The following is a 115343-nucleotide window of genomic DNA, read 5'->3' on the forward strand; positions in this document are numbered from 1 at the left end:
GAAGGCGCCATGGCGAGCGCCGGCGGAGACAACATCATGCAATGCGCGTTCAGGCAGGCCAGGCGCAAGGCCCTGGCGCTTGCCGCAGGCTTGCTGTGGGCGGCAGCCGCTTCATTGTCGGCCCATGCCGAAGGCATCGTCGCCTATTCGGGCCCGGATCGCGAAGCGCGGCTGCTGGAAGGCGCGCGCGGCGAAGGCTCATTGACCGTGTACACCTCGATGCGCAATCACGACATGCGAGAGCTGGCCGACGCGTTCGAGCGCAAATACGGCGTCAAGGTCGTCTTCTGGCGGGGCAATGCCCAGAAAGTGCTGCAGCGCACTGTTTCGGAAGCCCAGGCGGGCCGACACGAGGCCGACGTCGTCCAGGCGCCGGCCCTGGTCATGCAGGCCTTGCACGAAGAGAAGCTGCTGCAGCCGCTGTATTCGTCCAATTTCGCTCAATTGCGCCCCGAAGCCCTGAATGACAGCGGCACATGGGTGGCCGTGCGCGCCTATGTCTATGTCCAGGCCTACAACACCGACAAGGTAAGCCGGGACGAACTGCCGGCCAGCTACGAAGACCTGCTCGAACCCAGGTGGAAGGGGCGCCTGGGCGCCGAAGCCAAGGCGCAGGAGTGGTTTCGCACCTTGCTGCAGCAGATGGGCGAAGAGAAGGGGCTGGCCCTGTTTCGCCGCATCGTGGCCGAGAACGGCGTGTCGGTGCGCTCGGGCAATTCGCTGCTGAACAACCTGGTGGTGTCGGGGGAAGTTCCTTTCGCATTGTCCGTGTACAACTACATGCCCGAAAAATCCATGAGCGAAGGGGCGCCGATCAACTATGTGGCGCTGAAGCCCACCATTGCCTACAACGACGGCATCGGCGTCGCGGCCGCGGCGCGCCATCCGCATGCCGCAGCCCTGTTCGTGGACTTCATGCTGGACGAAGGCATGAAGCTGATGAAAAAACAGCAGCACCTGACCATGCACAAGCAGGACGACGAAGTGCTGGAGCGTTTTGATCCCGTCTTCATCGATGCGGCGGCCATGCTCAAGGACTACGACGACTGGACGGTGTTCTACCAGGATGTGATAGCGGGGCGTCCCGCGCAGCTGCCTTCCGAGGGCGAAAAGGGAAAGCAATGAACGCGTTTGATGAAGCCTCGGGCTCGAAAGCCGCGCAGGCGCGCATAAACAGGGTCGGCGTGTTGGGGGCGGGGCGCATGGGCCTGCCCATCATCGGCCATTTGGTAAAGCACGGTTTCCAGGTGGACGTGCATGACACCGATGAGGCAAAGCGCGAGGCTGTACGGGAGGCCGGGGCCCGCTGGCAGCCGGAGGCCGAGGCGCTGGCTCGCGACAGCGAGGCCATGCTGGTATGCGTGGGCTACGACGACGAGCTGAGGCGGCTGGCGGCGCCGGGAGGCCTGTTTTCAAACATGAAGCCGGGGGCAGTGCTGGCCCTGCTTTCCACGGTAAAGCCCGATACGGTGCAACTGCTTGCCCGGCAGGCCGGGCAAGCGGGCGTACATGTGCTCGATGCCCCGGTGTGCCGCGGCGGCCGCGCCGCCGATACCGGCACGCTGCTGACTTTCGCCGGCGGCGACGAGGCTGCCCTCGAACGGCTGCGTCCCGTGCTGTCTGCCTATTCCAGCGACATCGTCCATACCGGGCAGGCGGGTTCGGCACAGATCGCCAAGGCGGCAAACAACATGGTGCTGTGGGCATGCCTGGTGGCGGACCACGAGGCTTTCGCGCTGGCCCACTGCTATGGCCTGGACGTGGAGCGCCTTCGCCAGGCCTTGCTGACAAGCAGCGCGGCCAACGACGTGCTGAAGCATTGGGGCACGAACGAAATGGTATGGGCCGACGACGACCTGGCCATTGTGGCCGACCTTGCCCGGGACTGCGGCATTGCCCTGCCGCAGTCCGAGGTGGTGCGCGAGGTGTGCCGCGACTTGCGGCCCCGGCGCTATCAACTGGAAGCCTACGGACGCTGACTGCGGCCCGCCTCAGGGCTCAACGCCCGGGCCGGAACATATTCATCGATGATCAGAGGAGACACATGAACACCCTTGCCAAACCCACGGAAGTCCTTCCACCCGCCGACGAGATCGGCAACGACGCGCCGCCGCCCGCTGTCGTGCCCTCGGCCCAGCGCTGGGGCTCCGACGTCATCGTCGACCTGCTGCATCAGTACAAGATGCCCTATGCCGCGCTGAACCCGGGCGCCAGCTATCGCGGGCTGCACGATTCCATCGTTAATTATGGCGACAACTATCCCCGCATGATGCTGTGCCAGCACGAGGAAACCGCGGTGCAGATCGCGCACGGCTACGCCAAGGCCAGCGGCAAGCCCATGGTGGCCATACTTCACAACCTGGTCGGCCTGCTGCACGCCAATATGGCGGTGTACTACGCCTATGTCGATCGCGCGCCGATCTTCATCGTGGGCGCCACGGGCCCCATGGACGAATCCAAGCGGCGTCCCCATATCGACTGGATCCACACCGCCAACGTGCAGGGCCAGGCCGTGCGCGACTACACCAAGTGGGACTACCAGCCACATACGGTGGACGGCGTGCCGGAATCGTTTGCCCGGGCCTATGGGGTGATGATGACAGAGCCGCAGGGGCCCATCTACATGTGCTACGACGCCTGGCTGCAGGAAAAGCCGCTCGAGCACGATGTGCCATTGCCGCCTCCGGAGGCCATGGCCGTGCCCACGCCGATGGCGCCGGACCCCGCCGCGCTGCGCAAGGCCGTCGACATGCTGGTACAGGCCGAGCGGCCCGTCATTCTGGTGGAATACGCTGGGCGCCATCATCCGTCTTTCCAGGCCTTGATCGAGCTGGCCGAAACGCTGGGCGCGCCGGTGTTCGACATCAACGCGCGCCTGAATTTTCCCAGCCGCCACCCCTTGAACATGAGCATGGTCAAGGACGTGTTCCGCGATACCGATCTCATGTTGTGCCTGGATGTGCGCGACTGGGAAAAGCCCACCACGGAACTCGTGAGCACCACCCGCGAGCTGGGCGACCTGGTGCCCGCCTCGGCAAAGTGGATAGACATTGGCTTCAGCGATGTCGAGCTGTCGAGCTGGGCCATGGATTATCAGCGCCTGCTGCACGCCGACCTGCGCATTCTGGCGGATACGGCCGTGGCCATTCCGGCCCTGACCGACCTGCTGCGCGAACGCATCGGGGGGCAGACCGACCTGGCCGGCCGCATTGCCCGCCGCAGCAAGGACACAGCCGGCAAGCACCATGCCGCGCGCGCCAAGTGGCAAGAGCAGGCCCGGCGCGACTGGGACGCCAGCCCCATGACCGCGCCCCGCCTGGCCAGCGAGATATGGGAAGTCATCCAGCACGAAGACTGGGTGCTGACGGCCAATACGCTGGAGGACTGGACGCGCAAGCTCTGGGATTTCGACAAGCCGTATCGGCACCCCGGCAAATCGCTGGGCACGGCCACGCAGTTCGGCATATCGCTGGGCGTGGCCCTGGCCCATCGCGACCACGGCCGGCTGGTGGTCGACATACAGCCCGACGGCGACCTGATGTTCGACGCGGGTGCGCTCTGGGTGGCCGCCAAGCACCGGATCCCCATGCTGGTGGTCATGTACAACAACCGGGCTTACTATAACGACTGGGAGCATCAGGTGCGCATGGCCAAACATCGCGGCACGGCGCTCGACCGCGCCCACATAGGCATGGACATGGACGACCCGGCCCCCGACTTTGCCACCCTGGCGCGATCCATGGGCTGGCATGCCGAAGGGCCCATTGAGCGTGCCGAAGACGTCGGGCCCGCACTGCGCCGGGCCATCGAGCAGGTCAAGGCGGGCAAGCCGGCCTTGCTCGACACCATTACGCAAAAGCGATTCGAGTTCAAAAGCTGAAGGTGCATCATGATCAAGACAGTTGGAGTCATAGGCGCCGGACGCATGGGCATGCCCATCGTCGGCCATCTCAATCGAGCCGGTTTCGAGGTGCTGGTCAGCGAACGCGACAGCGGGCGCTGGACGGACATCAAAGAACGGGGAGGACATTGCGTTGAACTGGCCGAGCTGGCCTCAAGGGCCGAGGTCGTGCTGATCTGCGTGGGCTACGAGGTGGAAGTACGCGAACTGCTGTGCGCGCCCGGCGGACTGATCGAACTGGCGCCGCCGGGCGCCATTATTGCCGTGTTGAGCACCACTCACCCCAAGTCCATGATCGAATTCGCCCAATTGGGCGAAGAGCGCGACCTCATCATCATGGATTCGACCGTATGCCGCGGCGCCTGGGCCGCAGACGAAGGCACGCTGCTCTCCTTCGTGGGCGGCGAAGAAAAAGTGGTCGACCGGCTCGAGCCGGTCATGCGCGCTTATTCATCCGATGTCGTGCATACCGGCGGCATCGGCACGGCCCAGGCATCGCGCGCCGCCAACAACCAGATTCTCTGGGCCTGCCTGGTGGCCAACCACGAAGCCCTGGCCTTGGCCCAGACCTACGACGTCAACATCGTGGCGTTGCGCCAGGCCCTGCTCAGCAGCAGTGCCACCAATGGCTCGCTGTCAGCCTGGGGCAAGCAGACCATGGCCTGGGCCGAGGACGACATGGCCATCGTCTCGGAAATGGCGGTGGAAAGCGGGTTGTCGCTGCCCCAGTCGGGCGTGGTGCGCGAGGTATGCCGCGCCCTGAAGCCGCGCCGCTATCGCCTGGAGGAATACGGGCGCTAGCCTGCTGCGGCCCCGGCTTCCCCGATATCTGATAAAATGGCGGACTTCGCTTTGCTTAACCGTATTATGCTTTAACTGCGTCGTGTTTAATGCGGGCGAACCAAAATAGGACAGGTGGCCGAGTGGTTGAAGGCGCACGCCTGGAAAGCGTGTATACGTGAATAGCGTATCGGGGGTTCGAATCCCCCCTTGTCCGCCAGGAATCAAAAGCAAAAGGCCCGCGTGAAGCGGGCCTTTTGCTTTTGCGCCAATGGCTTATTCGCGAAATAGGTCCGTGATGAGGTTTCTGAACCAGACACTTGCTCCGTCACGATGAAACCTGCGATGCCAGTATTGCTTCAGATCATACTGAGGTACTGCCATCGGCAGCTCCAGCAACTTCAGATTGGCAAACCTGGAGTACGCAACGCCCACGGCGCGCGGTACTGTGGCGACGAGGTCGGATTCCTCGATGATCATGGGCAGGCTCATGAAGTGCCGGGTTTCGAGGGCGATCTTTCGCCGGATGCCGCGTTGATGAAGAAGGTACTCGAAGATTTCGTGGCTTCGTCCAGATACATATACCACCATGTGTGCGAGGTCGAGAAATTGCTTCATGCTGAGTCTATTGCCGGGCACCTTGGGATGATCCTCGCGTACGACACATACAAAGGAATGGCTGAAGAGCCTCTGCTGAAAAATTTCGGCCTTGGTCAGATCGGGAAAATAACCGACCGCCAGATCGACCTTGCCTGTTTCAAGCGCGGTTTCCAGCTGCTCGTGGGGCACGGTGGTCGCCCGCAAGCGTATGCTCGGAGCGACGGTTGACAGCCGCTTGAGCAGCTTCGGCAGAAACACCATTTCTCCAATATCGGGTGTGTTGATGGTGAAGGTTCGCGTGGCCACTGCAGCATCGAAGTTCGATTCGTGCAGTACCTGTGTACGCATGATATCGAGCACGCGTGAAATTGACGGCGCCAGGTCTTGCGCCCGAGGGGTGGGCTTCATGCCTACACCAGTCCTGACAAATAGGGGATCGTTCAGCATCAAGCGCAGCTTGGCCAGCGCGGCGCTCATTGCGGGCTGACTCAGACCGACGGCCTGCCCGGCCCTGGTCACGCTTTGGTGTTCGAGCATCGCTTCGAATATAAGCAGCAAGTTCAAGTCAACATGGTTCATGTCCATAACAAAAAACCTATAAGGGGTGAGGGTGCGACTTGCTGTGAAGCGAAAATGTTTTATGCAGGCTAGGCTATGCGGGCATTGGGGGTGGCATCAGGCCGGATCACATTATCCAAAAAACAAATTATACCTATTCGCTGTATCCCGTTGACCCTCTGAAAGCGGGTTTCTATCATGGATCCGGATGCCGCAAGTCTGTAATGCGCATCGATACAAAACTATATAAATACGAGGATCGGAGACATGAATCTAATCAAGCTGTTCACGTCCTGTGCCGCCGCGATTTCCATGCTGGGCGCATCGGTGGCTAATGCTCAGGAACCTATTCGTATCGGTATGGCCTTGCCATTGAGTGGCGTTTTCACCAGCTATGGGCAGCAGGCGAAAAACGGCATACAGGTTTTCATGAACAAGCACGGCACCACTGTGGCCGGAAGGCAGATCGAGATCATATACCGCGATACGGGTGGAGGCAGCGCCGAATCAGGCCACCGGCTGGCGCAAGAGTTTGTCTCTCGCTACAAGGTCGATATATTGGGCGGGTTCCTGATTACGCCCCAGGCTTTTGCGGCGGCTCCTGTCGCAACGGCTGCGAAAGTACCTTTGTTCGTCATGCTGGCGGGTAGTTCCAGCGTCACCGAAAAATCCCCCTATATTGTGCGCACTTCCTATACCAATGCGCAGATGGCCTATCCGTTGGGGCAGTGGGCTGCGAACAACGGCATAAAGACCGCCTACAGCCTAGTGGCTGACTTTGGACCAGGCCACGACGCCGAACATTGGTTCAAGAAAGGATTTACTGAAAATGGCGGGCAAATCGTCGGGGAAACCAGGGTGCCGCCCGCCAACCACGATTTTGCACCGTTTGTTCAACGCATCAAGGATGTGGAGCCGGACGCGGCTTTCGTCTTTCTGCAGGCAGGGGATGCGTCGATCGGCTTCTTGAAGGAGGCGGCTGGCCGCCAGTTAGCCGAAGCGGGTGTCAAGACCTTGGCGCTCGAAGGCTTTACCGACGACGACACACTGGCCGCAGTGGGCGATGCCGCCCTAGGTGTCATTTCAGCCGGTTTTTATACGACCGACTACGACATACCCATGAATACCGAGTTTCTTTCTGGATTCAACGCAGTCGACGGGGGAAAACTGCCGCCAAATTTCATTGCGGTCGCCGCCTATGACGCGATGCGAGTCATTTACTCGGCGCTTCATGAGCTGAATGGCGAGGTTGATTCCGATCGCCTCATAGAAGCAGCCAGGGGAATGCAGGTCGATAGTCCTCGGGGCGTGCTGGTCATCGACAAAGAAACCAGGGATGCCGTCCAGGATATCTACATCCGCAAGATAGAGCGTGTGGACAGCGGTTTGGTAAATCGCAATTTCGACAAAATTCCAATGGTGAAGGATCCCGCGAATTGACAGGCCTACGAGTATTGGAAGACGGAGACGAGCATGTACATACAGAACAGTTGGTACGCGGCCGGCATGAGCCATGAAATTGGTTCAAAGCCTGTGGCTCGAACCATACTCGAGCAGCCTGTCGTGCTGTACCGCATGCAAAGCGGCACAGTGGCGGCGCTGGAAGACCGTTGCTGTCATCGCGGCTTGCCGTTGCAGCACGGGGTCGTTACCGGTGAGCTTCTTGAGTGCGGCTATCATGGACTTGCGTTTGATGGAAGCGGGCGCTGTGTGCGGATTCCAGGCCAGGAGAAGATTCCGGCCAAGGCGGTCATAAGAAGTTATCCCGTTGTAGAGCAGGACGATCTGATATGGATATGGATGGGAGACCCTGCGCTGGCCGACGCAGCCAAAATCATCCAGTACCCATGGCATCGAGATCCGGCCTGGGCCTATAAGGGGAAGTGCACCACCATCAACGCGCACTATCAATTGTTGTACGACAATCTGATGGACCTTTCTCATGTGGGTTATGTGCATAAGAACACCATCGGGGGTGAGCCCGAAGCGCATTCGAACGCTCAGATGAAGACAACGCGAACCGCCGATGGCGTGCATGTCATCCGTTGGCTGCTCGATTCAACGCCGCCGCCTACTTATTCTGCGATGTTCGACTTCAAGGGGAGGGTTGACCGATGGATAGAGATCGAGTTTTCGCCTGGAGCTGTACGTTTGTATACGGGCGCCAAAGATGCGGGGGCTGGAGCCTATGAGGGCAATCGCGACGGAGGGCTGGGATTGAGAACCCTGCACGCTATCACTCCGTCGACGCCCGACAGCACGTACTATTTCTGGAGCATCGCACGCAACGTGAAATTGGATAACCAGGACATCCACGAAAAAGTCTTCCGCCAGATAGAGGCCACGTTTCACGAAGACAAACTCATTCTTGAGTCGCAGCATCAGCGGTTGAAGCAGCGCCCTGATCCATTGGTGGACATTGCCGCGGACGCAGGCGCGGTGCAGGCGCGGCGAGTTATTGCAGAGCGAATTAAAGAGGAAGCTGTTGTACGTAGCCCTTCGATACGTTAGCATTGTTTGGATACGTAGCTTGCTGCTAGGGTTTCATCATGCCGGAGTCTACCTCGAATGCGCTTGCCAACCCGTCTTGCAGGCCGGCAAGCGCCGCGTCTGCCGATCTGCATCGTGCAAGCAGCACTTCGCGTGACATTCGCGCGTCCGCGTGCTGCCAAAGCTGGAGGATAGCCGCAGCCTTCGCCACGTTCTTCGCTGTGACAACGAAGAGTTCTGTCTGATCTACCTGGTCGGTAGTGGGCGCACCTCTGCCGCGCAACGCGGTCACGGGCTTGAAGAAAGGGGTTCAACCCTATAGAATAAGGGTTAACCCTTAGGAGGCTGAACCATGAATGAATTATTAATTTCAGTCTTGTTGGCGACCATGGCGGTTCTGGCGATTGGCGCCGTGCTGCTGCTCGGACTGATAGCCCTGGCCGGAATCGAGCGTCCTCGCGGCGCGGGCCTGATGCAGCGGCTGTTGTGCCGTCTTTCCTTTGACCGACTGGGCTGCTGCGACGCGGCCGGCCGGGCCGGGTAGTTTCCGGCCGCTAAGCCGCTTCGATTCGGTTGCGGCCTAGCGACTTGGCCAGGAACAAGGCCTTGTCCGCACGCCGCAACACGTCTTCGAAGCTTCGGTCGTCATGCCGGCGCGACGAGACTCCGGCCGACACAGTGATGCGGATGGGCTGATCGCCGGTCTTGAAATTAGACGCTTCGATGGCGCTTCGCATGCGTTCCACCGCGGCCCTTGTGCGGGTTGCGTCCATGTCCTTGAACAGTGCGGTGAATTCTTCTCCGCCTGATCTGGCGACCATGTCGGCTGCGCGGATTTCTTCCCGCAAGCGGGTGGCGATGTGAACGAGGGCCTGGTCGCCTGTTTCATGGCCGTAGCGGTCGTTGATGGACTTGAAGTCGTCGATGTCGATTACCGCGACGGCGAATCCGCCCTGCGAGCTGGCCGCCGCGTCAAACATCATTGCCCCGCGTTCGGTGACCGCGCGTCGATTGGGCAGACTGGTAAGGAAGTCGGTGGCGGCGGTATGTTCCAGCCGCAGCCGCAGTACGTCAGAACACAGCATGAGGAACGTGGTGGTGCCCACGATGGGCAGCATGGTCAGGACGATGGCCGACACGACGTTCCAGCCGCTGGCGCCCGACTCTACGTGGAAGTCGGCGGGCACGTCCATCGACAGGTATATGGAGAACCTGATCGAGGTGCTTACGGCCAGCAGCGAGAAAAGCGCGATCAGCAGCTTTCGGCTGGACGAGAACTGGGCTGGGGGGTGCTTGACGAGCGCCTGCAGCGAAGTGAAGGCCAGCGTCAGCCAGGAAAGCGCCGCGATGATCACCCGCACCTTGAAATCGGGAAAGACGGCCGAGAACCACAGTATGCCGATGGTGGCCCCCACGGCGGGCGCATACAGCTTTGGGTCGGGCCGCATGCCATTGACTTCGCGCAATGCCAGGCTGTAGGCGGCAAGCCCGAAAACCATGCCGCCATTGGCCAGTGTCAGCATCAGGGGGCGCGGCAGCGCCTGCCCGAATGCGAACAGGGCGCAGCCCGCGGCGATAAGCAGCGTGCCCCATTGCCAGTACCTTGCCGCCGGCCTGAGCAGTTCGGGCAGGCTGCGATAGGCAAAGGCCAGGACTGACCAGTTGGCAAGTATGGTCAGCGAGATAATGGTAAAGACTGTCTTTGCGTCCACGTTGCCCTCAAGTGTCCAAGCCCGGAAACTCCGCTGCTGGCACGGGGTGGCCCAACAGATAGCCCTGCAGCGCGTCGCAGCCGAGCTCGCTGAGAAATTCCTGCTGGGCCCGGGTTTCGACGCCCTCGGCGACGATCTTCAGTTGCAGTGCCTTGCCCAGCGCGATAATGGCCGAGACGATGGCCGCGTCTTCGGTGTCGCGCACCAGTTCCTTGATGAAGCCCCGATCTATCTTCAGTTCGCTGGCCGGCAGGCGCTTAAGGTAGAGCAGGCTCGAATAGCCCGTGCCGAAGTCGTCTATGGAGATCTTCACGCCCAGGTCGTCCAATTGCTTCAGGATGACCATGCTGGCGTCGACGTTGCGCATGGCGGTCGATTCGGTGATTTCCAATATAAGGCTGTTGGGAGGCAGTTCATGGCGCTTCAGCGCGCTGCGCACGGTCTGGATGAGATCGGCGTGTGCAAACTGCAGGGGCGACAGATGGACCGAAATGGTCCAGTCGCGGCCCTGGTCGCGCCATTGCTTGAGCTGGCGGCAGGCCTCGTCAAGCACCCAGTTGTCGATGTCGATGATCAGGCCGGTTTTTTCGGCGGTGGGAATGAAGTCATCGGGTTGGATCAGGCCGCGATGCGGATGCTGCCAGCGCACCAGCGCTTCGGCACCCCGGATGGGGCCTTCCGGGTCGTCGAACCGGGGCTGATAGTGCAGCAGCAGCTCGCCTTTTTCTACCGCCTGGCGCAGGTCTTGCACCATTTGCAGGTGTTCTTCGGCATTGGCGTTCATCGAGGGATCGAAGAACGAATAGCCGTTGCGCCCCGTGTCCTTGCGATAATACAGGGCGGCGTCGGCGTTGATGAGCAGGGCTTGCGCGTCCAGGCCGTCTTCGGGATAGATGGCGATGCCGATGCTGGTGGAAAGGCGCAGCTCGAATCCGCGTATGCGGTAGGGCCGGGATACCAGCTCGACTATCTTCGCGGCCAGGGTGGCGATGTCTTCGGCCGCTTCGATCTGGCTCAGCACCACGAACTCGTCGCCTCCGAAACGGGCCACGGTGTCTTCCGCGCGTATGCCCGACCTGATGCGTGCGGCCGTTTCGATGAGCAATTCGTCGCCCACGGTGTGGCCATAGACGTCGTTCACCGACTTGAACCCATCCAGATCCATGAACAGCACAGTGAAGCGCGACTTGTTGCGCAGTGCGGTTTGCCGGGCCTGTTCAATGCGGTCTTCGAGCAGGGCGCGATTGGGCAGGCGTGTCAGGGCATCATGCAGGGCCATGTGTTCCAGGGCCTTGTTGGCCTTGTGCAGCGACATGTTCAGCGCGCCCGTGCGCGACGCATGGCGGCTGTCGAGCGCGCTTACGATCAGGGCGATGCCCAGCACGGCGACCGTGACCATGGTAACCAGCACGGACAGCCAGTCGGTGTCGACCCCGAAGTGGGCCGCGCGGCAAATGCTGCCCACCGGAAACCGCGCCGCCGCCATGCCGCTGTAGTGCATGCCGACAATGGCGCAACCCATGACGATGGCCGCGGTGATTTTCAAGGTGGTGCGATGCGCCCCATGCCGGCCCAGGTAGGCGGTGATCCACAAGGCCGCGCCCGAGGCCGTGACGGCGATGAGCAGCGACAGGGCGAACCAGCCGGGGTCGTAGACGATGCGGGGCAGCATCATCATGGCTTCCATGCCCAGATAGTGCATGCCCGCCACGCCCATGCCCATGACCAGGGCGCCCACGACGAGACGGCGCGTGGTCAGCCTGCGCCGGCAGGCGATCCACAGGGCGAAGGCGGATGAGGCAATGGCCACCAGCAGCGAGAGCAGGGTGAGCCCGGGGTCGTAGCCCAGCTCTATGGGCAGGCTGAAGGCCAGCATGCCTATGAAGTGCATGGACCAGATGCCCAGGCCCATGGAGAAAGCCCCGCCTCCCAGCCACCACACGGCTGTCTTGCCGCGGGCCGTACTGATCTGGCTGGCCATGCTCAAGGCCGTATATGACGCCAGGATGGCCACGAGAAGGGAGAAGACGACCAGAATGGCGCTATAGCTGCTGTCAAGCATGTGAACAGGACGGAAAGACAGGGCGGATCATTTTGTGTGCAAGTGTATCCCGGGTGTGATGAGAAGGCTTGGTATGGCACTACCCCCACATGGGTCTTCCCCGTTTCTATGAAAATAATTCATCCAGATGTATTTTTTCGCATGACTCACTCATGTTGATTGGCCGCTTCGCCTAGAGCGTGCCCACAAACCATATTTATGGTTACTATTAGTAACTTCAGGGCTTTTTCGTTTCTGCAAGCGGCTGCCGGCGCGGGCTCATGAGCATGGGCCCGCCGGTTGAGCGCGGGCCTGCCTGACGCTACGGCTAGCCTTTGTGGCGCTTGAGCGTTGCAGAAGGCAATTCATGAAAGCGCTGCTGATAAGCGGCCGAGAACTGGCCCAGGTGCCCGAAGCCCCAGCGCAGGGCGGTTTGCGTTACGGTGGCGCCTGGCCCGGGGGCCGAGAGCTCGGCCCGGGTGGCGTCCAGCCGGAACTCTTTAAGCTGCTGCATGGGCGAAGTGTTGCGGTACTTGCGATAGCCGGCGAACAGGCTGCGCATGCTGACGCCCGCCTGGTCGGCGATGTCGCCCGCGGTAAGGGGCAGATGGGCGTTGTGTTCTATATAGGCCTCGGCGCGCTTGATGAAGCCCGGCGCGATAGTGTCGCAGGGCTTGCCGCCGTCGCCCTGGTTGTGGGGCAGCGTGCCCAGCAGAGACACCATGAGGGCTTCTTCGAACTGGGCGGCGATAAGGGGTTGGTCGAACAGCGAGCCTTCAGAAGCTTCGGTAAGCTGCCATTCGAGCAGCCGCCGCAGCGAGCGTGTGGTCGCGCCTTGCAGCGGGATGGCGGGCGAGAAATTGAGCGGTCCGCCCGTGGGCCGGCCATAGTATTGAGCGCATTGCTGCTCGAACGCGGCGCGCTCGACGCGGATGAAGAATTTTTCGGCGCTGCGCTCGTGGCGCATGCGGAATTCGAGCGCGGGACTGATGATGGTACCCACGCCCGCGTCGGAAAGCACGCTTTGCGCGCCGCAATGTATGCTTTCCTGCCCCGAGATGGGCAGCTGTATAAGATAGAAGTCGTTCAGCTTGCCGGGCTCGATGTCGACTGTGGCGCCATACAGCATGCGGCCGTAGCTTACTTTTTTACCGCGCCGGAAATGCAGCTCGGTATTGAGCGATTGCGACCGGCCCACGACGCGCAGGTCGTGTTCGCAGAAAATCTGGCTGACCTCGTGGCGTACTTCGTCGGCATCGCGCGAGTTGAATCGCGGGAAGCGGCTGAACAAGTGGCGGCGCAAATGAGTGGAATCAGCCGTCTGCATATGCATTGCCTTTGGCGCCGGGCGGGCCCGCATGGCGTTGCGGGTTGTAGGCGATGCGGCGGCCCGGGTGCCTGCAAAATGGAAAAGAACAGTTTAGTCCTAAACCTTTGTGCGGCATCCCGGGGTTTTCCTGGATGTCAGGGTGTCGCCGGCGGCGCGAACGAACCATACTGGCCCTGCCAGTAGGTCAACGGCGGGTCGCCCGGCAGGACGCTGATGTGGGTAACCTTGCCCACGATGAGCGCATGCTGCCGGTGTTCGATCACTTTCTCGATATCGCAGGCGAAGACGGCCAGGGCCCTGCGCGACAGCCATACGCCTTCCGGCGTCTGGCTCCAGTCATCGTCGGCGTAGCGCTGGGCGCCCCGCAGCCCACCTTTGCCTGAGAAGTTCTCGGCCACGTGCTGCTGTCCGCGGCTGAGCACATTGATGCCGAACCGCCCGGCCTTTTCCAGCACGGGCCATGAGGACGATGTCCTGTTGACCGAGATGAGCAGCTCTGGAGGATCCATGGATACCGACACGACCGAGGTTGCCGTCAGCCCGGTGCGTTCCTGGCCGTCGCTGGCGGTGATGACGGACACGCCGCCTGCCATCTGGCGCATGGCCTGGCGAAATGCCTGGTTCAGGTCCTGATTCAAGTTCGGGTTCATGGCTGTTTCTTCCGGATGCCCCGTTTCTCGAGGATGGGCAGTACGTTGTCGCGGAAATAGGGGAACTCGTCGGCGTAATGAAAGAACGACAGGGTGGTTCCGCTGAATCCCGCTTCATGCAGCTGGATGATGCCATCGGCCACCTGTTCGGGGGTGCCGACCAGCGGGAATCCGCCGTGGCCGGCGGCAAAGCGTTCGCGGATCAGGGCTAGCAGGTCGTGCGGGAAGGACTGGGCATGGGCGAACTGCAGGCGGATCAGGTTGTCGACGGCGGCCCAGTCGGCATTGTCCTGCAGCAGTTGCCAGCCTTCTTCCGCCTCGGCCTGGGTGGGCCGGCAGACGACGTGGGCAAAGGTCAGCACACCCACCTTGCGGCCCAGGTCGGCCGCCTGTTGCTTAAGCTGCGCGACTTCCGTCTTTGAGCGGTCCAGGTCGATGGCGGGCGTGAACAGGAAGTTGGCATTGCGCGAGGCGAACTCGCGGCCCAGGCCCGATCCGGCCGCATTGAAGATGGGCGGCAGCGCGGCGGGCTGAGGGTAGCCATAGGTATTCTTGAGATGAAAATACTTGCCGTCCCAGTCGAAGGGGCCGTCGTGTGTCCAGAGCTTCTGGATGATGTCGAACCATTCCTGGGCGTAGCCGTAGCGTGTCTCGTGGTCGTCGGGCAGGGTCAGGCCCAGTGCCTCGTACTCGGGCTTGTTCCAGCCGGCGACGACGTTCAGGCCGATGCGGTCATGGCTTATCTGGGCAATGGTGGCCAGCTGCTTGGCGACGATGACGGGGTGGTTCGCCATGGTGTGGATGGTGCCGAAGACGGTGATGCGCCGGGTGTGCGCCAGCAGGGCGGTGGCCCAGGTAATGGTCTCCAGCACATAGCCATGGAAGTCGGTCTCGCCGCCGTAGCCTATCCAGCGCGCGATGGGCAGCATGAAATCGATGCCGGCGTCGTCCAGCAGCTTGCCCAGCCTGAGGTTGCTTTCCCAGTCGGCGGGCCAGCGGCCGGGCAACTTGGAAACGGTCATGCCGCCTGAACAGTTGCTGGCGAAAGTGCCGAGCAGGAAGTGGTCTTTTTCAATGAAGGGATGGGTGTGCATGCCTGTCTCCGGTTTCTTGTGCGGGGTTGAGCGCTTTGAGTCGGTGCTTCTTGTGGCTCAACGGTAAGACGGAAGAAGGGGGGCGGGCTATCGGATTTGCGCAGGCACTATCCTGTTCGTGCAGGAATCTTAGTCTTGGCTTTGCGTCATGCGCCGGGCCCAGGCGGCCACGGGCAGGGCGGGGGTTTGCAGCCAGACGCGGCGCAGGACAGCCCATAGTTCCGAGGTGCCGCGCTGGCTGGGCCAGAACTCGGGGGTTCGGGGCTGCCAGGGGGCGTTGGGCGAGGGGCGGTCGGCGAACAGGAAGCGGAACGAGTAGTAGCCGGCACCCAGGCCCATGCGCAGGTCCGATACGACGAGCTGGCCGTCGATCTCGTCGTAGCGCAGCCAGTCGCCCGAGAACCAGCGCAGGCCGTCCAGTTGTTCGAAGGGGGGCATGGCTCGGGTCAGATCGGTGTTCAGGGGCTGGCGCAGCCATTCGGGCGGCTGGCGGTCCAGGACGCCGGCGGTGGATTCGTAATAGTGGCCGTCCGGGCTGCGTGCAACGACGCGCCACAGCAAAATGGTAAAGGGCTGCGGTGTCGAGAACATGGCCTGCACCGCCACGCTGTCGCGCTCGAGCTGGTGCCGCACGCGGTGTTCCACCACCTGCTTGAAGGCGATCGAGGCGGCCAGGTAGATGCAGCACCAGGCCAGGGTCCATCGCAGGGCGCGCCGGGTTCGGTCGCCGGCGCCGACCAGCAGCGCCGCAAGCACGGCCAGGGTCAGGGGCGCGGTGAAGAAAGGGTCGATGATGAACAGGGTGGACCAGGCCGTGGGCGTGGGGCGCAGGGGCCACAGCAGCTGGGTGCCATAGGCGGTAAAGGCGTCGAGAAGGGGGTGGGTGATCAACGCCAGCCATATGGCCCAGAACAGGCGGCCGGCGCCGTAGTGGGGCGAGGGCTTCCAATGCCGCAGGGCCGCGGTCAGGATGATGGCCAGCGCCGTCAGGACAAACAGCGAATGCGAGAAGCCGCGATGGTTGATCATGGCGGACACGGGGTCGGCGTAGCGTATGACCACGTCCAGGTCGGGCAGGGTGCCCAGTACGGCGCCCGCGACGACGGCCTTGCGCCCGTGGAAGCGGCCCAGCATGGCGCCGCAGATGCCGGCGCCCAGGGCGGCTTGTGTGATCGAGTCCATAACGGCCAGGCAAATTCGGGAAAGCGCCAAGGATAACAGGCATGCGCTGCCTTTTTTGCCCGCTGCGCATTTTGCGGGGCGCGGGGCTTTGGCCGCCTGTGTATCCCGGGCGTCGGCGCGGGCCTGCGAAACCGGCGGCAGAGGTAGAATATACGACTTGTCATCAACGCTCTGCCGGCGGCCAGCCGCGTCTTTCGACCGCCATGGCGCCGGCCCAAGGAAGAACCTTGTTCAGTACGCTTTCGGCCTATGCAGGCGATCCCATACTTTCTTTGCAGCTTGCCTACCGTGACGACGAGCGGGCCGATAAAGTCAACCTGAGCATCGGCCTTTATTACGACGAGCAGGGCCGCATCCCGCGCTTGAATTCGGTTCAAGAGGCGGCCAAGGTAGTGAACGCTTCTACGGCGCCCTGCGTCTATCTGCCCATGAGCGGCAGCCCTGCCTACTGCCGCGCGGCGCAAGGCCTGGTGTTCGGCGCCGATTCCGAAGCCCTTCAGGCGGGCAGGGTGGCCACCATCCAGACGCTGGGCGGCTCGGGGGCGCTGAAGGTGGGCGCCGACGTGTTGCGGCGCTTCTTTCCGGGTTCGGCGGCGCGCATCAGCGGCCCCACATGGGACAACCACCGTGCCATACTCGAGGGCGCGGGCTTCGAAGTCGACGTCTAACCCTACTTCGATCATGCCAGCCAGCGGCTCGATTTCGATGCCATGGCAAGCTACCTGCGCACCCAGCCGGAGCAGACCGTCGTGGTCCTGCACCCCTGCTGCCACAATCCCACCGGAGCCGAACTCAGTACGCAGCAGTGGGACGAGATCGTGGCCATCGTGATCGAGCGCCGGCTCATTCCCTTCCTCGACCTGGCCTACCAGGGCCTGGGCGAAAGCTTCGAGCGCGATGCCTACCTGGTGCGCGCCCTGGCGTCGGCCAATGTGGCCTTCCTGGTCGCCAATTCGTTTTCCAAGATTTTTTCACTGTACGGTGAGCGCTGCGGCTCGCTCAGCATGGTGTGCGCCAATGCAGACGAAGCGTCGCGGGCGCTGGGCCAGATGCAGCAGGCGGTGCGCCGCAACTACTCCAGCCCGCCCGCCCATGGCGGCCACCTGGTCGAGACCGTGCTGCTCGACCCGGCACTGCGCGCCATGTGGGAAGCCGAAGTGGCCGAGATGCGGGGCCGCATCCACGAAATGCGCGGTCGCCTGCACGAAGGCCTGCTGCGCCATCACCCCGATTACGACTGGGGTTTCCTGCTGGCGCAAAGCGGCATGTTCAGCTATGCGCCCGTTCTGGCGCCCCACATGGACAGGCTCATCCAGGCCCATGGCGTCTACATCATCGAGTCAGGCCGCATCTGCATCGCCGGGCTCAACAACCAGAACGTCGATCGCGTGGCCAAGGCCTTTGCCTCTGTGCTGAAGGAAGCAACGGCCGCCTGAGGGCGGCTCGTGCGCCCGGGCCCGGGCCGCGAGGGCCGTGCGTCCTTATGTCTGTGCGGAAGGGCGCTCCAGGTCCGCGCCGGCGGTCCGCCGCCCCGTTGCGGCATTCGCCTGCGGCGCAAACAGGGCAAAGGCGCCTGCCACATAGGCCTTGACCCGGTCGCTGATAATGGGCTCGATCTCGGCCGGGGTAGGCAATTGATACACCCATTGCTGTATGCCCATGTAGAAAACGCCCCCATGCAGGCCCCACACCAGCTGGATCTCACGCTCGGTGGCGGGGCTTTCATCATCGATGCCCAGGTGGCGGCGCGTTTCGCGCACGATGCGCGGAAACAGCTTGGTCTTGAGCATGCTTAGATATTTATCGGGGATATAGCCGTCGCTCAGGCCCGAGAAAATCAGGATGCGCACCCATTCGGGCGTCATGACGCTGCAGGCGTAGTCCTGGTAGAACAGGACCAGTTTTTTTTCAAGATCCAGGCTGTCGTCATCCAGCCATTCTTCCCATTGCGGCTTCCATCGGCCCAGGTACACCTGCTGGTACACCCGTTCTATCAAGGCTTTCTTGGTGGGAAAGTAGTGATACAGCAGCGGGTGGGTGATGCCTATTTCCCGGGCCAGGTCGCGCGTCTGTCCGTCCAGGCCACGCTTTGAAAAGAAGGCGATGGCGCTGTCCAGAATCTGCTGTTCCCGCTCTTGCGCGCTGAGGCGCTGCCGGGTTCCTGGAGTCTTGGTCGCGGGCTTGGCCTTGCGGGCTCTGGGCGTGGTGTTGGACATGAAGGCTGGTCGCTGCCGTGAAGGCTGAAAGAATAATCCGGAATGCCGCTTGCAGGCTCATTGTATCTACTTGCCGTTGACATTATTTACCACATGGTCAACAATATGGCAAAAGAAAGTGGGTTCCACACTGCGCGATACACAGGCTTGTATCGCGACATTAAAAATACCAGAGAGACAAATCCCATGGAGCTACTTGGCCAGCAACTTATTGGTGCGAACAGGCAGACGGTGTGGAACGCGCTTAACGATCCAGACATTCTTGCCCAGTGCATCCCGGGCTGCGAAGAAATCTCCCGCCTGTCCGAAAACCAGCTGCAACTGCGCATCATGGTCAAGATAGGGCCGGTCCGTTCGCGGTTCGCCGGCACGCTCACGCTCGAAGACATCAATGCCCCGGCCAGCTGCACGCTGGTGTTCGAAGGAACCGGCGCGGCGGGCTTTGCAAAGGGCGGCTCAAGCGTCGTCCTGTCCGAGCAGGGCGAGCAGACCAGGCTCGAGTATGCCGCCAAGGCCTCGGTGGGCGGCCGGCTGGGCCAGATCGGCGGCCGGCTGATCGAATCGTCGGCCCGCAAGATGGCCGATGAATTCTTCAGCGCCTTCCAAAGCGTGTTGTCGGGCGGCGCCGATGCAGGCGCCCAGGACAGTGCCGAGGCGGGCACCCTGGGCGGTATCGATGCCGCGGCCGTGCCTGGCGCACGCAGCATCGGGGCGCCGCCTTCTTCCGGGCAAGCCGCCCTTGCCGATGCCGGGGCGTCCGCCGGCGGCCCGGCGCAAAAGAACGGCGCGGCCACAGGCCGGCCTGCGTCCACGCCAGCGCCCGCCAGGCACGCGCCGGCCGCGCCCATGCTGGCTGGCTGGCGTCCCGAGCTGTATCGCGCCTTCTGGTTCTGCCTGGGCGTCTTCTTTACCTTGCTGGTCGGTCGCTGGCTGCCCTGATCCCAGGCGGGCCGGCTTGTCTGCAGTACTTTCTTGTGCCCCGGGGCGCATGCGGAGGCGGCAATGAAAGCCCCATCATTCGACTATATAAGGCCAGGCTCGGTAGACGAGGTGCTCGAGCTGCTGGCCACGCATGGCGACGACGCGCGCATCCTGGCCGGCGGGCAGACCCTGATGGCCACCCTCAACATGCGCTTGTCCGAGCCAGAGCTGCTCATCGACATCAATGCCATCGAGTCCCTGAAGGGCATCGAGCTGCGGCAGGGGGCCTTATGGATAGGCGCCATGGCGCGGCACAGCCACGTCGAAGATTCCCCCCTGGTTGCCGAGCATGCCCCCATGCTTGCCCAGGCGGCTCCGCACGTGGCGCATCGCGCCATACGCAACCAGGGCACGTTCGGTGGTTCCATCGCCTTTGCGGATCCGGCCGCCGAATGGCCGGCCTGTATCGTGGCGCTCGACGCCGTGCTTCACCTTGCGGGTCGGCAGGGTGTGCGCAAGGTGCCCGCCGTCGAGTTCTTCCTTGATCTCTACACCACCGAACTGGCGGCCGACGAGGTTCTGCTGGGCTGCGAGATTCCCATTCTTGCGCCGGGCAGGGCCCAGGTCTTCCAAGAGCTGGCGCGCCGCCATGGCGACTATGCCATCGTGGGCGTGGCCGCCGCGGCGAACCTGCGTGGCGGCGTCTTTCACGACATGCGCCTGGTGTTCCTGGGCATGGACAACACACCCGCGCGGGCGCTCGACGTCGAGCAGTGGCTCGAGGGCAAGGCGCCCGACGAACAGGCGCTTGCCCAGGCAAGACAACTGCTTGACGACGTGCTGCAGCCATCCGCCGATCTATACAACAGCACCGCTACAAAAATGCACCTGGCCGGCGTGCTGATGGGCCGGGTCCTGAGAAAACTGGCCGAAACGGCCTGACGCCCGCCAAGGAGACAACCATGGCTGAATCCATACAAATAAAAACACGCATCAACGGCGTGGAAGGAAGCTACCGGGTCGAGCCGCGCCTGCACCTGGTGGATTTCCTGCGCGACCAGCTCGAGCTGAAAACGGCCCGGGTCAGCTGCGAGCATGGCGTTTGCGGCGCATGCACCGTAAGGCTCGACGGCGAGATCATCCGAGGCTGCCTGTACCTGGCCGCGCAGGCCGATGGCCATGACATCGAAACCATAGACGGCGTCAGCGACACGGGCGAACTGCGCGAACTGCAGCGTGCCTTCCATGACAAGAACGCCGCGCAATGCGGCTTCTGCACGCCCGGCATGCTGCTTACGGCCGCGGCCCTGCTGCGTGAAAAACCCCATGCCACCCGCGAGCAGGTGCGCGAATACATCTCGGGCAACTACTGCCGCTGCACGGGCTATCACGCCATCGTCGACGCGGTGTGCGAGGTGCTTGAACAGCAGCGCCAGCCGCGCGCCATACGTGCTTAGGGAGGGCTCATCATGCAAGCCACAGTCAAGGAAGAAACCCGCCCCATCGTCAAGCAGGACAAGGACAGTCGCCAGTACGTCGGCAGCTCGGTCAACCGGCCGAACATGCGCCGCCATCTCGAAGGGCGCGGGTGCTATGTAGACGATATCTCGCTGCCGCGCCTGGTTCATGTCGTGTACCTGCGCAGCCCCTACGCGCACGCCCGCTTCAGCATTGTCGACGTTTCGCGCGCCAAGGCCATGCCGGGCGTGGTGGCCATCGTCGACGGCCGCGAGATCGCCACTATCTGCACGCCTTGGGTGGCCACGCTGGCCCACCTAGAGGGCATGCGGTCGCCGCCCGAATATCCGCTGGCGCTTGACAGAGCCTGCTGGCAGGGCGAACCGGTGCTGGCCATCGTGGCCCTTACCCGCCACCAGGCCGAAGACGCCCTCCCCATGGTGGAAATCGACTGGCACGAGCTGCCCGTGGTCGACAATATGGAAACCGCCCTGGCGCCCGAGACCCCCGTCATTCATCCCGAGCTGGGCGACAACCTGTGCTTTACCAAGAAAATAGACACGGGCGGTGTCGAACAGGCCATGGCCGAGGCCGACCTGGTGGTCGAAGAAACCTACCGCTTCGGGCGCGTGACCGGCGTAACCATGGAACCCCGTTCTTTGCTGGCCGACTACCAGCCGGCCGAAAGCCAGCTTACGGTGTACCAGTCGCACCAGGCGCCGCACATGATGCAAGACCTGTATGCGCGCCATTTCGACCTGCCCGAGAACTCCGTGCGCGTAATCTGCCGCGACGTGGGCGGGGCCTTCGGACTGAAGGTGCATTCTTATCCAGACGACTTTGCCACCGTGGCGCTTTCCATCCTGCTGAAGCGGCCCGTCAAGTTCGTTGCCGACAGGCTCGAGTCGTTCGCCAGCGACATCCATGCGCGCGAGCACGTGGTAAAGGCCCGTATCGGAGTGAAGTCCAGCGGCGAGATCGTGGCCTTCGATTTCGACGATCTGACGGGCGTGGGGCCCTATTCCGTCTACCCGCGCACCAGCGCCATCGAGGGCAACCAGGTGCTCAGCATTGCGGGTGGGCCCTACAAGCATAAGTATTACCGGGCCAGGCTCGACGTCGTGTTCCAGAACAAATCGCCCACCAGCCAGTATCGCGGCGTGGGCCATCCCATCGCCTGCGGCGCCACCGAGGGCATCGTCGAGCTGGCGGCCCAGCGCCTGGGCATCGACCCCTTGAAAATGCGCTTGATCAACGTCATGCCCGACGACGGCTACCCTTGCGTGGGGGCTTCAGGCATAAAGATCGAAGGCCTTTCGCACCAGAAGTCGATCGCCAAGCTCGAAGAGATGATGAACTACCAGGCGCTGCGCAAAGAGCAGGCCGAGCTGCGCAAGCAGAACATCCATCGCGGCATCGGCTTTGCCGTGCTCGTCGAGCTGACCAATCCCAGCGCGGCGTTCTATGGCGTGGGCGGGGCGCGCATCTCGGCGCTCGACGGCGCCTCGCTGCGGCTGGAACCTACCGGCGTGGTCACCTGCCACGTGGGCGTGGGCGAACAGGGCCAGGGCACCGAAACCATATTCGCGCAGATCGCCGCCGATGCCATCGGCGTCGAGATCGGCCAGGTCAAGATCGTTACCGGCGATACTGAGGCCACCCCCTACGGCGGCGGAACCTGGGCTTCGCGCGGCGCGGGCATAGGCGGCGAAGCGGTGCTGCAGGCGGGCCGGGCCCTGCGTTCCAACATTCGCGACTTTGCCGCCGTCGTGCTGAAAAAAGACCGGCCCGAGCTGGACGTGGCCGACGGCTTCATTGTCGACAGCAGCACGGGTGCGCACCTGATGCCGTTGGCCGAAGTGGCGCGGCAGGCGTATTTCCGGCCCGACATCCTGCCCGCCGATGCCCGGCCCGAGCTCATGGTTACCCGCCACGCCGCGCAGCGCGGCTTTCCGTTCACCTTCACCAACGGGGTGCAGGCCTCGTATGTCGAGGTCGACATCGAAACAGGCTTCGTCAAGCTGCTTGACCACTGGTGCGTCGAAGACTGCGGCAGGGTCATCAACCCCAAGCTGGTCGACGAGCAGATACGCGGCGCCATCGTGCAGGGCATCGGCGGCGTCATGCTTGAAGAATGCCTGTACGATGAAAACGGGCTGCTGCGCAATGGCTCGATGGCCGACTACCTGGTGCCCATGGCCTTCGAGATGCCCGACATACACGTGGCCCATATAGAGACGCCCACCAACACCTCCGAGCTGGGCGCCAAGGGCGCCGGCGAGGCGGGCACCGCAGGCCCGCCGGGAGCGGTAATGAACGCCATCAATGATGCGCTGGCGCCGTTCTCGGCGCGCGTGGCCTCGCAGCCGATCACGCCCGAGAAAATACTGCAGGCATTGGGTACGGTGTAGCCCCGGGCGGGGCTATACCGCGCAATAGCGTTCCTGCATCGCCGGGTCGTCCAGCAGGGCGCGCGCGGTACTGGTGTAGACGATCTCGCCCTGGTCAAGAATGTAGACGCGATCGGCGATTCCCAGCGCCAGCTCGACGTTCTGCTCGACCAGCAGTATGGTCTTGCCGTCTTGCTTCAGGGTGTTGAAGAGCTCGAACATCTCGTCCACTAGTATGGGCATGATGCCTTCCGAGGGCTCGTCGAGCAAAATCATATCGGGCCCCGCGGCGATGGCTCGGGCGATGGCCAGCATCTGCTGCTCGCCCCCCGACATGGTGACGGCGTTCTGGTTCAGGCGTTCTTTCAGCCTTGGGAAAGTCTGGGCGATCTGGTCGATGACTTCGGCTTCGCGGGCCTTGAGCGGCGAGGCCACGATGCCCAGGCGGATGTTCTCGAGCACGCTCAGCCCCGAGACAATGCGCCTTTCTTCGGGCACATAGGCCAGGCCTTGGGCGAAGCGGGCGTGGGCGGGCCGGCCGATAAGGTTCTGGCCCTTGAACGTGATCGAACCCGAAGTGCGGTCGAGCAGGCCCATGATGCTTTTCAGGGTGGTGGTCTTGCCGGCGCCGTTGCGGCCCAGCAGGGCGACGACCTCGCCCTGGCCGACGGTAAGGTCCACATCTTGCAGGATGTGGCTGGATGCGTACCAGGCGTTGAGCTTTTCTATTTTCAGCATGGTGTGTCGCCTTTAGTGTTAACAGGCCCTAGTGTTGGCCCAGATAGACGCGCTTGACTTCATCGTTCGAGCGGATGTCGTCGGGGGCGCCCGAGGCCAGGAACTCGCCATGATGCAGCACGATGATGCGGTCGCTGATGCCCATGATCATCTTCATCTTGTGTTCGACCAGAATGACCGTGCGGGCGGCGGCCACCTGCACGATCAGGTCCATCATCGATCGGGTTTCTTCGGGGCTCATGCCGGCGGTGGGCTCGTCCATGAGCAGCAGCTTGGGGTCCGAGGCCAGGGCAATGGCGATTTCAAGCGCGCGCTGCTGGCCGTGGGCCAGTTCGCGCGCCAGCCGCCGGGCGTGTTGTTCCATGCCCACCGTGCGCAGAAGCTCCATCGCCTTGTCTTGCAGCTGCAGGCTGCTTTGCCTGCGCCACAGGTTGTATCGCGAGACATGGGCCTGCAGTGCGATCTCGACGTTCTGGCGGGTGCTGAAGTTGGGGAAGATGTTGGTGATCTGAAACGACTTGGAGATGCCTGCGTGCGAGAACTGGTGGGGCTTCAGGCCAGAAAGGTCTTTGCCCTGGAAAACCACCCGGCCCTCAGAGGGCGGAAAGGCGCCCGACAGCACGTTGAAGTAAGTGCTTTTGCCCGCGCCGTTGGGGCCGATGATGGACGTGAGCTTGCCGCGCTCGAACTGTATCGACACGTTCTTCAGCGCGGTGAAGGCCCCGAAGCGGCGCGTGACATTATGGGTTTCTATGATGATGTCAGTCGACATGCAGTTTCTCCAGTATGGTTCCCCACACGCCCTTTGGGAAGAACAGGACGAAGAAGATGAAGATGCCGCCGACATACAGCTGCCAGTGCTCCGTCCATAGCGAAAACACGTCCTGGATCAACAGGAAAAGCAGCGCGCCCACGATGGGCCCGAAGAAAGTGCCCATGCCGCCCAGCAGGCAGATCATCACCACCAGGCCCGAGGTTTCGTAGTGCAGGGTTTCAATCGCCACGCTCGACAGGTTGATGCCGTTCAGCGCGCCGGCCAGGCCGCAGAAGGCGCCCGACAGCACGAAGGTGATGAGCTTGGTGTTCTCTACGTTGAAGCCGCAGGCGCGCGTGCGGGTCTCGTTTTCGCGGATGGCCTGGATGGCATGGCCGAAGGGCGAGGCCAGTATGCGCGAGATCAGCCATAGTGATATGGCCACGAAGCAGAAGAAAAAGTAATACTTGTTGATCGGGTCGAGCACGTCGATGGTCAGGCCGAACAGATTGACTTCGGGTACGTTCACCCCCCGCAAGCCGTTTTCACCGCCCGACGCCGGCATCTGGTAGATAAGGAAATACACGCACTGCGACAGGGCCAGCGTAACCATGGCAAAGTAGATGCCGCGCGTGCGTATGGCCAGGGCGCCGATGACCAGTGCGCCCGCCGCCGAGACAATGATGGCGGCCGGTATGGCCAGCCACCACGTAATGGCATGCTGGGCAATCAGTATTCCGGCGGTATAGGCCCCTATGCCCAGAAAGGCCGAATGCCCGAACGACAGCATGCCCATGTAGCCGAAGATCAGGTTGAAGCCCAGCGCATACAGGCCGAATATCAGTATGTGCGCGGCCACCGAGTAGTTGGGTGTAAGCCAGGGCAGCACGAAGAGGAACAGGATGGTGGCCAGGACACGGTGCCGGCGTATGGCTTCGAACAGGGCCGGGGTCTTGGTTTTGTCGAGGGTCATAGTGCGTGTAGTCATGGTGTGCTCAACTCATCAGGCCGGCGCGGCCGAACAGGCCCATGGGGCGAACCAGAAGAACAAGGGCCATGATGATGAACATCGACACCTTGGAGGCCTCGGGGTACATGAAGGCGGCCAGGCTTTCGACAATGCCTATCAGCAGGCCCGCCACGATGGCGCCGGTAAGCGACCCCATGCCGCCCACCACGGTAACCACGAAGGCGACGATCAGCACGTTGGTGCCCATTTCGGGCGCAATGCCCTGCATCGGAGCCGACAGATACCCGGCCAGGCCGGCTATGCCGGTGCCGATGGCGAACACCACGAGCCAGACGCGCGAGATGTCGACGCCCAGCACGCGCACGATCATCGGGTCGCGCGCTCCGGCGCGGATGATCAGGCCGAACGACGTGCGCTCGATGAACAGCCACAGGATCAGCAGGACGACGACCGCAACGCCGATGACGAACAGGCGGTACAGCGGGAAGGGGCCCACAAAGACGTCGACGGCGCCCTGCAGGGCCTCGGGCGTGCTGACCGGCAGGCCCTGCTTGCCGAAGATGATGCGGATGACCTCGACCATGACATAGCCCAGGCCGAAGGTAAGCAGCAAGGGGTAGTCGATGCCGCGTCCGTACAGCGGCCGCACCAGGTAGCGTTCGACCACGATGCCTATCAGGCCGGTAAGCACGGGCACGGCCACCAGGCAGATCCAGAAGTTGGGCACGTACTGGTACAGCAGGTAGCCCACATAGGCGCCCACCATGAAGAAGGCGCCGTGCGCAAAGTTGACCACCGTGAGCATGCCGAAGATCAGCGACAGGCCCACGGCCATCAGCACGTAGATGGCGCCCAGCGCCACGCCGGTAAAAAGCTGCAGGCCAAGCAGCTGGAGCATGAAGCCGTCCATGGTGCCTCCGTCTTATCATTGCGGCACGCTTTCGCCCCGCGGCGAAAGCGCAGCCGCTTGCAGTTTGCTATTTGAAGCCCAGTTGTTCGCAGCTGCGCAGTATGTCTTCGGTCGGTGCGACTTCTTTCACGATCTTGAAGACATCGTCGGGGTTGTCGGCGGGGGCCGCCTTCGACTCGATGATCAGCACCGACTGCACCGCCTGGTGGTCGCAGCCGCGGTAGTACTCGGGCCCCTTGTACGTGTCGTACTTGAGCGATGCAAGCGCGTCGACCACCTTTTCAGTGTCGGTGGTGCCCGCCTGCTTGACGGCCATCAGCAGCGACTTGACCGCGCCATACGCCAGGGCGCCGTAGTCGGAGGGATAGCTGCCATGCTCCTTTTTATACCGTTCGTTAAGCGCCTTGGCGGTGTCGTACTGGTTCTGAAGCTCCCAGTAGTACGAGGTGGCGCCGGTCACGCCCTCGTACACTTTGTCGCCGGCCGCCTGGCGCGCCGTGTAAAGCAGCACGGGAGTGACGAACTTGGTGTTGGCCTTCAGGCCGAACTGGCCCGCCTGCTGGATGGAGATCTGGTTGTCGCGGCCGAAGTTGTTGAAGATGAGGATGTCGGGCTTGAGCGCGGCCAGCCTGGGCAGGAAGACGGAGTAGTCGGACGTGCCCAGCGGATGGCGGACCTCGCCCACGATCTTGGCGCCCACTTCTTCGGCAACCGTGGTAAAGCCGCGCGCCATCTCGTGCCCATAGGCGTAGTCGGCCGTAAGGAAGGCGATGCGCATGCCTTCCTTGAACAGGTGGCGGCCAAGCGCCTGGGTGGTCATATGGGGGTTGAGCGCTTCATGGAAGGTGTAGCGCGACATGTCGGCGGCCTCGTTGATGGCGTCCGACTGGCTAATGGAAATATAAATGACCTTGCGCTGCTTGGTGACGTTGTTGGTGGAAAGCTGGGTCGAGGCCGACAGGCCGCCGACGATGAAGTTGGCGTGGTCTTTCTCGATGAGGTCAAGCGCGCGCGTCGCGGCCTCGCCGGGGTTGAGCTTGTCGTCCCGCACAAGCAGTTCGGCCATGCGGCCGTCCAGGCCCCCGGCCTCGTTGAATTCCTTGACCGCGATTTCGGCGTTGCGAACCTGATCCTTGGCTTCGGCTCCGTAAGGCCCCGTAAGCGGCACGGGCAGGCCGATGCGTATGGGGTCTGATTGAGCCAGTGCGCCGGACATGCCAAACACCGATGCCAGGCATAAGACGTAGGTCCATTTGTTGATGGTCTTCATGTTGTCTCCTTTGGTGTTGAACTACAGGGCCCTGCAAGTTCTGTCTGTTGTAGTTATGGGCTGTAACCTTCTTGCGACGGGGGCCGCAACAACCTGGCTATGGCGTTGGGCGCCGCGCTGACGAAGGTGTCGATCGATACCTCGAGCATGGCGGGGTTGATTTCATGGTCGGACGAGGTGCCGAACGCGCAGCGCCGGATGCCGTGGTAGAAAATGCCGCCGTGGAACATCCAGACGTAGTCGAGCTCGTCGTTGGTGATGGGTTCGGCTTCGGGCGGCACCATGTGGAATTCGGCGCGCAGCTCGGCGCACAGCGGGCGCAGTATCTGGTGCTCGACCATTTCGAAGAAGCGGCGGTTGATCGCCACGTCGGCCAGGCCGGCGTAGATGTACAGCCGCATCCAGTCGCGGTTGAAGATCACGCCCAGGTACGAGCGGTAGAAGCGGGCAAGCCGCTCGCGCAATGGAAGGGACCTGTCGCGTATCAGCCGGGGCCAGTCTTCTTGCCATTGGTCGGTGAACACGGCCTTGAATATCGCTTCGAACAGGTCTTCTTTCGAGTCGAAGTAGCGGAACAGCAGGGGCTGGGTGACGCCGATCTGGCGGGCCAGGTCGTGGGTGGAGCCCGAGAACCCATGCTCGGAGAAGAACGCGATGCTTTCGCGCAGGATCTGCGCCCGGCGCTGGTCGCGCGGCTGGCGTCGGGTGCGCGGCGCGGCAAGGCCGGCGGCATCGGGCGGGGGGCTGTGCGTGGCGTCGTTCATTGTGCGGTCCAGCCTCCGTCGAGCTTGAGGCTTGTTCCGGTAACCATGGAGGCGGCGGGCGAGGCCAGATAACGCACGGCCTGTGCCACTTCCTGGGCGGGCAGCAGCCGGCCCATGGGCAGGCGCTGCATGACCCAGTCGCGAAAGCTTTCTTCCTTGAAGAAGGCTTCGGTCATGGGGGTGAGGACAAAGGTGGGCGCCACGGTATTGACGCGGATGTTGTGCGCGGCCAGCTCGAGCGCCATGGCCTTGGTCAGGCCTTCGACGGCGTGCTTGGTCATGCAGTAGACCGATCGGCGGGCCGCACCCACGTGGCCCATCTGCGACGAGATGTTGACAATGCTGCCGCCTTTGCCGCTGGCCATGATCTTGCGCGCGCCGGCCTGGGCGGTAAGGAACACCGAGCGCACGTTCAGCAGCAGCAGGCTGTCGAGTTGCTCTGGCGTAACGTCGATGAAATCGGCGGGGATGTTTCCCCCCGCATTGTTGACCAGGATGTCCAGCCGGGGAATGCCGTCGAGGGCCGATTGCACGGCGCCGGCGTCGGTGATGTCGCAGACGATGGCCTGGGCCTGTCCGCCGTCGGCGGCGATGCGCTGCGCCAGATCATCGAGTTCGGCCTGGTTGCGGCTGAGGATGAAGGTCTTGGCCCCGGCGGCCGCAAGCTCGGCGGCGATCGCCGCGCCCAGGCCTCGGCCGGCGCCGGTGACCAGCGCCGCGAGCCCGTGCAGGTTGAAGGGGCCGGCCGTGATCATAGCGCGGCGCCCGCCATGCTGCCGTACTTGCGCACCCGGTAGTCGGCCTGCTCTTTGTGGCCCCAGAAGCGCTCGATGGCGCATAGCCGCGAGCAGTACTCGCCTATCATCACGCTGGCTTCGGGCGTGCATTCTTGCCAGGTGCAGGTTTTAAGGAACTTGCCCACCCACAGCCCGCCGGTATAGCGCGCGGCCCCCTTGGTGGGCAGTGTGTGGTTGGTGCCGATGACCTTGTCGCCATAGGCCACATTGGTTTCTGGGCCCAGGAACAGCGCGCCGTACTGCTTCATGTTGTCGAGGAAGTAGCGCGGGTTGCGTGTAAGCACCTCGACGTGTTCGTAGGCCAGCTTGTCGGCCTCGACCACGGCCTCGGCCTCGTCCTGCACCAGGATGATCTGGCCGTAGTCGGCCCAGGCCTTGCCCGCAATTTCAGCCGTGGGCAGCACGCCCAGCTGGCGTTCGATTTCGGCCGGCAGGGCCTCGGCCAGTTGGGCGGAAGTGGTAATGAGCGCGGCGGGCGAGGTGTAGCCGTGCTCGGCCTGGCCGAGCAGGTCGGCGGCCACCATGCCGACTTCGGCGCTGTCGTCGGCGATGACCAGGATCTCGGTGGGCCCGGCGAACAGGTCGATGCCCACCCTGCCGAACAGCTGGCGCTTGGCCTCGGCCACGTAGGCGTTGCCCGGCCCCACCAGCATGTCGACCGGCGCGATGCTTTCAGTGCCGATGGCCATGGCGGCCACGGCCTGCACCCCGCCCAGAATGTGGATTTCGTCGGCTCCGGCAAGCGCCATGGCCGCCACGGTTTCGGGGTGGGCCTTGCCGTCGGTGGGGGGCACACAGGCCACCACGCGCGGCACGCCCGCCACCTTGGCGGTGACGATGCTCATGTGGGCCGAGGCCACCATAGGGTACTTGCCCCCCGGCACGTAGCAGCCGACCGAGCTGACCGGGATGTGCTTGTGCCCCAGCGTGACGCCTGGCAGGGTTTCGACCTGCACGTCGTGCATGGAGGCGCGCTGCATCTGGGCGAAATTGCGGATCTGGGCCTGGGCGAAACGGATGTCGTCAAGCGTGGCCGGGTCGACCGAATCGACGATGGCCTGGATTTGCTTTTCATCGAGCCGGAAAGAGGGGGGCGACCATTTGTCGAATTTCTGCGAGTATTCGCGCACGGCCTGATCGCCCCGCGACTGGACGTCGGCCAGGATGGCCTCTACCGTTTGGCGAACCTGGGCGTCGAGCTCGGCGCTGGCCTGGGCACTGATGGTGTGTTTCAGGATGCGAGCCATGGGAGCCTCCTACTTGATCGCGATGGGATTGAGGGGTGAACCCACGGCGCGGGTAATGGGCAGCGGCGGCGCGGTGAACATGAACTCGTATACGCCGTCGGCGGCGCAGTCTTCGGCCAGGTCCTTGACATAAAAGATCTCGCCCATGCTGATGCCTATCATGGGTATGACCACCCAATGCCAGGGCTGGGTGCAGTCGTCGGTTTCGTTGGGGCGCACTTCGCAGCCCCAGGTGTCGGTGCAGATGGCGGCGATCTGCTTTTCATAGATCCAGTTTGCCGTGTCGAAGGCCAGGCCCGGGGCCTCGCCGCCCGCATAGCCGCCCCATTCGCCCTGCTTCAGGCAGCGCTCCATATGCCCGGTGCGCACGATGACGAAGTCGCCGCGCCGCACCTGTACACCCTGGGCCTTTTGCGTGGTCTCGAGGTCGTCGACCGAAATGGCCTGGCCGTCTTCAAGAGAATCGACGCCCAGATGCCGGGCGACGTCGAGCAGCACGCCGCGGCCCACCATTTTTGCCTTGACCTTTTCGATGCCGTTCTTGTGGGCGCCGTCGCTGTCGACGAGGCGGGCGTCATAGCCGTTCCACATTTTTTCGCCGTAGAAAATATGGCCCAGGCCGTCCCATTGCGTGCCGCACTGCAGGGGCATGGATACCGAGTCGTCGGCGTAGCGCAAGCCGCCGGCGTCTTGGTTGCCCGCGACGGCGTCGGTGCCGGTGGCCAGCATGGTGTGGATGGGGTTGTAGCGATTGCCCCACAGGCCTTTTTGCGGCCCGTTGCGGTCGAACTCGAGCCCCAGCGAAAAGACGCTGCCCTTGCGCACCAGGCCCGCCGCCGCCTTGATGTCGTCGGGGCTGACATAGTTGAGCGTGCCGATTTCATCGTCGGGCCCCCACTTGCCCCAGTTGCAGCACCGCTTGGCGGTTTCATGGACAAGATCGATCTTGAATTTTTTTTCGTCGTAGCGATGGACCATGGCTTTGTCTCCTTTTTAATAATCAATCGATAATGTATTTTATTTACCAGGGCCTCTCTAATACTATTTCTATATCGCTTAAGGCTTTATTTTCCTTTTTACTTATCGATTGATTATTTCGTACAGCTATTTTGGCGCGGGCATGGCAAATTCCGCGCCTTTTTCTATGCTTTCGGGCCAGCGCTGCATGATGCTTTTTTGCTTGGTGTAAAAGCGCACACCTTCTTCGCCATAGATGTGCATGTCGCCAAACAGCGATTTTTGCCAGCCGCCGAAGCCGTGCCAGGCCATGGGTACGGGAATGGGCACGTTGATGCCCACCATGCCGCACTGGATGCGCCGGCCGAATTCGCGCGCGATGTGGCCGTCGCGGGTGTAGCACGACACGCCGTTGCCGAATTCATGGTTGTTGACGAGTTCGACGGCCGACCCGAAGTCGGGCACGCGCACGCAGGCCAGCACGGGGCCGAACACTTCTTCTTTATAGATGCGCATATTGGGCTTGACGTTGTCGAACAGGGTGCCTCCGGTGAAGAAGCCCTGTTCGTGGCCAGGCACCGTGTGGCCGCGGCCGTCTACGACCAGCGTGGCGCCTTCGTCGACGCCCGACTGAATGTAGCCCTCGATGCGTTCGAGCGCCTGGCGGGTAACGATGGGCCCCATTTCGGCTTGCGGGTCCATGCCGTTGCGCACGACGAGCGTTTTGGCCCTTTCGGCCAGCCTGGGAATGACGCGGTCGGCCGCCTCGCCGACCAGCACGGCGACGGAGATGGCCATGCAGCGCTCGCCGGCTGATCCGTAGGCCGCGCCGACCAGGGCGTCGACCGCCTGGTCGAGGTCGGCGTCGGGCATGACGACCAGGTGGTTTTTTGCCCCCCCCAGCGCCTGCACCCGCTTGCCGAAATGGGCGGCCTGCTCGTAGATATAGTGGGCGATGGGGGTGGAGCCGACGAAGCTGACCGCCTTGACGTCGGGGTGGGCCAGCAGGGCGTCGACCGCTGTTTTATCGCCCTGCACCACGTTCAGCACGCCGTCGGGCAGGCCGGCCTCTTTGAACAGGCGGGCAAGGTACAGCGATGTCGAGGGATCGCGCTCGCTGGGCTTGAGGATGAAGCAGTTGCCGGCGGCAATGGCCACCGGGAACATCCAGCAGGGAACCATGCACGGGAAGTTGAAGGGGGTAATGCCGGCGACGACGCCCAGCGGCTGGCGCAGGGTCCAGTTGTCCATGCCCGAAGCGACCTGGTCGGTGTAATCGCCCTTGAGCAGCTGCGGTATGCCGCAGGCGAACTCGATGACGTCGATGGCGCGCGAGACTTCGCCCTGCGCATCGCTGAACACCTTGCCGTGCTCGGCGGTGATGATGGCCGCCAGGGCGTCGCGATGCTGGTTCATCAGCTCGAGGAACTTGAACATAATGCGTGCGCGCCGCAGGGGCGAGGTATCGGCCCACTGGCCGAAGGCGGCCTTGGCGCTGGCCACGGCCTGGTCGACATCGTGGGGCTCGGCCAGCACGACCTGGCGTGCGGCCATGCCCAGCGCGGGATTGAAGACATCCTGGCGCCGCTGCGAGGCGCCGGATGTGGCTTGGCCGTTGATGAAATGGCCGACGTCGGCGGTGTCGTTGTAGGCTTGCATAGTGGGTTCTCGAATTATTTTCAGGCGGCGTACGAATGGTCAGTGTACGGAGGCGAGCCGCCTTGCGATAGACCTGAACGCTGGATTCATTGTTCAATATATTGAATAATCTTGCGTATGAAAGACAAGAAAATAACTTCGCTGTGGTCCCATGTGCATTGGTTGGCGGTCCTGGCCGAGCAGGGCAGTTTTACCCGCGCGGCGGCCTCTTTGAACGTCAGCAAGGCGGCCATGAGCCAGCGCATTGCCGAGCTCGAGCAGGCCGCCGGCGTGCCGCTCGTGCGGCGCACGACCCGCAGCGTGCGCCTTACCGAAGCGGGGCAGCAGCTGGCCGAGAACACGCGCGGCGCTTTCGGCCAGATCGCCGACAGCTTCGAGGCGGTGCGCGAACAGGCGGTCTCCCCGCAGGGCACATTGCGCCTCAGCGCTCCGGTGGCGTTGGCGCGCCAGCAGCTCGTGCCCCGCCTCCCGGCCTTCCTGCGGGCCAATCCACGCATACGCATCGAGCTCGATCTTTCCGATCAGCTCAGCTCGCTCTCGGGCGAGGGCTTCGACCTGGCGATTCGCCACACGTCCACGCCGCCAGCCAATTACGTGGCCTGGGCCTTGTGCGGGGTGCGCTCGGTGCTGGTGGCCAGCCGGGCCTATCTCGACCGCCACGGCACCCCGGAACATCCTTCAGACCTGGCCGACCATGCCTGCCTGCATTATCCGCGCCGGCAAAGCACCACTGTGTGGACGTTCGAGTCAGCGGGCAGGGCGCGCTCGGGGCCGCGGCGCCATGTGGTGCCGGTGGGCGGGCCTTTTGCGGTCAACAACAGCGAAGGGCTGCGCGAAGCGGCCCAGGCCGGCCTGGGCCTGACGATACTGCCCGATTTTTCCGCCCAGCAGGCGCTGGCCCGGGGCGAGTTGGTCCAGGTGCTGCCGGGCTGGTCTCCCGCCGGCGTGTTCGGCGACACACTCTATGCCATCAGGCCCTATACCACCCATGTGCCCCGGGGCGTGCAGGTGCTGGTGGCATACTTGCGCGAGGCGCTCAAAGAGGGCTTTACGGCCGCGTAGAAGCCGTGGCCGTCGTGCTGCCGGGCTGGTCCAGCTTCAGGTAGCGCAGCGATACCGCCGTTTCCCGCATAAGAGGACCCGGATCGCGATAGCGCCGGGCCATTTCCCGTTCATGCGCCGAGCGCGGATTGGCCAGCATGCAGGCTCCCATGTTCCGGGCATGGCCGACGATCGACCTTCCGAAGCGGCCGCGTTCGGCCTGGTACCTGGCCAGGGCCTGGTGGATGCCGGCCTCGGAGCCCAGCGCTTCGGTCAGCTCGAGGGCGTCGTAGGCGGCTTTGGTGACCCCCATGCCCGAATGGGGGCGGGCGACGAATGCGGCATCGCCCAACAGGGCGACTCGGCCCGCCGCCATGCGTTCGCACTCCAGATCGAAAATCGGCTGGAAGAACAGCAGGGGCGTCTTGTGCACGACTTCCGCAAAGACGGGAGGCAGGGTGTCCGTGGCGGCCTTGCGCACTTCGTCGAGAACGTCGGGGCGGATGGCGGTGGGCGGTATGCCCCCCGCATGGTGCCTGCCGGAAGCGTCGGTCTGCAGGCGCCTGAGCTCGGTTTCTTCGTCCGCCGGCCGATACCACACAAAATTGATGCGCCGCGCGCCCTTTGAGGTGGCGTTGGCGCGGCCCGCCACAGGGTAGGTAAGTATTTGCTCGTTGGGGGGCAGGTAGAAGGCAAAGCGCTCCATCAGCGCCTCATGGGCCTGGGGGCCAAGCTCGCTTTCTTCAACCAGGCCGCGCCAGGCGACATAGCCGGCATAGACCGGCTCGATGCCGGGCATGGCCTGGGCGCGGGTGGCGGAGCGTATGCCGTCGGCGCCCACCAGCAGGTCGCCCGTGGCTTGCGTGCCGTCTTCGAAAAAGGCGGTAACGCTATCGGCGTCCTGCTCGATGCGCGCCAGCGCTTTGCCGTGATGGTAGTGCCTGGCTGGAAATGCATCTTCAAGAACCCCGAGCAGGCGGCTCCACGCCGTAAGCAGCTGTTCGTAGGGCAGTTCGGCGATGCTGCGGCCCTGCCGGTCGAAGGTGACCCGGCTGGGAATGCTGACGCCCAGTGTTTCGTCGACGGTGGCGCCGGCCAGCTTCAGCGCATGCAGCAGCTCTTGGTGGGTGACGATGCCGGCGCCGCGATCGGAAAGGGGGCCGGGCACGCGTTCGTGGATTTCGGCCTGCCAGCCGGCGCGCAGCAGCAGGTTACCCGCGAACAGGCCCCCCATCGAGCCGCCGATGATGATGGCCTTGCCTTTTTTTGCCTGTGCGGCCTGGTCCATGGGCTTGCCCCTTTTTTGCTTTTATTGCTGCGGTGATTGGCGCGCCGGGCCTTCGGAAGCGGGATAGTTGAGCTCGATGGTGACGCCGCTGGGGTCTTCCAGGAAGAGCTGCAGAATGCTCAGCGAAGGAACATCGCGTTCCCGCCAGGGCAGCTTATGTTTTTCGAGCCGGGCGCGCATGTCGTCCACCCCTGTTGCCAGGAAGGCCATGTGGTCCACGGCCCCGCCGCCGGACATGGAGTCGGGGCTTCGGTCGCCCAAATACTTGACCAGCCCTTCTTTGTCGCCGGGGTCGATGCCGATAAGGTGGACCACGCCGTTCGAAGCGGGGTAGGGCTCTTCGTTGTAAAGCCAGTGGCCCGGAAAATCGAAAGGGGGCCGGAAGCCGGCCGTAAAGCCCATGATCCGGGTATAGAACTGCAGGGATGCATCCAGATCCAGGGTGCGGATCGAATAGTGGTCCAGGCGCTTGATGGGCATGGTGGTCTCCCGCTACGGTGCGCGTGCGCTGCTTCGCAGTCTCTTATTTATCAAATGGTAAATAAAAGTCTACCACCGAATCGGCGCGAAGTCGCCTGCCGTAACAGGTGTGCCGCAACAGGCGCAGCAGTCGCAACGGGCGCAACGGGCGCAACGGGTGCAACGGGCGCAACGGGCGCAACGGGTGCAACGGGTGCAACGGGTGCGCGGCCGCTTTGACGAATGCGGCCCGTTTCAGTTCTTGAGTGCGGCGTTGACCCTGGGCATGACCTGCTCGGCCATCAATTGCATCGAGCGCTTGCCCAGCGCGGGGTCGACCCAGTCGTGGCAGGCGTAAAGCAGGGTGCCGAAGTCGCCCACCGTTTCGCGGAAAGCCAGGATCTGGTCGACCACGCTGTTCACCGTTCCCGCAATGACGAGCTGGCGGGCCGCATAGTCGGGGGTGACCGCGCTGTCGGGCATTTCTTGATCGGGCTTGAACAGGTTGGCCCTGCCGCCGCCGGTAACCAGTTTGCGGATCAGCTGCCGCAGGTAGAACTGATAGGGTCCCTTTGGGCCCAGGCCGTACTCTTGGGCGGTGGCTTCATCATCGGCCACGAAAATGCTCTTGGCTACGCGCCAGTCGGCCGGGTTGGCCACGGCGCCGACATTGCTTCGGCCCAGCCGGTAGCTGTCCCAGTGGGTGGCCACCCACTTGGGCAGCAGGAAGTTGGCCGAAATGGTCTGCCAGCCGCGCTCGGCCAGCGCCGTAACCCCTTTTGAAAACGGCGCGACCGCCGTGCCGGCGATGGGCGGGTGGGGGCGCTGGAACGGCTTTGCGATCTCGCCCTGGCCTATCTCGGGGATCATGGTCTTTTGGGTCGATACCTGAAAATGCTTGCCCTCGAGATTGTAGGGAGGGTCGCTGCGCCAGATGTCCAGCACCATGTTGATGGCTTCGACAAACATCTCATTGCGGTTCTTGTCGAGATTGCCGAACACCTCGGCGTCCGACATCAGGCCGCCGGGGCTGATGCCCATGATGAAGCGGCCTTCGAGCATGTGGTCCAGCATGGCCACTTGCGCCGCCACTGCGGCCGGATGCGTGTTGGGCAGATTGAGGGTGCCGCTGCCCAGCACGATGTTCCGGGTTTCATGGGCAAGGCTCGCCAGGAACATCAGGCACGAGGTAATGCGCTCGGCCGCGTCGGTGACATGTTCGCCGACGAAGGCCTCGACGTAGCCCAGCCGCTCCGCCAGCAGCACGGCCTCGCGGTCTTCGCGAAGTATCTCGGCATAGGGACGGGAGGGAGGATGCAGGGGCATCATGAACATGCCGAGTTTCATCGCTGTCTTCCTTGAAGGCCTTGCCCACGCCGGGGCGCAATGCAGTGGAACGTCCACCCAGGATAGCGATGGGCATGCATTATTGGAAATGATAAAGTCTGATAAAACCCATTAGAAAAGTTGATAAGGCCATGAGCTACAGCCTGCGCGACCTGCGCCTTTTCGTTGCGGTGTATGAAGAACTGTCGTTCACGGCGGCGGCGGCGCGCGAACATGCAACCCAATCCGGGGTGTCGCAGCGCATACGCAAGCTTGAAGTCTCCCTGGGCGTGGCGCTCTTCTCGCGCAACAAGGGCTCGGTGCTGCCCACTCCGGCCGGGGCCGCGTTTTACCAGGGCTGCATCCAGATGCTGCGCCAGCACGAGCGAACCCGCGAGGCCGTGCATGCCTTCGACCAAGGCCTGGAGGGCCGCATTACCGTAGGCCTGATGCCCACCATGACACGTTGCGTGCTGGCTCCCGCCCTGCTGCGGTTCAACAGGCTGCATCCCAACGTGGCGCTGCGCATCGTCGAAGGGTTCAGCGCCAGCCTTACGCAGCAGGTCGTAGCGGCGGAACTGGATTTTGCCATCGTGCCCGAATTTCCTCCGACGGCGGGCATTGAAAGCCGGGCATTCGCCGGCACGCCCGAACTGCTGGTTTCGGGGCCGGATTCGGGCCTGCGTCATGGGAAGGCCCTGCGGGTTGCGGGGCTGGGCGGCATCAAGCTGGTGGCGCCGGCCCCGTCCAACACGCGCCGCGGCAAGATCGAGGCCTATCTGATGGCCAATGGCGCGCGGATCGAGCAGGTGCTGGAAATGGACAGCATGTATGGCGCCCTGGACTTCGTCGCCCGCTCTGATTGGCTGGCGGTATTGCCCGCCATGATGATGGCGGACGACGTTCGCGCACCCGGCCTGGCGATGAACCTGCTGCGCGAGCCCCCCTTGCGGCTGGAACTGGTGGCCATCGAACCGGCCCGCACCGTCATGAAGCCTGCCGCCCAGGTTTTTCTTGATATGCTGCGCGACGAGGCGGGCCGGGCCAACGAGCGCGTGCTGGCTGGATTCAGCCCAGTGCGGCGCTGAGGCAAAGCCGGTTGTTGCAAGCGGCCTGGGCGGGGCTGATGGCGTTCAGCGCGCCGCAACGCCAAGGGGCGCCTGCTGCTGCTTGAGGTGATTTAGTGCCTGGGGGTTGAGCAAGCGGCCGTGCTCGCCTTGCAGATAGCAAAGAATGTTGTCGAAGGCCTGGCCGTAGAACGATTCGTAGTTGTCGCGTTCGACAAAACCGATGTGGGGCGTGCACAGCACATTGGGCAGATGCAGCAGGGGGTGGCGGGCGCCCAGCACGGGTTCGCTTTCGTACACGTCGATGGCGGCAAAGCCCGGACGGCCCTGCCGCACGGCGCTTTCAAGGGCCTGGGGCTGCAGCAGCTCGGCGCGGCTGGTGTTGACGAACAGGGCCGAGGGCTTCATGCGCTGCAGATCTTTGCGTGTGACCAGGCCGCGGGTTTCGCGCAGCAGGCGCAGATGCAGGCTGAGCACGTCGCTTTCCGCAAAAAAGGCCTCGCGCGAGGGCGCCGCCTCGTGGCCCTCTTGGACGGCCCGGGCTCGTGAGCCTTCGCTGCCCCAGACCCATACGCGCATGCCGAAGGCCCGGCCGTAGGCGGCCACCTGCCTGCCGATGCGGCCGTAGCCCCAGATGCCCAGGGTGCTGCCTTGCAGCTTGCTGCCCAGGTACCCCTGCCAAAGGCCGTCGCGCAGGCGGTTGGCTTCGGCAAGCAGGTGGCGCCGGCTGGCGAGTATGAGCGCCCAGGCCAGTTCGGCGGTGGCGACGCCGGTGCTGCTGGTTTCGGCAACCGCCACGCCATGCCGTGTGCAGGCTTCGACGTCGATGTGGGAGCCGGCCCGGCCCGTCTGGCTGATGAGGCGCAGGCGGGGAAGCTGCTGAAGCAGCGCGGCGGAGATTTCGGTGCGCTCGCGCGTAAGGACCAGGGCCTCGGCCAGCGCAAAACGCGAGGCGAGCGAGGCGAGGTCTTTGGGCGAGTCGTGAAAGACCTGCACGCTGTGCCCCAGCAGCTTCTCGAAACAGGAAAGGTAGCGAACGCAATCCTGGTAGTCGTCGGGGATGATGATGTGCATAGGCGGACCCGATGCCGGTTCGCCCGGTGAAGCCGTGGCGGCGAAGCGGCCTTGATTCAGTTCTTGCGCTTGACTCCGAAGGGCTATCTTACGGTTTAGCCAGGGCGGATACAAGCCGGGGCAGGGGTAAAATGGCTGCTTTCATCCGGTTTCCGCTTTCTGAGTCATGGCCCAGTTTCTTGTTGCGGCGCTGTACAAATTTGTACCGCTTGCCGACTATCGCGCCCTGCGCGAACCTTTGTTCGAGTTTTGCCGGGCGCACGATGTCCGCGGCACGCTGCTGCTGGCCGAAGAAGGCATCAACGGCACCATCGCCGGCCCCGAAGAGGGCGTGCGCGCCGTGTTGCGGCACCTGCGCGGCGACCCGCGCCTGGCCGGCCTGGAGCACAAGGAATCATGGGCCGAAGGCCAGCCCTTCTACCGGCTCAAGGTCAAGCTCAAGCGCGAGATCGTCACCATGGGCGTGCCCAACATCCAGGCCGAGACCATGGCGGGCACCTATGTGGCGCCCGAAGACTGGAACCAGCTCATTTCCGATCCTGAGGTCGTGGTGATCGACGTGCGCAACGACTACGAGGTGGCCATCGGCTCTTTCGAGGGCGCCGTCAATCCGCATACGCGCAGCTTCACCGAGTTCCCCGAGTGGGTCGAACAGCAGGCGCAAAGCGGCGGCCTGCTCGACCGGCAGAAAAAGCCCCGGGTGGCGATGTTTTGCACCGGCGGCATACGCTGCGAGAAATCGACCGCCTACCTGCGCTCGCAGGGCTACGATGAGGTCTATCATCTGCACGGAGGGGTGCTCAAGTACCTCGAGACCGTGCCGGCGATGCAAAGCCGCTGGGAAGGCGAATGCTTCGTATTCGACGAGCGGGTATCGGTGGGGCACGGCCTGCGTCCGGGCGACTACGAGCTGTGCCGGGCATGCCGCCTGCCCCTTTCCCAGGCCGACAAGGCCTCGCCCCTGTATGAAGAGGGCATCAGTTGCCCTCATTGCCACGGCACACATACCGAAGAGCAGCTGCGGCGTTTCCGCGACCGGCAGAAGCAGGTCGAGCTTGCGCGCCGCCGCAACACGCGCCATATCGGCGCCGCCATGCCGGCCAGGCCGGCACCCACGTCTGAAACCGACATCTGAAGGAGCTCGCCATGATCACCACGCCGTTTACCCGGTCTTTCGACCTGCAACACCCTGTGGTGCTGGGGCCCATGGGGGGTGTGGCGGGGGGGCGCCTGGCGGCGGCGGTGTCCAACGCGGGCGGGCTGGGCCTGGTGGGCGGCGGCTACGGCGACGTGGAATGGCTCAAGACCGAACTAGCCCTGGCCAAGGAGCTTGCCCGCCGCCCTTGGGGCGTGGGCTTCATTACCTGGAATATTTCCGAAGCCGCGCTCGAGCTTGCGCTGGAGGCGCGGCCTTCGGTGATGATGCTGTCGTTTGGCGACCCCCGCAAGTACGCGGCCACCATCAAGGCTGCCGGATGCCGGCTCGTCTGCCAGGTGCAGGACGTGGCCGGCGCCCGGCTGGCGCAAGAGGCCGGCGCCGAGGTGATCGTGGCCCAGGGCACCGAGGGCGGCGGCCATGGCGGGGCAAGGGCCACCATGGCCTTGCTGCCGGCCGTGGTCGACGCGGTGCCGTCCACGCCGGTGCTGGCGGCCGGCGGCATTGCCGATGGGCGTGGCGTGGCCGCGGCCCTGATGCTGGGCGCGCAGGGCGTGCTGATGGGCACCCGCTTTTATGCCACGCGCGAGGCGTTGGGCCATGACCAGGCCAAGCAGCGCATCGTCCAGGGCCAGGGCGACGCCACCCAGCGCACGCGGGTGTTCGACATTGTGCGCGGCTACGATTGGCCCGCGGGATACACCGGCCGGGCGCTGCAGAACCCGTTCATCGAGCGCTGGCACGGCCGCGAAGAAGAGCTTGCGGGCAACGTGGCGACCGAGGGGCCCGCCTTCTGGGCGGCGGCGGCCGACGCCGACTACGACGTGGCGATGGTCTGGGCGAGCGAGGCGATCGATCTCATCGATTCCATTCCTTCGGCCGCCGAGGTGGTCGAGCAGATTTCCGCCCAGGCCGAGCTGCGCCTGCGCTCGGCGGCCGGCCTGCTGGAATAGGCCGGCCTGTGCCCGGGCTGCCCGTTCTCTATTCTTTCCGCCGCTGCCCCTATGCGATGCGAGCAAGGCTTGCCATTGCGGCCAGCGGCCAGCGCTGCGAACTGCGCGAGGTGGTGCTGCGCGACAAGCCGCAGGCGCTGATCCAGGCGTCGCCCAAGGCGACGGTGCCGGTGCTGGTGCTGGCCGACGGCACGGTGCTGGAGCAGAGCCTGGACATCATGTTGTGGGCGTTGCGTTTGAACGACCCCGATGGGTGGCTGACGCCGGAGCGTGATGGCTTCCAGGCCATGCTGGCCATGGTCCACGAATGTGACGAACACTTCAAGCCCAGGCTTGACCGCTACAAGTATCCGCAACGCTTCGCGGCGGAACGTGCCACTTCGGCGGGTGGTGGCATGCAGTCGATGGACGAGGCGGGCGCGACGAAGGACGGTGCCAGGAATGAGGGCAGCCGCGGACCGGCCTTGAGTAGGACTCACAACCTGGACCTAGACCTCTGGGCCGCGGGCAATCGCGATACCGCTGCGGCCTGGCTGCAAGGGTTGGAGGCGCGGCTGGCGCGCGGTGCTTATCTGTTCGGCGAACGGGCTTCACTGGCCGATATGGCGATTGCGCCGTTTGTGCGGCAGTATGCGCATGTGGATCGGGAGTGGTTTGATGCGCAGCCCTGGCCGTGTTTGCGTGCTTGGCTGGATGCCTGGATGGGGTCGGAGCTGCTTGGCCGCGTCATGGCCAAGCATCGGCCTTGGGTTCCCGGTGCGTCTGGCGAATTGTTTCCTTGAACCAGCGTAACAGCTGATCGTGCTGCCGTTAATTTGGGTTCTTGAGCCGGGCGAGGAGCAGTGTGTTTATTTCCAGGCCGGCACCCTGCGGCCCTTCGGGCTCCCCGAATTTCTCTGGTTTGGCCGGGCGGCGGCAGAACTCAACCTCGCCGCTTTGCGGCTCGGGATTCGGACAGGCTGTCGCCGAAAGCCCCCGACCAAACCAGAGAAATTCGGCGCGGGTGGACGGCCTGGAAATAAACACACCGCTCCTCACCCTGGGGTCATGGGCGTTTTGGGGCGCCGTACATTTTTTTCGGTTCTATGTTCTGTGTTCGAGGCGCCGTGCTGTGGGCTCTATCGTGCCGTGATGCGGTGCTCTGCTCTCGATGAGCGCCGCTGTAATGCATGCCTATTGGGCTAACGCGGGCGAGCAGGCCCGCCCGCTTATGGACCTATTCCATGCCCGGAACGACGGTGGAGAAGCCCGCGTCGACGTGGGTGATTTCGCCGGTGACGCCGGCGGCCAGGTCGGAGAGCAGGAAGGCGGCGACGTTGCCGACGTCTTCGATGGTGACGTTGCGGCGCAGGGGGGCGTGGGATTCGACGAACTTGAGGATGGAGCCGAAATCTTTGATGCCGCTGGCGGCGAGGGTCTTGATGGGGCCGGCCGAGATGCCGTTGGCGCGTATGCCCAGTGGGCCCAGCGAGGTGGCCAGGTAGCGTACGGAGGCTTCGAGCGAGGCCTTGGCCAGGCCCATGGTGTTGTAGTTGGGAACGACTTTTTCAGAGCCCAGGTAGGTAAGGGTAAGCACCGAGCTGTTTCGGCCCTTGAGCAGCGGCAGCGCGGCCTTGGCCAGGGCGGGGAAGCTGTAGGCGGAGATGTCGTGGGCGACGCGGAAGGCTTCGCGCGACAGGCCTTCGAGAAAGTCGCCGGCGATGGCTTCGCGCGGGGCGAAGCCGATGGAGTGGACCAGGCCGTCAAGGCCGTCCCAGTGTCCGCCCAATTGTTCGATGGCGGCCTCGATCTGGGCGTCTTCGGAGACGTCGCAGGGCAGGACGATGTTGCTGCCCAGTTCGGCCGCAAAGCCTTCGACGCGCTCTTTGAAGCGCTCGCCCACGTAGGTAAGGGCTAGTTCGGCGCCTTGCTGGCGGCAGGCCTGGGCGATGCCGTAGGCGATGGAGCGGTTGGACAGCACGCCGGTAACCAGGATGCGCTTGCCGTTTAAGAAACCCATGATGAAGACCTTGTGTAGAAGTGGATGTCAGCCGTGCACCTGGGTGCCGGGGATGCGAAGCCGCTTGCCTCGCGACAGATTGTTGTTGGGCAGGTTGTTGAGCTTGCGCAGCGCGTCGACCGAGGTGTTGTAGCGCTTGGCCAGGGCAAACAGGGTGTCGCCCTTGCGAACGGTGTGGGTGCGCACGTTGCTGCTGCGTCCGCGCACCACCACGACGTCGCGCTTGCCGGCGGCGCGGGTGGCGGCGCCGGGAAGGGGAGCGGGCGCCCGGGCCGAGCTGGAGGGCACTTCGAGCGAGGCCAGCATGATGCCGCCGCTTGCGGGCGCCTTGCCCGGCACGACGAGTGTCTGGGCGACGGAGCGTGTGCTTTTCTTGCTCAAGCCATTGAGGGCGCGCAGCTGTTCGAGCGAGACGCCGAATTTCTTGGCGATGGTCGCGTACGATTCGCCCTTTTTGGCGTGGTAGGTGGTCCAGTCGCCGAGCTGGTCTTTGTAGGCCTCTAGATTGGCGTTGAAGATATCGACGCGGTCGGTGGGCAGCAGCAGGGTGGGCTTGTGCTCGGCCAGGAAGATGGGCCGGTTGAACGAGGCGTTCAGGGCCTTGAATTCATCGAGCGGCATTTCGGCCAGGCGCGCGGCCGTGGCCAGGTCGAGCGAGGGCGGCTCGATGACGGTGGTGAAATAGGGCTCGTTGTCGACTTCGGGCAGGGTAAGGCCGTATTTGCCGGGGTTGGCGATGATGTTCTTGATGGCCTGCAGCTTGGGAACGTAGTTGCGGGTCTCGTCGGGCATGGCCAGCGCCATATAGTCGGTGCGCAGGCCCTGGCCCGCGTTGCGGTCGATGGCGCGCTTGACCGCGCCTTCGCCCCAGTTGTACGAGGCCAGCGCCAGGTACCAGTCGCCCTGGAAGTCGTAGAGATAAGTTAGATAATCGAGCGCCGCGTTGGTGGAGGCGACGGGATCGCGGCGCAGGTCGCGCCAGGTGTCTTGCTTGAGGTTGTAATGCAGGCCTGTGCTGGGGATGAACTGCCACAGGCCCGAGGCCTTGGCGCGCGAATAGGCGGTGGGGTTGTAGGCGCTTTCAACGAAGGGCAGCAGGGCCAGTTCGGAGGGCATGCCGCGGTCTTCGAGCTGGTCGACGATGTAGTACAGGTATTTGCCCGCGCGCTCGCTCATGCGGTAGACCGATTCGGGATGCGAGGCGTAGTAGGCCGTCCATTCGTCGACCAGGTCGGACTGCAGGTTGGGAATGGCGAAGCCGCGCCGGATGCGGTCCCACATGTCGCGGGGCGGGTGTGTAAGATCGACGGTTCGCGAGGTGTCGGCGGCGCGGTAGCTTGTTTTTGCGGTATAGCGGTTGCCGTCGGGAGAATTACTGGCGCAGCCCGCCAGAGCTGCCACGAAGAGCAGGATAAGTAGTCGCAGGCAGTTCATGGGCTGGTTATTGAAAGCTGTTTTTCCATTCTCGTAGACAGGCAAAGACCGCAACGGCCGAGTCGAGCGGCGCCTGGGCATGGGCGCGCGCCGCAGCCGAGACGCCTTCCTGCAGCGGCCGCAGGAAGGGATTGGTTTCGAGTTCGTCGCCGATGGTCGACGGCACGGTGGGCAGGCCCTCTTGGCGCAGTTTTTGCGCCAATTGCCAGCGCCGTTGCAATGCGGCATTGCCGGGTTCGACCTGCAGGGCCCAGCGCAGATTCGACAAAGTGTATTCGTGGGCGCAGCACACCAGGGTTTCGAGTGGCAGCTCCTTGAGTTTGCTAAGCGAATTCAGCATCTGGGCCGGAGTGCCTTCAAAAAGGCGCCCGCAGCCGGCGGCAAATAGTGTATCACCGCAGAAAACCAGGGGGGTGTCTTCGTCCATATAGCCGAAGTAGGCGATGTGGCCCGCCGTATGGCCGGGGACGTCGAGCACCGAAAACCTTAGGCCCACGCCCTTGAGGAACACTTCGTCGTCTTCTTTGAGGCGCACGTCGCAGACCGGCAGGGTTTCGCCCAGGGGGCCATAGACTGTTGCGCCCGTAAGTTTTTTGAGGGCCTCGACACCGCCGACGTGGTCGGGATGGTGATGTGTCAGTAGAATGGCGTCGAGCCGTAACTGGTATTCTTCAAGAAAGGACTCGATCGGCGCCGACTGGCCGGGGTCGACCACCACGGCGTAGCCATCGCGGCTAAGCACCCATATATAGTTGTCGCTGAACGCGGGTACGGGCGTCAGCCGGCTGTCTGTGTGTGCCATCGTTGTTTCCATCCTAATGCAAGGAGCTCATGTGTCTGATTCGCTGGACCAGCCTTTGGCCGTAGAGCTAGCCCAATGGCTGACCACACCGGTCGGCCAATATGTGCAAAGCTGGGAACAGAAAAAGATCGACGGCCTGGTGGCCAATGTGTTTGGCTACCACGCCATGCAGATCGGGCAGCCCCAGTGGGATTTATTGCGCGCCAATCGTATTCCCACGAAGGGCCGCACGCATTCGTGCCTGAGCGACGCACGGCAAGAAGATATTGACATCGCCTTGTATGCCGAACCCGAGAACCTGCCCCTGGAAAGCCAGAGCATCGACTTGCTGATATTACCCCATGTGCTGGAGTGTTCCAATAGTCCGCACCAGGTGCTGCGTGAGGCCGAAAGGGTGCTGGTGCCCGAGGGCAGGGTGGTGATTTCGGGTTTCAATCCCCTGAGCCTCTGGGGCGTGCACGAGCGCATTCCAGGCCTCGATCCGGTCGTGCCGGTGCCGGCCCACATGCAGGTGTCGCTGGGCCGGCTCAAAGACTGGTTCAAGCTTTTGTCCTTCGAAGCCGACCGCGGCCACTTCGGCTGCTATGCGCCGCCGGCGCTCAGCACCAAGTGGCTGTCGCGCTGGGCCTTCATGGAATCGGCCGGCGACCGCTGGTGGCCGGTGTGCGGCGCGGTCTACGTGGTGTCGGCGGTGCGGCGGGTGGCGGGCATGCATCTCGTGGGGCCGGCCTGGAAAGAAAAGAAACAGCGCGTTCGCGCGGCGGCCGTGGTCGCCGGACGCCATTCGGGCGCCATGCAGGCGCCCGGCAATGAAGCAAGGTAAACATGAGCAGCAACCCCGTTGAAATCTGGACAGATGGCGCCTGCAAGGGCAATCCCGGTTGGGGCGGCTGGGGCGCCCTGCTGCGCCAGGGCCGCCACGAAAAGACGCTTTTCGGCGGCCAGGCCGACACCACCAACAACCGCATGGAGCTGCTGGCCGTCATCGAGGCGCTGAAGGCGCTCAAGCGCCCCTGCCAGGTGGTGGTGCACACCGACTCGCAGTATGTTCAGAAAGGCATGACCCAATGGCTGGCCAACTGGAAGCGGCGCGATTGGCGCACCGCCGACAAAAAGCCGGTCAAGAACGCCGACCTGTGGCAAGAGCTGGACGAACTTGTGGGTCGGCACGATGTCTCTTGGAAGTGGGTGCGCGGCCATGCCGGCGACGCGGGCAACGAGATGGCCGACCAGCTGGCCAACCAGGGAGTCCAGCAGGCGCGCTCCCTGGCGGCGGCCGGGTAGCGCGGCCGGCGCTGGCTGCCGCTCCTTTCGGTATCGGGCGTTCCGGCGGTTGCCGGGGGGCGGTTGCGCGGCGGGCGTGTTACCTAAATTTTGGCGCCGCGCCGCTGCAACTGCGATACTATTTGCGGCGATACGATACAGATTGTTGATTTCATGAAAGCAAATACCATAGGTTGGATCCTGGCACTGGGCGCGGGCGTGGTGCTGGGTGTGGTCGGGGCCGGATGGTGGGCGGGCAAGCAGGCTGCGCATCCGCAGGCCCCCGCCACGGCCGCCGTCGCCCCGCCGGCCAAGGCCCAGGCGGGCACTCAGGTCGAGGTTGCCCCGGTCAGGCTCGAGGCGATGCCGCGCAGCGCTTCCGCCGTGGGCACGCTGCGTTCCAAGGATTCAGTCGTGCTGCGTTCCGAAATCACCGGGCGCATCATCGAGCTCAATATAGAAGAGGGCGGCAAGGTCAAAAAGGGCGACGTGGTGGCGCGGCTCGACGACAGCGTCGCCAGGGCCCAGGTTCAGCAGGCCCAGGCCAGCCTTTCGCTGGCCGCCAGTCAGGACCGCCGTGCGGGCGAGCTGACCCGCCAGGGCTTCATCAGCAAGCAGGCGCGCGACGAGGCCGCCAGCCAGTTGCAGGTGCAGCGGGCGGCGCTTGCGCTGGCCCAGGCGCAATTGCAGAAAACCACCATCGTGGCGCCGTTCGACGGCCTGATCGGCCTGCGCAACGTGTCGGTAGGCGATTACGTCGGCCCGGGCGATGTCCTGGTTCCCATCGAGTCCGTCGACCCCCTGCAGGTCGATTTTCGTATTCCCGAACAGTATTTGTCGCTGGTGCATCCCGGCCTGAAGCTTCGCTTGCGCTTCGACGCCTTGCCCGGACAGATCCGCGAGGGCGAGGTCGGCGCCATCAGCCCCTCCATCGATGTAGGAGGGCGTTCCATATTGCTGCGCGCCAACGTGGGTAATGCCGACGATGCATTGCGCCCCGGCATGTTCGCGCGGGTCGACCTGCAGTTTGCCGATGACCAGGTGCTGACCATTCCCGAAACCGCCCTGGTTCCCTCGGGCGAAGAGCGCTACGTATATCGAGTGGCCGAGGGCAAGGCCGAGCGGGTGGCGGTGCGCATCGGCCAGCGGCGCGGCGGGCGCATCGAGATCGCCTCGGGCTTGTCCGAAGGCGACCAGGTGGTGGTGGCCGGCTTGCAGAAGATCGCCGACGGCGCGTCCGTGAAAGTGGTTGGCCGGCCCGCGGGCCCGGCCGGGTCCTGAGGCGGGCGCTTCCATGCTTTTATCCGAAGTCTGCATCAAGCGTCCCGTCTTCGCCACCGTACTGTCGCTGGTCATCGTACTGATCGGGTTTATTTCGTACGAACGCCTGACCGTGCGCGAGTATCCCGCCATCGACGAGCCGGTGGTTTCGGTGCGCACCGACTACAAGGGCGCTTCGCCCGAGGTCATCGAATCGCAGGTGACCAAGCCGCTTGAAGACCAGCTGGCGGGCATGGAAGGGGTCAACGTCATGACCTCGCGCAGCCGGTCCGAGCGCAGCTTCATCAACATCAAGTTCAATCTCGACCGCGACCCCGACGCGGCGGCGGCCGACGTGCGCGACAAGGTGGCCCGGGCGCGGCGCTTCTTGCCGGACGAAATCGACGAGCCCATCATCAGCAAGGTCGAGGCCGATTCCTCGCCCGTCATCTTCCTGGCCGTGAACGCCGGCAGCATGAATACGCTCGAGGCTTCCGACTACATTACCCGCTACGTCAAGACGCGGCTGTCGGTGCTTCCCGGGGCGGCCGAGGTGCGCATCTACGGCGAGCGCCTGCCCTCGATGCGTATCTATGTCGATCGCGCCAAGCTGGCCGCCTACCGCCTGGCCGTGCAAGACATCGAAGACGCCCTGCGTTCGCAGAACGTCATGATCCCGGCCGGCCGCATCGAATCCGAAATGCGCGAATTCTCGGTGGTGTCGACCACCGACCTGCAGACGGTCGAGCAGTTCCGCGATGTCATCGTGGCGAACGTGCAGGGCTATTCAGTGCGGCTCAGCGACGTGGCCGATGTGCAGATCGGGCCGGCCGACGAGCGGATCATGGCGCGCTTCAACGGCCATGACGGCTTGCTTATCGGCATTACCAAGCAGTCGACGGCCAACCCGCTCGACCTTTCAAAGGCCATGCGCGCCGAGCTCGAGCTCATCAACGAGGGCCTGCCCCCCGGCATGAGCATCGACGTGGCCTACGACAGTTCCATCTTCATCGAAGAGTCGATCAAGTCGGTGTACCACACCATAGGCGAGGCCATCGTCCTGGTGATTCTGGTCATCTTCTTCTTTTTGCGCAGCGTGCGCGCCAGCCTGATTCCCATTGTGACGATACCGGTGTCGCTGATCGGCGCATTCGGCATCATGTATTTCCTGGGTTTTTCGATCAACACGCTTACGCTTCTTTCCATGGTGCTGGCCATCGGCCTGGTAGTGGACGACGCCATCGTCGTGCTCGAGAACATCTACCGGCACATCGAAGAAGGCAAGACGCGGCTCGAGGCGGCCTTCATCGGCTCGAAGGAAATCGGCTTCGCCATTGTGGCCATGACGCTGACCCTGGTCACCGTGTATGCGCCGTTGGCCTTTGCCACGGGCCGCACCGGGCGGCTGTTCATCGAGTTCGCCCTTACCCTCGCCGGCGCGGTGCTGGTGTCGGGCTTCGTGGCCCTTACGCTTACGCCCATGATGTGCGCCACCATATTGCGGCATCAAAGCGGGCACGGGCGGGTGTACACCTTTATCGAGAATCTGCTGGTGGGCCTGACCACGCGCTATCAGAGCAGCCTGAAGCTGGCCTTGCGGCATAGGGTCATCGTGCTGGGGCTGGGCCTGCTGGTGGCCCTGGGCAGCGGGGTGCTGTTCAAGGTGGTCAAGAGCGAGCTGGCTCCGGTCGAAGACCGCGGCGTCATCTACGGCATCGTCACCGCGCCCGACGGCGCCACCCTGGACTACACCCTGCAAAGCATGAAGCGCATCGAGGCCATGTACGCCGACATTCCCGAGGCCTCGGGCAATCAGACGGTCATCGGCTTTCCCACGGTGGTCGACGGCTTTGCCATCCTGCGCCTGAAGCACTGGAACGAACGCGACAAATCGCAGCAAGAGATCGCGGCCGAATTGCGTCCGCGCTTCAACGCCCTGCCGGGCGTGCGCGCCTTTCCCACCAACCCGGCTTCGCTGGGCCAGCGCGCCACGACCAAGCCGGTCGAGTTCATCATCATGAGCCAGGCCTCGTATCCGGAGATCGCCAAGTTCACCGATGCTTTCATTGAGCGCCTCAGCGACTATCCCGGCCTTCAGAACCTGGAGATGGACCTGCGCCTGAACACGCCCGAGCTCCAGGTGGCGGTCAACCGCGACAAGCTGGCCGACGTGGGCGTGGACGTCGGCACGGTGGGCCGCACGCTCGAGTCCATGCTGGGGGGGCGCCAAGTAACGCGTTTCCGCGATGGCGGAGAGCAGTACGACGTCATTGTCCAGGTCAAGAAAGAAGACCGGGCCGACCCGCGCGACATCTCCGACATCTACGTGCGCGCCCGCAATGGCGACATGGTGCAGCTTTCCAACTTCCTCGATGTCAACGAAAGCGTGTCGCCGCAGTCGCTCAACCATTTCAACCGCCTGCGTTCGGTCAAGGTCGAGGCGGCGGTGGCGCCGGGCTACGCCCTGGGCGAAGTGCTGGCGCACATGCAGTCGGTGGCCGACGAGATGCTGCCCGAGACGGCGCAGACCGACCTGGACGGGCAATCGCGCGAGTTCCGCGATTCTTCGGGCAACATCTACCTGGTCTTCCTGATGGCGCTGGTCTTCATCTACCTGGTGCTGGCAGCCCAGTTCGAAAGCTGGCGCAATCCGTTCATCATCATGCTTTCCGTGCCGCTGTCCATGACCGGCGCGCTGCTGGCCTTGTGGCTGTCGGGCGGAACCCTTTCCATCTACAGCCAGATCGGCCTGATCACGCTGGTGGGCCTGATCACCAAGCACGGCATCCTGATCGTCGAGTTCGCCACCCAGCTGCGGGCCGAAGGCATGGAGAAGGTCGAGGCCGTGGTCCAGGCCAGCATACTACGCCTGCGTCCCATCCTGATGACCACCGGCGCCATGGTGCTGGGCGTGCTGCCGCTGGCCTATGCCACCGGTGCCGGCGCCGAGTCGCGCCAGCAGATAGGCTGGGTGCTGGTGGGCGGCTTGTGCCTGGGCACTGTGCTTACCCTGTACGTGGTGCCGGTGGCCTATACGCTGATCGCGGGCAAGGTAAGCCGCAAGTAGGGGCGCCCGCAGGGGCACTGGCGTGCGTGGCGGGCGCCGCTTGCCTGCGCAGCTGCGCTCTTCGGCCCGCGGGCCGCGCGGGCGGCAGCCATGCTGCATGGATGCGCAGACCGTTCTACAATCAGGGCCGGGCCGTCATGAGGCGGCCCGAGTTTTTTCAGCCGGGGTCAGCCGTTCATGCGCCAAATCATTCTTGATACCGAAACCACGGGCCTGGATCCGGCGCAAGGCCACCGCATCGTCGAAGTGGCCTGCGTCGAAATGGTCAATCGCAGCCTCACGGGCAACCATCTGCACCTGTACCTCAACCCCGACCGCGACAGCGACCCCGAGGCGCTGGCCGTGCACGGGCTTACCACCGAGTTCCTGTCGAACCATCCCCGGTTTTCAGAGATCGCGCACCACGTTTGCGATTTCGTGCAAGGCGCCGAGGTCATCATCCACAACGCGGCTTTCGACCTCAAGTTCCTCGATGCCGAACTGAAGAAGGTGGGCCGGCCGGCCTTCACCACGCTATGCGGCAAGATCACCGATTCATTGCTGCACGCGCGTGAGCTTCACCCCGGCAAGCGCAATTCGCTCGACGCCCTGTGCGAACGCTACGGCATATCCAACGCGCATCGCACCCTGCACGGCGCGCTGCTCGACTCCGAGCTGCTGGCCGAGGTGTGGCTGGCCATGACGCGCGGCCAGGACGCGCTGATCATGGATTTCGGCGGCGCCGACACGCAAAGCGCCAACGGCATGAAAATGGAGCGTTTCGACGCCTCGGTGCTGCGGGTGTTGCCCGCCGGCCCCGACGAGACGGCGGCGCACGAAGCCTATCTGGACATCCTGGACAAGGCGGCGGGCAAGCCCTGCGTGTGGCGCGCCCAGGCGTCCGAGTAAGCGCGGCCGGCTGGCAGCCTTAACCCGTCAGCGGCCCGGCGCACCCTCTCATCCATGGCCAAGAGCCCTTCTTCCGCCGATCCATCCAGACTGGACATCGAGGCCAGGGTGCTTGAGTACGGCCTGGAGCAGCCCACCCTGGGACAGTTCTCTGTCGCCCAGGCCCTCCAGGCCCAGGGCCTGAAGGTGTCGGCCTCGACGGTGCGCAATATCTGGAAGCGCCACGGGCTGGAAACAAGTTATCTGCGCCTGCTTGCCAAATCCAAGGGCATGAACGGCGGCGACAAGACCGAACTGAACCCCGACGAGCAAAGCCATCTCAAGCGCGAGCGCCGGAATCGGAAGCTGGCGGCGAAGGCCAAGGGCCAGGACGAGGCCGTGTCGGCCCTGCGGCGCGAAGAGGTGCTGCTGGCCGCGGCCCGCATCTTCGCGGACAAAGGCTACGCCGAAACATCGCTGCGCGAAGTGGCCGCGGCAACAGGCATGCAGCCCGCCTCGCTGTATTACCACTTTGCCTCCAAAGAAGATCTGTTCGCGACGGTTCATCATCTGGGCATCAGCCGCGTGAACCAGGCGCTCGACGCCACGGCATTACAGCATGACGACCCCTGGCGGCGGCTGGAAGAGGCCTGCGCCACCGCCCTGAAATTCCAGCTGAATCCCAGCGACCTGGCCGTTGTGGTGCGCGTGGATCCGGGTATCCGCTACCCCGCGCGCCTTCAGCGGCGCATCGACGCCGACCGCGCTTCATATGAAGACCGCTTCCGCCGCCTGATCGACGAACTGCCTCTGCACCGAAAGGCCGACCGCACCCTGCTGCGCCTGACCCTGCTGGGCGCCTTGAACTGGACCAGGGTGTGGTACAGGCCCTCGGGGCCTCTTTCGGCCGAGGACATCGGCCGGCAGCTCATACGCATCGTATTCGGCTACGGCTTTCAGCGCGCTCCGTAGCTTCATTCCCGACATTTCTCTGGCTCCACACGCGTCGCCGTATATACGGCGCTTCTGTTGCGGGAAAGCCTGCATTCAAAATAACTTGTCTAATATTTGTTCGACAAGGTATTATGGGCAGCATATGCCGCGGGGCGCAAGAATGGCCCCTGCTTCTTCAACAGGCGCAACGCCACGGAGACAACATGCAATTGAAGAACGTCGACTACGACGCACCCTTTGTTCACCAGCGAACCATCCGTTTCGGCGAAACCGATGCCGCCTCCATCGTCTATACCGTGCGCTTCTTCGACTACGCGCTGGATGCCATCGACGCCTGGTACGCTGAAGTGCTCACGGTAAGCCTCTACAGCCTGAACACAGAGCACGGCCTCAGCTGCCCCTTCGTGCATGCCGGCATCGACTTCCAGTCGGCGCTGCGGCCGGGCGAACAGTTGAACGTCACTGTGCTGGTACAGGCGCTGGGCCGGTCTTCGCTCACCTTCCGGATACTCGGCGCGCAGGCGGACGGCACGCCTTCCTTCTCGGGCACTTTTACCGTGGTGTTCGTCGACGGGGCCGCCATGCGTTCCATACCCATTCCCGAGCCCCTGGCCGAACGCATCCGCGAATACCAGGCACGCTGCCCGGCGGGCGATGCGCCGGGCAGCGTGCGTGGCGCCCTTGCCGGCTCCGTGGCCCCCTGAAAATACGCAGCCAGATCCCGATACACTTTTTGCGAGTATTTCAAATGCCTATCCAGAACCCTTGGGACGAAGAAGTAGTGCAGGGCGTCCAGCGTTTCGTCCAGCAGAAAATCATCGGCCGTGCGCAAGAGCTCGAGGCCGACCCGAGCTACCCTGAAGAAATCGTTTCGGCTCTTAAAGAGCTTGGCCTGTTCAGCATTGCCGTGCCGCAAGAATTTGGCGGGCTCGAGCTTTCCGTGCCCACTTACGCCAAGATCATGGAAGAGCTCGCCGCCGGCTGGACGACGCTCAGCTGTTTCCTGAACAGCCACACCTCGGCTTCCAGCATACTGGCCAGGCACGGTACCGCGCAGCAGAAACAGAGCTGGCTGCCCTCCATGGCCACCGGCGAGCTGCGCGTGGCCATTGCCCTTACCGAGCCCAATGGCGGCTCTGACCTGCAGGCCATACGCAGCAGCGCGCGCAAGCAGGCCGACGGCGGCTACGTGCTGAACGGCTCAAAAATCTTCATCACCAATGGCGCCCGGGCGGGCGCCGTGGTGGTGCTGGCCCGCACTGGCAGCGGCAAAGACGGCATCAGCTTGTTCATGGTCCATAAAGGCCTGGCGGGTTTCACCGTGGGGGCCAACGCACGCACCCTGGGCCATAGCCATATCGACGTGGCCGAGCTTGTATTCCAGGACGTAAAGCTACCTGCCGAAGCGCTGGTGGGCCAAGTAGAAGGGCAGGGCCTGAAGCAGATGCTGGACGCACTGGAAACCGGCCGCATCGCCATGGCGGCCACCGCAGTGGGCCTTTCGCGTTCGGCCCTTAAAGCCGCGCAAGACTTCGCGGCGCAGCGCGTCGCCTTCGGCACCGAAATCATCAACCACCAGGCAATACAAATGTACCTTGCCGACATGGCCACGCAGACCATGGCCGCGCAGTCCCTGGTCCAAACGGCCGCGGTCGTCAAGCAAAGCGGCCAGCGCGCCGACATGGTCTGCGGCATGGCCAAATTGTTTGCCGGCGAAACCTGCGCCAAGGTCGCACTTGATTGCGTGCGCATCCACGGCGGCGGCGGCTTTGTTTCCGACTTTCCGGCAGAGCGCTACTATCGGGAAGCGCCTTACTTTATCGTTACCGAAGGCACCAACGAGATCCAGAAGCTGATCATCGCCAAGCGCATGCAAGCCGGCGACGCCCAGGCACTGGGCTTGGAAGGAGGACACCCATGAACGACGCCGCCCAGCTGGTGCACGAGGAAGCCTTGAACGCCTTGAGCCTGATCGACCGCCACATACAACAGCAGCCCGATCACACCGCCGTCTTGTTCGAAGACCAGGCCATCAGCTACGGCCAGCTGGGCCAGGGGGCGAATGCCATGGCCCTGGCGCTGCGGCAGAAGGGCGTGGGTCCCGGCAGCCGCGTCTGCATCATCGCTCGCAACCACCCCGACTACTACGCAGCCTACCTGGGCGTACTCAGGGCGGGCGGCACGCTGTTCCCCATCAATGCCGATCTTAGCCGCAACGAAGTCGCCTACATCGTGCAGAAGTCGGAACCTGTGCTCGTCATGCACGACGCGGATTGCCAGCAAACCGTGCTCGACACCTGGAGCCAGAACGGATTTGCCGTACCGCATTACGCCTTGAGCGATCTACTCGAGCTTGGTGCCGGCCTGCTTTCGCAACACGCGCCAGGCACCGACGAATGGCCTCAGCGCGAGCCAGACAGCGTTGCCGTCGTCATTCATACCTCGGGCACCACGGCCCTGCCCAAGGGCGTGGTAGCCACCGACCATATGGAGATCGCTTCCGCCCAGGCCCTTATCAAGGCATGGCGGCTTGCGCCGCAAGACGTTTCCGTTTGCGCCTTGCCGCTTTCTTATACTTTTGGCCTCTTCACGGCCTCGTTCGTCGCGCTTTGCGCTGGCGCCACCGTGCTGCTGTTCAACAAGTTCAACCCGGTGCGCGTGCTCGAAGGCATCGAGCGGCACGGCGCGAGCTATATGGTTGGGGTGCCCGCCATGTATGCCATGATGCTCGAGCATGTCGAGCAGACCGGGCGAGCCTACCAGCTGGCCCGAGTCCGATTCATGGCTTCGTCGGGGGCGCCCATCGCCTCCATCACCAAGAAAGAGTTTCATCGCCGAATGGGCGTACCCCTGCTTGAATACTATGCATTGTCAGAGTGCACGCCCATATTCTCCTTCGACTTCAGCGACCCCATGCCGCCCATCGGTTCATCGGGCAAGCTGGTTGCCGGCGCCGAGGTCAAGATTCTTGACGACCAGGGCCAAGCCGTGGCTGCAGGCGAAACCGGCCGGTTGTTCCTGCGCTCTGAGCGCCTGATGCCCGGCTACTACCTTGACCCCGAACGCAACGCCGCAGCCTTTGTGGATGGCTGGTTCAACACCGGCGACCTGGCCTATTGCGATAGCGAAGGCTATTTCAATGTGGTGGGCCGCGAACGCGACCAGGTCATTTCCGGCGGCCACAAGATTTCCAGCGCCGAGGTCGAAGACCAGATCCTGTTGCACGAAGCCGTGGCCCAGGCGGCCGTGGTGGGCAGCCCCGACAAGATTCTGGGCGAAGTCATCAAGGCCGTGTTGGTGCTCAAGGACGGCTGCAGCGCCGATACCGCCGGCATCATCGCCCACTGCGAGCAGCGCCTTGCCAAGCATAAGGTGCCCCGCATTGTAGAGTTCAGGGCCAGCCTGCCCACCAGCCCGGCGGGCAAGGTGTTGAAGCGGCAGCTGGTCTGACGTTAGCGCGGGGCTGGGCTGGATGGCGCGGCGCCCCAGACGGTTGACGCCGTGTGGGTTGGTGCATGGACTGCGGCGAACCTGCGCCCAGGCCGCCTGGTGGCGGCCAAATTTCGTGTTAGAATAGCGGACTTCACTTCCCAAAGCATTCATCGCTTTCGGCGCTTTGGGGCGGTTAGCTCAGTGGTAGAGCACTGCCTTCACACGGCAGGGGTCACTGGTTCGAACCCAGTACCGCCCACCAGTAAATTCCCTTTAAAATCAACGAATTAATGTGCCGTTAAGCATAAAGTGGGCTCTTCTCCATTAACGGGGGATCAGGGCATTCATCACACTCGGTTAATTACACCATCCCAGCCGCATAGGGCCAAGACCCTGAGCCGGTAATTCTCAAAGTTCCTGAACCCTACGCACGGCGTGATGGCCCGTTACGCATGAACGAGCTATTTGGACGGGCCGTCCTGATCATCTTCGCGTTTCATGCGAGCGCGAATGCCGCCGTCTATAGTCGCGGTGTCGGTCATCGGCTGGTAGATCGCTCCCGTGCTGGGAGCAAGGGGGGATGCTTTTTCTACCTCCCGGTGGGCGATATTGGCCGACATTCGTTCAGTAAGATCCGGAAAAATGTGGTGTGACACATTTGAAGCATGTGAGATCCAGCCGACGGGCATTTCTTCCTTCGGTTCGACACAAGCACGGACGATTGCATCGATGACGATCTCGGGGTCGTCCATGGCCAGCATGCGCGGCTCATGGCCGGTGTAATTGGCGGCGTGCGTCCACCAAGGTGTATCAACGGCCCACGGCATAATTGTTCCCACCTTGATATCCTCATTTCCCGCCAGCCGAAGTTCTTCTCGCAGGCTTCGGCCCAGGCTGAGCACCGCCGCCTTCGAAGCGGCATAGGAAGTCTGATAGGCCAGAGGAACCTCGCTGTCGATGGAGCCCATGTTTATCAGTGTGCCAAACCCTTGTTCGCGGAATTGCCTCAGGGCCACATGGGCACCATAGATCAGGCCCTTAAGGTTGACATCGATCACTCGCGCATGGTCCTCAATTGGAATATCCCAGAATAGGCCCAAGGCACCAATGCCGACATTGTTGATCCATACATCGAAGCGGCCGAAGCGCTGAACCGCGGCCTGCGCCAGGCGCCCGACGTCCCGTGCATTGCTGACATCCATTCCAATGGCCAGGGCACTGCCGCCCGCCGATTCGATCTCGGCAGCGAGAGCCTCAAGGGCGGCTGCGCGCCGTGCACCGAGTACGACGTTGGCCCCCTGGGCGGCCAGCTTAAGGGCGGCGCCGCGTCCAAAGCCACTGGAGGCGCCCGTCACGACGATGGTGGCGCCAGCCACATCCCGGCGCTTGGACGGGCTATTCGTGCTGTTTTGCATGCTCGTGCTCCGAAAAGTGGAAATGCTTGGAATGCTGAGCAATTTTCGAGCCGAAGAATGGCAGAAGCTTGCCGCTGCGCCATTGCAATAGCAGTCACCGGGGTGAGACGCCTGCCGGGCCACGCGGCAGTATTATTGCAATGTGAAAAACTCGAAACAGTTGCGGGCCCCTGCGGAACCAATGGCTACCCAGAGCCCATTCCAGCTGAGAAATATGGAACCCTGGACAAGCGACAATCCATTCTTGACTCGGGCGTTAGCGCCCGTCTTTGATGAACGAGACGCAGCCGACCTGGCGATCGAGGGCCGGATACCTTCCGGCATGCGTGGCATATTCATGCGCAACGGCCCCAATCCTCAGTTCAAGCCCGACGATCATTACGCCTATCCGTTCGACGGCACCGGAATGATCCACGCTGTCTACATAGAGGATGGCCGGGCACGATATCAGAACCGCTGGGTGCTGACCACGGAACTGGCAGAAGAGAGGGCTGCTGGTCAACGTCTTTATCACTCCACCCTTTCCGCGCCGCCGCATGCGAATCTTGCCAATACCAATATCATCCATCACGCTGGCCGCTATCTTGCGCTCTTTGAAGGCGGCGCGCCTTACGAATTGGACCGCGACCTTAACACGCTGGGCGTCTTCGACTACGATGGTGTGCTACCGGGCGTAATGTCTGCGCACCCCAAGGTGGATCCGGTCAGCGCTGAGCTTTTTTCGGTGCAATACGATCTGGAAACGGGCGAATTGCTTTATTTGCGCGCCGACAAAACCGGGCGTATCGATCGCATCGTACCGTTTCAGTCGCCCTGGCCCGCCATGGTCCATGACATTGCGCTGACACAGCACCATATCGTCGCCTTCGTGTGCCCCTTGGTATTCGATTTCTCGCGTCCGGGTCCCCCCGCCACTTGGCAACCGGAAAGGGGCACAATGGTTGCGCTGATCCCGCGCGACGCACAGGCAGCGCAAGACGTGCAATGGATCAACGGCCCCGCATTCTTTCATTGGCATGTGATCAACGCTCATGAAGAAGGAGACCGTATCGAGGTGGTCGTACCCTGGTACGACTCGTTCTCGTTGACCGGCAGCGCCAGAAAGCTGGAGTTGCATCGGATGATTATCCATGCCGATACCGAGCTGGTGGAAGATCAGACGATAGATGACCAGGCTTGCGAATTTGGCCGCATCAACGACGCATATCTAGGGCGCAAGGCCCGCTATTGTTACGTCGGCCTGCGTGCGCCGCGATCCGGCGAGACGCCCCAGGTGGGCGCCTTCGAGGCGATCGCTCGGTACGATATGGATACCGGGCAAAAAGTGGTTCATCAGTTTCCCCATGGCGTCACAGTGGGTGAGCCGGTATTCGTTGCCGCGCCCGAGAGCCTGCGGGAGGACGACGGCTTCATCGTCACATTCATACATGAAGAGGGACGTTCCGACGGCGGCTTCGTCATCCTCGACGCGCGCCACATCGAGCGGGGGCCGATGGCCGTGGTGCGCTTGCCGCGCCGGGTGCCCGCAGGGTTGCATGGCTCGTGGACACCGATGTGATGGTCCCTGGAACTTGCGGGGTGACCAAGCAAGTCTTCGTACTCCAGCCATAAGGCATTCTAATAAAAATCGTCGGAGTCGCGCTGAAGCGCGAGTGCTCAGTGAGCCGTTGGCCGGTGTTTTACGCCAAAGCGTTCCGCCAAGGCTGAAAGGCGCTTGTCCAGTGTCCAGAGCTCTGTTTGTGGCGTCATCATGGTCGAAGCCAAGAGCAGCATATCAACCAGCCCGCAGCCTGAGCCGTAAAGTTTTTCGGATTCGACAAAGTCCAGGGTTTCTTTCAGAGTTGCTTGTCGGGAGTACTGCAGGTTATCGAGATCGATCAGAGTACGTGCCCGATTTGGTGGGGTTCCACAGGCCAACTCGCCAAGAACCATGGGGTGCACCATGACATGATCGCGCTCCAGCAAATAGACCAATCCCTGGTTCTCGCGCTTGAAGTGATCGACCCATACCGAAGTATCAACCAGTACACCCTTCATGTTTCGGCGGGCTCTTGTTGGCGGCGCGGTATATGGGGCATCTGAGGCGCTGCCCCCCCAAGGGCCGCAAGTCGTTTCGCAGACTGTACACGTACGTACGTTTTGACTGCTTCACGAATTAGGTCGGCTTTTTCGATACCTGGCTCGGCTACTTGCAGCGCTCTTTCAAATAACGCATCGTCAATCGTTACGGTAGTTCGCATGGGTCGCCTCCATTAAGCCTGCATCAATATGTGCATCATATTACATCAAAACTGTGTTTGTGCCCGCGTTTTATTGTGTGTGTGCGCTGCAGGCATACGGGGAGCCCCCTCAAGGAGGCTGGTGTAATGACCCACCCGCATCTGCACCCCCAGTGAGCAGAAAATCAGCGGGTCATTACAATTCGCATGGGTTGCCTCCATTAAGCCGTGGGTCGCAACTTGCGCGTTGTCCGCGCCCGACGCTTGCGCGCCCAGATCACCAGTCCGGTCATGCTCAGAGCCGCAACAGCAATCCCCATGAGCGATATCAACACGCGTCCCGGCGTGCCCAGCAGCCGCCCGGAGTGAAGCGGCAATTGCGCCTGCATGAAAATGTCGCCGCCGGTGCCTCGACCCGGTACCTTTTCGCCGATGATCGTACCCGTGTCTCCGTCAAGGTAGAGCACCTCGTTCCCCATGCCGTCGTCATCCCGGTCGTCTTCGGGCGTGAAGAACGTCACGCCATAGACGCCGAAGCGTTGGGCATAGAAGATGGACCCAGGGGGGGCGGCCCAGCCGCGGCGGCGGCCCTCGGCCTGGGCTACTGCAATGGCCTGCTCCCGGCCCAGCAACGGTTCGGCCAGTTCCCGCTCGCGACTACCCTGGCGCGATTCGAATGGCGAGGGCGTCAGAGGTGAGAAGACCGACACCAGCGGCCGCATCACTTGCGTACCCAGGTTCAGCGACACCGAGGTCACGGCCAGCATCAGCAGCAGACCCCACACCCACACGCCGCCGGAGCGATGGACATCGAAATTGAGCTTGGCCCCGCCCTGGCGCAGCCGGAAGCTCAACGACTTGCGCCAGGTGCGCCTATTGGGAAACGAGATACACAGCGCCAGGAAACTGTCGACGATCCAGACGGCCGACACGACGCCCATCAGCCACACCCCGAAATCAATTCCCCAGCCCTTGGGAATGTGCATGGTGTAGTGCAGCTTGTAGAGGAAGGGCAGCAGATCTTCGCGCGATAGCGATATTCGGCCCCACTGCCGCCGTCCCTGGACCTGGCCGGTGGCCGGATCCACTGCCAGCTGGTTGAAGCCGAGGACATACGGCGCGCCGGTGGCGGGATCGATGCGCGGGGCGACGCCCAGCATCGCCGTATGGCCGGGTTCCAGTGCGAGCGGCAAGAAGCTGACCCGTAGGCGCGGATCGTCCGCCTCGGCCCGGCGGGCCAGCTCCAGGGGCGGAAGCGGGCTGTCCGTCTCGCCGGAGGCGGCCCGGAACAGCCCGGGATTGGCCCACTCGTCGAGTTCGTGATTCCAGGCGATCACCGCGCCGGTCAAGCCGGCGATAAACAGGAACAGGGCGATGAACAGGCCGCACCAGCGGTGCATCACCACCAGCGCGCCACGCGTGCCGCCGCGCATCAGAACTGGTAGCGCGCGGTCAACATCACGTTGCGCGGCTCGCCATAGACATTGCTCGGAAAGCTCACGCTGCCGGACAGCGCGTTGTAGTACTTCTTGTCGAAGATGTTGTTGATATTGAGCTGCATGTCCAGCTTCGATGTCGCCTGCCACCCGACCACCAGGTCGACGACGGTGTAGGCGCTCTGGGCAATGCGGAAGGGTACACCGCTGGTGGTGCCCTCGTTATAGATCGAGTCCTGGCGGTAGATCGAGCCGCCGATGCGCCAGCCGTGAAGGGCGCCGGGCAGCCGGTACATGGTCGACAACTTGAACAGATGTCGCGGCGTGTCGGTGTCGAAGAGCTCGCCCACATTGCTGGGATTCGCATCCTTGCGATAGCGCGCGATGGCCACCGTGTAGCCGATACTTACCTGCCAGTTGGGCGTGATGGCCCCCTGCACCTCAAGTTCCACGCCCTGGCTGCGCACCTCGCCAGCAGCCGAATAGCAGGTAACGCTCGGGTAGCCTGCGCATTGGCTCTGGTCGGAGCTGCGGTAGGCACGATTTTTCTGATCCATGCGGAACACTGCTGCCGAGGCATTCAGCGCACCATCGAAGTATTCGCCCTTGATACCGATTTCGTAGTTGCGGCCCACCACCGGTTCCAGCAGCTTGTTGTTGGCGTCCCGGTAGTTCTGGGGCTTGAAGATGTCGGTGTAGCTGGCGTAGAGCGAGTGTTGGTCGTTCAGGTCGTAGACCAGGCCGGCGTACTTTGTCAGCTGCTCGTTGACGCTGTAGCGGTTATGCGCAGTGACGGATGGCGTGTTCGAGGTGAAGTTCGGATAGGTGTTGACGGTGTCGTTGTAGTCGAACCAGTCCATCCGCGCGCCCAGTATCAGCTTCAGCGGGTCGGCCAGGGTCAGGCGCGTCGTGGCATACACGCTTTGCTGGGTGATCCTGGCGTCCATCCAGTCTCGCAGCGGAATGTTGGGGTTGGCGACGGCGCCCGGGTCGAAGTTGAAAAGGTCGAGGTCGTCGTCAAGAACCACGCCTTGGCGGCTGTTGCCGTCGAAATCGACCTTACGGTAGCTGGCGCCCAGTACCAGCTCGTGCGTGCGGCCCAGCAATTCGAAGGGGCCATTGGCGTACAGGTTCACGCTGCTTTGCTTTTCCTTATGGGCGTTGCGCGCACCCAACTGCCTGTAGTTGCCGGTGGTGATGTTGTAGTTGAGGTAATGGCCCAGCATGTCGACATCGGCCTGCGCATAGTACGCCGACAGGTGCATGCGCCAGCCGTTATCGAACCGGTGGTCGAGTCCCAAGAAGGCCGAGTCGGTGGTCTTGTTCCAATGTTCCCAGTCATTGGCGTAGGACGTGGATCGAGGCAGTCCCAGATCGCTGCCGTCGCTCGCCACGGGCAGGCCCGTGAAGCCGTTGCCGTGCAGCCGGTTCTCATGATGCAGCGCGCTGAGCGTCAGCATGGTGGAGGCACTCAGGTCTTTCTCCAATATCCCATAGAACGTTTGGCCGTTGCTGCTTTCGCCGCGCTTGTAGCTTCCATGGTCCTGAGCGGCGATCACGGCGCGACCGCGCAGGCTGCCGTCCTCCGATAGCGGACCAGAGGCGTCCAGCTCTGCTCTATAGCGGTCCCAGCTGCCCGCGCTCACGCCGACGGACACCTGCGGCACATCGGTCGGCCGCTTGCGCACCAGGTTGATGGCGGCCGACGGGTTGCCTGCGCCCTGCATGAGTCCGGTGGCGCCACGCACGATTTCCACGCGGTCGTAGATAGCCATGTCGGTGGCCAGCAGGTCCTGCGACAGGTTAGAGCTGTCCAGGCTCACGGGCAGGCCGTCGTACATGATGTTGTCCACGTACATGCCGCGCGAATAGAAGGATGCGCGCTCTGGCCCGAAACGCCGGAATGTCAGGCCGGGAGCAGCCTGCACCACGTCGTTGACCGTCGCCAGGCCTTGATCCTGGATGCGTTGACGGGTAATGACGGTGACCGCCTGCGGCGTCTCGCGCATGGACAGATTGAGCCGGTTGGCGGTGCTCATGCTGCCGCTGGTGTACGAGCGCGTGCCCTCGGTCGTGCCGTCGGCCGCAGCGGTGCCGGTCACCGTGATCAGGGGCAGCATGGCGGCGTCGGGCGCTTCGGGTGAGAGCGTGTTGTCGACACGCAGCACGAACGCACCATTGTCCAGTTGCACGGCTTGAAGGCCGCTGCCGGCGAGCAAAAGGGCCAGCGCGTCGGTTGCCGGATGTCGGCCATTTACGCCGGCCGTGCGTTTGCCTTGGGTTTGCTCGGCGGTGAAGGTCAACATGATGCCGGCCGTGCTGGCCAGCTGACGCAACGCCGGAGCCAGCGGCCCGGCGGCAATCCTGAAGTCGGTCGCGGCGGTTCCGGCGGCAGCAGCGGCGCCTTGAGCATGCGCGAGGGCCGGTGCGCCGGCCGCCAGGGTGATGATCAGCGCCAGGGCGGCAAGCGCAACAGGAGATGAATGTGGGCGCCCCGAATCTTGAGCGCGGTGCAGGTTCGGCATGTTCTTCCTTATGGTTGGACCTCCGAAAATTCCGGTCCCTTATAAGGTAGGTGCCGCGAAAACGCCGATCGGGCAGTCGATGCGCAAATTTTTTTCGTGGCCTTATTCAGCCGGTACGACCGTCGCCCAGAAACGGGTGCGCCACTGCACGCGTACCGGCAGCACGCTGGGCAGTGTGGCCAGGATGCGGTCGGTGTCGGCCAAAGGGAAGACACCTGAAATGCGCAGACCCGCGATATGCGGATCGACGCGCAACACGCCCGGCCGGTAGCGACCCAGTTCGGCCAGGAAGTCGTCCAGCCGCTGCTCGTCAGCCACCAGCTGACCCCGCGCCCACGCATCCGCGTGTTCATCGGCTGGGCGCGGCGCCTCGACCGCGTTGCGGCTGAACTGGGTCCGCTCGCCGGCGTGCAGCAGACGTGCACTGCCGGACCCGCTCCAGGGGGAAACTTCCACGGCGCTCTCCAGAACGGCCACACTGGTCCGTTCGGCGTGCTGTCGTACGGTGAACCGGGTGCCCAGCGAGCGGATGCTGCCTTCGGCAGTCGCCACCCACAGCGGCCGCGGATCGGTCAGCCCCGGCCCATGGCCTGTGGCGACCATGATCTCGCCCGCCACCAGCACGATGCGGCGCTGGTTCGTGTCGAAGCGCAGATCCACCGCGCTGTCCGTGTTGAGCGTCAGCCGGGTGCCGTCCTCGAGTGTGAAGTTGCGCTGCTCGCCAGTGCCGCTGCGGCAGTCGGCCAGGGTGGGTTGCCAGGTGCCGGTGTGAGAGGCGAGGAGCCCGGCGCCCGTGGCCAAGCCGCCCCACAGCAGCATTCGGGTGGCCCGCCGGCGGGCGGGGGAGGACGGTCGGTCGCTCGCGCCGTAGGACGACAGGGCCGCATAAGCCGGAGCGCGCTCCAACGATTTCATCCGGCCCGTGACGGACTCGACGTGCTGCCAAGCGGCTTCGTGGTCGACATGCGCCTGGCGCCATTGCTGCCATTGGCGTTGCTGTTCATCGCCCGCCTCTCCGGACATCAGCAGAGTGAGCCAGTCCGCGGCAGCATCCGCGGTGGTCCGGCTGATGACCCGACCGCTGGGCAGGATCAGTGTGTCTCTATTGGAGGCCATGATGTCAGACAGCCAACGCGAACATGCATTCGCGGTTGGCCCTGGTCAGATATTGCTTTACCGAACTGGTCGAGGTCCCCAACCGCTTGGCGATCTCGGCGTAGCTCAGTTCGACCAGGTGTGCCAGCAGAAAAGCTTCCCGCACCTTGGGAGGCAGGCCATCGAGCACGCGGTCGATCTGCTGCAGGCTCTCGACGGCCATTAGCTGCGCTTCCGGCGAAGGAGCCACTTCCTCCGGCAGGCAGGCGAGGGCCTCGAGGTAAGCGGTTTCGAGCAACTGCCGGCGGTGCCGGTGTGCGAGGAGCCGACCGGCGACCGTCGCCAAGAACGGACGCGGCTGCCGGATCTCGACAGCCGCGGTCTTGCGGTCGAGCAGGCTTAGAAAAGTGTCCTGCGCCAGATCCGCGGCCGCGAACGTGTCGCCAACCCGCCTGCGCAGCCAGCCTTGAAGCCACGTGCTGTGCTCGACATACAGCTTGGCCAAATCATCGGTAATAGGAGGATCCTGGGCGGGCATGAGGACGGAAAAGAAAAGCCTATCAAATGAGAATTGATCTCATTATATATGATCACAATCGAACTAATCGATTCCGTGCCTCAGGGTCGATCTATGCTTTAACAGAATGGCGGCGTTCTCCCGGCGTCATGTCGAAGCGGCGTGGGGCACCGGCATCTTGCCGCGGTGGATCAAGCACTAACGCAATCAAAATCGTCGGTTTTTTTCGGCTCTTAAAGGTTGGGACTAATACAGCGCAAGCGTGGGAAATAGTTACGATAGGGCCGCTCGTCGCGGCTGAGTACGCTCAGGTTGGCTGCAGCCGCATGGGCGCCAATGTAGAAATCAGGCAGTGGAACCAGGCGGGTTCCGCCTGCACGCCGGTAGTTCAAATACGCCTTTGCGGCTAGCCCTGCGCAGGCCCATGGCAGGGGGCTGCGCAGCGTTTCGTAGACGTCGAGCATCGCGTCCAGCGCCTCGATGTCGGGACCGGGGACCAACAACTCGGTGTAGATCACCAGATTGACGTGCAGGGGCGCTTGCTCGCTGCAACGCTGGATCTGATCGACAGACCACTCATGCCAGTGGCTTTCGGGGTCCATGCAGTCGATCCAGATATTGGTATCGACCAGAAAGCCGGCCGACCCATCGTACTTGGACAGATCAAGCACGGTCATCGACGTCGGGGCGCAGGAATGCCATGATGGACTCACCGTCCATCTGCCTGAAGGGCTTATCCAGGCTCGTGCGCACTCTGGCGGCAGCCGCGCGCAGCGCTGTACGCCGGTCGTCCGTTCCCGTGCCGACTTTCTGGATGATGATTTTTCCGCCTTCCAGAGCAAAGGATACCTGGCTGCCCGGCAGGATGCCGGCGGCGTCACGCAGGCGCTTGGGAATGGTGATTTGCCCTTTTTCAGTGACTTGCATGGCCAGGCTCCAATAAAGTAGTAATTCCTAGTTGGAATTCTACCTTCCTCGGATGCTGGATGTAAATGGATGCGCGGACACTGTGGCCTTGCCAACGAGTCTTCGGGCCTCGGCGTCCTTGGGGAGCACATTGGCGATTCAGGTCCACTTGCCCACGGGCGCCGAGATGCCGGTCAGGCGCCGCAGGGCACGACAATAGCGATCCAGCGGCCGAAGGCAATCGCCATACCCGTCGGCCCGACGATGCGCCTGGCTTTTCGTAAGGCGAGAGCTTACTTACTCGGATCTTTAAATTTGGGAATTAGGTCGATTTCGACATTCTGCAGCTTTCCGTCGACCTTCTCTACTTTGCGGATGTAGATGTTCTGAACGATATCCCGGGTCTCGGGATCAATCGAAATCGGTCCGCGAGGGCTTTCCCATTCCATGCCCTTGGCTGCCGATATGAACTTGTCGCCGCTTGCATCGCCACCCGTTTTCTTAAGGGCGCTGTAGATCAGGTGCATGCCGTCATAACCGGCGACAGACAAAAAGTTGGGCCGCTTTGATGGATACGCCTTGTAATACGCTTCGGTATATGCCTTGTTCTTGGTGGAGTCATGGGCCTCAGAGTAGTGAAACGATGTAATCGCCCCGATGGCGGTTTCACCGGTTGCATCAAGCACATCTTCGTCCGTCAAGTCTCCGGTCGAAATTATCTTTACGCCCATATCGCGCAAGCCGCGTTGTTCAAAGCCTTTCAGGAATGCGACACTTTGTTCTCCGGCGGGGACAAACAGGAACACAGCATTGGGTTTGCTGTCTTTGATGCGTTGTAAAAATGGAGCATAGTCGGGGTTCTGCAGAGGCACCCGAACTTCGCCGACAATCTCGCCACCCGCTTCGGTAAACGTCTTGACGAACTGTTTCTCGGCGTCATGACCGGGGCCATAGTCCGCGACCAGCGTATATACCTTTGTAATGCCTTCCTTCGCCGCCCATGTGGCCATGGGGGCGGAGGTCTGCGGCATGGACATGGATGTCCGAACCACATAAGGCGACTTCTCCGTCACCGAGGAGGTCGCAGCGTTCATGACCACCATCGGTATCTTTGCCTGGGCTGAGAGCGGGGCGACTGCGAATGCAGAAGGCGTGACCCCGAAGCCTGCAAGGATTTCCGCCTTGTCTTTGACGATCAACTCCTGGGCTGCGCGCTTGCTTATCTCCGGCGCAACGCCGGTGTCGTCTTTGATGATGAGCTGAACTTTCCGTCCTTCGACGGTGTCGCCATGCTCGCTCAAGTAAAGATGCACGCCATTCAAGATTTGCTGGCCGTAGCTGGCAAAAGGGCCAGTCATCGGAAGAATCATTCCGATCTTCAGGTCTTCGGCGGCGTAGCTCGCACTGGAGGCGGCGAGCGCCAATGCGGCAAATGTACTGGCTAAATATTCCACTCGGGGGCGAGTCGAGGTAATCATCATGTCTCCAGGAATGTATTTTTGAATCCTCCAGCGAATTAATGCTGGAAGTGGCGGAACCAACCGAAAGCCAGGGCAATTGGTAAGCCAGCCTGACTAGATTGTCAGAGCAGCTGACTAAATTGTCAAGAACCAACCAGAACGCTTGACACACGGAGCGCGTCTCTCTCACAATATAGTCAGGAAAGCTTACTAAATTACCCATTTGCGGGCACAGGCGGGATTACGTCGATTGCCACGCAGAGAAGATATGCTAAGGAGGTGACAGATGAAGTTCGTCAAGAATATATGGTATGCGGCGGCCTGGGCTTCGGAGATTACGCCCGAAACATTGATATATAGAAAAATAATCCAGGAACCGATACTGCTTACCCGGCGTCAGGACGGCACGGCTATTGCGATGTCCAACGTGTGCCCGCATCGATTTGCGCCTCTTCATCTTGGCTGTAAAGAGGGCGACAAAATACGTTGTGGTTATCACGGACTGGAGTTCGATACGAACGGTAAGTGCGTTGGCAACCCCAATGCGCCGGGAAATATTCCTGCGGCAATGCAGATTCCCACGTACCCGCTAGTGGAAAAGCACACGATGCTCTGGGTATGGCTTGGCGACAAGCCAGCAGATGAAAGCTTGATTCCAGACTATTCAATCATGGAAGAAGGCGACGGTCTGTCCCGGGATCGCGGCCATTTCACAATGGATGTCAACGTCGAGCTGGTCGCAAACAATCTAATGGACTTGAGCCACGCTTCTTTTCTTCACGACGGTTTGCTGGCAACCCCCGAGCACGCAGATTCCGAGATCAAGGTGATTCAAGAGGGAAACACGGTAACCTGCGAGCGCTGGGCTCGTAACGTTCCCGTACCGAAAGTCTTCGACTTGATCTTCCGGCGCGATGGAAAGAATGTGGATTTCTGGACCCGCATGCGCTGGGATCCCGCAGGCTGCTTTTTACTCGATGTCGGCTGCCATGCGGTGGGGGAAACCCGTGAACAAGGGGCGGGCTACATCGGCATTCACATTCTCACTCCAGAGTCGGATAGCCGCACGCATTATCACGTAGGCATCGTGAGAAAGCCGGTGGAGGAGGCGGACGAAGAGTTCCAGGCCGAGATCAAGCAGCTGCGCCTGCATGCGTTCAAGAATCAGGACGAACCTATGATGATGGCGATGCAGGAGATGCTCGGGGTCGACGAGCTGCTGACCCGTAAACCGGTGTTGTTTAATGTGGATGCGGGTCCGATGCGGATGAAGCGTGTTTTGGACGAACTGTTGGAAGCAGAGCCATAGTCCGCACTCATTTGCTTGCTCTATAGTGCAGCCAGTTTAGTCATCACGTAAGGTTTTGGCGTATAGCTCATTTAATGAAGTAACGCCCAACTTTTTGTAGAGTCTTTTGCGGTATACCTTTACTGTATTAATGGACAATTTTTGATCCAGTGCTATCGCTTCGTTGTTGAGGCCGGTCAATAGTAGTTGCAAGACCATGTTCTCGCGGGGCGATAGCGTAACAGGCCCGGATTTCTTTGTGTCGTGTTGGGCAGGTTGTTGAGATCGTTCGGCATAGGCTATAACCTTGCTTAGTTGCTCCGTCTTGGTAAGTCGATAATGGTGTGAGATCAAGCTTGATAACAAAGGCGCTAACCGTTCAATTAATTGATATTCTGATTTAGAAAAATGCTCGGTGTTAATAGCGCGGTAAAAATTGCAATAGAAGACACGCCCCTCGCGATAAAAAATTAGGCTGCACTTGTCGCCATACCCCTGCCTTTGCCAAAACACGCTCCGGTATTGGGAGCTTGGCAGGGTCCGCACATCAAAGCGAGCTATGCGGAATGAATCATGGGGATTAAAGTTCTGAATAGTTGTGAGATTCGGATCGAGCCGAAAATATCGCTCGCAGAAGATTTGTTCGAGGTTTGAAGAAACTCGCGGGGGTGAAATATCGCCCGCCAGAAAGACCGGCTCGAAGCCTGTCGCACCTCGATAGACCATGCCTGTTATTTGGCCCATGGGCATATAGTCCTGCAGAAACTTCAACATGGCCCTGGCAAACTCAGTGGCACCCACGGCACCTACAAGGGACTCGACTGACGGTAGCTGAAGCCCCGGTAAGTTAGTGTTCCGGTTCATTCTATTGAAGGCCTTTCATGCTCCAAGTCACCTGAAAAGGGTACGCGGCTCAGGCGGCAAATTTCCTACAATTTGAGTTATTCCTTTCAAAACCAAAAAGCTATAAGGGAAATAACAATTAGGAGACAGTTATGGCATACATCAGAAACGCTTGGTATGTAGCAATGTGGTCGCAAGACCTCAATAGCCAACCCCAAAATCGCCTCATACTCAATGAACCTATTGTCCTATTTCGGGATGGCAGAGGCAATATCGCAGCTTTAGATGATCGATGTCCCCACCGTCAGGCACCACTCCACTTGGGCAAGGTATGTGAAAGCGGCACGCTCCAATGTGGCTATCACGGATTGGAGTTTGACAAGAGTGGAGCCTGTGTCAGGAATCCCCATGGTAACGGAAGTATACCCAAGGCCATGCGTGTGAAATCCTACCCAGTAAAAGAAATGCACAGCCTAGTGTGGATTTGGATGGGCGAGCGTGAGCCTGACTATTCGGCGATTCCAGATCTTTCTATGCTGGACAATGCTTTGCCGGAGCATGTTACGCGTCGTGACTTCCTGAGCATGAACGCCAATTACGAACTCGTGGTCAACAATCTTCTTGATTTATCGCATGTCGCCTTCTTACACAAAGGTGTATTGGGCAATGAGGATTCCACTGGTGCCCAAGTAAAGGTCACCCAAGAGGGAGACAATGTAACTGTGTCACGTTGGATGCCTGGAGTCGCCGCTCCTCGCTTATTCGATATGCTTTTCCAGCGTGATGGAAGGGATGTCGATATGTGGGCGGAAATTACATGGATTCCTCCTGGGAGCCTACTTAACGACACGGGAGTGACCGGTATAGGAGCCAGCAGAGAGGCGGGTTCGGGGATTATTGGGCTGCATTTACTGACGCCGGAGACGGAGCAGTCGACGCTCTACCATTTTGCCGCCGTCCGGACGAATCCGCGCTCTTTCCCGCCCGATATTGAAACGCAGATCATGAGAGATTTAAGTGACTTGCGGCGTAAAGCTTTCGTTGAAGAAGATATGCCTATGATAGAGGCGCAGCAGCGCATGCTCGGTCTTGGTAATGGGGAGCGCGAACCAGTGTTACTCGAAGTGGACGGCGGTGCCGCAAGAATGCGGCGGATACTGCAGCAAAGAATAAAAAGTGAAACCGCTTCCGGCATCTCGGCTCCATGAGTGCATCCAAAGAATAAAGGTCGATCGTTCGGCTGAGGCGATCGCACGCGGAAGCAGGCACTCCATCAACGAAATGTAATTTCTGCGAGTCCTTCTTGACGGAACAGTTCCACCCTTTTATAGTTAACGTAACGTGTTCTATTTAACGTAACGCAGGAGTGTGGAGAACGGCCAGTATGCCGCGTCTTCGTCAAACGCTGGGAAAGGAAATGCACAATTACGAAGTAATCATTGTGGGCGCAGGCCCCGTTGGAACAGCTGTCGCCATCGAACTCGGGCGGCGCGATATACGGTGTTTGGTGTTGGAGCAAACCGACGGTATATTTCGCGATCCTCGCATGCATGCCATCAATGTGCGCAGCATGGAAGTGATCAGGCAGTGGGGGCAGGAAGGTCAATTGCGAGATTGTGGCTGGCCTAAAGACCATCCTCAGGACGTCACCTTCATCACTTCTCTAACCGGGTACGAGCTTGGCCGAATTGAGTGGCCCTCCATTGCTCGTTGCCGTCCGCCCGTGCAAAGCCCTACGTTTGCCCAACGCTGCCCGCAAAGCTGGTTCAATCCCATTTTGCATCGGCACGCCGCTACCTTTCCCTCCGTAGACATACGCTGGCTGACGCATGCCATCGCAGTAGAACAAGATGAGCATGGGGTGCGCGTTCGTGCCGAGCGGCTCGAAGACGGAAGAACCGAGGTTTTCGAGGCGGCATATCTTGTCGCCTGTGACGGCGCAAGAAGTGAAATCCGGGAGTCGTTGGGCATCGAGCGTGATATGAGCGATGTCTATGGCTATTCAGCTGAATCTACGTTTGTCAGCGAAGAGCTGGCAGAGCTCAGCAAGCCCAGGCTCGCCGGACGATACACTCCCGTCAGCGAAAAAGGAATATCCGCCTCGCTTTTGCCTCACAATGGACGTGACACGTATCGCATGACGATCATGGCTGACCCGGGCAAAGTAGATGAGGCTCGCATGACTGACGCCATATTTGCATGTGCTGGCCGCCCGATTGCCTTTACATACACTTCGGGCGTCTTGCCTTGGGTCAACCGCGAAGCAATCGCCAAGCGATTCCGGCAGGGGCGGATATTTCTTGCCGGAGACGCGGCCCACACAATGCCTCCGACGGGCGGATTCGGCTTTAATACTGGACTGCTGGATGCTCATGATTTGGGATGGAAGCTCGCAGCTTGCCTGCAAGGCTGGGGAGGCCCCAAATTGCTGGATTCTTATGAAATCGAACGCCAAGAGGCCAGCAGGAGAACGGCCAATATGGCCGGCCAGATTTACAAGGAGTGGTTTGCGGTCGCTCCGCTACTGAAGCAAAAAGGTCATTTGTTGACAGAGCCGTCGGAAGAGGGCGAAAGCGCTCGCAGCGAGGTCGGAAAACTATTGACTCATACCTTTCGGCAAGAGTTCAATCCGCTGGGTGCGGCACTTGGCTATCGATACAACAATTCTCCCATTTGCGTCGGTGACGGCTCGCTCGAAACCGTGGATTCCATCGTCGAATACGTGCAAACCGCTCGGCCGGGGCACAGAATGCCTCATGCATGGTTGGATGATGGGCGCTCCACACACGATCTGCTGGCCAATACGCTGACCCTCATCGATTTCACGGACGAACAGCAATATATTCAGAAGTTCGATGCGGTCGCGCGTACTTTGAATGTTCCTTTGGCGACCGTGGCGCTATCCGATAAGCGGATAGCGGATCTCTTCGAGTGCCGCGCCGCAATAGTGCGTCCCGATGCGCATGTAGCCTGGCGCAGCGGCTCGTTAGAGGATCCACAGGATGTCCTGAGGATCGTCACGGGAAATGGAAGAGAAGAAACAAGCGAGGGCGGCCAGCCTGTATTTGTCCATACTGATGGCAAGAGGTATCAGACATGAAATCTACACTATCGCCAAATTCTGTTGAAGGCCTGCATCACTTCGCCTGGCGATGCAAGGATGCCGAAGAAACCAGGCATTTCTATGAGGATGTGCTTGGAATGCCCCTGGTGCATCTGATCAAGCAAGACTATGTCCCCAGTACTGGCGAGTATTGCCCGTACGTGCATATCTTCTTCAAGATGCTCGATGGCTCTTTTGTGGCATTTTTCGACCTTGGCGACGACACGGCAGCATCCCCTTCGCCCAATACCCCCGCCTGGGTCAACCATATTGCCTTGAGGGTGGAGACCATGGACGAACTGATGCGCTTGAAAGCGCGTCTTGAAAGCCATGGCGTCGAAGTGCTGGGCGTCACCGATCATGAAATCATCAAGTCCATCTACTTCTTCGACCCCAACGGCTTGAGAGTGGAGCTGACCGTGTCCACGGTAACGGAAAAGGAAATGGCGCAGCACGCCGCTGAAGCACATGATCTGCTCGAGAAGTGGAATACCGAGAAAGCGCGCAGGCAAAGCGGGGCGGAATCATGATGGCTCCGCAGCGTCAGCTCATTTCGATCGATGTGAATGCCGGTGTGGCGATGGAGAGCCAGTCGGGGCTTCAGAACTTGAGGCCGCGCATATATGGTGCATTGGCCGTACCCCAAAACGATAGCAAGCGCGTCGCCACACTGGTCATGCACCCCACGAGCAATTTCATGGGGCACTATCTGCTTGACGCGCTCGCAAGCCGCGGCGTTGCATGCCTTGCGCTCAACTCCAGGTACGTGGGTAACGATGCTCTACTGTTGATGGAGCAGGTCATCAAGGATCTGGGCGCCGGCGTGAAGTGGCTGCGGCAACAAGGCTACAAGCAAGTCGTGCTCATCGGAAACTCGGGTGGAGCCGCACTTATGAGCTTCTACCAGGCGCAAGCGGAATCACTCACAGCAGTCGAGTATCCGGACGGGCTTCCCACGCACCTTGCCGCCGATGATCTTCCGCCCGCCGACGGGCTGATTTTTTCGGCTGCGCATGCGGGACGATCGCGGCTGCTGGCCCAATGGCTGGATCCCTCCGTGCTAGACGAATCGGATCCCTTGGCGGCAGACCCGTTGTGGGACATTTATGCGGAAGGCGCCGGGGCGACGTTCACTCCCGAATACGTCACTGAATTCCGTAAGGCGCAGTTGCGGCGCCGAGACAGAATACAAGACTGGGTTCTTTATCGTTTGCGTCTGCTTCGGGCCAACCCGGACGGCCCCCAGGATCAGACATTCCTGGTCTATAGAACCCACGCCGATCCCAGATTCATCGATCTTTCCGTAGACGCCAACGACAGGGCGCTCGGCTCCATCTGGGGAGATGCCAAGACGGTGAACTACGCTGCGAACGCGATGGGCCGATTCAATACATTGAGATCGTGGCTTTCCCAATGGTCTTCGCTCTCGCAAGCCGACGGGCCCGACAATTTGGCCAGAACCTCCGTCCCGACGTTATTGATGGTCCATACGGCGGATGCGTCCACGTTCCCCAGCACGGCCCAAGAGTGGCAGGCGGCAGGCGAAAACAGATTGACGAGCATTAAAGTAAAAGGGGGAACGCATTATCTGTTCAATCAGCCGGAGTTGGTCACATTTTCGGCGGATGCATTCAAGGATTGGGTGGATAGGCTTCGGAGTTGAAGTGCAATTGTCGGGTAGTTGTCGATGCCTAAGCATCAAAGTTGGCCCGATGCCATAGTTCTAAGGAGACATATTCCAATGAAACTGAAAAATCTGCTGGCCGCCGTTTGCCTTGCCGGCTTGACCGGCACAGTATTCGCACAGACGCTGAAAATCGGTGTCACCATCCCCAAGACCGGCCCTGCGGCAAGTCTTGGGGCGGGGGCAGCCAACTCGATCAGCATCTGGCCCGAAACAGCGGGAGGAGTGCCTCTGGAGATCACTATCCTAGATGATGCCAGCGACCCCACGGGGGCGGTTGCCAATGTTCATAAGCTGCTTAGCCAGAACAATGCGGATGTGATCGTCGGTTCCTCTATTACGCCTTCAACACTGGCCATGCTGGACGTTGTGGGTGCGAAGCAGGTTCCCCTGATCTCGCTTGCCTCGTCCACCCGCATCGTGGACCCGGTCGAGGGCAGCCGGAAGTGGGCATTCAAAGTAGTCGCCAACGACAGTATCTGGGTTGGCTCCGTGCTTGAGCACATGCAGGCCAACGGGGTCAAGACACTCGGCTTCATAGGGTTCAGCGATGCGCTTGGCGAGTCCTGGCTTACGGAGTTGCAGCGAGAGGCCTCGAACCACGGGGTATCCATCGAGGCCATAGAGCGTTTCAATCCGCGTGATACGAGCGTCAATGCCCAGGTCGTCAAGCTCCTTGCCGCCAAAGTCGATGCCGTATTGGTGGGCTCGTCAGGAACGCCGTCCGTACTACCGGCCCTTACTCTGCGCAATAGAGGCTACAAGGGCAAAATATACTTGACGTCGGGCGCCGGCAATCACGATGTATTGCGTGTAGGCGGCGCGGCTTTGAACGGTGTATTCTTGCCGGTCGGACGAGCGTTGATATGGAAGGACTTGCCTGATAGCGATCCTTTCAAAAAAGGATTGAGCGAATTCGCCCAGAAATACGAGGCCAAGTTCGGGGAAAACAGCATCGATTTGTTCGCAGCTCAAGCGTATGATGCGTACACGTTACTGGACAAGGCGGTGCCAAGTGCTCTCACGCAAGGCAAGCCTGGCACCAGCGAGTTTCGCGAAGCTTTGAGAGACGCGCTAGAGAACTTGAAAGACGTATACGCCAATGCCGGTGTCTACAATTTCAGTCCGACAGATCATAGCGGCTTGGATAAGCGTGCTTCTGTCATGGCAGAAATCAAGAATGGCAAGTTCGTTCCTGTCGCAGGTGGCCGACACTAAGGACGGATAAGTTGCGCTGAAGCCAGCTCGGACGCTAATAAAGTTGGCTGCCAGAAGTTTCGATTTGCGTTTCTCTTTTCGGAGAGGGAAACGGGGCGGAGAGGGCACTCTTCTTCCCGTTTCCGATCTGGCTCACCCCGCTAACGCCCAGACTATTTCCGCATCAGAAAATATGTCAATGTCGTCATCGAGCGCGAAGATATGCTTCACATCAGCATTCGAGGCCGTAACGGCAGAAATCGCATTCCGAACTTCACCTACATACTGCTGGTTTGGCGATAAACGCAGGTGGAACATGCCGCCGCTTGACTGCGTTGCATAAATAGCGACTGGTTAGCGTACAGCCGTGATAAGCAAGTTCAAACCGCCGCGTCAGTTCGGAAAGGGGTGAGTTGCGCCATGTCGCTGCGATCTAGTTTGTGCCTCCGATTGTGATCGTCTGAACAGGTCTCAGCTACGCCCAATAGAACCGCCTTGGCATTTCCTTCCAGGCGAGCGCCGAGTTCAATCACGCCAACCTGCGTATTGACCACGTCAAGATTGCCTGATTCGCGAAAGCGCTCGGAAGCCAGATTGATTCTACTGTGTAGGCGATTCCCATTTTTCTGATCTTCTATGCATACCATAGGTAGATAGAATGTTACGTTATAAAATACATGTATTTTCAAGTAAATGCCAGCTGTCTGCTAGAGAGGCTGGTGAGAACCATAAAATTCTTTGTTTGCTAAATGGCGATAACTGAGATAAGTTTCGTAATGCGTTACGCTGGAGACGCCGTTGCTCCGTACCAAGCGGAATTAGCACCGCTTTCTTGTGCCCCCGGCACATAAAAATTCACAGATCAGCTCATGCCGCGCAGCTATCGGTTTTTGAACAGGTATGTGTCAAGAGGCTGCCGCCTCCGCGCATAATTCAATGCTGAATGCGAAGCACATTAGTGCTGTATTTAGCACTAATTCGTTGCCTGTCATGCGCCGACCGCCGAATGGACCCAAGAAACGTATTGCGGAATGTGCTGGATGAGCTGGAATGTGCGAACTGGAATACGTTTTTTGGAGATTTTTGGAATGACGCGCCGCTTGATCGTCGGTATTTCGGGTGCTTCGGGTGCTATCTACGGCATCCGCTTAATGAAGCTGCTTCGGGCTTGTGATGGGATAGAAATCCACTTAGTTATTAGTACAGCCGGCGAACGCACGATAAGCGAAGAGACCGATTACAGTCTGGCCGAAGTGAGGGAATTAGCGCATGTGAATCACCCGCTGCGAAACATCGGTGCATCCATTGCAAGTGGCTCATTTCGTAACATGGGTATGGTGATAGCGCCATGTTCGGTCCGTACGCTCGGGGCGGTGGCCTACTGTCAGGCAGAAAATTTGTTATCGCGAGCGGCCGATGTAACGCTAAAGGAAGGGCGGCCGTTGATTCTCTTGCTGCGTGAAACGCCACTTCATGCTGGCCATATAAAGGCCATGGAACTAGCGTGCCGGGCTGGTGCGGTAATCATGCCTCCAGTCCCGGCCTTTTATAACAGGCCGCAAACCTTGGATGACATCGTAGACCATACCGTTGGCCGAGTGCTAGATCGCATTGGTATCGAACATGAGGCTTTCCCTCGATGGACAGGGCTCGTTTGTCCTCGTGGAGCGAAATAGGCGATTCCGCTAGCCCGAGCGCTGCCTAAGCACCGCTAAATGCGCTCATATCCGTGCGCCAGTTTTTTCAAGAATCCCTTCTCTAAAGCCTTGCCCTTGCACGCAATGACTTAGCACCGCCAGGTGTCAGCTTGTCATAGTCATGGAACGGCAAGGGGAAGATTTTAAATCCTTCATACTACGTAACGCGTTACGTGAAAGAGACAGAAGTGGAATCTAGGGTTAGCCCTTATTTAATATATATCAGCATCAAATATAAAATACATGTATCGAATGCCGTAACTAAGTGGAGCTGAGCGCTAGATTATGGTTGGGGTCGGTCGGCCACACCCAGCGGTTCCACGACCATATTGCTTGTCAACTAGGAGTGAAAGAGTGGATTACGAAACAGTAGCCTTTGATGTTCGGCCCGACGGCATCGCCACCATGACCTTGAATAGACCAGATCAACTGAATTGCTTCACTCAGAAGATGTTTCAGGAATGGGCCGATATCGTCGGTCGTTGTGCTTACGACGACAACATCAGAGTCCTAGTGATCACTGGTTCTGGTCGCGCATTTTCATCGGGCGTAGACATCACTGTGCTTGGAAGCGATAAATACAATTCGGCCCAGTTTCGATATTACTATCGGCAGAATCATATGGGTTTCGACAACCTTGAGGCCTTAGAAAAGCCTGTGATCGCCGCGATCAACGGCATATGCTATGGCGGAGGTATTGAGTTAGCGCTGTCTTGCGATATTCTTCTCGGCGCCGATGATTCAACGTACTGCCTAGTTGAGAACCATATTGGTTGTATCCCGGCTAGCGGCGCCTGCAATCGAATGATCCATTTTGTGGGTCTTGCCAAGACAAAAGAAATGGTGATCAACGCCAGACCCATTGATGCGCACGAGGCATGGCGTATCGGACTCCTCAATCAAGTCGTGCCCGCAAAAGACTTGCTGCAGGAAGCATACGCCTATGCCGAGCGACTGCTTGACAACGCACCTGCCGCTATGGGGATGGGCAAGCACGTAATCAATCTTTGCCTTAACACCGATATGCATACCGGCCGCTACATCGAGCGGCTTGGCCAGAGCGTCCTTGTACTGTCCCAGGACCACAAGGAAGGAATGCAGGCGTTCAAAGAGAAGCGTAAACCCAAGTTCACCGGCAAATGAGTCATGTTTCCTATTTCACAAATTCTGCCGCGCGCACGTGCGCTGTACGCTGACCGCCTCGCTATCAGCGACGGAGAGTTGCGGTTCACGTTCGAGGAACTCGGAAACCGAGTCGACGCTCTGGTCGGCGGCCTCAAGAGTAAGGGGCTTCAACCCGGCGACCGTATCGCCATCCTAGATGTCAACTCGTATCGATATGCCGAGATGTATTACGCTTGCGCGCAGGCGGGATTTATATTGTTGCCGCTGAATTCGCGTTTAGCTCCTCTAGAGCTCAAGTTCGTGCTAGAGGATTCAGGGGCGAAAGCGCTGGTCGTCACAGAGCCTTTCTTCGAGACGGCGGAGGGGCTCACTATCGACGTTCTGATCAAGGACTATGACGCCCTTATCGCCAGCGCGCCGCCAGATACTCATGTCGCAGACGCTGCTCTCGACGACATTGTGCAAATCTATTACACAAGTGGTACTACTGGCGAACCTAAGGGTGTGTGTTTAACGCACCGCAATATGGTTGCAAGCGCGTTCGACTCGATCGTTGCGGCTGAGCTTGGCCAGAATGATATATGGTTGCATGCGGCTCCCATGTTTCACCTGGTAGACGCGTGGGCGCTATGGTCCATGCCATTGCTGGGCGCCGCGCAGGTCATGGTGCACTTCGCTCCCGAGAAAATGATGGAGGTCGTGCAAAAGGCCAAGCCTACAGCAGTGGCCTTACCGCCAACGCTGATCAACATGATAATCAACCATCCAAAGGTTCATGATTATGATCTTTCTAGCCTCCGGCTGATCATGTATGGCGGTTCGCCGGCTCCACTCGGCGTTCTACAAAAGGCTGTCGAAGTTATACCGACGAGTTATCTCCAGGCCTATGGCACAACGGAAACTTCAGGTATGACCGCCCTTGCCAGTGCCTGCGACTTTCACGTAACGGGCACGGCCGAGCAACAGGCTCTTACCAGCAATGCTGGACGTCCGGTACCTCACATTCGTTTAGAGATCTTCGATGACAATGCACAGCCCTTGCCACGGGGGCAGGTCGGAGAGGTGGTGATATCGGGCGCTCGCGTGATGAAGGAGTACTGGAACAAGCCCGAGCATACGGCCGAAGCTCTGAAAGACGGCTGGTACCACACGGGTGATGTAGGGTATGTCGATGACGCCGGTCGTCTCTTCATCGTGGATCGCAAGAAAGACATGATCATCAGCGGAGGTGAGAACGTATATTCGGTAGAGGTCGAAAGTCTCATTTCGCAGCATCCGGCCGTGCTTGAGGTTGCTGTGATTGGTGTGCCCGATAAACAATGGGGTGAGGCGGTAAAAGCCATTGTTGTGGCGCGAGACGGCACCTTCGTTACTGCAGAAGATATTGTCGATTTTTGCCGTGGAAAGATCGCCGGCTACAAGATTCCGAAGTCCTTCGATTTCTCGCAAACACCTCTGCCAAAGACCGGGCCGGGCAAGATCGCAAAGCGCCATTTGCGAAATCAATATTGGGCAGGCAGCGAGCGCGCATTATGAATCTCTGGAAACGTGAAGGAGGTGAAGGTGGGGCGCGGCGCTTAGTGTTGATTCACGGCTTGGGAGCGAATGCGGACGTCTGGCTCCCACTTCAAGACAAATTGCACGCACGCTGGCTCGCGCCCGACCTGCGCGGACATGGACGATCGCCACATCGACGCCACTACGGTTTTGCTTCTTACGCGTCAGATGTCGCGGAGCTTTTGGAGCAGGATGAGGAAATTGACGTTGTGGGTCATTCGCTTGGAGGCGTGGTTGGAATGGCTCTCGGTACAGGCTGGTTTGGTGTGAAGGTGCGCCGAGTACTAGCGTTCGGCGTTAAGACTCAATGGACAGCCGATGAAATAGCAAGATCCCGGGCCCTTGCGAATAACCCAGTCAAACTATTTGATACTCGAGAGCAGGCGGTAGAACGATACCTGAAAGTCTCCGGTTTGTCCGGGCTCGTCCCACCGTCCAGTGAGGTCGCAAAGAATGGCGTAAGCGAATCCGAAAATAAATGGCGCCTCGCGGCCGACCCATTTATCAACGCGATTGCGGACTTGCCTGTCGCGCGTCTGGTGGGTGCCATGCAGTGCCCCCTCAGGATGGCAGCAGGAAGCGAAGATCCCATGACTACAGCGAGCGACATGGCACTGTTCGATTCAGCAGCGGGAATCATAGAAGGGGCGGGTCACAACGTTCATGTTGAAAAGCCAGTGGATTTATGTAGATGGATTCAGCAAAGTTTGATTTGACGAGCTACAGGTGAGACTCGTCTGGAGTATTCAATGAAGAAGTCTTGTGAAATACGCTCAGCTTTTGCGGCACTAGCTATGCCGTTGGGAAGGCGCCCGCTACCCCCGGTGCTTCACATGCTTTGAGATTCAAGGGTGAAACTTGGCCTGTATTTTCAAAGGGCGGCCAATTTCGCATTCTTCGACGGCATTGAAGATACATGTTAGTTAAGCGGAGAGTGTTTACAAGGGCTGGCTCTGGTCATATTTATAAGGCGCTGTTCTGCAGATCGCCTTAGATCAAAACGCAATCAATTTATCTGAGGAGAATAGCTGTGAAAATAATAAGCTGGCTCGAGTGTCCGTTGAGTTGCAAGGAGCCTGCATGAACCCGTACGTCCAAGGATTGTTTAGCGGATTGATGAATGGCGCGACATATGCGCTTCTTGGTATCGGCCTTGTCTTGGCTTTCCGCACCTCCCGCGTTCTCAATCTTGCGCATGGCGAAACTTTTGTTGTTGCTACTGTTGCCATCGTGTTTATGCTGCAGCTCGGGGCTCCGCTTTGGGCCGCTATTGCCGTGGCTATTCTCTTGACAGGGCTCTTGTATTGCGCCTTGCAGCGGTTCACTTTGCAGCCCCGGGGACATTGGCCCATCGGGGCATTGATACTGATCACTCTGGGTGCGGCTTTTCTAGTAAGGGGCGTAGTTATATTGCTGATCGGCGCTGAGCCTGTGTCCTTTCCGAGTTTGTTTACTGGAGCACCAGTGCGCATAGCCGGTGGGGTGATTCCACGCCAAGGCGTGGCAATGATCGTGATCGGTTTTGGGCTCTCAATTGCCGTTACTTATCTCCTCTCTCGAACGAGAATAGGAAAGGAGTTGATCGCCACCGCAGAGAATTCACAAGCAGCGCAATTGCTAGGAATTGACGTCAATCGAGCCAGAATGATCGCGTATGCGGTTGCCGCAGTACTGGGTGCCGTGTCGGCGGTGCTTCTCGTTCCTCTGATTGCGATCGACTACCAAATCGGCCTTGCCATGACGACTCGCGGCTTTATAGCGGCAGCTATTGCTGGGATGTCGCCAGGCCGCACTGTAGTAAGTGGATTGTTCTTGGGCATCTTCGAGTCGATGGTTATCGTGTTCTTCGGCGCTCTTTTTCAGGACCCCGTTATGTTTGGCTTATTAATCGCCGTTGCTTTATGGCAAAGCAGATCAATTCGATTCGGCGGAGGCGTGCGAGCATGAGAGCCTCAATTCCTGCGTGGGCGTTTTTTCTTGGCGCCATAGTATTCGCTCTGAGTCCCTATTTCGGGATTCCCGCCTGGACCTTAACGCTGGCGACGCTGGTCTCGTTCACCGCCATATCATTGGTTGGTCTCAATTTGATTTATGGTTTAACCGGTATGTTGTCACTCGGACACGCCGCCTTTTTTGCGTGGCCGGTTTACCTCGGTGCCATACTTTATGCATTGGGCTTGCCTTGGCTTATTTCGATTCCTCTGGCGTTAGTTATTGCGATTGCACTCGCCGGTCTGCTCGGATTAATTTTTATTCGGCTGCCTGGCATGTACTTCGCGATCGGCTCATTGGGGTTTGCTTTTGTAACAGAAGGGCTGGCCCGCGCCTTCCCTAGCCTTACGGGAGGCGCTTCAGGGCTCGTTCTCGTCTCAGCTATAAGACTTGAGCCCGAATATTGGTATGCACTTTCGTTGATTGCGCTGGCGGTGTCCTTATTGATTTACCGGAGGTTGACGGTAGGGGGGTCATACAGAACTTTAAAGCTCATTCGATATGATGAACTATCGTCCGAGGTCCTGGGGATCAACGTTGCTAGGGTAAAGCTGCGTATATTTATAATCGGATCGGCTTATGCCGCGGTGTCCGGTGTCTTCATGGCTTTTTTTGTCGGTATTATCGTTCCAGAAAGTGGTGGCGTGAACATGTCTCTGGAATATCTGTCCATGACCGTCATCGGGGGCGCTGGATTTTTGTTTGGTCCGGTCTTAGGTGCGGTTTTAGTGCAATGGCTGTTTGCTATTGCCGGGGCAGCGGATGAGTATGAATTGCTAATCTATGGGTTGGCGTTCTTCCTGGTCGTATTATATGCACCTCAGGGGCTGTCCGGATTAATTGCAAGTTGGTGGCGTAAAGCGGTCCGCTCCCGTACCGCTTCAGGACCTGTTCATCTCACCTTGAACGCCGATATCGACGATGAGGTCCGTCCCAGTCCCGCTACCAGACCACCTGGTACGACTTGTCTTGAAGTATCCAATATATCCAAGCGGTTCGGCGGGCTTGTCGCTGTTAGCGACGTCAGTCTGACGGTATGCCATGGTCAAATTGTCGCTTTACTAGGTCCTAATGGCGCCGGGAAATCGACCTTGTTTAATTTGATAAGCGGGATCGAAAGGCCAGATACCGGCAAAGTATCCTTGCAGGGCCATGACCTTTCAAATACACCCATTTTCAAGCGGGCGACGAAAGCAGGAAGATCGTTTCAGACACCTCGCCTAGTTCCAGAAATGACGGTTCTTCAGAACGTCGCTATGCGCCTCGACAACCTGTCTGGTAGCCAGCATGAGGCCGAGATCAACAACACCGCTTATCGTCAGTTGATCAAGTATGGCCTGGAAAAATACGCAAACGAGCCGGTCCATAAAGTAAGCATTGGGTCTCACAAACTAATTGATGTCGCAAGAGCATCGATTGGCTCCCCACCCCTATTACTGTTGGATGAACCTGCTGTGGGTTTAACAGAGGATGAAGTCAGCCATCTTGCAACGATGCTGAATAAATTGAGAAGTACGGGCGCAGCAATATTGTTGGTAGAGCACAATTTTGAATTCGTAAAGTCAGTGGCGGATTCCGTGGTAGTGCTGGATGGTGGAAATGTCATAGCAGCGGGTAGCGTAGAAGACGTTATGCGCAGCTCAAAAGTTCAGGAAGCATATTTTGGAGCCTTAACATGACGCCAGTACTCGAAGTAAAAGGCCTTGGTACAGGATACGGCCAACTGGCTGTGTCTCGAGATCTGTCACTTACATTGAACCCCGGCGAAACGGTGGGCATTCTTGGTGTGAATGGGGCGGGAAAGTCGACGTTGCTCAAAACTATAGTCGGCCTGCTGCCACAGCACGCCGGCCAGGTCCTGTTGAACGGCAACGACATCTCCACTTGGCCGGCATTTCGCCGCGCAAGAAATGGCGTGGCTCTTGTGCCTGAGGGGCGCCAGGTTCTTGCTGGGTTGTCGGTGCGCGACAATTTGGAGCTCACAAGGGCCTCATTGCCATCGCGAACGCCGGCCGATGTCTTTCCTGGCCGTTTGGCAGAAGTATTGAGCATATTTCCAAAGTTAGGCGAAAGAGGAGCTAATCCAGGCAGCTCCTTAAGTGGAGGGGAGCAACAAATGCTGGCGATTGCTCGAGCATTATTAATTGCCCCCTCGGTCATGATGCTGGACGAACCGACTCAGGGCTTGGCCCCGGTCATCGTGAATATGCTGAAGAACTTGCTCGTCGATTTTAAAGGTAGATTCGCTATGGTCGTCGTGGAGCAGAATTCGGCGTTTCTTGAGAGCGTTGCGGATCGTATCTTGGAGATGCGGTCGGGGCGATTGATTGAGGTGGCCGCTACAGAAAAAATCTAGATCTTAATTGTCCAGATTTCTCTTTTTCCTTAATAACAAATATATGCGCTGTTATTGAACAGCGCTTCCCCAAACGAGGGGAGACAGCAGTTGAACAATAGATAAAAGGATGAGACATGAAGATTACCTCTGCAGTTTCCATAAGTGCCGCGTGCGCTGCGATGATTTTTTCCGGCCCCGGCAATGCTCAGCAGAACGACAGTTGGGTTATCGGCGAAATCGCCCCACTCTCCGGTCCTGTCGCCACGGTGGGAAACCGACTGAATCAAGTAACCAAGATGTGGGTTGACGCCGTTAATGCTAATGGGGGAATAAAGGGCCGGAAGATACAACTGAATACTTGTAATGATGAAGGTAAACCAGAAAAGGCTGTGAGCTGCGCTCGCGACCTGATCGATAAAGGTAGCATTCTCATAATCAATAACTCAGTTACGCCAAGCATTCTTGCGACCATACCCGTCGTAGAGAAAGGTCCCACGATGATCATGCCGTCGCCCACCGTCATACCGGCCGCCGATAGCTATGTGTTCACCGTAAGTCCTTCCGTTGTCCACCTCATGAAGGCTATGTCAAGCTTTTTAGCTTCGAATAATGTGGACGAATTGGGGATGGTCGCTGCTACTGATTCCACCGGCGAGGTCGAAGTCAAGCAGGCGCAAGCCGTTTTCTCAGAAGCCGGAATTAAGTTGAATTTGGCGCGGATCGATCTTCGGGCGACGGATGCGTCCAGCCAGCTTGTAGCTGTGGCTTCGGGTAACACGAAAGTCGTCTATTCGTCGTACATCGGCGCAGGGGCGGCAACTATTGCAAAGAGCTACTCCAATCTGGGTATGCAGCAGCCGCTTATTGTCAGTTACGGCAATATTAGTAACGCGTTCGTGGACGTTATTAAAGACAATATGCCGTCTCGGTTACTAGCGATAGGGGTGAGTTCGCTAGCGCCGGAAACTATCTCCGACCCGGAGACTCAGAAGCGCATAAAGGAATTCACCGCTGCATATCAAGCGCGGTATGGCGAGCGTGTGGATCTGATCAACCTGATGGGCAAGGTAACCACTGATACCGTCGACGCAGTTTTACGCAATGTAGATGATCCTGCGGATCCTGAGACAGTCAAGCAGTACCTCGAAACCCATCCGATACCGAGTATCCAGAACGTTCGATTCTCAAAGACCGATCACGTTGGACTTAACGAGAAGGATCTTAGGGTAGTGGAGTATAAGGACGGCGCGTGGAAACTCGCCGATCCCATCAAGTAGCCGAGCTAATCGAGTAGCACGTAGTAATTGCTCAATGAGGATTGAAGGAGATGCTCGAAATGAATACAAACGAAATTTTTCAGAATGTCGAACTGGTTTCTAAGAAGACGGCAGTCGTAGTTGTCGATATGGAGAATGAGTTCGTACACCCAGAGGGTAAATACTACTTTGGGGAGGCGGTTCCATCGGTTATCCAGAATACAGCGGCGCTGCTTGAACGTTGTCGCGAATACCATGTTCCAATAATTTACGTCCGGTCGGTTCGCTATCCAGAAGACCCCCTTTTTACCCGCTTCGGAAGAGAATACTACTTGCTTGAGGGAACGAGCGGCCCAATCATCATAGATGAACTGCGCCCATTGGAAGGCGATACCATCATTGAAAAGCATACGCACGATTGCTTCCATAAGACGTCTATGGACGAACAATTAGGCCGCATGGGGATCCTTCCTGAGACGCATCACATCATAGTCGTTGGAGTGGCCTCGAACGTCTGCGTGTACCACGCGGTGCTTGGATTCCATGTTCGCCACTATTTTACCGTTGTGCCAATTGACTGCATGGTCGGAACGCCAGGCGGCAATGATATCGTCATCTCTCAGTTATCTTCTGCTGCCTATCATTACAACGTTACGCTTACGACATCCGATTTGATCACGTTACAGGGTGCTCGTATGTCGGCGATGTCTTAGCGGCAAGCGTTTTGGTGGCGCCGGTGGGTGCTGTTTGTGCGCCGTCGCAAGCATTCGGAAAACCCATTCGGCAAACCACGCTTCCTTTCTTATTAAGGGTCGGCAATTAGACGATCCCTAAAAGTAGGTCATGAGTGGAAGAGCGAGATATGAAGATCGAATCTGTTGGGAAGCATTACGTGAAGTCTAAACATAGGTCAGAAAGGGGGAGGGTAATCATGAAATTGAAAACGAGTTCTTTGGGTGTCATTGCCTCAATGGTCGTTATGACTTCCAGCATTGCGCATGCTCAACCGAGCGAGCCGTTTGTGATCGGTGAAGTCGCCGCATTGTCAGGTCCCGCCGCTACTGTGGGAACACGGCTCAGCCAAGTTTCCAAGATGTGGTCGGAGAGCATCAATAAGGCAGGCGGCATCGATGGCCGAACTGTTCGGCTGATCACATGTAACGACGAGGGCCGACCAGAAAAGGCAGTTGCGTGTGCTCGCGATCTAATTGCGCAGGGCAGCCAATTGCTTTTGGCTCATACTTTGACATCTAGTGTACGAGCTATCATGCCAATCGTCACCAACGGTCCGGTGATGATCGTTCCATCCCCTAATATTTCTCCTACGCCCGATTCATATGTATTCCAGGTTAGTCCGACAGACGCTCACTTAACTAAAGCGTTAGCACGGTATCTTCAAGAGAATAACGTTGAAACCTTGGGAATGATTGCGGCTACCGACTCCAGCGGTGAAGTGGGCGTGATCAGTGCAAAAGAGATTTTTCCCGCAGAGGGAATCGATCTCAAAATCGCTCGTATAGATTTACGCTCAACCGACGCATCCAGCCAGTTGGCGTCCGTCGTGGGTGATGACACCAAAATTGTTTATTCCACTTACTCTGGAGCAGGTGCAGCCACGGTCGTCAAGAGCTACTACAACTTGGGCTTGCAACAGCCGCTAGTCGTCAGTTACGCCAATCTTAGTACTGCTTTTGTCGACGTCGTGAAAGATATGTTGCCGCCGCGCCTTTTGGGAACAAGTGCTTCGTCACTAGTGCCTGAACTCGTGACGAACCCAGATAACAAGCAGCGCGCTATCGCCTTTACTAAGGCGTATGAGGAAAAATACGGCGAGCGTCCAGACATGGTCAATTTGATTTCTAAATTAAACGTAGATACTGTCGAGGCCGTTCTAAGAAATGTACAAGATCCGTCGGACGCGAAAGCTGTCAAACAATACCTTCAAAGTCATCCGATTCCTAGCATACACACGCTCCGTTTCTCTCCGACAAGCAATGTCGGCTTGGACGAGGGCGATGTAGTAATTGTGGAGCTCAAGGATGGGCAATGGACTAAAGCGGGGCCATTAAACTAAGATCGCACACCTGCTCAGGAGCCGCTTTAAGTGTGGCTTCTGAGGGGCCGGCCGCAAAAAAAATGAGACTCACGGTTGGGGCAGAAGGCTATCGCCTGCGTTCTTAGAGCTTGGGCACTAGCCTTCCGCAGGTCCAGAGAGCGCGCGCGTAAAAAACGGAATCTTGCGGCCTGCCGAAGGTAACGTTGTGAGTCTGTGCGGGTCTCGCACGGCTACCGCGGCCAGTGGGTTCACGCGTTTTCCCAGCAGTGTAGACACCATAGAAGCAATTCTGCTTAACCTGGACAATCTCGGCGATCAAATGCCACGAGAGACTATCGCACCCATCCGCTCGCAGAGTTAGATGAGAACGGGCTAATTAGAGGACCAAATGGCGACTGGATTCAAGTCACCACAGTTAGCTGATTCCTTCCTCGATTCAATACCAATAGAAGGAATGTAGGTCCCTCAGTTAACAGAGTTGAAAAAATATTGGCTCCGATTTTTAGGTGGCTCAACGAAGCAGAACGCACAGGATAACTGAAACGATGAGTCGGTCTGAAGCATATGAATACATAATTATTGGCGCCGGGTCTGCAGGTAGTACCTTAGCAAACAGGTTGAGCGAGGGCGGAGCCAGCGTACTGGTCATTGAAGCCGGTGGCTCGGATAGATCACCGCTCATATCGGTCCCACTTGGATGGGGGCGGATCTTCCCCAGACGGTTGTTCGATTGGGGCTACTTTGCGGAGCCTGAGAAGAATCTTGATGGACGTCGTATCGAGTGCGCACGGGGGAAGGTGCTTGGCGGCTCATCGTCGATCAATGTGATGGCCTATGTTCGTGGCCATAGTGCGGACTACGACCGCTGGGCGGCATCAGGCCTGGCGGGTTGGGGTTATCGTGATGTACTTCCGTATTTCAAGCGCAGCGAGGATTGGGCGGGGGGAGAGGATGCTTATCGCGGCAGTGGCGGCCCACTCACGACTGTGCCCTCGAATTATGTTGATCCTCTGGCCGATGCATTTCTAGAAGCGGGCGAAACTGCAGGCCACGGGGTCACACAAGACTACAACGGCGCCCGCAACGAAGGCGTTTGTCGACTGCAGTGGACCATACGCAAGGGCCGGCGCTGCAGTGCCTCGGTTGCCTATTTGCGCCCCGCGCTTACCCGTCGAAATGTGACGCTCAAGACGCGTTCGCTGGTGCACCGCGTAATACTTGAAGGAAAGCGGGCGGTTGGCGTCGAATATTCTGATGGAAAGGAAATGAAGATCGCTCGCACCACTGGAGAAGTGATTCTCTCGGGTGGCGTGATCAATTCACCACAGCTACTCAACTTGTCGGGGATCGGCGATCCGGAAGAGTTGGCCAGGCACGGAATAGTTTGTCACCACGCATTGAAAGGCGTGGGGAAGAACTTGCAGGATCATTTGTCGGTCGGTGTCGAGTACGGGCGTAACGGCGATGGTCCGTTCGTCGATCGGCTGCGCTATGATGCCATCGCGATGGCCATGGCTCAGGCCTTTTTCTTTGGCACAGGGTTTGCCACCGAAATTCCCGGCCCCATTTCGGGGTTTCTCAAGACCGATACCTCACTCGTGCAACCTGACATCCAGTTGCTGGTCACGTTTATTCCGTCTGAATCTCGGCCATGGTTTCCAGGGGTCCGCCCGAGGCCATGCGACGCATTTATGTGTCGTCCGGTCATGCTTCATCCGGAGAGTCGGGGTGAAATTAAATTGCGCTCTTCGGATCCCCGAGACGCTCCAGAGATCTACCAGAATTTTCTATCTGAGCCCAGGGACTGGGAAACGATGCGTAGAGGCATAGAGATGACGCGCGATCTCGTGGCGCAGAAGTCGCTTGATCCCTTTCGCGGCAGCGAGATTCAACCAGGTACGGCGGTGAGATCAAAAAGCGAGATCGATGAGTACATCCGCCGCACGGCCTGGACGGCCCACCATCCACTCGGTACGTGTCGCATGGGTGCGATCGATGACGACATGGCTGTCGTCGATACGGAGTTGCGCGTCCGAGGCATTTTGGGACTGCGCGTGGTCGATGCGTCTGTCATGCCGGATATGGTGGGTGGAAACATCAATGCACCGGTCATCATGATCGCCGAGCGGGCAGCGGACCTGATTCGGGGCATGGCGCAGAAAACAAACTTATCGATGAACGTCCGTTCGGACGAACTAGGAGAAAAGGAGGCACACCATGCTGGGTAGGAATGAGCACTATATCGATGGGAAATGGGTTGCGCCGCTTGAGATGGGTGACCCCATCGAGGTGATAAATCCAGCAACAGAACTGGTCATCGGCGTTGGCGCACGGGGATCGGCGGAGGATGTCGATAGGGCTGTCGCAGCAGCGCGTTCGGCTTTTCCTGGCTACTCTCAAACTACGACCGAAGAGCGGGTTGCATTACTCACACGCATCATGGAAATCTACATGTCTCGTGCGGACGAGATAGCGAAAGTTATATCATCGGAAATGGGTTCTCCGATCAGTTTTTCCTACAACGTGCAGACGCTGGCGCCGATCGAGCAGTTTCGTGTAGCGATTGAAACGCTCAAGGGCTTCCGGATGCAATGTGCAGTGGGTGGCTACGAGGTCGTGCATGAGCCTGTCGGAGTATGTGGTCTCATCACAGCGTGGAACTGGCCGCTCGTGCTGGTTGCGGCGAAGACGGCATACTCCCTTGCCGCGGGGTGTACCGTGGTTTTGAAACCTAGCGAAATGTCACCGTTGTCCGCGATCATGTTTACAGAAATACTGCACGATGCCGGTGTCCCGCCCGGCGTGTTCAATGTAGTCTTCGGAGATGGCCCAACGGTCGGCAACGCGATCGCTGCGCATCCCGATATCGATATGATATCTTTTACGGGCTCGACGAGAGCCGGCATACATGTCGCTCAAACTGCTGCGGTAACCGTAAAGCGTGTACACCAGGAACTTGGCGGAAAGTCGGTCAACATCGTCTTGCCCGACGCGGACCTGTCAACTGCCATAAGTGCCAACATCCGTCGGCTGTTCGCCAATGCTGGACAATCGTGCCAGTCGCCAACCCGCCTGCTGGTGGACAAGGATCGCTACGAAGAGGCGCTGGAGCACGCTCGCATCGTTGCAGAGAGCATCATATGTGGTGATCCGTCTCATCCCGATACAGTCCTGGGGCCGGTAGTTTCCGCAGCTCAATACGACCGGGTGCAGGGTTTGATCAAAGCCGGAATCGACGAAGGTGCTCGCTTGGTTACCGGAGGCCTGGGTCGCGTGCAGGGCATGGGCCGGGGTTACTTCGTCAGACCCACTATTTTCGGCGACGTTAGTAACAGCATGACTATCGCAAGAACTGAGATATTCGGTCCTGTTCTTCCGATTCTCTCCTATTCGGATATCGACGAGGCCGTTGAGATCGCCAATGACACGCCTTATGGCTTGGCAAATTATATTCAATCTGCGGATCCTAAAGCCGCGCGTAGTTTGGCGGGCCGCCTCCGATCAGGGCGTGTTTATATCAACACAATGAACCAGAATTCGAGAGCGCCATTTGGGGGGTACAAGCAGTCAGGCAACGGTCGCGAACAAGGAGATTTGGGCTTGTCAGAGTATCTAGAAGTCAAGGCGTTGATATATGAATGAGCTCAGGCTTCGGCTTTGAGGCATAGGCATTTGCATAGAAATTCAATGCTCTTGATCCCGGCCCAGGAGCTTTGAATTGCCAGAAAGTGATCTGTCCCAGTTTGGTGGTAGAGCGAGCGATATGCGGAACCGGAACTTGACCCTCACGGGGTATGTGTGAGGCCGTGGGGGTTACGTGAAGAGGACGGGTATGTTGCAACCAATTCGATTGTGACCATTTTCCGGAGGACTAGGGCTCCCGTATCCCCTAGCGCAAAAACAGACTCCACATTGCGTGGACATGTCAACGGTGTCTATAACATCATTCACGCCGATAGGCGCCTGGGGGTATTCCCCCCTAGCCCTATCTGACTCAATTCGATAATTGATAGCGACCGTCGGCAGCTCGGGTTACGCCGAGTTCTTGGCGGACGGAGTCGAGTTCGATGAGCACATCGCGTCCATCGCGACTACCTACCGCCTCCATCAGCTCGAGGAAATGTTTCGGCCCCGTCTTAAGAGCCTCCTGCACGGTCTGCTTCGGCGCGGAGCGTAACTTGGGCGGTTCGGGTACACGGAATTCAGTCTCGCGGTTCCAGCCGAATGGGAAGGTCAGATCGAAGCCTGCCTTGGCGCCCGTGCGTCGACCATCAAGGGATGGATCGAGTGGCATAGTGCGGAAGCCACTCGCGACAACCAGATCACGGTCAGCCTGGAAGCGTGTGGCGAAGGCCCACTCCATCTGTGCATCGGAAAAAATGTCAATGTCGCTGTCGACCGCGAAAATGTGCTTCACGTCTGCGCTCGAAGCCATAATGGCTGAAATTGCATTGCGCACCTCTCCAGGATTCCGTTGATGGAGTGACAGGCGCAAGTTGAACATACCACCGCATGAAGGAGTTGCATAGACGGCGATAGGTTCGCGCACTGCAGTGGTGAGAGCGCTCCAAGCGGCGGCTTCAGTGCGTAGCGCGGCGAGCTGCGCGGTATCCGTGCAATCCAAACTCTTGCCCCCGATTGTTATCGTCTGGAAGAGCGCATCGCGGCGCATGGTGATAGCAGTCAAATGGAAGACCGGGTTGGTCTTCATGTGACCATAATAACCTAGGTACTCACCATAGGGGCCTTCGCTCTCAGCCCACCCGCGCTCGTCGAGAAAGCCTTCCAGCACTACTTCTGCGTCAGCGGGCACCATCGCATCAATGCTCACGCACTTAACAAGGGGTACTGGCGCTCCACGTAACGCCCCCATCAAATCGACCTCGTCCGCAACGGCTGACATGGCCGTTGCGGCAACGCCATCCGCAGGATGGCTGCCGACAACAAAGGCGATTGGCATACGCTCTTTACGTTGGACATATTCGGCATAGAGGGCACGCAAATCACTTGGTGCGATCAAATCAATGCCAGCCTCTTGCCGTCCCCGCAGCATTATGCGTCGATACCCAACGTTGCGCTTTTTTCCATCGAGACTGCGAGTGATATCGATACTTGCGGATATATAGGGTGCGCCGTCTTCGCTATGCTGGAGGTGAACGGGTAGCTTCGTGAAATCGGCCTGCTCGCCGGTCCAGACCACTTGATGAACCGGTGCGGCGCTAGACGGCACCTCCACGGGAGGTATTGGCGTCTGGAGACGGCGGGACACCTCGGCGCGCAAATCCTGCTCAGCCACGTCGAAGGCTAAAGCAAGACGCCGCCGACTGCCGAATGCGTTTCCGATGACCTGCGCCTTCTCGGGGCCCGCTGCGCAGAACAACACCGCTTTGGGGTTTCCGTCCAAGTGAGCGCCAAGCTCAATCAAGTCTACCTGCGTGCCGACGACATCGAGCTCGTCTTCTTCACGGAAACGCTGGACTAGGCGGCGCAGCCGAAAACTTTCGACGTCTGGCAAAGCGGTGGGCGTCTGCGTGTCGGTGACTATCTCCATTTCTTCTCCTTACCGCAACGCGGCGAAAATACCAAACTTACGTTACGCTATAAAATACATGTCTTTAAAATGATAGTCGTTGAAGTAGCGAATGTAGAGGAGGTATAAACCCTAGTTTACGAGTTCGCGCAATGGAACTAGAAGGGAATTGAATTTACCGTAAAAGCTGCCGCTGGCGGAGTTCTAGGCGTAGAACGGTGCTCCACAGTGCGCCAAAAATTCGCTCACTTACGATGCAGCACACGGTTTACATTGGTCTTGCGCCTAAGCGAATTCGTTCCCATGAATTATACGTGTCTCGAATTTGATAGCAGCTATACAGAGGCGGTTCTGGTGACGACCAAGCTGGAATACATCACTATGTCGCAAATCGCCTGACGTGCGAACTCTACTGAGCAACCTATCTTGCCCCGTGACCGCCCCGATCGGGCCCGCAGTGGTTTTGGCGAAAATAGTGGGGATGCTGGCCGCGGGCGTGCAGCTTTTCGGCCAGGGTGTCATGCGACGTGAGCCAATTCGAGCTGGCCGCCAGATACTGACGTTCGAACTCTTTATTCTCGCCAACATACGAGGCAATGCGGCCTGCGCCGCTTAGCTTGCTAAGCGAATGCCCAGCGGGTCGTAGAAAAGCACTTAAGATTGATCACAGGCGGATCTATCCGAGGTGCTAGAAACACCGTACGCCTACGCAAGTCAGTTGTGGGGAGCCGGCGCGATTTGCTGGTCGTGGAGCCATATTTCGAATATGAAAGGGGTTAGATATTCGTATTTTCGCGCATATCGATATCAGTTCCGCGTAGCATAGAAGTTGCGTCGCAGACCTGTATCTCCATGACTCCACTTAACAGCTTGGCCAGGTCAAAAAGAATGTCCTCTTTGGCTGGCGTGCCCGACGCGCGCAAGTAGCCCACGAGATTATGGGAAATAATGCTTGCATCGGATGCCCCCTTGGAAATCGCCACCGTACTGGCGATTAAGTATTGTTCATATTGTTCGGCTTTTAGCTCCGTAGCGAGTACATCTGTGTATAGATCCTCTATTATTTTGCCAGAAGATCGTCGCTCGCTTTTTAAAGACCGACGGGCGGCCCTGAGTACCTGAATAATACTTTTCCGCCATGGCGAAACTCGCGTTTCAATAAGAGTGAAATCTTGTACTGAGAGGGTATGTCCGCGCGAGCCGGCAAAGAGGCACAAAAGAAGTACATTGACGTCAAGGTCGTACTCATCCTGCAGCCTCAGGCATGCCGTCGACACGCCTTGCATCTTATATGTGGAGAGAGAAAATTCCCACAGTTCATCAAACCGCGCTTCAAGCTCGTCACGCATTATGATTCCTCCGCGGTGACTAGGCGCAACGGTTTCGTCCCCGTGCCCTAGCAGGTTTGAAACATCAATTCACGACGGTTAGATACAATTAGCTGAACCCCATGCATAATTACGCAATATTTATCACTCAGGCTTGGGCGGGATGATCCATAGTACAGACGTGGATATTGTCGAGGGCAATGGAATTTGAACCACAATAAGCCGACCTAAACCCAGTTTAAGGAACCACAGTGTTTAAGAGTCGCTTTGAGTGCCGGGCGGTGTCGGTCGCATTGAGAGTACAGTATACAATTCTAAAAATGGCAAGAAATGTATGACGATGACCAGAGAAGAAAAGACAGTGGGCGACAGCAGTGGTGTGCAGGCTGTAGAAATTGGCGCGAAGGTTCTGCGTGCCCTTGTAATGGCTGGCCGGCCTGTTCCATTGAAAATGGTCACTAACGCCGTGGGTATGCCCCGTGCAAAAGTTCATCGATATCTCGCAAGTCTTGTCCGATGTGGGCTAGCCTGTCAGGAAGAGTTGACGGGGCACTATGGCCTAGGCCCTTTCGCCGTGCAGATGGGAATCTCTTCTCTGGGCACATTGGATAGTGATGCACTAGGGCGTCAAGCAATACGAGAATTACGAGATAGTTTGGGCATCACGGCGTGTCTCTGTGTATGGGGCGAAGGTCCGACCGTGATAGCGGTTGAGGCCGCAGAATCAGCCGTATTTGTTGGCCTGCGCGCGGGGTCACGGTTACCTCTTATCGGCTCCGCCACGGGGCATGTTTTTATGGCGTATTTGCCGGCGAGAGTGTGGCGTCCGTACGTACCATCTGAGAAAAAGGGGCAGCCTGTTGACCAAAGCCTGCTCGATAATATTCTGAAAAGCAGGATTGCTGGTGTGAGTGACCAGGTCATGACGGGGATGAGTGGCTTTGCGGCTCCAGTGCTAAATCACACAGGGGCAATTTGCGCGACACTTACGCTTGCTGGGCCGACTGGAACTTTCGACGAGGCTCTAAACGGTAAGGTCGCACGTGCGCTACTCCTCAGGGCTGATCAGTTGTCGGCGCGTCTTGGAAACGTAGCGTTGAAGAACACGCTGCATGATTAGCCAGCGAAAACGCCACCGACGAGGGCGGGGCAAAACATACCGGCGGTATGCAGGCGAAGGACAGCCGCATTGAGATCGAACTGAACAGGGTGTGCGTGCGGGTGCACGGCAAGATGGATCCTACCCAATTGCACCTGTGCTGATGCCCAACTCCCTGCAAAGCTCTGGCACCGCTAAGCTGGCCTCAGCCCGCTTGAGCGCTTCCATGATCTGACTATCTGTGAATCTCGACCGCTTCATCTTGTAGAACTCCTCGATGAGAAAGTTCTACTTCTGAATGCACCGCTTTTGCGGGGGGACTGCCCCATGAAGAATGCCCCCTTCGTTAACACGTCGACGCGGTAAGGTGGTGGGCCAGCATACTTATAACGAGAAAGGTACGAGACGAGGGTTGAATCCTTAATACTCCGGCACTACATAGTGCCGGAGTATTTGTATCGAGGTAAGAGATAAAGTCGCTTGGCGGCGTCTATATGCTCTCAGTAACCGCTATATTGATTCGCCTAGGGCGCTGCAATTCTTCCAGCAGCTGAATCGCCCTTACTTGTGCCTCGCTAGCGTTTGCAGATTTCACAGTTTCGTAGCCACGGATCGTTTCCGGTAGTCGCAGTATTTCTGCCACTTTCTTAGCATTACCTGCTTTAAGCATGGGCAGCGCATCATCCAGCAGCTTTTCATACCAGGCAAGCAGCGCGCGTTCTTCGCGGCGCGCCGCTACTGCACCGAAGGGATCGAATGCTGTGCCTCGCAGGAATTTGAAATTGGATAATGTTTTTAGAACTGGACGCAGCCAGGGGCCGACGCGTATCTTGCCCTTTAGGCCGAACACGCGCGCGAGCGGGGGCTGTAAATGGTAGTGAACTCGCACGGGACCGGAGAACTGATCTGCCACGCGCTGCTCGAATGTCGACCGCGTCAGCAAGCGCGCCACTTCGTATTCGTCCTTGTAGGCCATCATCTTGTGCAGGCCGTCGATGACTGCGCTGGTAACCGCATAGCCATTTGCTTGGCCTGAAACAAGGGTTTCCGCGTCGAATGCTGCAATAACGCGGTTTAGATACCGGATTGCATACGCGCTGTTCTGATAATCCACGAGGTCAGCGCTTCGCAGCATCAAGCGCGAATGCGGCTCGGTAGGCAGGCCGGCCAGCCGGGCTTCGAGCGGCGCCAATGCTGCAAGTTTTCCGCTGGTGCGCAGTTCTTGCAAACGTAGGCTGCGGTCGGAAAGCGGCGCCGCTTGCATCGAGCCAAGCGCTTCGACTCGTGATCGATCGTGCACCCAAAGCCGACCCGCGCGAAGGGCCATCGTATTGGCTTGTACCTGTACGCCATTTAGTTCGATGGCCGTCTCAATATACCTCGGATCGATAGGTAGCCAGCCGGCTTGGCAGGCTGCGCCTATTGCCACCATGTTGGTCATCATGAAGTCGCCGAAAAGCGCCTCTGCAATACGGCGGGCATCAAGCATCAAATTGCTCTTCCTGTTTGTCGCTGCGGCGACGGTGTCTCGGAGTTCTTCAACGGGCAGCGTTCTGCGGGAATCTCTAACCACTTCTCCATTGGGGAACACGCCCGTGTTTATCACTGCGCGAGTGCGCTGTGTGTCACAACACATAAGGTTCTGCGGATCGACTGCGGCCAATAAATCGAGAGCAAGGTACAGGTCAGCTTTGCCGATTCCGACTTTGTTGGTATGAGATGGCTGATTGGCCGGAGTAAATATCAAGCTGGACAGTACTGCACCCCACTTCTGAGCGGCGCCTGTCTGGTCGTAAGTTTTAACCTGAAGCCCTTGCAAAGCTGCGGCTTGCGCGATGATCGCGCTGGCGGTAAGTACGCCTGATCCACCTAAACCAGGAATATAAACGTGATAGGGGGAATCTAAATCGATGGGCGCAACTTCAGGGATCTGGGATAGGTCTATATTCGGTAGTTTAGGTTTACGCAGGCCATGCTCAGGCGAGACTTCCACGCTTACGAACGAAGGGCATTCACCGGAAATACATGCTTGGTCCTGATTGCAGGTGGACTGGTGGATTTGGGTTTTCGTGCCAAAGGCGGTGGACACCTTCTGCAACGACATGCAGTTAGCTTTGGCGCCGCAATCGCCGCAGTTTTCGCACACCTCTTCGTTGACCAGCGTGAAGATGGTTGGTGGGGGTAGCAACTTGCGCTTTTGGCGCCGGCGACGCTCATTCGCACAAGCGCCATCGTAAATGACGATGGTTACGCCATTTATTTCGGCCAGCTCCTTCATTGTTGCTTCAAGCGCTTCGGGTGGGCGACGAATCAATTCGTCAGGCAGACTTAGCTTTGCATATTGCCCAGGCTCTTTCGTTATAAGAACCACCCGCTTGGCACCATCTTTTAGCAGCCGATCAGTCAAATCCGCAATGGCGCTAGCGCCTATGGCTTCTTGACCTCCAGTATTGGCCAGCACGCCGTTGATCAGAAGCTTGAACGTCATGTTCGCGCCGCTAACGATTGCATAGCGGATGTTCGCATAGCTTGAATGAAAGAGCGCGCCGTCGCCGACGTTCTGAACGATATGCGGGCGGCTGGTATACGGAGCCAGCCCTAGCCAAGGCAGGCCTTCTCCACCGAGCTGGGTCGTTGCTTCCACTCTTTTTTCCGGCTTGTCCATCAAGGCCGCGAACAGATGACAGCCTGGCGCGCCCCAAGCCACCTGACCAGGTGCAAGCAGGGTCGAGACGTTATGTGGACACCCTGAACAGTAGTTCGGGGCACGGCCTGGTAGCGTTTCGGGTCGATGTATGGTTTTGTTGTAAAGATATTCGATTCGAGTTTGGCCACGCTCTGGCAATGCCTGTTGTCGTGAAAGCAAGCGTGCCAGATGTTTTGCGACGATGTCGCTGGTCATCCCGCCCTCTATGGGAAACAGCCGCTGACCTAGCTGATCGTGTTTTCCCAGTATTTCGCGAACACTGGTTCCGATGATGGATGCCGCGACTTGGCGCTCTAGGAAATCGCGTTTTTCTTCGATGACGATGACAGTTTCCAGACCTTCTGCGAAACGCCGAAAGAATGCGGGTTCACCGGGACATAGCAACCCAACCTTTGCAAGCCGAATGCCTTGCGCTTGCAGCATGGCATCGTCGTAGCCGAGGTCTTCAAGGGCCTGTAGAGTATCGGCCCAGCTTTTTCCTGCACTGATCAATCCGATGCGGTCATTAGGGCTGGAGCGAACGATGCGGTTCAACTCATTGGCTTGTGCATAAGCTAGTATGGCGGCGTGTCTTTCGTCGTACAACTTGCGCTCTGTCTCGATGTTTCTTACTGGAAAGAAGCGGTGATTGGCCATCCGGACGAACGGCTTGCCGCCTGGCTGGAACGGCGGAAGCTGTGGCGTCAGCCCATTGGGATGCATCTGCACGACTTCTCCTCCGTCACAGAGTGTACCGACGAGCTTCAGTGCCACCCAGCAGCCCGAATAGCGCGACAGTGCCGCGGCGTGCAAGCCGTAGTCGAGAAACTCTTGGATGCTGGACGGATAGAGGACTGGGATTCCGTGGTGCTCAAACGAGAACTCTTGCTGGTACGGCACGGTTGAACTCTTTGCTTCATGGTCTTCGCCGCTGAGAATCACTACGGCGCCATGATGGCTGGTGCCGGCAAAGTTGCCGTGTTTCAGCGCATCGCCTGATCGGTCCAGCCCGGGGCCTTTGCCGTACCAGTAGCCCACCACGCCATCGACATCCGGATGCGGGTGCTCATCGAGCATTTGCGTGCCTATCAGCATTGAAACGGCGAATTCCTCGTTCTGAGCGGGACGGTGTGTGATGCCTTCCGCCTCGAGCACAGGCTTGGCCTGCTTGAGCGCGATGTCAATGCTTCCAAGGGGCGAACCCGGGTAGCCGGTTACGAAGGCCTTCGTGCGCAACCCCTCGTTCCGGTCAGCGCGCATCTGTTCAAGCATCATGCGAATCAGAGCGTGGTTTCCATTCAGAAATGTGTTGGGTGTATTGGGGTCGTAACGAGCGTCCAAGGTGGATTCGTGATTGTTTGATTGGACAGACTTAAGAGCAGACTTCACAACGAAGCTCCATTCGAAGAGGCGGAATTGCCCAGAGTAGGAGGTCTTATATAATTAATCAAATAGATATTTTGAGTCTATAAAATCGAAGTGATCTATGGTGGCGGCATGAATCCGAACTTGTTGGATATAGGGCTTATTCGCGCATTCGTTGCGATTTATGACACAGGAAGCGTGACATTGGCTGCGGAGCGTCTTTTTCTCACGCAGCCTACGGTTAGCTACGCCTTGTCTCGGCTGCGTGAGGTGCTGAATGACCGCCTGTTTGTGCGGGATGGCAGATACATGACGCCTACGCTTAGAGCCGACGAGTGTTACTTGCAGTTCAGTCAAATTCTTCGCCAGATCGAGGATGTCGTCAGCCAAGGGCAGGGGTTTGACCCCGCTGTTTCTGATCGCCGCTTTCGGATCGCGATGTCTGATATCGCCACCTTCGCTTTCCTTCCGCCGCTGATGGAGATATTGCATCGCCGTGCACCCGACGTAGAGGTGGAGGTTGTTCAGCCGCCGATCGACGATATACCCGATTTCCTGGCCACCGGGAAACTTGACGTCGCGATAGGCAATTTGCCCACGGTCAGCAGTTTGACAGCCAGTTCATTGCTCATGCGCGAGCATTACGTTTGCCTTATGAGCGAAGCCCATTCGACGATTGGCGAGACTTTGTCAGAGAAGGAATTTCTCGCCGCTCGTCATGCCAATGTGTCCTCGGAGTTCACGGGCCATAAGCATCTTGAGCAAGCCCTGCAGCAAGCTGGTGCAAAAAGAAAAATCAGTGTGCAGGTTAAACAATTCACGGTCTTGCCCTATCTGATCAAGTCTACGGATTACTTAGCAGTTATTCCTAGCCAGGTAAGCAAAGTGTTTGTTGTGCATGGGGGACTTAAAGAATTGCCTTTGCCAATAGACATCCCTGAAATTGAAGTGCGTGTGCATTGGGATGAGCAACAAGGCAAGAATGCGCCGCAGAAGTGGTTCTGCGACGTCATTCGCGAAGCGCTCAGCTATCCTTAAGCAACCGGTCCGATTTCCGTGATCACTGGACTAGGCTTGGTAACCATAAGCCAATTCCGGGAAAGAACAGCACCAGTACCAATACAAGAAACTCTATGAGCACGAAAGGCAGTGCCGCTTTATACACGGTCGACATGCGTATCTCCGGCGGAGCAATCCCTTTCATAACAAACAACAGTAAGCCGAACGGAGGTGTTAAAAAACCGATTTCCATAGTCAGCAGATAGACGACCCCGAGCCAGATCAAATCAATGCCAATTGCGTTCGCTACAGGGACGAATAGCGGCACAGTAATCATGACCATGCTGACTTGGTCGACGAAGCAGCCAAGAATCAGCAGGATCAGCATCATCATGACCAATACGGCGAAGGGGTCGGCGCCGACAGCGGTGATCAGGCTCACCATGCCGTTGGTCGCGCCCGAGAACGCGAGTATTTGGCTGAAAGTGGTGGAGGCCATGATAATGAAAAGAATCATGGTGCTGGTCTGAGCCGTTTCCGTCAGAATGGCTTTAAGCGCTTGCCACGTCAGGCATCGATAGGCGGCGGCGATCAAGAACGAAGCTATTACACCCAGTGCAGCGGCTTCAGTTGGGGTAGCGATTCCGGCCAACAATGATCCGACTACTGCTATCAATATAGTCGACAGGGGCAGCACATAAACAAAGAATGGCTTCCACCGCTCCAGGAGTGATTGGCGTGCTGGAAGATCACCTGCCGGAGCATCCTGCGGCCTGTATGTTGCGCGGATGACGATATACAGGAAGAACAGGGCTGCGATCAAAATCGCCGGAATGATGCCTGCAATCAAGAGACGCGAAATTGACATGCCTGCCAAACTGCCGACGAGCACGGCCAAAGCCGATGGGGGGATCAGCATCGCGATGCTGCCTGTAGCCATGATGGGGCCCATGGACAAGGTCGGGTGGTAGCCTCGCCGCAGCATTTCAGGCATCAGCGATCTACCCAGCATGGCAGTGTTGGCGATTGTAGATCCTGATAATGCTGAAAACACGGTGCCTGCAGCGACTGATACAACGGCCATGCGTCCTGGCAAGCGAGTGATCAGACGCTCTATGGCTCCGATCGCCTTGAATGCCATACCGGAATGCAAGAGCACTTCGCCCATTAGAATGAAAAGGGGAATCGGTACAAGACTGTAGTTGGTGATTGATGTCACGACATTGCGTGTCATCTGTATCAGGCCGATTTCACCGTTAAGAAAAATTGCGGCGCCAATGATATTGACGCCAAAAAATACGACTGCGACCGGTAAGCCCAATAAAAGAAAGAAGAAGAGCATACCGATCAGCAGCGCCAGCGCTGTTGACCAAAGCATATGATTAATTTCGTTTGTTGAATTGTTGTTATGAATCTATTTTTCGAGCCTTCAACAACATGGAGAACTCGATAATCATGAAGAACATGCAGAAGGGGACTAGAGCTGAAATCCACCACTCTGGAATGGTGAAGGTCTTGTATACGAGGCTGCCACGCTCGAAGGCACGCCAAGTAGCGATAAGGCTGTAATAGAAAACGATGGTACAGATCACACCGCCCAATAATCCCGCCGCTATCTCAACGCGTCGACCCCAGCCTGCGGGTAAAGAGGAGGTCACGATGTCGACACTGACGTGACCTCCGGTTCGCAGCACCCAAGGCGCAGCAAAGATTGTTGCGCCATACAGAGCGTACTCCATTGATTCAACGACCCAGTTCAAGCCGGTGCCGCTTACGTTTCGCAGGAGGACATCCATCCCTATAAGGAAAGCCATGCATCCAAAAATAGTGCCAGATATGGCGGCGAGGCTGAACACGGTCGCGTTATAGCCTCGACTGACTCGTCCGATTATGGTCATGTATTAATCTCGGCGCAGAAAATTCTAGTTTGCTGCGAATTTTTCGCGAAGTATTTTGGCGTTAGCCGGGGCTATTTTTTCAAATGCCGCCCACCCTGCCTCCCGAGCGATGTGAAGCCATTTTTCACGCTCCTCACCTTCAAGGCTATAAACAATCATGCCCGCGTCGGCTTGTTTTTTTGCTTCTGCTGCGTTGATTGCTGCATTGTCAGCGTTTGTCGACTCGAACCAGATTCCCATCTTTGTTAGAAAATCCCGTTGCTCGTCCGATAGCGATTTCCATTTGTCGAGATTGATCAATATGCTCGCGTCCGCGTTGTAGAACCCAGGATCCACACGAGCTTTGGTCACTTCTTGCCAGCCTAGGTCTAGAACGCCTTGTATAGGCCAGCCGTAGCCGTCCACCACGCCTCGTTCAAGGGCCGTATATACCTCAGCCGGGGTCGTTTGTATGCTGGTGGCATGCAGTGCTTCGAAGAATGCGCGATATAGCTGGGTCGTGCGCAATGTAAAGCCGGTTAAATCCGCTTTATCGACTGGCTTGTTGACGTACAAATGGGAAGGCACCCCATCCGCGCCGCGGGCCAAGTGCCATGTGTTCATTTTTTTATTGTGCAGCTCGTTCATTAGTTCCCAACCGCCATTTTCTCGCAACTCTTGAGTGGTTCGCTCAGACAATGCCATGGCGCCAGCTTCAGGTAGAAGGTTGGCATAGAAAGGTGATGGGAGATAGGCCATATCGACCACTCCGGACGAAACAGCGTTGCCCATTTCGAACGGCGGCACAGCTGAAGCTCCTCCAACGAAGTTGATTTGTACGAGGCCCTTCCCTTCTGCATTGACCTTTTCTATAAAGCGCTCAAATTGTTGGGACAGAACCATGCCGGGCTGGAAGAGGCTGACGGTTTGTAGAGTTACCTCTTTTGCGCAAGCAACTCCGCTCATTAGGCCGATGGCGATCGAAATTGCTCCTGATACTTTCGCTAATGCGCTTTTCATTGGATGTCTCCTGTTGTACTAATTGATATAGCTCCGGCTGGGCTGGAGCGCGGCTCGTGTCGCCCACATTCCTTGCATGTGCGTTGCGAGCTGTTTTTGCTTTTATCGAAATAGCCGATATTCAGGCATGGCTTTTTCTGTCCAAAGCGTACAGGCCGGACTGTAATTTATCCAATAGATGATTTAACTTTTGTAAATAGATGGGTTCTATTTATAGGGGTCGACTGAAAATATATGGGCGACCTGGCTGCGTAGCCACTTCAAGGCGGGGTCGGCATTAAGCCGCGCATGCCAATGTTGCTTGAGTGAATAGCTCTCGGCCTTGATGGGCAGCTTGACCATGCGCAGTCCTTCCAGCCGCAGGAAGTATTCGGCAACGGCATGGGGCACGGTCACTATCATGTCGGTGGCCGCGATAATGGCTGGAACGCTCATGAAATGCGGGATATTCAATTGCACGCGCCGTGATAGCCCCTTTTTCTTCAGCAACTGTTCAAAAAGCTCGTGGCTACGGCCTTCGGGCTCGACGACCGCGTGCGGCAAATCCAGAAAGACTGGCAAGGAGACTCTGTCGCCTTTTACGCGAGGATGGTCTTTACGAACCAGGCACACAAAATTGTGCTCGAACAGCCTTTGCATGTAGAAACCCGTACGCTCCAAGTCGGGGAAGAAGCCAATTGCCAGCTCGGTTGAGCCACTTTCCATTGCCTCTGGCAGTTCCTCGACGGTCAGGGCCCGGCTTCTGAGATTGCATTGGGGAGCAAGCCGCGAAATATGCGCCATCAACTTGGGAAGAAACACTGTTTCGCCAATGTCTGACAGCGTGACCTGAAATTCACGTTGAGCGGTTTCGGGGTTGAACTCTGTGGGCGCGTATATGGCCGCATCGACCAGGGCGAGCGCGTCTCGAGCAGCCGCCACCACTTCGTCGCAACGGGGCGTCGGCAACATTCCACCGGCGCCCCGCACGAACAGGGGGTCGCCTATCAGTCGTCGTAACCGGCCTAGCGCCAGACTGGTTGCAGGTTGGCTTAGCTGCAGTGCTTCCGCCGCCCGCGAAACGTTGCGCGACGCATGAAGCTGAACGATCAGGCGCAGCAGATTCAAATCGAGTTTCGCGGACATAAGCCGAGACTATTTATTCTATAAATACTAATAATAACATTGGCATCATTGTTTTTATATTCTCCGGTCTCTACCATTCACGGAGATTCAAAAAGAATGGGTGATGCGCGACGCATACATTGGTCGGCGACCGCATGCCGCTCGCATGTAAAGCGGAGGAGAAGAGACAATGAGTGGGCCACTTAATCGCATCGATGGCGTCGTCTACGCCACGCCCGAGGAGGCTGCCTTTTATTCCGGGTGCAAGGCCTGGGAAAGGCGCACATTGGGGGATGCATTGCGCCAGGCGGCCAAGGCGGTGCCTGAGCGCACGGCCTATGTGTGCAACGAGCGCAGGATCAGCTTTGCAGAACTGGACGCCATTACGGACCGCTTGGCCGCTGCCTTGCGCGGGCTTGGGCTGCAGCTGCATGATCGGGCCATGTTCCAGATGGGCACCAGTATTGAAGCCGTCATCGCGCTTTTCGGCTGCTTCAAGGCGGGGGTTATTCCTGTCTGCAGCATTCCGCAGTTTCGCGAAATCGAGATTGGCACGTTGGCCAGGCTGACGCAGCCAAAGGGCTATTTCGTACAGGCCGACGCGGGCGGGCGGTTTGACTTGGTCTCGTTCGCCGGCACCATGGCACTGCGCCACGGCATTCCGCATGTGATCAGCACCGGCAATAACCCCGGCGCGGGCGTGCATTCGCTGGAAGCATTGTGCGCCGCTGTTCCCCAGGCCGCCGCTTTGGACACATCGGAAGAGTTCGGTTGCGAGGACGTGGTGGCGTTTCAGCTTTCCGGGGGCTCTACCGGGGTACCCAAGATCATCCCGCGATTTCACGCCGAGTATCTGGGGCATGTCCGCTTCTGGTGCGACCGATACGACATGAGTGAGGGCAGCGTCGGGATATGGGCTTTGCCGATACTGCATAACGCCGGCATGATGTTTTCAGTGTTGAGGGCGGTGCTCTACCGCGCCACGACCGTCCTGCTGCCCAACTGGGATGTGGCGAATTACTTCAAGATGATCGAGCAAGAGCGCGTGCAGCATGCCTTTACCATTGGCCCGCATGCCCCGGCCATCGCGTCATACCCTCATGTCCAACGCCACGACCTGTCCTCCCTGAAGTGTCTGTTTACCTTGATGGGCGCAGAGGCTATCGAACGAGCCACAGGCATACGCTCGATCAATATGTTCGGTATTACCGAGGGGCTGGTGTTGACCGGCACCCCGGATTCACCGCCCGAGATCCGTTTCGGCAGCGTGGGAATGCGCTGCTCGACGCATGACGAAGTGCGCCTGCTTCACCCGCAGGGCACTGAAGAGGTTCCCCTCGGCGAGGCCGGAGAGCTTTGCTTCAAAGGGCCTTCATCGCTTAGGGGCTACTACGCGGCTCCGAACGTCAACGCGGCCAGCTTCACACCCGACGGGTTTTTTAGAACCGGCGACATGATGCGCGCCCGCGAAGTCGACGATGAAATCGTCTACTGCTTTGAGGGCCGCATGCGCGACAACATCAACAGAGGCGGGGAAAAATTCGGTACGGAAGACATAGAGCATCTTATTGCACGCCATCCGGCCATTGCAGACGGCAAGGTCGTTGCCATGCCGGATGAAATCTATGGCGAAAAAGCATGTGCCTTTCTCATCGTCCGAGAAGGCTTCAAGGCTCCTACCGTGGGAGAGCTCGGGGAATACTTGCTTGCAAAAGGCTTGGCCAAATACAAGCTGCCCGAGCGCATCGAGACTTGCGGCTCCTTTCCCGTTACGCGTGTCGGAAAGCTCGACCGCGCGGCGCTTCGCTCGCAGATTGCAAAGACCTTGGCCGAAGAGGCCAGGTCGCAAGCGAATACGCATTCATAGAGTAGGGCCATGCGAACTTACCAATACGAACGGCGCTTGCACTGGAGCGAATGCGACCCGGCGGGCATCGTTTTTTTCCCCAACTATACGCGCTGGATGGTGGAAGGGCTGAACGAAATGTTCTTGTCGCTGGGAATAGATCCGAACGCCCAACAGGAAGATGGCGGCCGTGGCGGCCTGCCGGTCGTGCAACTGGCGATGAAATTCTTTGAAGCCCCGACGCTGCATTCCATCGTGCGTCACGAAATCCTTGTGGAGAAAATCGGCGGGAAGTCGCTGGCATTTACGCATCGCTTCTGGTGCGGCCAAACCTTGCTGGTGGAAGCAAGTGAAACAAGGGTATGGGCTGTTCATGCACCGGGCGGCAAGCCTGCCATGCAAGCCATCGCCGTGCCTGAATCCGTGCGCGGCCTGCTCAACGCGAATGCCGAAGGACCATAATTGGAGGTGTGGAAGTGAAGATCAATATTCTTGGTGGCGGCCCGGCGGGTCTGTATGCGGCGTACCTGCTGAAACGTTCCAGGCCCGACGCCCTGGTCAATGTCTATGAACAGAACGACGCTGATACGACTTTTGGCTTTGGTGTCGTGTTCTCGGATCAGGCCTTGGAGTTTCTGCGGGCGAACGACGCAGAGACGCTGGACGCCATAACGAGGGGGCTGGAGACCTGGCGCGACATCGAGCTGCGTGTCCATGGTGAATCCATCCGTATCGACGGCGTGGGCTTTACGGCCATAGCCCGCTTGAAGCTGCTGGAGATATTGCGCGACAAGGCGCTGTCGGCCGGTGCCGTGCTGCATCATAAAAAGATGGTCAAAAACATCAATGAAATAGACGATGCCGACCTGATTATTGGCGCCGATGGTGTGAATTCGCTTGTTCGCCGAACGTTCGAGCGCGAGTTCGGTTTCAGTACCGAGCTGTTCGAGAATCATTTTGCCTGGTTTGGCGCCGACCGTCCTTTTGACCGCCTGACCCAGACCTTCAAGGCGACGCCGCAGGGCTTCTTCAATGCTCATCACTATCGGTACTCGCCGTCAATGAGCACCTTCCTGGTAGAGGTGGACGCCCCGACGTTCGAGCGGATCGGCTTCGCCGACAGGAGCGAAGAAGACTCGAAGCGGTACTGCGAAGACGTGTTCGCGGATGAACTGCAAGGCGCTTCGCTGGTGATCAATAAATCGCATTGGCGGCGCTTTCCGATAATCAACAACGCCCGCTGGTCCGCGGGGAAGTACGTGCTGGTCGGCGATGCCTTGCGGACTGCGCATTTCTCCATAGGTTCTGGAACCCGCTTGGCCCTGGAGGACGTCCAGGCGCTTGCGGCCGCCGTGGTGGAAAGTTCCGGCGATATCCCGCGGGCATTGGAGAGCTATGAAGAAAAGCGGCGTCCGGGGGTGGAGAAAATCGTTGCCGCCGCAAACCAGAGTGCATGGTGGTACGACCATTTCGCCGAGCACATGAAGCTGCCGGCATGGGAGTTCGCCAAGAGCTATATCAGCAGGTCGGGGCGCGTTGACATCGAGCGGCTGCGCATCAATTCACCCGTTTTTTCGTCGCAGTACGAGGCCTGGCGGGCGCAGAACGAGCACGCCTGACCAACAGCCTTCGAAGTAGTTCATTGATAATAATCAGGAGACAACCATGAGAATGAAGTTCGCCGCCGCGGCGTTGTTGTCGGGGCTTCTGGCCTCGTCCGCCTATGCCGAATCGCCGATCAAAATCGGCTTTATTGCTGAATTGTCCGGGCCACCGGCAGCACTGGGCGCCGACCAGTACGATGGTTTCATGCTGGCTGTGGAGCAGAAAGGGGGCAAGCTGGGCGGGAAAGAGGTCAAGATCTTCAAGGAAGACAGCCAGCTGAGACCCGAGGTCGGCATTCAAGCAGCCCGCAAGCTCATCGAGCAAGAGGGCGTGCAGATCATTACCGGCGTCACATTCACGAATATCATGATGGCGATCCTGCGGCCTGTCACCGAAAAAGAGGTATTCATCATCGGTACGATGGCGGGTCCGGCGCCTATTGCGGGGGCACAATGCTCACCCTATGTCTTCATGACGTCATGGCAGAACGACACGCTGGCCGAAGTGATGGGGCAATATGCGTCTGAGCAAGGGTATAAGAATGTGGTGGCCCTTGCGCCCAATTATCAGGCGGGCAAGGACTACATCGCCGGCTTCAAGCGTTATTACAAAGGTGAACTTGCCAACGAGATCTACACCCCTTTGGGTCAGCTTGATTTTTCGGCCGAGTTGACACAGGTAGTTGCGGAACAACCGGATGCGGTGTTTGTATTTTACCCGGGCGGCTTGGGCATAAACTTTGTGCGCCAATACAGCTTGCTGGGGCTGAACAGTAAGATTCCCCTGCTTACTGCTGCGACAGTAGACGGGACAACGCTGCCGGCAATGAAGGACACGGCCTTGGGCGTGATGGCCGGAACCCACTGGAGCTCCGATCTCGACAACAGCCAGAGCAAGGCGTTCGTGGAGGCGTTCAAAACCAAGTACGGACGAATGCCTTCGGATTATGCGGCTCAAAGCTACGATGCCGCCTTGCTGCTCGACTCGGCAATCGCCAAGGTAGATGGAAACCTGGACGACAAGCAGGCGTTCATGAAGGCATTGAAGGCGGCGGACTTTGATTCGACCCGGGGCAAATTCCGGTTTGGAAACAATAATTTCCCCATTTACGACATGCATGCCCTGAAAGTGGAAAAGGGGGCCGATGGCCAGGTGGTGCTTCGCACCCAGGCTACGCCGTTCAAGGATCACCAGGATGCCTATCACCAGGAATGCCCGATGAGCTAAGCGGGCCGGCGGCGCTCGAGCGTGCCGCTACGCCGGCAGCGGCATGTCCAGGAAGGTCTCGAAGATGGTTTGCCGGAACCAGATATGGCCGGGCTCATGGTGGTAGCGTTCGTGCCAGTACTGGCACACGTCGTAAGACGGCAGGCTGAACGGCAGCTTCAGTACTTTGATGGACGCATCGTGTTCCAGGGTTCGGGCCACCCTAGATGGAAGAATCGCGAGCAGGTTGGTGGACGTGATCATCTGCCCGATGCCCAGCAGCGACGAGACCTTGATCTTCACCTTGCGTTCGATGCCGCGCTCTTCCAGAACCTTGTCCAGCCTGGCGTGCACGGTGGCCGGGGCGTCCACGGAAACATACTCTTCAGCCAGGAAGTCATGCATGGAAAGGCTGTCGCCCAGGCGAGGATGGTCGCACCGGGCGACGCAGGCGTATTGCTCGGTCATCAGGCGCTGCTGGTAGACGCCCGCCTGCAGTTCTGTGGGGTAGCCGATGGCAACGTCCACTTCGCCCGCCTCCAGTTGCTTGCTTGTGTGCGGCCCCAGTTCGACGGACTCTACGCGCAAACCCGGCGCGCATTGATTCAGCAGCGCAACCAATTCGGGCAGCAGGGCCATTTGCGCCACCTGGGCCAGGCCCAGGCGAAAGGTCCGGGTCGATGTGCCGGGGTCGAATGGGGCATCTGCGCCGATTGGGGCCAGCAGTTCCAGTGCCTGTTCTATCTTGGGCAGCAGGCCTTCCATGCGCGGCGTAGCCTGCATGCCGGCAGAGGTGCGCACGAACAGTGCATCGCCGAAGTGCTTGCGCAAATGGTTCAGGCGGATGCTGATGGAAGGCTGGCTTAGGCCGATGTGCTCCACAGAGCGCGTGATGCTGCCGCTGCGGTGGATTTCCTTCAGGATCAGCAGGTCGGAAATGTCTAGATTGGCCATGAGAGACAAGGGAAGAACAGGAGCAGGTAGAGGGGATAGCCTCGCCTGGGTCCGGTATATTGAAATATACAATAATTATTATAGTTGTGGCCTTGTTGTAAAAATAGTGGGGCAGGCGAAGAATGACGGCATTCAACCCAAGAGAGGAGCCACTTCATCATGCGTCTATGCCGTTTCAATTCGAACCGCCTCGGAGTCGTACAAGGAGACCAGGTTTTTGATGTCACCGAAGCCCTGGACGTCCTGCCTTCCGTTTCGTATCCCTTGCCCCAGGTGGATCCGCTGATTGCCAACCTGGACAAGGTGCGGGCCCGTATCGATGAACTCCTGCCGGCGGCAAGTTCATGTGCCCTGGCCGATGTCACCCTGCTCAGCCCGGTGGCCAACCCCGGCAAGCTGGTGGCGGCGCCGGTGAACTATCGCAAGCACCTGGAAGAGGCACGCGCCGATGCCGAGATCCATCACAATAACCAAGTAGCGGAAATCCAGCGGGTCGGGCTGTTCCTGAAGGCGACGAGCTCGCTGGTCGGCCCAAGCCAGGGTGTCGCCTTGCGCCATACTGATCGCCGCAATGATCACGAGATCGAGTTGGCTGTTGTCATCGGCAAAGCGGGCAGCCGGATTTCCCGTGCAGACGCCTGGAGCCACGTCGCCGGCTATTGCATCGGCCTGGACATGACGGTGCGCGGCCCCGAAGAGCGCAGCCTGCGCAAATCCATCGATAGCTATAGCGTGCTGGGGCCGTGGCTGGTTACGGCGGACGAGATCGCCGATGCGACGCAGCTGGATTTCTGGCTGACGGTCAATGGCGAACCCCGCCAAAGCGCCAACACGCGGGACCTGGTCATCGGCATTCCCGAGTTGATCGAGTTCGCCTCCGCCTTCTACACCTTGCATGAAGGCGACGTCCTTTATACCGGAACCCCCGAAGGCGTGGGCCCCGTTCAACCGGGCGATGTCATCGTGGCCAATATAGAAGGCATTGGAGAAATGCGGGTGAACGTCAGCAAGGCGTGAACCCCTAGCTAAAGGAGTCTGTTATGCAAGCCGTACAAGACCAGAAGGAACTGCGTCAAAGTTTCTACGACAAGATCGATTCGTCCAACGTCACGCCCCTGTGGGAAGTCCTGCATTCCGTCATAACCAGGGAGCCCAACACTCCTTGCCTGCCCTATCTGTGGAAATGGGCCGACGTGCAGGGATGGCTTGAAGAGGCCGGCGGACTGATCACAGCGCAAGAGGCCGAGCGCCGGGTGCTGGTGCTCGAGAACCCGGGCCTGCGTGGCCGCACGCGCGTCACGCACAGCCTGTACGCGGGCATGCAGTTGATCTTGCCGGGCGAGGTCGCGCCAGCGCATCGGCACACGCAGTCGGCCTTGCGCTTCATCATGCAGGGCAGCGGCGCCTACACTGCCGTCAATGGCGAGAAGGTCACCATGAGCGTGGGCGATTTTGTCATCACGCCCTCGTGGACCTTCCACGACCACGGCAACCCCTCGTCCGAGCCCATGATCTGGCTGGATGGCCTGGACGTGCCCATCGTCGAATTGCTGGACGCCCAGTTCATGGAAGGCGGTTCCCAGGCGTCGCAGGAAATCACCTCGGGCGCCAACGTCAATTTCGCCGAATTCGGCCACACCATGAAGCCGGTGTCCTACCAGCCGCGCTCGCAAACCTCGCCCCTGTTCTGGTATCCGTATGAGCGCACGCGCGAGGCCCTGGAAACACTCAAGCAGCATGGCGAACCGCATTCCTGCTGGGGGTACAAGCTGCAATACACCAATCCGGTCACCGGCGGCTGGGCCATGCCGTCCATCGGTACGTTCATGCAGTTGCTGCCGGCCGGATTCAAAGGGGGCGGCTACCGCTCGACGGATTCGACGGTGTATGCGGTGGTAGAGGGCACGGGACGCTGCATCATAGGCGGACAGACCCTGGCGTTCGGGCCGAAGGATGTATTCGTCTGCCCCTCGTGGATGCCTTATCAGCTGGAAGCCGACAGCGATGCGGTGCTGTTCAGCTATTCCGACAGGCCCGTGCAGCAGGCGCTGGACCTGTGGCGCGAGGCGATTATCTAGCGGGGTGGGTGCAGCGCTGAATATATCCGCTGCTGCACCTGCCCCTCGTAGGCATGGTTGTCCGAGTTCAAGCGCCACAGGTGCACGCCGGCCAGGCCATAGTGGTGGTATGTGGCCAGCACTTCTTCTTCGCCATGGGTGTCGCAGTTGGTCTCCGGGCAGATGCCGTAGAGAATCTTGCCAGCCGGTACGCCCTCCTGGAAGAAGGCTTCGGGCGGAATGTCCATGCCGCCGGCGTAGCTTTGCATATTGATGTAATCGAAGGGCGACAGGCTTTCGGGGTTCAGATACTCGCCCTCGGCGGGCGAGAGCGTTAAGCGAAAGGGCTTTCCGTATTCGTTCGACAAGGCTTGCAGCGTGTCCTTCAGCTTGTGCGCCAGCGCGGGGAAATCGGCGGTGACGTTGTTGTCTTCGTAGTCTATGTCGAAGCCGTCCAGCGCATACCGGCCGCCTGCATAAGATTGATAGTAGCCAATGAAGTCGGCCACCGATTGCACATAGGTGTTCAATTCGGCCTCGCCATGCAGGGCCGACAGCGGCTTGCCCCATATGCCCTGGCCATTGCCCCACCACTGCGAAATGACGATCTTGATGTCCGGGTTGTCGTGCCGGGCTCGATCAACAAGCCACTCGAAACGATGGCGCAGCGGGCCGGTCTGCGCGCTTTCGAAGAGCCCGAATTGCTTGTGTTCCTGTATGCCGGCGGGGCCTACGTACAGCACGTCCACCTTGTCGAAGGCAATCTTTTGCCATTCGGCCGGAATGTTGAAGTAGTCGTGGTCGTCGGAAAGATAGAACCAGGCCGCGGCGATGGGGGCGGGCGGCGCGGGCGTTTCGTTGCCGCTGCCGCCGCAGCCGGCCAGCAGGAAGAGGGTGCTCAGGTAGGCAAGAAAAAGGCGCATGCGAATTCAAGAGAGTTGCGGGAACTGTCGAGCCTCAAGAAACGCCTCCAACTGTGCGTTCACCTGATCAGCACGGGTCAGTGGCGCCATATGACCGCCTTCATCCAAGGATTGCACCTGCCAATGCGGGCACGCTTGAACGAGTACCTGTTGTACGGCATAGAGGGCGGGCAGGGTGTCGCGCGCATACATCAGCAAGCAGGGCAGGCGCAGGCCGGCGTAGTCGCCAAGTTGAGAGGTGTTGTTTTGCAGTGCTCGCCCTTCATGCACGCTGGCCTCGATGGTCGCCGCAAAGCGCGCGCGACGCTCTTCCGGCAACGCATTCCAGCTGGCCTCGCTGGACCAGAACACAATGAAGTGCCGCGCCGCTTGCTCTGGCCGACCCTGCCGATAAAGCCCTTCCACCTCGTCCATCATTTCCACCATGCACTGGAAACCGCTTGGGTCGCCATGATGCTGCAGCAGATGGAAGGGGTTGGGTTCGTACAAGGCCAGGCTGGCTACACGGTCTGTTCGAAGCCGGGCGACTTCCATAGCTACGACGCCGCCCAGGGAATGGCCCACCAGATGAACCATGCCGGGTAGCTCGTCCATCAGCGCGAACACCAGTTCGGCGTGATCGTGAATTGTCTGGGGCTGGCCGTCGGGCCATGGTGTGGTCTGGCCATAGCCGAAGAGATTGATGGCAAGCACCCGATAGCGCGGCGCGAGCCGGTCGATCAGGGCACGCCACTGCCGATTGCTGCTCGAGGCGCTATGAATCAGCAGCACGGTCGGTCCGCTGCCTTCGTCCAGATAGTCGATGCGCCGGTGGTCGGATTCCAGTACGGGCATGGGTTGTTGAAGAAGTTGGAGACGCTAGGATTCTAGCGCAAGCGTGTACACTCGCTGTTTTTTTGCCGATACAGGCGGTAGAGGATAGGCAGGTGCGGGTGATGGGTAGGAAAGTTTGGGTCATGCTGGCCATGGTCGGCCTGTTAACGGGCTGCATGAACAAGGCGCCATCGGATCAAGACGTGGAGGTGGCCATCAAAAATCTATGGGCCGGCTATTCATGGGAGTTCAGCTCCAATTTCGACGTCGCCAGTTTCGAAAGGCTGAACGGCTGGAAAGATGGCGAAGACTACTGGGTAGAGGTGGCTTACAAGGTGAAGGCCAGGCAGCCCTACTACGAGATGGTGGCCGACTGCGTTGAGCCTACCGC

The 115343-nt window shown here is 59.6% G+C and carries 100 protein-coding genes, 2 tRNA genes and 3 pseudogenes (1 of these 105 only partly in view); 56 read left to right on the forward strand and 49 right to left on the reverse strand.

What is annotated here, in order from left to right:
- The first annotated feature begins 36 nt into the window (after positions 1-36).
- The 5 genes from C7440_RS02915 (at position 37) to C7440_RS02935 (ending at position 4901) form a co-directional block, all read left to right on the forward strand.
- A complete protein-coding gene (locus tag C7440_RS02915; protein WP_243410813.1) occupies positions 37-1125 on the forward strand; it encodes an ABC transporter substrate-binding protein in 1089 nt (362 codons plus the stop codon).
- On the forward strand, positions 1122-1979 hold the full coding sequence (locus tag C7440_RS02920; protein WP_116517405.1) for an NAD(P)-dependent oxidoreductase: 858 nt from the start codon (positions 1122-1124) through the stop codon (positions 1977-1979). The genes C7440_RS02915 and C7440_RS02920 overlap by 4 nt, the downstream gene beginning before the upstream one ends.
- Positions 1980-2044: 65 nt before the next feature.
- Positions 2045-3880: a thiamine pyrophosphate-binding protein gene (locus C7440_RS02925; RefSeq protein WP_116517406.1), complete on the forward strand. Its 1836-nt coding sequence runs from the start codon at positions 2045-2047 to the stop codon at positions 3878-3880.
- Positions 3881-3889: 9 nt separating this feature from the next.
- Entirely contained in the window at positions 3890-4702 is an 813-nt protein-coding gene (locus C7440_RS02930) for an NAD(P)-dependent oxidoreductase (protein ID WP_116517407.1), read from the forward strand.
- 108 nt (positions 4703-4810) lie between these two features.
- Positions 4811-4901 (forward strand) — tRNA-Ser (locus C7440_RS02935).
- Positions 4902-4957: 56 nt separating this feature from the next.
- On the opposite strand, the gene C7440_RS02940 is transcribed toward C7440_RS02935, so the two are convergent.
- Entirely contained in the window at positions 4958-5866 is a 909-nt protein-coding gene (locus C7440_RS02940; RefSeq protein ID WP_017525761.1) for a LysR family transcriptional regulator, read from the reverse strand.
- 240 nt (positions 5867-6106) lie between these two features.
- Between C7440_RS02940 and C7440_RS02945 the strand changes: the two genes are divergently transcribed.
- From C7440_RS02945 to C7440_RS19700, 3 genes are all read left to right on the forward strand, one after another.
- Positions 6107-7279, forward strand: coding sequence for an ABC transporter substrate-binding protein (locus C7440_RS02945; RefSeq protein ID WP_116517408.1), 1173 nt, complete (start codon positions 6107-6109; stop codon positions 7277-7279).
- A 33-nt stretch (positions 7280-7312) separates the two neighbouring features.
- Positions 7313-8350 carry an aromatic ring-hydroxylating dioxygenase subunit alpha gene (locus tag C7440_RS02950; RefSeq protein ID WP_116517409.1) on the forward strand — a complete coding sequence of 346 codons (1038 nt, stop codon included), beginning with the start codon at positions 7313-7315 and terminating at the stop codon, positions 8348-8350.
- A gap of 331 nt (positions 8351-8681) precedes the next feature.
- Entirely contained in the window at positions 8682-8873 is a 192-nt protein-coding gene (locus C7440_RS19700; protein WP_133244249.1) for a hypothetical protein, read from the forward strand.
- Positions 8874-8883: 10 nt separating this feature from the next.
- Here C7440_RS19700 and C7440_RS02960 read toward each other — a convergent pair whose 3' ends face one another.
- The 6 genes from C7440_RS02960 to C7440_RS02985 all read right to left on the reverse strand — a co-directional run bounded on the left by C7440_RS02960 (position 8884) and on the right by C7440_RS02985 (position 16338).
- On the reverse strand, positions 8884-10041 hold the full coding sequence (locus tag C7440_RS02960; RefSeq protein WP_116517411.1) for a GGDEF domain-containing protein: 1158 nt from the start codon (positions 10039-10041) through the stop codon (positions 8884-8886).
- Positions 10042-10048: 7 nt separating this feature from the next.
- Positions 10049-12103 carry a putative bifunctional diguanylate cyclase/phosphodiesterase gene (locus C7440_RS02965; RefSeq protein WP_017525766.1) on the reverse strand — a complete coding sequence of 685 codons (2055 nt, stop codon included), beginning with the start codon at positions 12101-12103 and terminating at the stop codon, positions 10049-10051.
- A gap of 307 nt (positions 12104-12410) precedes the next feature.
- A complete protein-coding gene (locus C7440_RS02970; RefSeq protein ID WP_165832425.1) occupies positions 12411-13409 on the reverse strand; it encodes an AraC family transcriptional regulator in 999 nt (332 codons plus the stop codon).
- A 137-nt stretch (positions 13410-13546) separates the two neighbouring features.
- Positions 13547-14062: a flavin reductase family protein gene (locus C7440_RS02975; RefSeq protein ID WP_116517413.1), complete on the reverse strand. Its 516-nt coding sequence runs from the start codon at positions 14060-14062 to the stop codon at positions 13547-13549.
- Positions 14059-15156, reverse strand: coding sequence for an LLM class flavin-dependent oxidoreductase (locus tag C7440_RS02980; protein WP_116517414.1), 1098 nt, complete (start codon positions 15154-15156; stop codon positions 14059-14061). The genes C7440_RS02975 and C7440_RS02980 overlap by 4 nt, the downstream gene beginning before the upstream one ends.
- Before the next feature lie 129 nt (positions 15157-15285).
- On the reverse strand, positions 15286-16338 hold the full coding sequence (locus C7440_RS02985; protein WP_116517415.1) for a metal-dependent hydrolase: 1053 nt from the start codon (positions 16336-16338) through the stop codon (positions 15286-15288).
- 227 nt (positions 16339-16565) lie between these two features.
- Between C7440_RS02985 and C7440_RS02990 the strand changes: the two are divergent.
- Positions 16566-17774 (forward strand): annotated as a pseudogene (locus C7440_RS02990) (amino acid aminotransferase).
- A 45-nt stretch (positions 17775-17819) separates the two neighbouring features.
- Here C7440_RS02990 and C7440_RS02995 read toward each other — a convergent pair.
- On the reverse strand, positions 17820-18554 hold the full coding sequence (locus C7440_RS02995) for a TetR/AcrR family transcriptional regulator (RefSeq protein ID WP_116517416.1): 735 nt from the start codon (positions 18552-18554) through the stop codon (positions 17820-17822).
- A 186-nt stretch (positions 18555-18740) separates the two neighbouring features.
- Here C7440_RS02995 and C7440_RS19945 point away from each other — a divergent pair, with 186 nt between their 5' ends.
- The 4 genes from C7440_RS19945 to C7440_RS03015 all read left to right on the forward strand — a co-directional run bounded on the left by C7440_RS19945 (position 18741) and on the right by C7440_RS03015 (position 23344).
- A complete protein-coding gene (locus C7440_RS19945; RefSeq protein ID WP_207775370.1) occupies positions 18741-19493 on the forward strand; it encodes an SRPBCC family protein in 753 nt (250 codons plus the stop codon).
- Between the two features lie 63 nt (positions 19494-19556).
- Positions 19557-20417: an FAD binding domain-containing protein gene (locus C7440_RS03005; RefSeq protein WP_017524763.1), complete on the forward strand. Its 861-nt coding sequence runs from the start codon at positions 19557-19559 to the stop codon at positions 20415-20417.
- A 20-nt stretch (positions 20418-20437) separates the two neighbouring features.
- Positions 20438-20932, forward strand: a complete 495-nt coding sequence (locus C7440_RS03010; protein ID WP_017524764.1) for a (2Fe-2S)-binding protein — start codon at positions 20438-20440, stop codon at positions 20930-20932.
- Positions 20933-20944: 12 nt separating this feature from the next.
- Entirely contained in the window at positions 20945-23344 is a 2400-nt protein-coding gene (locus C7440_RS03015) for a xanthine dehydrogenase family protein molybdopterin-binding subunit (RefSeq protein WP_180064372.1), read from the forward strand.
- A 12-nt stretch (positions 23345-23356) separates the two neighbouring features.
- Here C7440_RS03015 and C7440_RS03020 read toward each other — a convergent pair whose 3' ends face one another.
- From C7440_RS03020 to C7440_RS03065, 10 genes are all read right to left on the reverse strand, one after another.
- Positions 23357-24061: an ABC transporter ATP-binding protein gene (locus C7440_RS03020; RefSeq protein WP_116517417.1), complete on the reverse strand. Its 705-nt coding sequence runs from the start codon at positions 24059-24061 to the stop codon at positions 23357-23359.
- A 28-nt stretch (positions 24062-24089) separates the two neighbouring features.
- On the reverse strand, positions 24090-24833 hold the full coding sequence (locus C7440_RS03025) for an ABC transporter ATP-binding protein (RefSeq protein WP_116517418.1): 744 nt from the start codon (positions 24831-24833) through the stop codon (positions 24090-24092).
- Entirely contained in the window at positions 24823-25803 is a 981-nt protein-coding gene (locus C7440_RS03030) for a branched-chain amino acid ABC transporter permease (RefSeq protein ID WP_243410814.1), read from the reverse strand. Before C7440_RS03030 ends, C7440_RS03025 begins: the two co-directional genes overlap by 11 nt.
- Positions 25804-25810: 7 nt before the next feature.
- Complete coding sequence (locus C7440_RS03035) at positions 25811-26683, reverse strand: branched-chain amino acid ABC transporter permease (protein ID WP_243410815.1); 873 nt, start codon at positions 26681-26683, stop codon at positions 25811-25813.
- Positions 26684-26762: 79 nt separating this feature from the next.
- A complete protein-coding gene (locus C7440_RS03040; protein WP_116517421.1) occupies positions 26763-27965 on the reverse strand; it encodes an ABC transporter substrate-binding protein in 1203 nt (400 codons plus the stop codon).
- Positions 27966-28018: 53 nt separating this feature from the next.
- Positions 28019-28729: a TetR/AcrR family transcriptional regulator gene (locus C7440_RS03045; protein ID WP_116517422.1), complete on the reverse strand. Its 711-nt coding sequence runs from the start codon at positions 28727-28729 to the stop codon at positions 28019-28021.
- The gene (locus C7440_RS03050) at positions 28726-29484 is read right to left on the reverse strand and encodes an SDR family NAD(P)-dependent oxidoreductase (RefSeq protein WP_116517423.1); all 759 of its coding nucleotides are present in this window, start codon (positions 29482-29484) and stop codon (positions 28726-28728) included. Before C7440_RS03050 ends, C7440_RS03045 begins: the two co-directional genes overlap by 4 nt.
- Positions 29481-30773 carry a histidinol dehydrogenase gene (gene hisD, locus C7440_RS03055; protein ID WP_017524773.1) on the reverse strand — a complete coding sequence of 431 codons (1293 nt, stop codon included), beginning with the start codon at positions 30771-30773 and terminating at the stop codon, positions 29481-29483. The genes C7440_RS03050 and hisD overlap by 4 nt, the downstream gene beginning before the upstream one ends.
- 9 nt (positions 30774-30782) lie before the next feature.
- Complete coding sequence (locus C7440_RS03060) at positions 30783-31751, reverse strand: cyclase family protein (RefSeq protein WP_017524774.1); 969 nt, start codon at positions 31749-31751, stop codon at positions 30783-30785.
- A 126-nt stretch (positions 31752-31877) separates the two neighbouring features.
- The gene (locus tag C7440_RS03065) at positions 31878-33389 is read right to left on the reverse strand and encodes a CoA-acylating methylmalonate-semialdehyde dehydrogenase (protein ID WP_116517424.1); all 1512 of its coding nucleotides are present in this window, start codon (positions 33387-33389) and stop codon (positions 31878-31880) included.
- 117 nt (positions 33390-33506) lie between these two features.
- Between C7440_RS03065 and C7440_RS03070 the strand changes: the two genes are divergently transcribed.
- Positions 33507-34451, forward strand: a complete 945-nt coding sequence (locus C7440_RS03070) for a LysR family transcriptional regulator (protein ID WP_017524776.1) — start codon at positions 33507-33509, stop codon at positions 34449-34451.
- On the opposite strand, the gene C7440_RS03075 is transcribed toward C7440_RS03070, so the two are convergent.
- From C7440_RS03075 to C7440_RS03085, 3 genes are all read right to left on the reverse strand, one after another.
- Positions 34438-35718 carry an FAD binding domain-containing protein gene (locus C7440_RS03075; protein ID WP_116517425.1) on the reverse strand — a complete coding sequence of 427 codons (1281 nt, stop codon included), beginning with the start codon at positions 35716-35718 and terminating at the stop codon, positions 34438-34440. The genes C7440_RS03070 and C7440_RS03075 overlap by 14 nt on opposite strands.
- Positions 35719-35739: 21 nt before the next feature.
- Complete coding sequence (locus C7440_RS03080; RefSeq protein ID WP_116517426.1) at positions 35740-36198, reverse strand: VOC family protein; 459 nt, start codon at positions 36196-36198, stop codon at positions 35740-35742.
- A gap of 234 nt (positions 36199-36432) precedes the next feature.
- Positions 36433-37524 (reverse strand): LLM class flavin-dependent oxidoreductase, encoded by a 1092-nt coding sequence (locus C7440_RS03085; protein WP_116517427.1) that lies wholly within the window; start codon positions 37522-37524, stop codon positions 36433-36435.
- 131 nt (positions 37525-37655) lie between these two features.
- Here C7440_RS03085 and C7440_RS03090 point away from each other — a divergent pair, with 131 nt between their 5' ends.
- Positions 37656-38591 (forward strand): LysR family transcriptional regulator, encoded by a 936-nt coding sequence (locus C7440_RS03090; RefSeq protein WP_017524780.1) that lies wholly within the window; start codon positions 37656-37658, stop codon positions 38589-38591.
- Positions 38592-38636: 45 nt separating this feature from the next.
- On the opposite strand, the gene C7440_RS03095 is transcribed toward C7440_RS03090, so the two are convergent.
- Entirely contained in the window at positions 38637-39644 is a 1008-nt protein-coding gene (locus tag C7440_RS03095) for a D-2-hydroxyacid dehydrogenase family protein (protein WP_017524781.1), read from the reverse strand.
- 166 nt (positions 39645-39810) lie between these two features.
- Between C7440_RS03095 and trhO the strand changes: the two genes are divergently transcribed.
- Genes trhO through C7440_RS03110 form a run of 3 tightly spaced genes read left to right on the forward strand, consistent with a single transcriptional unit; the run spans position 39811 to position 42535 of the window.
- Positions 39811-40779 carry an oxygen-dependent tRNA uridine(34) hydroxylase TrhO gene (trhO, locus tag C7440_RS03100; RefSeq protein ID WP_017524782.1) on the forward strand — a complete coding sequence of 323 codons (969 nt, stop codon included), beginning with the start codon at positions 39811-39813 and terminating at the stop codon, positions 40777-40779.
- A gap of 11 nt (positions 40780-40790) precedes the next feature.
- Complete coding sequence (locus C7440_RS03105; protein ID WP_116517428.1) at positions 40791-41753, forward strand: NAD(P)H-dependent flavin oxidoreductase; 963 nt, start codon at positions 40791-40793, stop codon at positions 41751-41753.
- Positions 41754-41761: 8 nt separating this feature from the next.
- Positions 41762-42535: a glutathione S-transferase gene (locus C7440_RS03110; protein WP_116517429.1), complete on the forward strand. Its 774-nt coding sequence runs from the start codon at positions 41762-41764 to the stop codon at positions 42533-42535.
- 434 nt (positions 42536-42969) lie between these two features.
- On the opposite strand, the gene fabI is transcribed toward C7440_RS03110, so the two are convergent.
- The 3 genes from fabI to gloB are packed head-to-tail and all read right to left on the reverse strand — an operon-like array spanning position 42970 to position 45988.
- Positions 42970-43752, reverse strand: a complete 783-nt coding sequence (gene fabI / locus C7440_RS03115; protein ID WP_017524785.1) for an enoyl-ACP reductase FabI — start codon at positions 43750-43752, stop codon at positions 42970-42972.
- A 27-nt stretch (positions 43753-43779) separates the two neighbouring features.
- The gene (locus tag C7440_RS03120; RefSeq protein ID WP_116517430.1) at positions 43780-45186 is read right to left on the reverse strand and encodes a transglycosylase SLT domain-containing protein; all 1407 of its coding nucleotides are present in this window, start codon (positions 45184-45186) and stop codon (positions 43780-43782) included.
- A 7-nt stretch (positions 45187-45193) separates the two neighbouring features.
- The gene (gene gloB, locus C7440_RS03125) at positions 45194-45988 is read right to left on the reverse strand and encodes a hydroxyacylglutathione hydrolase (protein WP_017524787.1); all 795 of its coding nucleotides are present in this window, start codon (positions 45986-45988) and stop codon (positions 45194-45196) included.
- 16 nt (positions 45989-46004) lie between these two features.
- On the opposite strand from gloB, the gene C7440_RS03130 reads away from it, so the two are divergent.
- From C7440_RS03130 to C7440_RS03175, 10 genes are all read left to right on the forward strand, one after another.
- Entirely contained in the window at positions 46005-46811 is an 807-nt protein-coding gene (locus tag C7440_RS03130; protein WP_165832426.1) for a class I SAM-dependent methyltransferase, read from the forward strand.
- Positions 46812-46813: 2 nt separating this feature from the next.
- A complete protein-coding gene (gene rnhA, locus C7440_RS03135) occupies positions 46814-47272 on the forward strand; it encodes a ribonuclease HI (protein WP_017524789.1) in 459 nt (152 codons plus the stop codon).
- A 153-nt stretch (positions 47273-47425) separates the two neighbouring features.
- The gene (locus tag C7440_RS03140) at positions 47426-48532 is read left to right on the forward strand and encodes an efflux RND transporter periplasmic adaptor subunit (RefSeq protein WP_017524790.1); all 1107 of its coding nucleotides are present in this window, start codon (positions 47426-47428) and stop codon (positions 48530-48532) included.
- Positions 48533-48545: 13 nt separating this feature from the next.
- The gene (locus tag C7440_RS03145; RefSeq protein ID WP_116517956.1) at positions 48546-51578 is read left to right on the forward strand and encodes an efflux RND transporter permease subunit; all 3033 of its coding nucleotides are present in this window, start codon (positions 48546-48548) and stop codon (positions 51576-51578) included.
- A gap of 177 nt (positions 51579-51755) precedes the next feature.
- Positions 51756-52466, forward strand: coding sequence for a DNA polymerase III subunit epsilon (gene dnaQ / locus C7440_RS03150; RefSeq protein WP_116517432.1), 711 nt, complete (start codon positions 51756-51758; stop codon positions 52464-52466).
- Between the two features lie 54 nt (positions 52467-52520).
- Entirely contained in the window at positions 52521-53417 is an 897-nt protein-coding gene (locus C7440_RS03155; RefSeq protein ID WP_116517433.1) for a TetR/AcrR family transcriptional regulator, read from the forward strand.
- A gap of 185 nt (positions 53418-53602) precedes the next feature.
- The gene (locus tag C7440_RS03160; RefSeq protein ID WP_165832427.1) at positions 53603-54103 is read left to right on the forward strand and encodes an acyl-CoA thioesterase; all 501 of its coding nucleotides are present in this window, start codon (positions 53603-53605) and stop codon (positions 54101-54103) included.
- Positions 54104-54147: 44 nt separating this feature from the next.
- Positions 54148-55320 (forward strand): acyl-CoA dehydrogenase family protein, encoded by a 1173-nt coding sequence (locus C7440_RS03165; RefSeq protein ID WP_116517435.1) that lies wholly within the window; start codon positions 54148-54150, stop codon positions 55318-55320.
- Positions 55317-56849 (forward strand): class I adenylate-forming enzyme family protein, encoded by a 1533-nt coding sequence (locus tag C7440_RS03170; protein ID WP_116517436.1) that lies wholly within the window; start codon positions 55317-55319, stop codon positions 56847-56849. The genes C7440_RS03165 and C7440_RS03170 overlap by 4 nt, the downstream gene beginning before the upstream one ends.
- A 169-nt stretch (positions 56850-57018) precedes the next feature.
- Positions 57019-57093 (forward strand) — tRNA-Val (locus tag C7440_RS03175).
- Between the two features lie 199 nt (positions 57094-57292).
- On the opposite strand, the gene C7440_RS03180 is transcribed toward C7440_RS03175, so the two are convergent.
- A complete protein-coding gene (locus tag C7440_RS03180) occupies positions 57293-58246 on the reverse strand; it encodes an SDR family NAD(P)-dependent oxidoreductase (RefSeq protein WP_116517437.1) in 954 nt (317 codons plus the stop codon).
- Between the two features lie 181 nt (positions 58247-58427).
- Between C7440_RS03180 and C7440_RS03185 the strand changes: the two genes are divergently transcribed.
- Positions 58428-59804: a carotenoid oxygenase family protein gene (locus C7440_RS03185; protein ID WP_116517438.1), complete on the forward strand. Its 1377-nt coding sequence runs from the start codon at positions 58428-58430 to the stop codon at positions 59802-59804.
- A gap of 98 nt (positions 59805-59902) precedes the next feature.
- Here the strand turns inward: C7440_RS03185 and C7440_RS03190 are convergent, their stop codons facing one another.
- The 9 genes from C7440_RS03190 to C7440_RS03230 all read right to left on the reverse strand — a co-directional run bounded on the left by C7440_RS03190 (position 59903) and on the right by C7440_RS03230 (position 68425).
- Complete coding sequence (locus tag C7440_RS03190; RefSeq protein WP_116517439.1) at positions 59903-60283, reverse strand: type II toxin-antitoxin system VapC family toxin; 381 nt, start codon at positions 60281-60283, stop codon at positions 59903-59905.
- On the reverse strand, positions 60280-60486 hold the full coding sequence (locus tag C7440_RS03195; protein WP_116517440.1) for a type II toxin-antitoxin system VapB family antitoxin: 207 nt from the start codon (positions 60484-60486) through the stop codon (positions 60280-60282). The genes C7440_RS03190 and C7440_RS03195 overlap by 4 nt, the downstream gene beginning before the upstream one ends.
- Before the next feature lie 200 nt (positions 60487-60686).
- The gene (locus C7440_RS03200; RefSeq protein WP_116517441.1) at positions 60687-61898 is read right to left on the reverse strand and encodes a PepSY-associated TM helix domain-containing protein; all 1212 of its coding nucleotides are present in this window, start codon (positions 61896-61898) and stop codon (positions 60687-60689) included.
- Positions 61898-64426, reverse strand: a complete 2529-nt coding sequence (locus C7440_RS03205) for a TonB-dependent siderophore receptor (protein WP_116517442.1) — start codon at positions 64424-64426, stop codon at positions 61898-61900. The genes C7440_RS03200 and C7440_RS03205 overlap by 1 nt, the downstream gene beginning before the upstream one ends.
- A gap of 102 nt (positions 64427-64528) precedes the next feature.
- Positions 64529-65542, reverse strand: coding sequence for a FecR domain-containing protein (locus tag C7440_RS03210; RefSeq protein ID WP_017525620.1), 1014 nt, complete (start codon positions 65540-65542; stop codon positions 64529-64531).
- Positions 65543-65546: 4 nt separating this feature from the next.
- Positions 65547-66059, reverse strand: a complete 513-nt coding sequence (locus C7440_RS03215) for a sigma-70 family RNA polymerase sigma factor (protein ID WP_165832428.1) — start codon at positions 66057-66059, stop codon at positions 65547-65549.
- Between the two features lie 212 nt (positions 66060-66271).
- Entirely contained in the window at positions 66272-66715 is a 444-nt protein-coding gene (locus C7440_RS03220) for a type II toxin-antitoxin system VapC family toxin (protein ID WP_116517444.1), read from the reverse strand.
- Positions 66702-66965 carry an AbrB/MazE/SpoVT family DNA-binding domain-containing protein gene (locus tag C7440_RS03225; RefSeq protein WP_116517445.1) on the reverse strand — a complete coding sequence of 88 codons (264 nt, stop codon included), beginning with the start codon at positions 66963-66965 and terminating at the stop codon, positions 66702-66704. Before C7440_RS03225 ends, C7440_RS03220 begins: the two co-directional genes overlap by 14 nt.
- Before the next feature lie 272 nt (positions 66966-67237).
- Positions 67238-68425 (reverse strand): ABC transporter substrate-binding protein, encoded by a 1188-nt coding sequence (locus C7440_RS03230; RefSeq protein ID WP_116517446.1) that lies wholly within the window; start codon positions 68423-68425, stop codon positions 67238-67240.
- A gap of 265 nt (positions 68426-68690) precedes the next feature.
- Here C7440_RS03230 and C7440_RS03235 point away from each other — a divergent pair, with 265 nt between their 5' ends.
- Entirely contained in the window at positions 68691-69713 is a 1023-nt protein-coding gene (locus tag C7440_RS03235) for an aromatic ring-hydroxylating oxygenase subunit alpha (protein WP_116517447.1), read from the forward strand.
- A 36-nt stretch (positions 69714-69749) separates the two neighbouring features.
- Here C7440_RS03235 and C7440_RS03240 read toward each other — a convergent pair whose 3' ends face one another.
- A complete protein-coding gene (locus C7440_RS03240) occupies positions 69750-70466 on the reverse strand; it encodes a helix-turn-helix domain-containing protein (RefSeq protein ID WP_165832429.1) in 717 nt (238 codons plus the stop codon).
- 221 nt (positions 70467-70687) lie between these two features.
- Here C7440_RS03240 and C7440_RS03245 point away from each other — a divergent pair, with 221 nt between their 5' ends.
- The 5 genes from C7440_RS03245 to C7440_RS03265 all read left to right on the forward strand — a co-directional run bounded on the left by C7440_RS03245 (position 70688) and on the right by C7440_RS03265 (position 76540).
- Complete coding sequence (locus C7440_RS03245) at positions 70688-71743, forward strand: aromatic ring-hydroxylating dioxygenase subunit alpha (protein ID WP_116517449.1); 1056 nt, start codon at positions 70688-70690, stop codon at positions 71741-71743.
- A 209-nt stretch (positions 71744-71952) separates the two neighbouring features.
- Complete coding sequence (locus C7440_RS03250; RefSeq protein WP_165832430.1) at positions 71953-73635, forward strand: FAD-dependent monooxygenase; 1683 nt, start codon at positions 71953-71955, stop codon at positions 73633-73635.
- Positions 73632-74168 carry a VOC family protein gene (locus C7440_RS03255; RefSeq protein ID WP_116517451.1) on the forward strand — a complete coding sequence of 179 codons (537 nt, stop codon included), beginning with the start codon at positions 73632-73634 and terminating at the stop codon, positions 74166-74168. The genes C7440_RS03250 and C7440_RS03255 overlap by 4 nt, the downstream gene beginning before the upstream one ends.
- Positions 74165-75301: an alpha/beta hydrolase family protein gene (locus C7440_RS03260; protein ID WP_116517452.1), complete on the forward strand. Its 1137-nt coding sequence runs from the start codon at positions 74165-74167 to the stop codon at positions 75299-75301. Before C7440_RS03255 ends, C7440_RS03260 begins: the two co-directional genes overlap by 4 nt.
- Before the next feature lie 78 nt (positions 75302-75379).
- Positions 75380-76540 (forward strand): ABC transporter substrate-binding protein, encoded by a 1161-nt coding sequence (locus C7440_RS03265; protein WP_116517453.1) that lies wholly within the window; start codon positions 75380-75382, stop codon positions 76538-76540.
- Between the two features lie 132 nt (positions 76541-76672).
- On the opposite strand, the gene C7440_RS20265 is transcribed toward C7440_RS03265, so the two are convergent.
- On the reverse strand, positions 76673-76864 hold the full coding sequence (locus C7440_RS20265; protein ID WP_371743453.1) for a hypothetical protein: 192 nt from the start codon (positions 76862-76864) through the stop codon (positions 76673-76675).
- A 695-nt stretch (positions 76865-77559) separates the two neighbouring features.
- On the opposite strand from C7440_RS20265, the gene C7440_RS03275 reads away from it, so the two are divergent.
- The 12 genes from C7440_RS03275 to C7440_RS03330 all read left to right on the forward strand — a co-directional run bounded on the left by C7440_RS03275 (position 77560) and on the right by C7440_RS03330 (position 92182).
- Positions 77560-78195, forward strand: a complete 636-nt coding sequence (locus C7440_RS03275) for a UbiX family flavin prenyltransferase (protein ID WP_279305851.1) — start codon at positions 77560-77562, stop codon at positions 78193-78195.
- A 375-nt stretch (positions 78196-78570) separates the two neighbouring features.
- A complete protein-coding gene (locus tag C7440_RS03280) occupies positions 78571-79359 on the forward strand; it encodes an enoyl-CoA hydratase/isomerase family protein (protein ID WP_165832431.1) in 789 nt (262 codons plus the stop codon).
- A 3-nt stretch (positions 79360-79362) separates the two neighbouring features.
- Positions 79363-80877: a class I adenylate-forming enzyme family protein gene (locus tag C7440_RS03285; protein ID WP_116517457.1), complete on the forward strand. Its 1515-nt coding sequence runs from the start codon at positions 79363-79365 to the stop codon at positions 80875-80877.
- Positions 80874-81614: an alpha/beta fold hydrolase gene (locus tag C7440_RS03290; protein ID WP_116517458.1), complete on the forward strand. Its 741-nt coding sequence runs from the start codon at positions 80874-80876 to the stop codon at positions 81612-81614. Before C7440_RS03285 ends, C7440_RS03290 begins: the two co-directional genes overlap by 4 nt.
- 364 nt (positions 81615-81978) lie before the next feature.
- Positions 81979-82845 carry a branched-chain amino acid ABC transporter permease gene (locus tag C7440_RS03295; RefSeq protein ID WP_116517459.1) on the forward strand — a complete coding sequence of 289 codons (867 nt, stop codon included), beginning with the start codon at positions 81979-81981 and terminating at the stop codon, positions 82843-82845.
- Positions 82842-84569, forward strand: a complete 1728-nt coding sequence (locus C7440_RS03300) for a branched-chain amino acid ABC transporter ATP-binding protein/permease (protein ID WP_165832432.1) — start codon at positions 82842-82844, stop codon at positions 84567-84569. The genes C7440_RS03295 and C7440_RS03300 overlap by 4 nt, the downstream gene beginning before the upstream one ends.
- Entirely contained in the window at positions 84566-85246 is a 681-nt protein-coding gene (locus tag C7440_RS03305) for an ABC transporter ATP-binding protein (protein WP_116517461.1), read from the forward strand. The genes C7440_RS03300 and C7440_RS03305 overlap by 4 nt, the downstream gene beginning before the upstream one ends.
- Positions 85247-85362: 116 nt before the next feature.
- Entirely contained in the window at positions 85363-86505 is a 1143-nt protein-coding gene (locus C7440_RS03310) for an ABC transporter substrate-binding protein (RefSeq protein WP_116517462.1), read from the forward strand.
- Between the two features lie 59 nt (positions 86506-86564).
- Positions 86565-87197, forward strand: a complete 633-nt coding sequence (locus C7440_RS03315; protein ID WP_165832433.1) for a cysteine hydrolase family protein — start codon at positions 86565-86567, stop codon at positions 87195-87197.
- Between the two features lie 218 nt (positions 87198-87415).
- The gene (locus C7440_RS03320; RefSeq protein WP_165832434.1) at positions 87416-88558 is read left to right on the forward strand and encodes an ABC transporter substrate-binding protein; all 1143 of its coding nucleotides are present in this window, start codon (positions 87416-87418) and stop codon (positions 88556-88558) included.
- A 527-nt stretch (positions 88559-89085) separates the two neighbouring features.
- Positions 89086-90768, forward strand: coding sequence for a GMC family oxidoreductase (locus tag C7440_RS03325; protein WP_116517465.1), 1683 nt, complete (start codon positions 89086-89088; stop codon positions 90766-90768).
- A complete protein-coding gene (locus tag C7440_RS03330) occupies positions 90758-92182 on the forward strand; it encodes an aldehyde dehydrogenase family protein (protein WP_116517466.1) in 1425 nt (474 codons plus the stop codon). Before C7440_RS03325 ends, C7440_RS03330 begins: the two co-directional genes overlap by 11 nt.
- A gap of 352 nt (positions 92183-92534) precedes the next feature.
- On the opposite strand, the gene C7440_RS03335 is transcribed toward C7440_RS03330, so the two are convergent.
- The 3 genes and pseudogenes from C7440_RS03335 to C7440_RS03345 all read right to left on the reverse strand — a co-directional run bounded on the left by C7440_RS03335 (position 92535) and on the right by C7440_RS03345 (position 95419).
- On the reverse strand, positions 92535-94091 hold the full coding sequence (locus C7440_RS03335) for a UbiD family decarboxylase (protein WP_116517467.1): 1557 nt from the start codon (positions 94089-94091) through the stop codon (positions 92535-92537).
- 417 nt (positions 94092-94508) lie between these two features.
- Positions 94509-94668 (reverse strand): annotated as a pseudogene (locus C7440_RS20270) (succinyl-CoA--3-ketoacid-CoA transferase); the annotation flags it as partial.
- A 178-nt stretch (positions 94669-94846) separates the two neighbouring features.
- Positions 94847-95419, reverse strand: a complete 573-nt coding sequence (locus C7440_RS03345; protein ID WP_116517469.1) for a TIGR02444 family protein — start codon at positions 95417-95419, stop codon at positions 94847-94849.
- Between the two features lie 313 nt (positions 95420-95732).
- On the opposite strand from C7440_RS03345, the gene C7440_RS03350 reads away from it, so the two are divergent.
- Entirely contained in the window at positions 95733-96518 is a 786-nt protein-coding gene (locus C7440_RS03350) for an IclR family transcriptional regulator (RefSeq protein WP_116517470.1), read from the forward strand.
- A gap of 135 nt (positions 96519-96653) precedes the next feature.
- On the opposite strand, the pseudogene C7440_RS03355 reads toward C7440_RS03350, so the two are convergent.
- Both C7440_RS03355 and C7440_RS03360 read right to left on the reverse strand, forming a co-directional pair.
- Positions 96654-96758 (reverse strand): annotated as a pseudogene (locus tag C7440_RS03355) (transposase); the annotation flags it as partial.
- A 229-nt stretch (positions 96759-96987) separates the two neighbouring features.
- Positions 96988-100572 (reverse strand): indolepyruvate ferredoxin oxidoreductase family protein, encoded by a 3585-nt coding sequence (locus C7440_RS03360; protein WP_116517471.1) that lies wholly within the window; start codon positions 100570-100572, stop codon positions 96988-96990.
- 108 nt (positions 100573-100680) lie between these two features.
- Here C7440_RS03360 and C7440_RS03365 point away from each other — a divergent pair, with 108 nt between their 5' ends.
- Positions 100681-101586 (forward strand): LysR family transcriptional regulator, encoded by a 906-nt coding sequence (locus tag C7440_RS03365; protein ID WP_116517472.1) that lies wholly within the window; start codon positions 100681-100683, stop codon positions 101584-101586.
- Between the two features lie 22 nt (positions 101587-101608).
- Here the strand turns inward: C7440_RS03365 and C7440_RS03370 are convergent, their stop codons facing one another.
- From C7440_RS03370 to C7440_RS03385, 4 genes are all read right to left on the reverse strand, one after another.
- Positions 101609-102925 (reverse strand): TRAP transporter large permease, encoded by a 1317-nt coding sequence (locus tag C7440_RS03370; protein WP_116517473.1) that lies wholly within the window; start codon positions 102923-102925, stop codon positions 101609-101611.
- Positions 102926-102953: 28 nt separating this feature from the next.
- On the reverse strand, positions 102954-103445 hold the full coding sequence (locus C7440_RS03375) for a TRAP transporter small permease (RefSeq protein ID WP_116517474.1): 492 nt from the start codon (positions 103443-103445) through the stop codon (positions 102954-102956).
- A gap of 24 nt (positions 103446-103469) precedes the next feature.
- On the reverse strand, positions 103470-104444 hold the full coding sequence (dctP, locus tag C7440_RS03380) for a TRAP transporter substrate-binding protein DctP (protein ID WP_116517475.1): 975 nt from the start codon (positions 104442-104444) through the stop codon (positions 103470-103472).
- A gap of 207 nt (positions 104445-104651) precedes the next feature.
- Positions 104652-105551 (reverse strand): LysR family transcriptional regulator, encoded by a 900-nt coding sequence (locus tag C7440_RS03385; RefSeq protein ID WP_165832436.1) that lies wholly within the window; start codon positions 105549-105551, stop codon positions 104652-104654.
- A 187-nt stretch (positions 105552-105738) separates the two neighbouring features.
- Here C7440_RS03385 and C7440_RS03390 point away from each other — a divergent pair, with 187 nt between their 5' ends.
- Genes C7440_RS03390 through C7440_RS03405 form a run of 4 tightly spaced genes read left to right on the forward strand, consistent with a single transcriptional unit; the run spans position 105739 to position 110226 of the window.
- Positions 105739-107415, forward strand: a complete 1677-nt coding sequence (locus C7440_RS03390) for an AMP-binding protein (protein ID WP_116517477.1) — start codon at positions 105739-105741, stop codon at positions 107413-107415.
- Between the two features lie 9 nt (positions 107416-107424).
- Complete coding sequence (locus tag C7440_RS03395) at positions 107425-107856, forward strand: acyl-CoA thioesterase (RefSeq protein WP_116517478.1); 432 nt, start codon at positions 107425-107427, stop codon at positions 107854-107856.
- A 14-nt stretch (positions 107857-107870) separates the two neighbouring features.
- Entirely contained in the window at positions 107871-109013 is a 1143-nt protein-coding gene (locus tag C7440_RS03400) for an FAD-dependent monooxygenase (RefSeq protein ID WP_116517957.1), read from the forward strand.
- A 52-nt stretch (positions 109014-109065) separates the two neighbouring features.
- A complete protein-coding gene (locus C7440_RS03405) occupies positions 109066-110226 on the forward strand; it encodes an ABC transporter substrate-binding protein (protein ID WP_116517479.1) in 1161 nt (386 codons plus the stop codon).
- A gap of 27 nt (positions 110227-110253) precedes the next feature.
- Here the strand turns inward: C7440_RS03405 and C7440_RS03410 are convergent, their stop codons facing one another.
- Entirely contained in the window at positions 110254-111159 is a 906-nt protein-coding gene (locus C7440_RS03410; protein ID WP_116517958.1) for a LysR family transcriptional regulator, read from the reverse strand.
- A 159-nt stretch (positions 111160-111318) separates the two neighbouring features.
- On the opposite strand from C7440_RS03410, the gene C7440_RS03415 reads away from it, so the two are divergent.
- Together C7440_RS03415 and gtdA are read left to right on the forward strand one after the other, a co-directional pair.
- Positions 111319-112176, forward strand: coding sequence for a fumarylacetoacetate hydrolase family protein (locus tag C7440_RS03415; RefSeq protein ID WP_116517480.1), 858 nt, complete (start codon positions 111319-111321; stop codon positions 112174-112176).
- Between the two features lie 23 nt (positions 112177-112199).
- Positions 112200-113237, forward strand: a complete 1038-nt coding sequence (gtdA, locus tag C7440_RS03420) for a gentisate 1,2-dioxygenase (RefSeq protein WP_116517481.1) — start codon at positions 112200-112202, stop codon at positions 113235-113237.
- On the opposite strand, the gene C7440_RS03425 is transcribed toward gtdA, so the two are convergent.
- Entirely contained in the window at positions 113234-114139 is a 906-nt protein-coding gene (locus C7440_RS03425; protein ID WP_116517482.1) for a glycoside hydrolase family 18 protein, read from the reverse strand. The genes gtdA and C7440_RS03425 overlap by 4 nt on opposite strands.
- Before the next feature lie 6 nt (positions 114140-114145).
- Positions 114146-114973: an alpha/beta fold hydrolase gene (locus tag C7440_RS03430; RefSeq protein WP_116517483.1), complete on the reverse strand. Its 828-nt coding sequence runs from the start codon at positions 114971-114973 to the stop codon at positions 114146-114148.
- 101 nt (positions 114974-115074) lie between these two features.
- Here C7440_RS03430 and C7440_RS03435 point away from each other — a divergent pair, with 101 nt between their 5' ends.
- On the forward strand, positions 115075-115343 hold the 5' portion of the coding sequence (locus tag C7440_RS03435) for a hypothetical protein (protein ID WP_133244250.1). 310 nt of this gene lie beyond the right edge of the window; 269 of the gene's 579 nt are visible here — the first part of the coding sequence; its start codon is at positions 115075-115077; its stop codon lies beyond the right edge, outside the window.

It is taken from the genome of Pusillimonas noertemannii (assembly GCF_003096595.1).
Taxonomy (GTDB): Bacteria; Pseudomonadota; Gammaproteobacteria; order Burkholderiales; family Burkholderiaceae_B; genus Pusillimonas; species Pusillimonas noertemannii.

Excerpts from the sequence above, each read along its gene's own strand:
- C7440_RS03235 (WP_116517447.1), top strand. The coding sequence starts at position 68,691 with ATGAAGTTCGTCAAGAATATATGGTATGCGGCGGCCTGGGCTTCGGAG.
- C7440_RS03425 (WP_116517482.1), bottom strand. The coding sequence starts at position 114,139 with ATGCGCCTTTTTCTTGCCTACCTGAGCACCCTCTTCCTGCTGGCCGGC.
- C7440_RS03020 (WP_116517417.1), bottom strand. The coding sequence starts at position 24,061 with ATGCTGAAAATAGAAAAGCTCAACGCCTGGTACGCATCCAGCCACATC.
- C7440_RS03120 (WP_116517430.1), bottom strand. The coding sequence starts at position 45,186 with ATGAACTGCCTGCGACTACTTATCCTGCTCTTCGTGGCAGCTCTGGCG.
- C7440_RS03215 (WP_165832428.1), bottom strand. The coding sequence starts at position 66,059 with ATGCCCGCCCAGGATCCTCCTATTACCGATGATTTGGCCAAGCTGTAT.
- C7440_RS03335 (WP_116517467.1), bottom strand. The coding sequence starts at position 94,091 with ATGGAGATAGTCACCGACACGCAGACGCCCACCGCTTTGCCAGACGTC.
- C7440_RS03365 (WP_116517472.1), top strand. The coding sequence starts at position 100,681 with ATGAATCCGAACTTGTTGGATATAGGGCTTATTCGCGCATTCGTTGCG.
- C7440_RS02925 (WP_116517406.1), top strand. The coding sequence starts at position 2,045 with ATGAACACCCTTGCCAAACCCACGGAAGTCCTTCCACCCGCCGACGAG.
- C7440_RS03415 (WP_116517480.1), top strand. The coding sequence starts at position 111,319 with ATGCGTCTATGCCGTTTCAATTCGAACCGCCTCGGAGTCGTACAAGGA.
- C7440_RS02920 (WP_116517405.1), top strand. The coding sequence starts at position 1,122 with ATGAACGCGTTTGATGAAGCCTCGGGCTCGAAAGCCGCGCAGGCGCGC.
- C7440_RS03240 (WP_165832429.1), bottom strand. The coding sequence starts at position 70,466 with ATGTTGAAGTTTCTGCAGGACTATATGCCCATGGGCCAAATAACAGGC.
- C7440_RS03305 (WP_116517461.1), top strand. The coding sequence starts at position 84,566 with ATGACGCCAGTACTCGAAGTAAAAGGCCTTGGTACAGGATACGGCCAA.
- C7440_RS02965 (WP_017525766.1), bottom strand. The coding sequence starts at position 12,103 with ATGCTTGACAGCAGCTATAGCGCCATTCTGGTCGTCTTCTCCCTTCTC.
- C7440_RS02980 (WP_116517414.1), bottom strand. The coding sequence starts at position 15,156 with ATGCACACCCATCCCTTCATTGAAAAAGACCACTTCCTGCTCGGCACT.
- fabI (WP_017524785.1), bottom strand. The coding sequence starts at position 43,752 with ATGGGTTTCTTAAACGGCAAGCGCATCCTGGTTACCGGCGTGCTGTCC.
- C7440_RS03160 (WP_165832427.1), top strand. The coding sequence starts at position 53,603 with ATGCAATTGAAGAACGTCGACTACGACGCACCCTTTGTTCACCAGCGA.
- C7440_RS02985 (WP_116517415.1), bottom strand. The coding sequence starts at position 16,338 with ATGGACTCGATCACACAAGCCGCCCTGGGCGCCGGCATCTGCGGCGCC.
- C7440_RS03300 (WP_165832432.1), top strand. The coding sequence starts at position 82,842 with ATGAGAGCCTCAATTCCTGCGTGGGCGTTTTTTCTTGGCGCCATAGTA.
- C7440_RS03255 (WP_116517451.1), top strand. The coding sequence starts at position 73,632 with ATGAAATCTACACTATCGCCAAATTCTGTTGAAGGCCTGCATCACTTC.
- C7440_RS03030 (WP_243410814.1), bottom strand. The coding sequence starts at position 25,803 with ATGACTACACGCACTATGACCCTCGACAAAACCAAGACCCCGGCCCTG.
- C7440_RS03170 (WP_116517436.1), top strand. The coding sequence starts at position 55,317 with ATGAACGACGCCGCCCAGCTGGTGCACGAGGAAGCCTTGAACGCCTTG.
- C7440_RS03285 (WP_116517457.1), top strand. The coding sequence starts at position 79,363 with ATGTTTCCTATTTCACAAATTCTGCCGCGCGCACGTGCGCTGTACGCT.
- C7440_RS02945 (WP_116517408.1), top strand. The coding sequence starts at position 6,107 with ATGAATCTAATCAAGCTGTTCACGTCCTGTGCCGCCGCGATTTCCATG.
- C7440_RS03225 (WP_116517445.1), bottom strand. The coding sequence starts at position 66,965 with ATGCAAGTCACTGAAAAAGGGCAAATCACCATTCCCAAGCGCCTGCGT.
- C7440_RS03375 (WP_116517474.1), bottom strand. The coding sequence starts at position 103,445 with ATGACCATAATCGGACGAGTCAGTCGAGGCTATAACGCGACCGTGTTC.
- C7440_RS03320 (WP_165832434.1), top strand. The coding sequence starts at position 87,416 with ATGAAATTGAAAACGAGTTCTTTGGGTGTCATTGCCTCAATGGTCGTT.
- C7440_RS03180 (WP_116517437.1), bottom strand. The coding sequence starts at position 58,246 with ATGCAAAACAGCACGAATAGCCCGTCCAAGCGCCGGGATGTGGCTGGC.
- C7440_RS03090 (WP_017524780.1), top strand. The coding sequence starts at position 37,656 with ATGAGCTACAGCCTGCGCGACCTGCGCCTTTTCGTTGCGGTGTATGAA.
- C7440_RS03105 (WP_116517428.1), top strand. The coding sequence starts at position 40,791 with ATGATCACCACGCCGTTTACCCGGTCTTTCGACCTGCAACACCCTGTG.
- C7440_RS19700 (WP_133244249.1), top strand. The coding sequence starts at position 8,682 with ATGAATGAATTATTAATTTCAGTCTTGTTGGCGACCATGGCGGTTCTG.
- trhO (WP_017524782.1), top strand. The coding sequence starts at position 39,811 with ATGGCCCAGTTTCTTGTTGCGGCGCTGTACAAATTTGTACCGCTTGCC.
- C7440_RS03085 (WP_116517427.1), bottom strand. The coding sequence starts at position 37,524 with ATGAAACTCGGCATGTTCATGATGCCCCTGCATCCTCCCTCCCGTCCC.
- rnhA (WP_017524789.1), top strand. The coding sequence starts at position 46,814 with ATGAGCAGCAACCCCGTTGAAATCTGGACAGATGGCGCCTGCAAGGGC.
- C7440_RS03070 (WP_017524776.1), top strand. The coding sequence starts at position 33,507 with ATGAAAGACAAGAAAATAACTTCGCTGTGGTCCCATGTGCATTGGTTG.
- C7440_RS03205 (WP_116517442.1), bottom strand. The coding sequence starts at position 64,426 with ATGCCGAACCTGCACCGCGCTCAAGATTCGGGGCGCCCACATTCATCT.
- C7440_RS03145 (WP_116517956.1), top strand. The coding sequence starts at position 48,546 with ATGCTTTTATCCGAAGTCTGCATCAAGCGTCCCGTCTTCGCCACCGTA.
- C7440_RS03035 (WP_243410815.1), bottom strand. The coding sequence starts at position 26,683 with ATGCTCCAGCTGCTTGGCCTGCAGCTTTTTACCGGCGTGGCGCTGGGC.
- C7440_RS03220 (WP_116517444.1), bottom strand. The coding sequence starts at position 66,715 with ATGACCGTGCTTGATCTGTCCAAGTACGATGGGTCGGCCGGCTTTCTG.
- C7440_RS03195 (WP_116517440.1), bottom strand. The coding sequence starts at position 60,486 with ATGCGAACTACCGTAACGATTGACGATGCGTTATTTGAAAGAGCGCTG.
- C7440_RS03245 (WP_116517449.1), top strand. The coding sequence starts at position 70,688 with ATGGCATACATCAGAAACGCTTGGTATGTAGCAATGTGGTCGCAAGAC.
- C7440_RS03390 (WP_116517477.1), top strand. The coding sequence starts at position 105,739 with ATGAGTGGGCCACTTAATCGCATCGATGGCGTCGTCTACGCCACGCCC.
- C7440_RS03075 (WP_116517425.1), bottom strand. The coding sequence starts at position 35,718 with ATGGACCAGGCCGCACAGGCAAAAAAAGGCAAGGCCATCATCATCGGC.
- C7440_RS03370 (WP_116517473.1), bottom strand. The coding sequence starts at position 102,925 with ATGCTTTGGTCAACAGCGCTGGCGCTGCTGATCGGTATGCTCTTCTTC.
- C7440_RS03040 (WP_116517421.1), bottom strand. The coding sequence starts at position 27,965 with ATGAAGACCATCAACAAATGGACCTACGTCTTATGCCTGGCATCGGTG.
- C7440_RS03260 (WP_116517452.1), top strand. The coding sequence starts at position 74,165 with ATGATGGCTCCGCAGCGTCAGCTCATTTCGATCGATGTGAATGCCGGT.
- dctP (WP_116517475.1), bottom strand. The coding sequence starts at position 104,444 with ATGAAAAGCGCATTAGCGAAAGTATCAGGAGCAATTTCGATCGCCATC.
- gloB (WP_017524787.1), bottom strand. The coding sequence starts at position 45,988 with ATGGCACACACAGACAGCCGGCTGACGCCCGTACCCGCGTTCAGCGAC.
- gtdA (WP_116517481.1), top strand. The coding sequence starts at position 112,200 with ATGCAAGCCGTACAAGACCAGAAGGAACTGCGTCAAAGTTTCTACGAC.
- C7440_RS02995 (WP_116517416.1), bottom strand. The coding sequence starts at position 18,554 with ATGTCCAACACCACGCCCAGAGCCCGCAAGGCCAAGCCCGCGACCAAG.
- C7440_RS03130 (WP_165832426.1), top strand. The coding sequence starts at position 46,005 with ATGCAAGGAGCTCATGTGTCTGATTCGCTGGACCAGCCTTTGGCCGTA.
- C7440_RS03155 (WP_116517433.1), top strand. The coding sequence starts at position 52,521 with ATGGCCAAGAGCCCTTCTTCCGCCGATCCATCCAGACTGGACATCGAG.
- dnaQ (WP_116517432.1), top strand. The coding sequence starts at position 51,756 with ATGCGCCAAATCATTCTTGATACCGAAACCACGGGCCTGGATCCGGCG.
- C7440_RS03325 (WP_116517465.1), top strand. The coding sequence starts at position 89,086 with ATGAGTCGGTCTGAAGCATATGAATACATAATTATTGGCGCCGGGTCT.
- C7440_RS03045 (WP_116517422.1), bottom strand. The coding sequence starts at position 28,729 with ATGAACGACGCCACGCACAGCCCCCCGCCCGATGCCGCCGGCCTTGCC.
- C7440_RS03140 (WP_017524790.1), top strand. The coding sequence starts at position 47,426 with ATGAAAGCAAATACCATAGGTTGGATCCTGGCACTGGGCGCGGGCGTG.
- C7440_RS03290 (WP_116517458.1), top strand. The coding sequence starts at position 80,874 with ATGAATCTCTGGAAACGTGAAGGAGGTGAAGGTGGGGCGCGGCGCTTA.
- C7440_RS03060 (WP_017524774.1), bottom strand. The coding sequence starts at position 31,751 with ATGGTCCATCGCTACGACGAAAAAAAATTCAAGATCGATCTTGTCCAT.
- C7440_RS02930 (WP_116517407.1), top strand. The coding sequence starts at position 3,890 with ATGATCAAGACAGTTGGAGTCATAGGCGCCGGACGCATGGGCATGCCC.
- C7440_RS03005 (WP_017524763.1), top strand. The coding sequence starts at position 19,557 with ATGAAAGCCCCATCATTCGACTATATAAGGCCAGGCTCGGTAGACGAG.
- C7440_RS03405 (WP_116517479.1), top strand. The coding sequence starts at position 109,066 with ATGAAGTTCGCCGCCGCGGCGTTGTTGTCGGGGCTTCTGGCCTCGTCC.
- C7440_RS03310 (WP_116517462.1), top strand. The coding sequence starts at position 85,363 with ATGAAGATTACCTCTGCAGTTTCCATAAGTGCCGCGTGCGCTGCGATG.
- C7440_RS03185 (WP_116517438.1), top strand. The coding sequence starts at position 58,428 with ATGGCTACCCAGAGCCCATTCCAGCTGAGAAATATGGAACCCTGGACA.
- C7440_RS03275 (WP_279305851.1), top strand. The coding sequence starts at position 77,560 with ATGAGCTGGAATGTGCGAACTGGAATACGTTTTTTGGAGATTTTTGGA.
- hisD (WP_017524773.1), bottom strand. The coding sequence starts at position 30,773 with ATGGCTCGCATCCTGAAACACACCATCAGTGCCCAGGCCAGCGCCGAG.
- C7440_RS02915 (WP_243410813.1), top strand. The coding sequence starts at position 37 with ATGCAATGCGCGTTCAGGCAGGCCAGGCGCAAGGCCCTGGCGCTTGCC.
- C7440_RS02970 (WP_165832425.1), bottom strand. The coding sequence starts at position 13,409 with ATGCAGACGGCTGATTCCACTCATTTGCGCCGCCACTTGTTCAGCCGC.
- C7440_RS03315 (WP_165832433.1), top strand. The coding sequence starts at position 86,565 with ATGAATACAAACGAAATTTTTCAGAATGTCGAACTGGTTTCTAAGAAG.
- C7440_RS03010 (WP_017524764.1), top strand. The coding sequence starts at position 20,438 with ATGGCTGAATCCATACAAATAAAAACACGCATCAACGGCGTGGAAGGA.
- C7440_RS03265 (WP_116517453.1), top strand. The coding sequence starts at position 75,380 with ATGAAACTGAAAAATCTGCTGGCCGCCGTTTGCCTTGCCGGCTTGACC.
- C7440_RS03025 (WP_116517418.1), bottom strand. The coding sequence starts at position 24,833 with ATGTCGACTGACATCATCATAGAAACCCATAATGTCACGCGCCGCTTC.
- C7440_RS03050 (WP_116517423.1), bottom strand. The coding sequence starts at position 29,484 with ATGATCACGGCCGGCCCCTTCAACCTGCACGGGCTCGCGGCGCTGGTC.
- C7440_RS03345 (WP_116517469.1), bottom strand. The coding sequence starts at position 95,419 with ATGCGTGACGAGCTTGAAGCGCGGTTTGATGAACTGTGGGAATTTTCT.
- C7440_RS03095 (WP_017524781.1), bottom strand. The coding sequence starts at position 39,644 with ATGCACATCATCATCCCCGACGACTACCAGGATTGCGTTCGCTACCTT.
- C7440_RS03430 (WP_116517483.1), bottom strand. The coding sequence starts at position 114,973 with ATGCCCGTACTGGAATCCGACCACCGGCGCATCGACTATCTGGACGAA.
- C7440_RS03190 (WP_116517439.1), bottom strand. The coding sequence starts at position 60,283 with ATGAAGGGTGTACTGGTTGATACTTCGGTATGGGTCGATCACTTCAAG.
- C7440_RS03395 (WP_116517478.1), top strand. The coding sequence starts at position 107,425 with ATGCGAACTTACCAATACGAACGGCGCTTGCACTGGAGCGAATGCGAC.
- C7440_RS03410 (WP_116517958.1), bottom strand. The coding sequence starts at position 111,159 with ATGGCCAATCTAGACATTTCCGACCTGCTGATCCTGAAGGAAATCCAC.
- C7440_RS03230 (WP_116517446.1), bottom strand. The coding sequence starts at position 68,425 with ATGATGATTACCTCGACTCGCCCCCGAGTGGAATATTTAGCCAGTACA.
- C7440_RS02940 (WP_017525761.1), bottom strand. The coding sequence starts at position 5,866 with ATGGACATGAACCATGTTGACTTGAACTTGCTGCTTATATTCGAAGCG.
- C7440_RS03330 (WP_116517466.1), top strand. The coding sequence starts at position 90,758 with ATGCTGGGTAGGAATGAGCACTATATCGATGGGAAATGGGTTGCGCCG.
- C7440_RS03065 (WP_116517424.1), bottom strand. The coding sequence starts at position 33,389 with ATGCAAGCCTACAACGACACCGCCGACGTCGGCCATTTCATCAACGGC.
- C7440_RS03165 (WP_116517435.1), top strand. The coding sequence starts at position 54,148 with ATGCCTATCCAGAACCCTTGGGACGAAGAAGTAGTGCAGGGCGTCCAG.
- C7440_RS02975 (WP_116517413.1), bottom strand. The coding sequence starts at position 14,062 with ATGAACCCGAACTTGAATCAGGACCTGAACCAGGCATTTCGCCAGGCC.
- C7440_RS03015 (WP_180064372.1), top strand. The coding sequence starts at position 20,945 with ATGCAAGCCACAGTCAAGGAAGAAACCCGCCCCATCGTCAAGCAGGAC.
- C7440_RS02950 (WP_116517409.1), top strand. The coding sequence starts at position 7,313 with ATGTACATACAGAACAGTTGGTACGCGGCCGGCATGAGCCATGAAATT.
- C7440_RS19945 (WP_207775370.1), top strand. The coding sequence starts at position 18,741 with ATGGAGCTACTTGGCCAGCAACTTATTGGTGCGAACAGGCAGACGGTG.
- C7440_RS03200 (WP_116517441.1), bottom strand. The coding sequence starts at position 61,898 with ATGCGCGGCGGCACGCGTGGCGCGCTGGTGGTGATGCACCGCTGGTGC.
- C7440_RS03295 (WP_116517459.1), top strand. The coding sequence starts at position 81,979 with ATGAACCCGTACGTCCAAGGATTGTTTAGCGGATTGATGAATGGCGCG.
- C7440_RS03210 (WP_017525620.1), bottom strand. The coding sequence starts at position 65,542 with ATGGCCTCCAATAGAGACACACTGATCCTGCCCAGCGGTCGGGTCATC.
- C7440_RS03350 (WP_116517470.1), top strand. The coding sequence starts at position 95,733 with ATGACGATGACCAGAGAAGAAAAGACAGTGGGCGACAGCAGTGGTGTG.
- C7440_RS03250 (WP_165832430.1), top strand. The coding sequence starts at position 71,953 with ATGCACAATTACGAAGTAATCATTGTGGGCGCAGGCCCCGTTGGAACA.
- C7440_RS03080 (WP_116517426.1), bottom strand. The coding sequence starts at position 36,198 with ATGCCCATCAAGCGCCTGGACCACTATTCGATCCGCACCCTGGATCTG.